At 64.6% G+C, this 114,930-nt stretch carries 95 protein-coding genes, 2 tRNA genes and 1 pseudogene (2 of these 98 cut by a window edge); 51 read left to right on the top strand and 47 right to left on the bottom strand.

Annotated elements, in window-relative coordinates; genetic code table 11:
* The 3 genes in view from ACEN9O_RS02060 to ACEN9O_RS02050 are tightly spaced (at most 22 nt apart) and all read left to right on the top strand, a layout consistent with a single transcriptional unit that may run on beyond the window.
* Positions 1–410 carry the final stretch of a two-partner secretion domain-containing protein gene (locus ACEN9O_RS02060; RefSeq protein WP_495616001.1) on the top strand. The gene continues 7,723 nt to the left of window position 1, outside the view, so 410 of the gene's 8,133 nt are visible here — the last part of the coding sequence; its start codon lies beyond the left edge, outside the window; its stop codon occupies positions 408–410.
* Positions 411–432: 22 nt separating this feature from the next.
* Positions 433–1,281: a hypothetical protein gene (locus ACEN9O_RS02055; protein ID WP_495616000.1), complete on the top strand. Its 849-nt coding sequence runs from the start codon at positions 433–435 to the stop codon at positions 1,279–1,281.
* Positions 1,282–1,294: 13 nt separating this feature from the next.
* Positions 1,295–3,103 carry a CHASE2 domain-containing protein gene (locus tag ACEN9O_RS02050; protein WP_495615999.1) on the top strand — a complete coding sequence of 603 codons (1,809 nt, stop codon included), beginning with the start codon at positions 1,295–1,297 and terminating at the stop codon, positions 3,101–3,103.
* Here the strand turns inward: ACEN9O_RS02050 and ACEN9O_RS02045 are convergent, their stop codons facing one another.
* From ACEN9O_RS02045 to ACEN9O_RS02010, 8 genes are all read right to left on the bottom strand, one after another.
* Positions 3,104–3,562, bottom strand: a complete 459-nt coding sequence (locus ACEN9O_RS02045) for a hypothetical protein (RefSeq protein WP_495615998.1) — start codon at positions 3,560–3,562, stop codon at positions 3,104–3,106.
* 24 nt (positions 3,563–3,586) lie between these two features.
* Positions 3,587–4,042: a hypothetical protein gene (locus ACEN9O_RS02040; protein ID WP_495615997.1), complete on the bottom strand. Its 456-nt coding sequence runs from the start codon at positions 4,040–4,042 to the stop codon at positions 3,587–3,589.
* A 31-nt stretch (positions 4,043–4,073) separates the two neighbouring features.
* Positions 4,074–5,669 (bottom strand): caspase family protein, encoded by a 1,596-nt coding sequence (locus tag ACEN9O_RS02035; protein WP_495615996.1) that lies wholly within the window; start codon positions 5,667–5,669, stop codon positions 4,074–4,076.
* A gap of 1 nt (position 5,670) precedes the next feature.
* Positions 5,671–6,294, bottom strand: coding sequence for an OmpA family protein (locus ACEN9O_RS02030; RefSeq protein WP_495615995.1), 624 nt, complete (start codon positions 6,292–6,294; stop codon positions 5,671–5,673).
* Positions 6,295–6,700: 406 nt separating this feature from the next.
* Positions 6,701–7,579, bottom strand: coding sequence for a PEP-CTERM sorting domain-containing protein (locus ACEN9O_RS02025; protein WP_495615994.1), 879 nt, complete (start codon positions 7,577–7,579; stop codon positions 6,701–6,703).
* Between the two features lie 208 nt (positions 7,580–7,787).
* Positions 7,788–7,863: transfer RNA gene (locus tag ACEN9O_RS02020), tRNA-His, on the bottom strand.
* A gap of 113 nt (positions 7,864–7,976) precedes the next feature.
* Positions 7,977–8,816: a glutamate racemase gene (gene murI, locus ACEN9O_RS02015; protein WP_495615993.1), complete on the bottom strand. Its 840-nt coding sequence runs from the start codon at positions 8,814–8,816 to the stop codon at positions 7,977–7,979.
* Positions 8,816–10,345, bottom strand: a complete 1,530-nt coding sequence (locus tag ACEN9O_RS02010; RefSeq protein ID WP_495615992.1) for a fumarate hydratase — start codon at positions 10,343–10,345, stop codon at positions 8,816–8,818. The genes murI and ACEN9O_RS02010 overlap by 1 nt, the downstream gene beginning before the upstream one ends.
* 255 nt (positions 10,346–10,600) lie before the next feature.
* Here ACEN9O_RS02010 and acs point away from each other — a divergent pair, with 255 nt between their 5' ends.
* The 3 genes from acs (at position 10,601) to ACEN9O_RS01995 (ending at position 13,859) form a co-directional block, all read left to right on the top strand.
* Entirely contained in the window at positions 10,601–12,589 is a 1,989-nt protein-coding gene (gene acs / locus ACEN9O_RS02005; protein WP_495615991.1) for an acetate--CoA ligase, read from the top strand.
* A 170-nt stretch (positions 12,590–12,759) separates the two neighbouring features.
* A tRNA-Ser gene (locus ACEN9O_RS02000) sits at positions 12,760–12,850 on the top strand.
* 436 nt (positions 12,851–13,286) lie between these two features.
* Positions 13,287–13,859, top strand: a complete 573-nt coding sequence (locus ACEN9O_RS01995; RefSeq protein ID WP_495615990.1) for a DUF6680 family protein — start codon at positions 13,287–13,289, stop codon at positions 13,857–13,859.
* Positions 13,860–14,102: 243 nt separating this feature from the next.
* Here ACEN9O_RS01995 and speB read toward each other — a convergent pair whose 3' ends face one another.
* The gene (gene speB / locus ACEN9O_RS01990; RefSeq protein ID WP_495615989.1) at positions 14,103–15,029 is read right to left on the bottom strand and encodes an agmatinase; all 927 of its coding nucleotides are present in this window, start codon (positions 15,027–15,029) and stop codon (positions 14,103–14,105) included.
* 108 nt (positions 15,030–15,137) lie between these two features.
* Positions 15,138–16,637 (bottom strand): MocR-like pyridoxine biosynthesis transcription factor PdxR, encoded by a 1,500-nt coding sequence (pdxR, locus tag ACEN9O_RS01985; protein ID WP_495615988.1) that lies wholly within the window; start codon positions 16,635–16,637, stop codon positions 15,138–15,140.
* 149 nt (positions 16,638–16,786) lie between these two features.
* Between pdxR and ACEN9O_RS01980 the strand changes: the two genes are divergently transcribed.
* The 8 genes from ACEN9O_RS01980 (at position 16,787) to ACEN9O_RS01945 (ending at position 28,005) form a co-directional block, all read left to right on the top strand.
* Positions 16,787–17,905, top strand: coding sequence for an extracellular solute-binding protein (locus ACEN9O_RS01980; RefSeq protein WP_495615987.1), 1,119 nt, complete (start codon positions 16,787–16,789; stop codon positions 17,903–17,905).
* Between the two features lie 51 nt (positions 17,906–17,956).
* The gene (locus ACEN9O_RS01975; RefSeq protein WP_495615986.1) at positions 17,957–19,111 is read left to right on the top strand and encodes an ABC transporter ATP-binding protein; all 1,155 of its coding nucleotides are present in this window, start codon (positions 17,957–17,959) and stop codon (positions 19,109–19,111) included.
* A 7-nt stretch (positions 19,112–19,118) separates the two neighbouring features.
* Entirely contained in the window at positions 19,119–20,036 is a 918-nt protein-coding gene (locus ACEN9O_RS01970) for an ABC transporter permease subunit (protein ID WP_495615985.1), read from the top strand.
* Positions 20,033–20,866 (top strand): ABC transporter permease, encoded by an 834-nt coding sequence (locus ACEN9O_RS01965; protein WP_495615984.1) that lies wholly within the window; start codon positions 20,033–20,035, stop codon positions 20,864–20,866. Before ACEN9O_RS01970 ends, ACEN9O_RS01965 begins: the two co-directional genes overlap by 4 nt.
* A 176-nt stretch (positions 20,867–21,042) precedes the next feature.
* A complete protein-coding gene (locus tag ACEN9O_RS01960; RefSeq protein ID WP_495615983.1) occupies positions 21,043–23,385 on the top strand; it encodes a TonB-dependent receptor in 2,343 nt (780 codons plus the stop codon).
* An 11-nt stretch (positions 23,386–23,396) separates the two neighbouring features.
* Positions 23,397–25,196, top strand: coding sequence for an amidohydrolase (locus ACEN9O_RS01955; RefSeq protein WP_495615982.1), 1,800 nt, complete (start codon positions 23,397–23,399; stop codon positions 25,194–25,196).
* A 96-nt stretch (positions 25,197–25,292) separates the two neighbouring features.
* A complete protein-coding gene (locus ACEN9O_RS01950) occupies positions 25,293–26,630 on the top strand; it encodes a glutamine synthetase family protein (protein ID WP_495615981.1) in 1,338 nt (445 codons plus the stop codon).
* 10 nt (positions 26,631–26,640) lie between these two features.
* Positions 26,641–28,005, top strand: coding sequence for an aspartate aminotransferase family protein (locus tag ACEN9O_RS01945; RefSeq protein WP_495618415.1), 1,365 nt, complete (start codon positions 26,641–26,643; stop codon positions 28,003–28,005).
* Here the strand turns inward: ACEN9O_RS01945 and udk are convergent.
* Together udk and ACEN9O_RS01935 are read right to left on the bottom strand one after the other, a co-directional pair.
* The gene (gene udk / locus ACEN9O_RS01940) at positions 28,002–28,643 is read right to left on the bottom strand and encodes a uridine kinase (RefSeq protein ID WP_495615980.1); all 642 of its coding nucleotides are present in this window, start codon (positions 28,641–28,643) and stop codon (positions 28,002–28,004) included. The two genes, ACEN9O_RS01945 and udk, sit on opposite strands and share 4 nt — an antisense overlap.
* A gap of 101 nt (positions 28,644–28,744) precedes the next feature.
* A complete protein-coding gene (locus ACEN9O_RS01935; protein WP_495615979.1) occupies positions 28,745–29,251 on the bottom strand; it encodes a transglycosylase SLT domain-containing protein in 507 nt (168 codons plus the stop codon).
* Positions 29,252–29,443: 192 nt separating this feature from the next.
* On the opposite strand from ACEN9O_RS01935, the gene ACEN9O_RS01930 reads away from it, so the two are divergent.
* Complete coding sequence (locus ACEN9O_RS01930) at positions 29,444–30,265, top strand: GNAT family N-acetyltransferase (protein WP_495615978.1); 822 nt, start codon at positions 29,444–29,446, stop codon at positions 30,263–30,265.
* Between the two features lie 57 nt (positions 30,266–30,322).
* Here ACEN9O_RS01930 and ACEN9O_RS01925 read toward each other — a convergent pair whose 3' ends face one another.
* Positions 30,323–31,903, bottom strand: coding sequence for an isocitrate lyase (locus ACEN9O_RS01925; RefSeq protein ID WP_495615977.1), 1,581 nt, complete (start codon positions 31,901–31,903; stop codon positions 30,323–30,325).
* A 399-nt stretch (positions 31,904–32,302) separates the two neighbouring features.
* Between ACEN9O_RS01925 and ACEN9O_RS01920 the strand changes: the two genes are divergently transcribed.
* Positions 32,303–35,002, top strand: a complete 2,700-nt coding sequence (locus ACEN9O_RS01920) for a phosphocholine-specific phospholipase C (protein ID WP_495615976.1) — start codon at positions 32,303–32,305, stop codon at positions 35,000–35,002.
* Positions 35,003–35,218: 216 nt separating this feature from the next.
* A complete protein-coding gene (locus ACEN9O_RS01915) occupies positions 35,219–37,114 on the top strand; it encodes a methyl-accepting chemotaxis protein (RefSeq protein WP_495618414.1) in 1,896 nt (631 codons plus the stop codon).
* A 26-nt stretch (positions 37,115–37,140) separates the two neighbouring features.
* Here ACEN9O_RS01915 and ACEN9O_RS01910 read toward each other — a convergent pair whose 3' ends face one another.
* Positions 37,141–37,395, bottom strand: coding sequence for a hypothetical protein (locus ACEN9O_RS01910; protein WP_495615975.1), 255 nt, complete (start codon positions 37,393–37,395; stop codon positions 37,141–37,143).
* Positions 37,396–37,509: 114 nt separating this feature from the next.
* Here ACEN9O_RS01910 and ACEN9O_RS01905 point away from each other — a divergent pair, with 114 nt between their 5' ends.
* The 12 genes from ACEN9O_RS01905 (at position 37,510) to ACEN9O_RS01850 (ending at position 61,108) form a co-directional block, all read left to right on the top strand.
* Complete coding sequence (locus ACEN9O_RS01905) at positions 37,510–38,685, top strand: MFS transporter (protein WP_495615974.1); 1,176 nt, start codon at positions 37,510–37,512, stop codon at positions 38,683–38,685.
* Positions 38,686–38,787: 102 nt separating this feature from the next.
* A complete protein-coding gene (locus ACEN9O_RS01900; RefSeq protein ID WP_495615973.1) occupies positions 38,788–42,132 on the top strand; it encodes a GDSL-type esterase/lipase family protein in 3,345 nt (1,114 codons plus the stop codon).
* A gap of 120 nt (positions 42,133–42,252) precedes the next feature.
* A complete protein-coding gene (locus ACEN9O_RS01895; RefSeq protein WP_495615972.1) occupies positions 42,253–43,482 on the top strand; it encodes a XylR family transcriptional regulator in 1,230 nt (409 codons plus the stop codon).
* 132 nt (positions 43,483–43,614) lie between these two features.
* Complete coding sequence (gene xylB, locus ACEN9O_RS01890) at positions 43,615–45,549, top strand: D-xylose 1-dehydrogenase (protein WP_495618413.1); 1,935 nt, start codon at positions 43,615–43,617, stop codon at positions 45,547–45,549.
* A complete protein-coding gene (locus ACEN9O_RS01885) occupies positions 45,546–47,318 on the top strand; it encodes an IlvD/Edd family dehydratase (RefSeq protein WP_495615971.1) in 1,773 nt (590 codons plus the stop codon). The genes xylB and ACEN9O_RS01885 overlap by 4 nt, the downstream gene beginning before the upstream one ends.
* A 39-nt stretch (positions 47,319–47,357) precedes the next feature.
* Positions 47,358–48,362, top strand: a complete 1,005-nt coding sequence (gene xylF / locus ACEN9O_RS01880; RefSeq protein ID WP_495615970.1) for a D-xylose ABC transporter substrate-binding protein — start codon at positions 47,358–47,360, stop codon at positions 48,360–48,362.
* A 123-nt stretch (positions 48,363–48,485) separates the two neighbouring features.
* A complete protein-coding gene (gene xylG / locus ACEN9O_RS01875; RefSeq protein WP_495615969.1) occupies positions 48,486–50,006 on the top strand; it encodes a D-xylose ABC transporter ATP-binding protein in 1,521 nt (506 codons plus the stop codon).
* 20 nt (positions 50,007–50,026) lie between these two features.
* Positions 50,027–51,175, top strand: coding sequence for a sugar ABC transporter permease (locus tag ACEN9O_RS01870; RefSeq protein WP_495615968.1), 1,149 nt, complete (start codon positions 50,027–50,029; stop codon positions 51,173–51,175).
* A 281-nt stretch (positions 51,176–51,456) separates the two neighbouring features.
* A complete protein-coding gene (locus ACEN9O_RS01865; protein WP_495615967.1) occupies positions 51,457–53,103 on the top strand; it encodes a GH35 family beta-galactosidase in 1,647 nt (548 codons plus the stop codon).
* A 16-nt stretch (positions 53,104–53,119) separates the two neighbouring features.
* Positions 53,120–55,996, top strand: coding sequence for a TIM-barrel domain-containing protein (locus tag ACEN9O_RS01860; RefSeq protein ID WP_495615966.1), 2,877 nt, complete (start codon positions 53,120–53,122; stop codon positions 55,994–55,996).
* A 1-nt stretch (position 55,997) separates the two neighbouring features.
* The gene (locus ACEN9O_RS01855) at positions 55,998–58,343 is read left to right on the top strand and encodes a glycoside hydrolase family 95 protein (RefSeq protein ID WP_495615965.1); all 2,346 of its coding nucleotides are present in this window, start codon (positions 55,998–56,000) and stop codon (positions 58,341–58,343) included.
* Positions 58,343–61,108, top strand: a complete 2,766-nt coding sequence (locus ACEN9O_RS01850) for a glycoside hydrolase family 2 TIM barrel-domain containing protein (RefSeq protein ID WP_495615964.1) — start codon at positions 58,343–58,345, stop codon at positions 61,106–61,108. Before ACEN9O_RS01855 ends, ACEN9O_RS01850 begins: the two co-directional genes overlap by 1 nt.
* Here ACEN9O_RS01850 and ACEN9O_RS01845 read toward each other — a convergent pair.
* Complete coding sequence (locus ACEN9O_RS01845; RefSeq protein WP_495615963.1) at positions 61,105–62,331, bottom strand: NADH:flavin oxidoreductase/NADH oxidase family protein; 1,227 nt, start codon at positions 62,329–62,331, stop codon at positions 61,105–61,107. The genes ACEN9O_RS01850 and ACEN9O_RS01845 overlap by 4 nt on opposite strands.
* Before the next feature lie 73 nt (positions 62,332–62,404).
* Between ACEN9O_RS01845 and ACEN9O_RS01840 the strand changes: the two genes are divergently transcribed.
* The gene (locus ACEN9O_RS01840) at positions 62,405–62,806 is read left to right on the top strand and encodes a MerR family transcriptional regulator (protein ID WP_495615962.1); all 402 of its coding nucleotides are present in this window, start codon (positions 62,405–62,407) and stop codon (positions 62,804–62,806) included.
* A 16-nt stretch (positions 62,807–62,822) separates the two neighbouring features.
* On the opposite strand, the gene ACEN9O_RS01835 is transcribed toward ACEN9O_RS01840, so the two are convergent.
* On the bottom strand, positions 62,823–63,602 hold the full coding sequence (locus tag ACEN9O_RS01835) for an alpha/beta fold hydrolase (protein ID WP_495615961.1): 780 nt from the start codon (positions 63,600–63,602) through the stop codon (positions 62,823–62,825).
* A gap of 141 nt (positions 63,603–63,743) precedes the next feature.
* Between ACEN9O_RS01835 and ACEN9O_RS01830 the strand changes: the two genes are divergently transcribed.
* Together ACEN9O_RS01830 and ACEN9O_RS01825 are read left to right on the top strand one after the other, a co-directional pair.
* Positions 63,744–64,580 carry an alpha/beta hydrolase gene (locus ACEN9O_RS01830; protein WP_495615960.1) on the top strand — a complete coding sequence of 279 codons (837 nt, stop codon included), beginning with the start codon at positions 63,744–63,746 and terminating at the stop codon, positions 64,578–64,580.
* Entirely contained in the window at positions 64,577–65,725 is a 1,149-nt protein-coding gene (locus ACEN9O_RS01825; RefSeq protein WP_495615959.1) for a hypothetical protein, read from the top strand. The genes ACEN9O_RS01830 and ACEN9O_RS01825 overlap by 4 nt, the downstream gene beginning before the upstream one ends.
* A 5-nt stretch (positions 65,726–65,730) precedes the next feature.
* On the opposite strand, the gene ACEN9O_RS01820 is transcribed toward ACEN9O_RS01825, so the two are convergent.
* The 3 genes from ACEN9O_RS01820 to ACEN9O_RS01810 all read right to left on the bottom strand — a co-directional run bounded on the left by ACEN9O_RS01820 (position 65,731) and on the right by ACEN9O_RS01810 (position 70,768).
* Positions 65,731–67,113 carry a DUF3422 family protein gene (locus ACEN9O_RS01820; RefSeq protein ID WP_495615958.1) on the bottom strand — a complete coding sequence of 461 codons (1,383 nt, stop codon included), beginning with the start codon at positions 67,111–67,113 and terminating at the stop codon, positions 65,731–65,733.
* Between the two features lie 219 nt (positions 67,114–67,332).
* Complete coding sequence (locus ACEN9O_RS01815; protein WP_495615957.1) at positions 67,333–68,640, bottom strand: ABC transporter substrate-binding protein; 1,308 nt, start codon at positions 68,638–68,640, stop codon at positions 67,333–67,335.
* A complete protein-coding gene (locus ACEN9O_RS01810; RefSeq protein WP_495615956.1) occupies positions 68,624–70,768 on the bottom strand; it encodes a TonB-dependent receptor plug domain-containing protein in 2,145 nt (714 codons plus the stop codon). Before ACEN9O_RS01810 ends, ACEN9O_RS01815 begins: the two co-directional genes overlap by 17 nt.
* Before the next feature lie 247 nt (positions 70,769–71,015).
* On the opposite strand from ACEN9O_RS01810, the gene ACEN9O_RS01805 reads away from it, so the two are divergent.
* Positions 71,016–71,555 (top strand): TOL_0243 family YfiR-like periplasmic protein, encoded by a 540-nt coding sequence (locus ACEN9O_RS01805; RefSeq protein ID WP_495615955.1) that lies wholly within the window; start codon positions 71,016–71,018, stop codon positions 71,553–71,555.
* Entirely contained in the window at positions 71,552–73,510 is a 1,959-nt protein-coding gene (locus ACEN9O_RS01800; protein WP_495615954.1) for an ATP-binding protein, read from the top strand. The genes ACEN9O_RS01805 and ACEN9O_RS01800 overlap by 4 nt, the downstream gene beginning before the upstream one ends.
* On the opposite strand, the gene ACEN9O_RS01795 is transcribed toward ACEN9O_RS01800, so the two are convergent.
* The 4 genes from ACEN9O_RS01795 to ACEN9O_RS01780 all read right to left on the bottom strand — a co-directional run bounded on the left by ACEN9O_RS01795 (position 73,500) and on the right by ACEN9O_RS01780 (position 77,225).
* Positions 73,500–74,495: a 2-hydroxyacid dehydrogenase gene (locus tag ACEN9O_RS01795; RefSeq protein ID WP_495615953.1), complete on the bottom strand. Its 996-nt coding sequence runs from the start codon at positions 74,493–74,495 to the stop codon at positions 73,500–73,502. The two genes, ACEN9O_RS01800 and ACEN9O_RS01795, sit on opposite strands and share 11 nt — an antisense overlap.
* A complete protein-coding gene (locus tag ACEN9O_RS01790) occupies positions 74,492–75,025 on the bottom strand; it encodes a DinB family protein (RefSeq protein WP_495615952.1) in 534 nt (177 codons plus the stop codon). Before ACEN9O_RS01790 ends, ACEN9O_RS01795 begins: the two co-directional genes overlap by 4 nt.
* A gap of 100 nt (positions 75,026–75,125) precedes the next feature.
* The gene (locus ACEN9O_RS01785) at positions 75,126–76,400 is read right to left on the bottom strand and encodes an NAD(P)/FAD-dependent oxidoreductase (protein ID WP_495615951.1); all 1,275 of its coding nucleotides are present in this window, start codon (positions 76,398–76,400) and stop codon (positions 75,126–75,128) included.
* Positions 76,401–76,523: 123 nt separating this feature from the next.
* A complete protein-coding gene (locus ACEN9O_RS01780) occupies positions 76,524–77,225 on the bottom strand; it encodes an HAD family hydrolase (RefSeq protein WP_495615950.1) in 702 nt (233 codons plus the stop codon).
* A 99-nt stretch (positions 77,226–77,324) separates the two neighbouring features.
* Here ACEN9O_RS01780 and ACEN9O_RS01775 point away from each other — a divergent pair, with 99 nt between their 5' ends.
* The 3 genes from ACEN9O_RS01775 (at position 77,325) to ACEN9O_RS01765 (ending at position 79,406) form a co-directional block, all read left to right on the top strand.
* Positions 77,325–78,278, top strand: a complete 954-nt coding sequence (locus tag ACEN9O_RS01775; protein WP_495615949.1) for a LysR family transcriptional regulator — start codon at positions 77,325–77,327, stop codon at positions 78,276–78,278.
* A 114-nt stretch (positions 78,279–78,392) separates the two neighbouring features.
* A complete protein-coding gene (locus tag ACEN9O_RS01770) occupies positions 78,393–78,992 on the top strand; it encodes a LysE family translocator (protein ID WP_495615948.1) in 600 nt (199 codons plus the stop codon).
* Between the two features lie 27 nt (positions 78,993–79,019).
* On the top strand, positions 79,020–79,406 hold the full coding sequence (locus tag ACEN9O_RS01765) for a hypothetical protein (protein WP_495615947.1): 387 nt from the start codon (positions 79,020–79,022) through the stop codon (positions 79,404–79,406).
* Positions 79,407–79,415: 9 nt separating this feature from the next.
* Here the strand turns inward: ACEN9O_RS01765 and ACEN9O_RS01760 are convergent, their stop codons facing one another.
* Both ACEN9O_RS01760 and gluQRS read right to left on the bottom strand, forming a co-directional pair.
* On the bottom strand, positions 79,416–80,912 hold the full coding sequence (locus ACEN9O_RS01760; protein WP_495615946.1) for a CYTH and CHAD domain-containing protein: 1,497 nt from the start codon (positions 80,910–80,912) through the stop codon (positions 79,416–79,418).
* Positions 80,913–80,953: 41 nt separating this feature from the next.
* Complete coding sequence (gene gluQRS, locus ACEN9O_RS01755) at positions 80,954–81,892, bottom strand: tRNA glutamyl-Q(34) synthetase GluQRS (RefSeq protein WP_495615945.1); 939 nt, start codon at positions 81,890–81,892, stop codon at positions 80,954–80,956.
* Positions 81,893–81,978: 86 nt separating this feature from the next.
* Here gluQRS and ACEN9O_RS01750 point away from each other — a divergent pair, with 86 nt between their 5' ends.
* Both ACEN9O_RS01750 and ACEN9O_RS01745 read left to right on the top strand, forming a co-directional pair.
* Positions 81,979–83,607 (top strand): M28 family peptidase, encoded by a 1,629-nt coding sequence (locus tag ACEN9O_RS01750; RefSeq protein ID WP_495615944.1) that lies wholly within the window; start codon positions 81,979–81,981, stop codon positions 83,605–83,607.
* A gap of 202 nt (positions 83,608–83,809) precedes the next feature.
* Entirely contained in the window at positions 83,810–84,346 is a 537-nt protein-coding gene (locus ACEN9O_RS01745; RefSeq protein WP_495615943.1) for a hypothetical protein, read from the top strand.
* On the opposite strand, the gene ACEN9O_RS01740 is transcribed toward ACEN9O_RS01745, so the two are convergent.
* From ACEN9O_RS01740 to ACEN9O_RS01715, 6 genes are read right to left on the bottom strand one after another with little or no spacing between them, the layout of a single operon-like run.
* Positions 84,340–85,053: a cyclic di-GMP-binding domain-containing protein, MshE-related gene (locus tag ACEN9O_RS01740; RefSeq protein WP_495615942.1), complete on the bottom strand. Its 714-nt coding sequence runs from the start codon at positions 85,051–85,053 to the stop codon at positions 84,340–84,342. The two genes, ACEN9O_RS01745 and ACEN9O_RS01740, sit on opposite strands and share 7 nt — an antisense overlap.
* Before the next feature lie 21 nt (positions 85,054–85,074).
* On the bottom strand, positions 85,075–86,076 hold the full coding sequence (locus tag ACEN9O_RS01735) for an AraC family transcriptional regulator (protein WP_495615941.1): 1,002 nt from the start codon (positions 86,074–86,076) through the stop codon (positions 85,075–85,077).
* Complete coding sequence (locus ACEN9O_RS01730) at positions 86,073–86,630, bottom strand: DUF2059 domain-containing protein (protein WP_495615940.1); 558 nt, start codon at positions 86,628–86,630, stop codon at positions 86,073–86,075. The genes ACEN9O_RS01735 and ACEN9O_RS01730 overlap by 4 nt, the downstream gene beginning before the upstream one ends.
* A 19-nt stretch (positions 86,631–86,649) precedes the next feature.
* Positions 86,650–88,278, bottom strand: coding sequence for an OmpP1/FadL family transporter (locus ACEN9O_RS01725; protein ID WP_495615939.1), 1,629 nt, complete (start codon positions 88,276–88,278; stop codon positions 86,650–86,652).
* Between the two features lie 14 nt (positions 88,279–88,292).
* Entirely contained in the window at positions 88,293–89,327 is a 1,035-nt protein-coding gene (locus tag ACEN9O_RS01720) for a transporter (RefSeq protein ID WP_495615938.1), read from the bottom strand.
* Between the two features lie 36 nt (positions 89,328–89,363).
* Positions 89,364–90,131, bottom strand: a complete 768-nt coding sequence (locus tag ACEN9O_RS01715) for a C39 family peptidase (protein WP_495615937.1) — start codon at positions 90,129–90,131, stop codon at positions 89,364–89,366.
* Positions 90,132–90,713: 582 nt separating this feature from the next.
* On the opposite strand from ACEN9O_RS01715, the gene ACEN9O_RS01710 reads away from it, so the two are divergent.
* The 5 genes from ACEN9O_RS01710 (at position 90,714) to ACEN9O_RS01690 (ending at position 94,054) form a co-directional block, all read left to right on the top strand.
* Positions 90,714–91,223, top strand: coding sequence for a DUF6160 family protein (locus ACEN9O_RS01710; RefSeq protein WP_495615936.1), 510 nt, complete (start codon positions 90,714–90,716; stop codon positions 91,221–91,223).
* Positions 91,224–91,376: 153 nt separating this feature from the next.
* A complete protein-coding gene (locus ACEN9O_RS01705) occupies positions 91,377–91,886 on the top strand; it encodes a DUF6160 family protein (RefSeq protein WP_495615935.1) in 510 nt (169 codons plus the stop codon).
* A 46-nt stretch (positions 91,887–91,932) separates the two neighbouring features.
* Positions 91,933–92,727, top strand: a complete 795-nt coding sequence (locus tag ACEN9O_RS01700) for a hypothetical protein (protein ID WP_495615934.1) — start codon at positions 91,933–91,935, stop codon at positions 92,725–92,727.
* Positions 92,727–93,590, top strand: a complete 864-nt coding sequence (locus tag ACEN9O_RS01695; RefSeq protein ID WP_495615933.1) for a DUF6160 family protein — start codon at positions 92,727–92,729, stop codon at positions 93,588–93,590. Before ACEN9O_RS01700 ends, ACEN9O_RS01695 begins: the two co-directional genes overlap by 1 nt.
* Positions 93,590–94,054: a DUF6160 family protein gene (locus tag ACEN9O_RS01690; RefSeq protein ID WP_495615932.1), complete on the top strand. Its 465-nt coding sequence runs from the start codon at positions 93,590–93,592 to the stop codon at positions 94,052–94,054. Before ACEN9O_RS01695 ends, ACEN9O_RS01690 begins: the two co-directional genes overlap by 1 nt.
* 94 nt (positions 94,055–94,148) lie before the next feature.
* Here ACEN9O_RS01690 and ACEN9O_RS01685 read toward each other — a convergent pair whose 3' ends face one another.
* Both ACEN9O_RS01685 and ACEN9O_RS01680 read right to left on the bottom strand, forming a co-directional pair.
* Positions 94,149–95,288, bottom strand: coding sequence for an MFS transporter (locus ACEN9O_RS01685; RefSeq protein WP_495618412.1), 1,140 nt, complete (start codon positions 95,286–95,288; stop codon positions 94,149–94,151).
* A gap of 111 nt (positions 95,289–95,399) precedes the next feature.
* Positions 95,400–96,398: an LLM class flavin-dependent oxidoreductase gene (locus tag ACEN9O_RS01680; protein WP_495615931.1), complete on the bottom strand. Its 999-nt coding sequence runs from the start codon at positions 96,396–96,398 to the stop codon at positions 95,400–95,402.
* Between the two features lie 355 nt (positions 96,399–96,753).
* On the opposite strand from ACEN9O_RS01680, the gene ACEN9O_RS01675 reads away from it, so the two are divergent.
* Positions 96,754–97,665 (top strand): TraB/GumN family protein, encoded by a 912-nt coding sequence (locus ACEN9O_RS01675; protein ID WP_495615930.1) that lies wholly within the window; start codon positions 96,754–96,756, stop codon positions 97,663–97,665.
* On the opposite strand, the gene ACEN9O_RS01670 is transcribed toward ACEN9O_RS01675, so the two are convergent.
* The 3 genes from ACEN9O_RS01670 to ACEN9O_RS01660 all read right to left on the bottom strand — a co-directional run bounded on the left by ACEN9O_RS01670 (position 97,662) and on the right by ACEN9O_RS01660 (position 100,005).
* Positions 97,662–98,201, bottom strand: coding sequence for a hypothetical protein (locus ACEN9O_RS01670; protein WP_495615929.1), 540 nt, complete (start codon positions 98,199–98,201; stop codon positions 97,662–97,664). The genes ACEN9O_RS01675 and ACEN9O_RS01670 overlap by 4 nt on opposite strands.
* 360 nt (positions 98,202–98,561) lie before the next feature.
* Positions 98,562–98,954, bottom strand: coding sequence for a VanZ family protein (locus ACEN9O_RS01665; protein WP_495615928.1), 393 nt, complete (start codon positions 98,952–98,954; stop codon positions 98,562–98,564).
* Between the two features lie 289 nt (positions 98,955–99,243).
* Positions 99,244–100,005 carry an SDR family NAD(P)-dependent oxidoreductase gene (locus ACEN9O_RS01660; protein WP_495615927.1) on the bottom strand — a complete coding sequence of 254 codons (762 nt, stop codon included), beginning with the start codon at positions 100,003–100,005 and terminating at the stop codon, positions 99,244–99,246.
* Positions 100,006–100,100: 95 nt separating this feature from the next.
* On the opposite strand from ACEN9O_RS01660, the gene pyrF reads away from it, so the two are divergent.
* Positions 100,101–100,922 (top strand): orotidine-5'-phosphate decarboxylase, encoded by an 822-nt coding sequence (gene pyrF, locus ACEN9O_RS01655; protein ID WP_495615926.1) that lies wholly within the window; start codon positions 100,101–100,103, stop codon positions 100,920–100,922.
* Between the two features lie 80 nt (positions 100,923–101,002).
* On the opposite strand, the gene sbcB is transcribed toward pyrF, so the two are convergent.
* Positions 101,003–102,445, bottom strand: coding sequence for an exodeoxyribonuclease I (gene sbcB, locus ACEN9O_RS01650; protein WP_495615925.1), 1,443 nt, complete (start codon positions 102,443–102,445; stop codon positions 101,003–101,005).
* A 74-nt stretch (positions 102,446–102,519) separates the two neighbouring features.
* Between sbcB and ACEN9O_RS01645 the strand changes: the two are divergent.
* Positions 102,520–103,032 (top strand): annotated as a pseudogene (locus ACEN9O_RS01645) (DUF5610 domain-containing protein); the annotation flags it as partial.
* A gap of 139 nt (positions 103,033–103,171) precedes the next feature.
* Here ACEN9O_RS01645 and ACEN9O_RS01640 read toward each other — a convergent pair.
* Entirely contained in the window at positions 103,172–104,155 is a 984-nt protein-coding gene (locus ACEN9O_RS01640) for a GGDEF domain-containing protein (protein ID WP_495615924.1), read from the bottom strand.
* A 141-nt stretch (positions 104,156–104,296) separates the two neighbouring features.
* Between ACEN9O_RS01640 and ACEN9O_RS01635 the strand changes: the two genes are divergently transcribed.
* The gene (locus tag ACEN9O_RS01635; RefSeq protein WP_495615923.1) at positions 104,297–105,076 is read left to right on the top strand and encodes a helical backbone metal receptor; all 780 of its coding nucleotides are present in this window, start codon (positions 104,297–104,299) and stop codon (positions 105,074–105,076) included.
* 17 nt (positions 105,077–105,093) lie between these two features.
* On the opposite strand, the gene ACEN9O_RS01630 is transcribed toward ACEN9O_RS01635, so the two are convergent.
* The 4 genes from ACEN9O_RS01630 to ACEN9O_RS01615 form a co-directional block, all read right to left on the bottom strand.
* Entirely contained in the window at positions 105,094–105,465 is a 372-nt protein-coding gene (locus ACEN9O_RS01630) for an HPF/RaiA family ribosome-associated protein (protein WP_495615922.1), read from the bottom strand.
* An 80-nt stretch (positions 105,466–105,545) separates the two neighbouring features.
* Positions 105,546–106,211 carry a DUF1345 domain-containing protein gene (locus tag ACEN9O_RS01625; RefSeq protein ID WP_495615921.1) on the bottom strand — a complete coding sequence of 222 codons (666 nt, stop codon included), beginning with the start codon at positions 106,209–106,211 and terminating at the stop codon, positions 105,546–105,548.
* Entirely contained in the window at positions 106,208–107,449 is a 1,242-nt protein-coding gene (locus ACEN9O_RS01620; protein WP_495615920.1) for an MFS transporter, read from the bottom strand. Before ACEN9O_RS01620 ends, ACEN9O_RS01625 begins: the two co-directional genes overlap by 4 nt.
* A 66-nt stretch (positions 107,450–107,515) precedes the next feature.
* Positions 107,516–108,544, bottom strand: a complete 1,029-nt coding sequence (locus ACEN9O_RS01615; RefSeq protein ID WP_495615919.1) for a CDP-6-deoxy-delta-3,4-glucoseen reductase — start codon at positions 108,542–108,544, stop codon at positions 107,516–107,518.
* Positions 108,545–108,556: 12 nt separating this feature from the next.
* Between ACEN9O_RS01615 and ACEN9O_RS01610 the strand changes: the two genes are divergently transcribed.
* Complete coding sequence (locus ACEN9O_RS01610) at positions 108,557–109,435, top strand: NAD-dependent epimerase/dehydratase family protein (RefSeq protein WP_495615918.1); 879 nt, start codon at positions 108,557–108,559, stop codon at positions 109,433–109,435.
* Here the strand turns inward: ACEN9O_RS01610 and ACEN9O_RS01605 are convergent, their stop codons facing one another.
* A complete protein-coding gene (locus tag ACEN9O_RS01605; protein WP_495615917.1) occupies positions 109,436–109,699 on the bottom strand; it encodes a hypothetical protein in 264 nt (87 codons plus the stop codon).
* A gap of 161 nt (positions 109,700–109,860) precedes the next feature.
* On the opposite strand from ACEN9O_RS01605, the gene ACEN9O_RS01600 reads away from it, so the two are divergent.
* Complete coding sequence (locus tag ACEN9O_RS01600) at positions 109,861–110,106, top strand: hypothetical protein (protein WP_495615916.1); 246 nt, start codon at positions 109,861–109,863, stop codon at positions 110,104–110,106.
* 260 nt (positions 110,107–110,366) lie between these two features.
* Entirely contained in the window at positions 110,367–110,606 is a 240-nt protein-coding gene (locus tag ACEN9O_RS01595; RefSeq protein ID WP_008445950.1) for a hypothetical protein, read from the top strand.
* Positions 110,607–110,695: 89 nt separating this feature from the next.
* On the opposite strand, the gene ACEN9O_RS01590 is transcribed toward ACEN9O_RS01595, so the two are convergent.
* The 4 genes from ACEN9O_RS01590 to ACEN9O_RS01575 all read right to left on the bottom strand — a co-directional run.
* Positions 110,696–110,896, bottom strand: coding sequence for a hypothetical protein (locus ACEN9O_RS01590; RefSeq protein WP_495615915.1), 201 nt, complete (start codon positions 110,894–110,896; stop codon positions 110,696–110,698).
* A gap of 96 nt (positions 110,897–110,992) precedes the next feature.
* Positions 110,993–111,661, bottom strand: a complete 669-nt coding sequence (locus ACEN9O_RS01585; RefSeq protein WP_495615914.1) for a glycine-rich domain-containing protein — start codon at positions 111,659–111,661, stop codon at positions 110,993–110,995.
* Positions 111,662–111,798: 137 nt separating this feature from the next.
* Positions 111,799–113,637: a CHASE domain-containing protein gene (locus tag ACEN9O_RS01580; protein WP_495615913.1), complete on the bottom strand. Its 1,839-nt coding sequence runs from the start codon at positions 113,635–113,637 to the stop codon at positions 111,799–111,801.
* Between the two features lie 192 nt (positions 113,638–113,829).
* Positions 113,830–114,930: the 3' portion of a glutamine--tRNA ligase/YqeY domain fusion protein gene (locus ACEN9O_RS01575; RefSeq protein WP_495615912.1), read on the bottom strand. Its footprint extends 666 nt past the window's final position; 1,101 of the gene's 1,767 nt are visible here — the last part of the coding sequence; its start codon lies off the right edge, out of view — the gene reads right to left on this strand; it ends in the stop codon at positions 113,830–113,832.

Below are 114,930 nucleotides of genomic sequence, written 5' to 3'. Positions count from 1 at the left end.
CCAACTGGATCTCGACCAGCGACGTGTCGAAGTTGCTGGCCAGCGTGCCGGCGCGGCAGGTGATGCTGGTGTCGGACAGCTGCTACTCGGGCACGTTCGCCGAGGGCCAGAAGGTCGACGCCGCCGCCGATCCAGGCCAGATCCTGGGCCGCCGCTCGGTGGTGGTGATGTCGTCGGGCGGCGAGGAGCCGGTGTCCGACGAGGGCGTCGAGGGCCATTCGATTTTCGCCTGGAGCCTGATGAACGCGATGAAGCGGGTCACCCGCTACGACACCGGCAACACCGTGTTCGACGCCACCAAGGCCGGCGTGACCGAGGCCTATCCGCAGGTGCCGCAGTACGGTGCGGCGGTGTCGGCCGGCCACACCGCCGGCGGCGATTATCTGTTCGAGACGCGCAGCTATAAATGAGGCACTGAGCCGAGGAGGGATGATGTCGCTGATCCGAGTTGTTTTACTGGCGCTCGCATGCGCCGTTGCCGGCCCGCCGGCCGTCGCCGCCGAGGAGGTGGTCGGCATGGTGCTCGACGTGCAGGGCAACGGCGAGCTGGTGCGCAACACCCAGCACAGCAAATTGCAGTTGCTGAACTACGTCAAGCCGGGCGAGCAGCTGCGGCTGGACGCGGGCGCCAAGGCCTCGGTGTCGCACTACGGCGCCAAGCTGATCTACCAGCTGACCGGGCCGGTGCTGGCCGAGGTCGAGCCCGGCGCGATCCGCGTGCTGAACGGCACGCCGCTGGCCACCAAGTCGCTGGCCGAGAAGGTGGTGGCGGCGGCGCTGAGCCCCAACACCGGGCCGGCGGCGTTCAAGCTGCGGGCGATCATGCTGGACCTGACGCTGCTGGGCCCGAAGAACGGCACGCTGGTGCTGGGCACCCGTCCGCAATTCCGCTGGGAGGCCAACGAGGCCACCTCGTACACCTTCACGCTGGAGCGCGCCGACGGCACCGCGGTGACGCAGTTCAAGACCGACGCCTCGGCGTGGGAACCGCCGCCGGCCGCGCCGCTGGCGTATGGACAGAGCTACCGCTGGAGCGTGGCCTACACCTCGGCGGTCGACGGCGAGGCGCGCCAGGCGACGGCCCAGTTCCAGGTGGCCAGCGAGGCCGAGCACGCCAGCCTGCTGGCGCTGCGGCCCGGCGCGGGGGCGCCGATCGATGAATGGGTGCTGTACGCGAGCCTGCTGCAAAACCGCCAGATGCTCGACGATGCCCGCGCGATCTGGCAGGAGATCGCGGCACGCCGGCCGGACCTGAGCAAGGCCGGCAGCCTGGCGCGCTAGGCCTCCCTTGGCCGTGCTGCCACCCGCCCTTGCGCGCTGTGGGACGGCGGTGCGCGGCTACGTCTGCGTGCTGCTGGCGCTGGCCTGCGCCTTGCCGCTGGCGCCGGCCATCGACGCCCGCCTGCTGGACCTGCAGTTCGCGCTGAACCGCGCCTGGTTCCCGCAGCCGGTGCAGCGCGACCTGGTGCTGGTGGGTATCAACGAAGCCTTTCTTGACGGCGTCGAAGAGCCGGTCACGCTGAGCCACCGCTATCTGGCGCAGTTCCTGCGCGGGGTGGGCGCGGCCGGCCCGCTGGTGATCGGCATGGACCTGGTGCTGCCGGAAAAGCGCTACGACCAGCTGCAGTCGCGGCGCGACCCCGAATTCGATTTCCACCGCACGCTGCTGGCCGGCCTGCTGGGCGCCATCCAGACCAGTCCGGTGGTGGTGGCCAAGGTCTGGGACCACGACCGCCACCACTTCCACGAGATTCAGATCGACTACAGTTCGGTGCTGGCCAGCCAGGGCGAGGCGGTGCACGGCAGCGCCTCGGCGCTGTTCGCGGCCGACGACGACGGCCGCGTCCGCCGCTATCCCGACGCGACATTGCAGCCGGACCGCACGCCGTTCACGCTGTCGAGCGAGATCGCGGCGGCGGCCGGCGTGCGCCAGCCGTGGACCGGGCTGATCAATTACCAGCTGGGCGCGCCGTTCCAGTACATTCCGCTGCAGCAGGTGCTGCAACTGGCCAGCGAGGGCAGGCAGGACGAGCTGGCGCGCCGTTTCGCCGGCAAGGCCGTGCTGCTGGGCGCGGTGCTGGACGATGTCGACCTGGTCGACCTGCCGGTGCCGCTGGCGGCATGGCTGCCCGGCGCGACGCGGGTGCCGGGCATGCTGGCCCACGCGCAGGCGGTGCGCAGCATGCTGAACGGCGGCCTGATCGCGCCGTTGGCGCGCGCCGGCATCTGGGCCGGCGCGGCCGTCATGGCTTTGTTCTGGTTCGGCGCGCGGCTGCGGCGCAAGCTGGCGCTGCTGGTGCTGCTGTCGCTGGGCCTGTGCGCGCTGAGCACGGCGCTGCTGCTGCGCGGCGTGTGGCTGGCGCCGGCCGCGCCGCTGCTGGGCGGCTGGATCGCACTGCTGGCGCGCGCGGGCTGGCAGTCGTGGCAGCAGTTCCTCGAGCGGCAGCGCCTGAGCCGCTGCTTTGGCGGCTACGTCAGCCCGCAGGTCATGCAGAGCATCCTGGAGGGCGGCATCGACGCCCGCAAGTCCAGCCGCAAGCTCAGCGTGTGCGTGCTGTTTTCCGATGTGCGCGGCTTCACCGGCCTGAGCGAAGCCTTGCCCGCCGAGCAGGTGGTGGCCCTGCTGAACCGCTACTTCGCGCGCATGACGGCGGTGGTGCACCGCCACGGCGGCACGGTCGACAAGTTCATCGGCGACGGCATGATGGCGTTCTTCGGCGCGCCCAACGAGATGGCCTGTCCGGAGGCTGCCGCGCTGGCGGCGGCGCGCGAGATGCTGGCAGAGCTGGCGGCGCTGAACGCCGAGTCGGCGCGGCTGGGCGCGCCGTCGCTGCGCATCGGCGTCGGCCTGCACAGCGGCATGGCGGTGATCGGCTACATCGGTTCGGAGGAGCGCCACGAGTACACGGCGATCGGCAACACCGTCAACGTGGCCGCGCGCATTGAAAGCCTGTGCAAGGAGGTGGGCATGCCGTTGCTGTGTTCGCTGGCGGTGGCCGAGCGGCTCGACAGTACGGAAGGGCTGTGCGATCTCGGCCTGCGCGAGATCAAGGGACACAGCCCGGTGCACGTGCTGGGCTGGGCGCCGGCCCAGCCCGGATGATCACTCTTTTTTCTTGATGAAGACGATCTTGTCGATGACCGACTCGCCCGATTTATCGATGTGATAGATCACGTTGGCGTTGTACTGATTGGCGCTGTTCATGGCGCGCTCGGCGTTGGCCTGCTTGATGAACGAGTACACCACCGGCAGCAGCGCCAGGATGAACTTGGGCTTGAGCGCGGGATCGACCGGCTTGAGCGTGACCTCGCCCTGCTCGGCCACGGCGGTGATCCATTTGTCCACGCGTGGCGGAATGTTGTTGAGCGAGATCTTGCCGCTGATATTCACCTCCACCTCGTTCTTGCCCTTGCCCAGTTCGCGCGACAGCAGGTTGTCGAACAAGGTGGAGTCGAGGAAGGTGATGGATGGGCTGTCGGCGGCCGGCGGCGTGGGTTCCGTGGCCAGCGCCAGCGGGGCGGTAAATGTCAGCAACAGCAATGAGTGGCGGAGCAGGTTCATGGCGGGCCTTGTGGAGGAGGGGATTTATTTGACGATCAGCGTCAGGAGTTTCTCGTTGCTGCGGTTGCTGCTGTCTTGTATCTTCAGCAGCAGCCGGTGCTTGCCCGAGGGGACGTCCGCGTGGTCGATGCGCAGCTCGTTCTGCTCGAAGCTGGCGCGCTTGAGCAGGCGCTCGGTGATGTTGATGCCGAAGGCGCCGTAGTACACCTGCAGCGAGGCCGGCACCAGCGCGGCGCCGCCTTCGGTGCTGAAGCGCACGCGTACCGGGAACGGCGTGGTGACGATGTTTTGCGGATCGGCCGGCTCGACCAGGTCGATGGTCGGCGCGCCCGGTTGGGGCACGCCCTTGGCGATCAGGATGGAACGCGACAGCATCGCCTGCTCGGCCTGGCTTTCTGCCGGCGTGATCAGGGGTTCCTCGGCCCGGCTCAGCGCGGGGGCCAGCAGGGAGCAGCACAGCAGCATGGTGGACAGGTTCATCGCATCTCTCGTCGGTGGAACAGGGGCGGCATCACCATTCGGTGAATTCGACCAGGGCGGCGCCGAAGGCGTCGGAACACTGGGCGCTGCTGGCGGGCGTGCGCGCCGCGCCGCCGCGGCGGCATTGCGGCGAGGACGCGCGCAGCGAGGTGCCCAGCAACCATTGCAAGTTGGCGCGGCCGGCAGGATCGCTCAGGCTCTGCACGAACGGCCCGGCCTTGTTATTGCCCAGCACAGACAAGTCGCGCTCGGACGCGCTGACCACCACCAGCATGCGGTCGATGCCGGCCGGCCCCTGCGCCGTGATGCGCCAGTTGGGGCGCGGCAGCTTGAGCGTTTCGCCGGCCTTGATGGCGTTGGCGTGGTCCTTATCGTTGGGGAACAGCATGTAGTAGCTGCTGTTGTCCGAGCCCAGCAGCACCAGATAGACGTAGCCGTCGTGCGAGGACGTGACCGAGACGTCCAGCGCGTCCTTGCCGATGCGCAGCAGGTTCGAGGGCGAATTGAGCGCCACCGTGCGGCGCGGATCGCGCTGGGCCAGCACGTCGTTGAAGGCGGCGCCGGGCGCGGCCGAGGCGGCCGGCGCCACCGTCATCACGCTGGCTTGCTCGAACGCCGAGGCGAACCAGCCTGGCACGAAGCCGGTGTTGCCGCCCAGGGTCAGGTGCTGGGTGCTGTATTGCTGGCTGCCGGCGAAGCGCTGGTCGATCTTGCTTTGGGCGCAGGCGGCGATTTCATTGACGGTGATGGCGCCCGAGTTGTCCAGGTCCTTGCCGTCGCCCAGCATGCAGTCGCGCCAGGCCTGGGTGGCCAGGCCGCCGGCGCCCTCGTCGTCGAAGGAGATTTCCTCCGGCCGCGAGGAAGAGATCTGCACGATGTTCTGCGGCAGGGCACCGCTGCGCATGGCCTCGCCGGTCAGGCTGCGGGTGCGGATGTTGGCCGGCTTGGCGCAGGCCTCGGCCACGCCGCCCGGGCTGAACTTCGGCGTCAGTTTGGGGCCGTCGGGCAGCTTCAGGCTGCGCGTCAGCATCATCGGCTTGTCGACGATGCCGCCCGAATGGCAGGCGTCGTAAAACACGAACAGCTTGTCGGCCTTGTCGGAGATCGGCTTGAGCAGCGTGGCCAGCCGTTCGTTGGTCAGCGGGTGGCTGTCGGCCGGCAGCAGCGCCTCGACGCAGCCGTTTTCCTTGGCGTGCACGTCGTACCAGCGGCTGCCGTGGCCGGAGAAGTAAAAGAACACGCGGTCGCCCGGCTGGGTGCGTTCATTGAGGGCGGCGATTTCCTGCAGGATGCGTTCGGACGTGGCCTCGTGGTCGCGCAGGATGGTGATGTTTTCCGGCGGTATCTGCATTGCGACCGCCATCTTGCTGGCCGAGTCGATGTCGTAGCCGATGCCCTTGAGTTGCGGCACGGCCGGGCTCAGGTAGTCGCCGACGCCGATGATCAGCGCATGGCGGGTGGCGCGCGGCTGCACGCGCGCGCTGGCGGCGGCGGCCTTGTCCTGCGCTGGCGTGGCGGCCGGCGTGGCGGCTGGTGTGGCCGAGTGGGCCTGGCCGCTCAGCGCGCCGGCGAGCAGCAGCGGCAGCAGGGCAGGAAGACGCAGGGGAGAACGCTGTTGCGCCCTCATCTCATTTCCCCAACATGACGATGCGCACGCGGCGGTTCTCCGGCGCGCCCGGCATGGCTGGATTGAGCAATTCGCTCGAACCCTTGCCCTCGGTGACGATGCGTTTGGCGTCGATGTGCTGTTGCACCAGCGCCCGCTTGACCTGCTCGGCGCGCTGTGCCGACAGGCGTTTGTTGTAGGCCGGCTTGCCGTTGCCGTCGGTGTGGCCTTCGACCAGGAAGCGCATCGGCAGCAGCTCCGGCGTCAGCAGCGCCTGGGCCAGGTTGGCCAGCAGTTTCATGCTGGCCGGCAGCACGCGGTCGGAATTGACTTCGAACTGGATGGCCAGGTTAATCGATGGTACCGGGGCCGGCGGCTGTGCCGCGGCGCTGGCCGGCGCGCTGGGCGCCGGTTCCGCGCCCTCGGGCATGGTGTTGACTTCGACGGCCAGGTTGCGGGTCTTGCGCTGCGGATGGGCCGAAGCTGCCGGCGCCGCAGCCGGCGCGCCGACGGGGCGGGCGCTCAGCGCGTCTATCATCTGTTGGGTGGTGGGCGAGGCGGGAGCTGCCTCCTGAGCTACTGCGGTGGCGCTGGAAGCCAGCAGACATGCGTGTAAAAGCAACGACAACCATTGTTTGTTCGACATGAAAACCCCGCAGGAAGTGATGTCTGTATTGTACTGAAAATTCATCTCAGTCAATTCTTCTTTGCGGAAAATCTAGAAATATTCTTTGGAACTGTGTAAATCTGCAGACGAAAAAAAGCCGCATAAGCGGCTTAATGCCGTTCAGTTAAGGGTGGTCGTTCCCGCGAAAGCGGGAACCCATGCGGAGCTTGTCTCGCAGGCGCCGTATGGAGGGAATTCAAGCAATGCTTGGAGGGAATTCAAGCAATGCTTGGATTCCCGCTTTCGCGGGAATGACGGCGGGCGACTCAAGCTTAACTGAACGGCATTACGCGTAAGCGGCTAGATTTATACGGGACGTCACTTACGCAGTGTGCCGCCGTTCGATTGCGTGCTGATGGATATCGAACGGGCGGCGAGCTTGTATTTACGACTGCTTGCGGCGGCGGACAAGGCCAATCAAGCACAGCCCGCCAAGCAGCATGCCATATGTCTGCGGCTCGGGAACCGCTGGTGGCGAGTCGGTGCTCGGAGCGTCGATGGAGACGCTCGCGCCCAAGTAGGCGTCCAGACGAAGGCCCTGGTCGCTGCTGAACATATTGCTGTAGTCCAGCGTCAAGGTACCATTTTTTTCCACCGTTTTGGGCGTGGTGGTGTGATTGCCAAAAATGTCGTCTAGATAAGGATTTTGGAAAGAAAACTTGCCCGGGCCGAACACGCTTGTCAGAGTCAGGCCTGCGCTGGCCGCCACAAGGTTATCTTGATCAGCAATACCATTCCCCACGATGGTGGCACTCAGTTCGACAGTTTCGTTGATGATCAGACGGGTATTGGCGGACAGCCGGAAATAGTTACTAAAAATAGTCGTGCTGGCGTCCGCAACGCTACGGCCATATCCGGTGGTCGCTGCCGGCGTCGACGAATTGCTGGCCAGAAGGGATGCGGTTGCGCCGGAGAGGCCGAATGCGCCGCTGCCAGCATTGATGGTGCTATTGACCGAGCCGGCCAGCGCGGAACTCTTGGAGTAGCTGGAGCTGCTCAGGCCAGTGGTGCCGCCCTTGTAGGTGTCAATATCCGCGAAGTGGGCGACGGTGTCCATCAGAGTAAGCGTGGTGCGGCCAAATGCGGGCGAGGGCAGGCTACTGTCGAGCGTCAGCGACGGGGTAATCCCGTCAGACGTGTCCAGATCGATCAGCTGGATGGTAAAGCCGGTTATTTTGGTCGAGGCTGTTCCGCTTGAGGCGTAAGCGGCGCAACTGGTGAAAACTGCAATGGCGGCACAGGCGAGCCGTAGCGAATTTTTCATGGATATCCTTATGAGGTAGATGATTTCAAGATAAACTTTGTTGTCTTAAAAATACTAACATCACCTATAAGCTTGAATATTCACCAATTGTAACTTTATGGAAATATTAACTACTTGCCAGCGCTTACATGGCGGCGGAAGGGTGGCCCATAACGAAAAAGGGTTACAAGCCGAAGCGTGTAACCCTTTGATCTTACTGCGAATTCTGTGGGGTGGCTGATGGGGCTCGAACCCACGACAACAGGAATCACAATCCTGGACTCTACCAACTGAGCTACAGCCACCACTGATTTACTTCACTTTGTCTACTGTTTCGTAGACAGGTGCCGAATTATACAAGCCAGTTTTGAATCCTGCAAATCTAAATGCAAAGTTTTTTCAAAAAGTACCGGCTTGCTTAAACGTTAACCTTTTCCACTGCCGGATGCAGGCCCAGCAAATTGGCGAATGCCGGCGCCAGCGCGCTGACGTCCGCCGTCGTGTAGCCGCGCAGCGAGGCGGGCGCCTCACCGTCGCCGCGCGCCGGACGCAGCAGGCCGGCGGCCTCCAGCAGGCGCACCAACTGGCGGGCCACGGCGTCGCCGGTATCGATCAGGGTCACGCCCTGGCGGCCGTGCGTGTGCAGCACCCGTTCGATGCCGGTCTGGACGAAGGGATAGTGGGTGCAGCCCAGCACCAGCGTATCGGCGCCCTGGTCCAGCAGCGGCGCCACGTATTGCTCCAGCAGCGCGGCGATGGCGGGCGTTTCCAGATCGCCCAGTTCGATCTGGTCGACCAGACCGACGCACGGTTGCAGCAGGAACTCCGTCTGGGTGGCGGCGCTGATCTGCTCGCGCAGTTGCAGGAATTTTTCGCCCTTGAGCGTGCGCGCCGTCGCCAGGACGCCAACCTTGCCGCTGCGCGTGATGGCCGCGGCCGGCTTCAGCCCGGGCTCGACGCCGACCACCGGCAGATCGGGATAGCGCGCCCGCACCGCCTTGATGGCGGCCACGGTCGCGGTATTGCAGGCCACCACCAGCGCCTTGATGCCGCGCTCCAGCAGGAAGGCGGCGACCAGCAGCGCGCGGTCGACCACATACTGTTCGGTCTTTTCGCCGTAGGGCGCGTGGCCGGAATCTGCGAAGTAGATCAAGTCCTCCGCCGGCAGCTGCGCCCGGATGTGGCGCAGCACCGACAGCCCGCCCACGCCGGAATCGTAGACACCGATGGGAGCACCGGGAGTGCGGGCGGCGTGCATCAGGCCGTCACGACCGGAACGTTCAGCTGCTCGATCTTGGCTTTCCATTCCTTCGGACCGGTTTCGTGCACCGAGGTACCGGCGGCATCGACCGCCACGGTCACCGGCATGTCGACCACGTCGAACTCGTAGATCGCTTCCATGCCCATGTCGGCAAAGCCCAGCACCTTGGCGCCCTTGATCGCCTTCGACACCAGGTAGGCCGAGCCGCCGACCGCCATCAGGTAGGCCGACTTGTGCTTCTGGATCGATTCGATCGCCACAGGGCCGCGCTCGGCCTTGCCGATCATCGCGATCAGGCCGGTTTTCTCCAGCATCATGTCGGTGAACTTGTCCATGCGGGTGGCGGTGGTCGGGCCGGCAGGGCCCACCACTTCATCGCGCACCGGATCGACCGGGCCGACGTAGTAGATCACGCGGTTCTTGAAGTCCACCGGCAGTTCTTCGCCCTTGGCCAGCATGTCCTGGATGCGCTTGTGCGCGGCGTCGCGGCCGGTCAGCATTTTGCCGTTCAACAGCAGGGTCTGGCCCGGCTTCCACGAAGCGACTTCTTCCTTGGTCAGCGTGTTCAGGTCGACGCGCTTGGACTTCTCGGTGTCCGGCGCCCAGCTGACGTCAGGCCAGGTCGACAGCGGAGGCGGCGTCATGTAGGCGGGGCCGGAGCCGTCCAGCACGAAGTGGCCGTGGCGGGTGGCGGCGCAGTTCGGGATCATGGCGACCGGCTTGGAGGCGGCGTGGGTCGGATAGGTCATGATCTTCACGTCCAGCACGGTCGTCAGGCCGCCCAGGCCTTGCGCGCCGATGCCCAGCGCGTTGATGCGGTCGCACAGTTCGATACGCAGTTCTTCCAGCTTGTTCTGCGGGCCGCGCTGCTTGAGCTCGTACATGTCGATGTCTTCCATCAGCACTTCCTTCGCCATCAGCATCGCCTTCTCGGCGGTGCCGCCGATGCCGATACCCAGCATGCCAGGCGGGCACCAGCCGGCGCCCATGGTCGGCACGGTCTTCAGCACCCAGTCGATCAGCGAATCGGAAGGGTTCATCATGACCATCTTGGATTTGTTTTCCGAGCCGCCGCCCTTGGCCGCGACCTTGACGTCGACGGTGTTGCCCTCGACCAGTTCCATGTGGACCACGGCCGGCGTATTGTCCTTGGTGTTCTTGCGGTCGAAGTGCGGATCGGCCACGATGGAGGCGCGCAGCTTGTTGTCGTCGTAGTTGTAGGCGCGGCGCACGCCTTCGTTGACGGCGTCGGTGACGGTGCCGGAGAAGCCCTCGAAGCGCACACCCATGCCGATCTTCAGGAAGACGTTGACGATGCCGGTATCCTGGCAGATAGGACGCTTGCCTTCAGCGCACATGCGCGAGTTGGTCAGGATCTGTGCGATCGCGTCCTTGGCGGCCGGGCTTTGCTCGGTGTCATAAGCGCGTGCCAGATGCTGGATATAGTCGGCAGGATGGTAGTAGCTGATGTACTGCAGTGCGGCGGCAACGGATTCAATCAGGTCTTCTTGCTTTATGATGGTCATGGTGTTCTCGCGTGAGTGAGTGGAATGCTTGGTGGGATTCTTGACGTTGAATTGGGGCAGGCTAACGAGATGCCGACATTTTACACGTGCTGCTCAGCAATCGCAGCGGCATGTGAGGGCTACGTATGGTTGATGAAATATTGGTAAAATTGCATAGGGCATTACATCCTCCGCCGGGGATCATCAATCTGTAAGGGCTCAGTAAGCGACGAAGTTTATGTTTATGACAAACGATTACAAACTCTGGAGACAAGTATGAGCAGCACTACTACGCAACAAGGTCCACAGGAATCCCGCATCTTCACGCCTCCGGCGGCGTTTGCAGCTCAGGCCACCGTGGCCGGCATGGACGCCTACAACGCGCTGTGCGCGGAAGCGGCGGCCGACTACGAAGGCTTCTGGTCGCGCCTGGCGAAGGAAAACCTGGTCTGGCAAAAGCCGTTCACCAAAGTGCTGAACGAAGCCGACGCACCTTTCTACAAATGGTTTGAAGACGGCCACCTGAACGTCTCGTACAACTGCCTGGATCGCAATCTGCAAAACGGCAACGCCGACAAGACCGCCATCATCTTCGAGGCGGACGACGGCAAGTCGGTCCACGTCAGCTACAAGGAATTGCACGAGAAGGTCTGCAAATTCGCCAACGGCTTGAAATCGCGCGGCATCAAGAAGGGTGATCGCGTGATCATCTACATGTCGATGTCGGTGGAAGGCGTGGCCGCGATGCAGGCCTGCGCGCGCATCGGCGCCACGCACTCGGTGGTGTTTGGCGGCTTCTCCGCCAAGTCGCTGCAGGAGCGCATCATCGACGCCGGCGCGGTGGCTGTGATCACCGCCGACGAGCAACTGCGCGGCGGCAAGAACCTGCCGCTGAAAGCCATTGTCGACGAGGCGCTGGCGCTGGGCGGCTGCGACACCATCAAGGACGTGATCGTCTACAAGCGCACCGGCGGCAACATCGCCTTCAAGGAAGGCCGCGACTTGTGGCTGCATGAGCTGGTCGCCAACCAGCCGGCCGAATGCGAGCCGGAGTGGGTGGATGCCGAGCATCCGCTGTTCATCCTGTACACGTCGGGCTCGACCGGCACGCCGAAGGGTGTGCAGCATTCGAGCGGCGGCTACCTGTTGTGGGCGGCGCTGACGATGAAGTGGTCGTTCGACATCAAGCCGACCGATGTGTACTGGTGCACGGCCGACATCGGCTGGGTCACGGGCCACAGCTACATCGCCTACGGCCCGACGGCGGTGGGCGCGACGCAGGTGGTATTCGAAGGCGTGCCGACCTTCCCGAACGCCGGCCGCTTCTGGGACACCATCGCCAAGCACAAGGTCAGCATCTTCTACACCGCGCCGACGGCGATCCGTTCGCTGATCAAGGCGTCGGATGTGGACCCGAAAGTGCATCCGAAAAATTACGACCTGTCGTCGCTGCGTTTGCTGGGCACGGTGGGCGAGCCGATCAATCCGGAAGCGTGGATGTGGTACTACACGCAGGTGGGTGGCGAGAAGTGCCCGATCGTCGATACCTTCTGGCAGACCGAAACCGGCGGCCACATGATCACGCCGCTGCCGGGCGCGACGCCGATGGTGCCGGGTTCGTGCACCTTGCCGCTGCCGGGCATCATGGCGGCCATCGTGGACGAGGCGGGTGTGGATGTGCCGAATGGGCAGGGCGGTATCCTGGTCGTCAAGCGTCCTTGGCCTTCGATGATCCGTACCATCTGGAATAATCCTGAGCGGTTCAAGTCGAGCTATTTCCCAGAGGAGTTGGGCGGCAAGATGTACCTGGCTGGCGATGGGGCGATACGCAACAAGGATACGGGTTACTTCACGATCACCGGTCGTATCGATGATGTGCTGAACGTGTCGGGCCACCGCATGGGCACGATGGAGATTGAATCGGCGCTGGTGGCCAATCCGCTGGTGGCTGAGGCTGCGGTGGTGGGCAAGCCGGACGATACGACCGGCGAGTCGATCTGCGCGTTTGTGGTGTTGAAGCAGGCGCGTCCGACCGGGGATGAGGCCAAGAAGCTGGCGCTGGAGCTGCGCAACTGGGTGGCCAAGGAGATCGGGCCGATCGCCAAGCCTAAGGAGATCCGGTTTGGGGATAACTTGCCGAAGACGCGTTCGGGCAAGATCATGCGGCGTCTGCTGCGGGTTCTGGCCAAGGGCGAGGTGATTACGCAGGATGTGTCCACGCTGGAGAATCCGGCGATTCTGGAGCAGCTGAAAGAGGCTTCCTAATCAGCGTCGCGTCGTCCTAGCGAAAGCGGGGACCCATGCTGAGTTTGCCGTAGCCGGACGCTTAAGATTAGCGCCGAAAGTAGCAAAGAAGCTGGAGGGTTAAATAATGTTGGTACTCTCTGGAATCTTTGCTATAATTCGCGGCTTCTCCGAAAGGGGAAAGTGATGCAGGAGAGGTGGATGAGTGGTTGAAGTCGCACGCCTGGAAAGCGTGTATAGGTTCATAGCCTATCGGGGGTTCGAATCCCCCTCTCTCCGCCAAGGACACAAAAGCAAAAGGCCACCCTCGGGTGGCCTTTTTGTTTTTGTGTCCTTGGCGGAGAGAAGCAAGCCCCCTGCGGGGCTTGCGCGGGGATTCGAAGGCATCGCCCCTGCAGGGGCGAGCCGCTCCGAATCGTCTAATTGCCATCGCGTAGCGGTGGCGCGCCGAAGGCGCCGCGCGCAGCGCAAAATTCCTTAAGGAACTATTCCCTAACCATTTGTCAGATTGCCGGAACTGACCCTCTAAGCGCTGACCCTCTAAGCGCGCGCTGGGCCAGCTGCTTGGGTCGGCGCAGCTTTGCCACGCGAGTAGCGCTTCGGCAGCAGTGCGCCGGTGGCCTTTTTGTGTTGATGGCGCGGTGGTAGTGTTTAACACGGGATAAGTCGTAGATCGTGCTACTATTTTCCTTTTGTTAATAAAATGTGGACTATGGATATGACGGTCAAGCTCAGCGATCTGTTGATGGTTCTGGCGGCCCTCCTCGGACCGATTCTGGCCGTGCAGGCGCAAAAGTGGGTTGAACGCAGTCAAGCAAGAAACGCGATTAAGGATGAAATTTTCAAGTCTTTGATGGCGACGCGCGCAACTCGCCTCTCGGCAGAGCACGTGCAAGCTCTGAACATGATCGACATTGCTTTCTACGGCCGTAACGTGCGCGGCGAACGTAAGCAGACCAAGGCAGAGAAGAACGTCACCCGAGCTTGGCACGAGTACTTCGCCACACTCGAAGAGAGTGTCGGCCCAGACGGCACGCAAGATCAGCACGGGAGACTCACCGCGCGAAGAGATGACAAATTCAACGAGTTGCTCGTCGCAATCGCCACGGCTCAAGGCTACGATTTCGAGGCGCTCGAGTTGCGTAAGCGCAGGTACAATCCAGAGGCTCACAACAGTCTGGAAAATCAGGCGCTTGCAATCAGAACGGGCGTAGAGGCTGTACTATCTGGTCGGCAATCCATCAAAATGGAAGTGACGAATCTCCCGCCTCCCCCAAGCAACGATCGATAACATCACGCCATCATCGGCCCCATCTCATGTTTGTGTGTGAAATGGAGGAGAAAAGTTTTTAGGGGCAGGGATGGGGCATAAATATAATCTCGGCCTGTTGAGGTGGGCACTCATACGACGTATAGAGTGAGATTGGGGCGGGGCTCCCGCCAGGAACAAGTAGTAAGACATCCAAAGATGTCCAGAAATTCCCAGCGAGGTAGCGGTTTTTTTGTTTCGTCGCCCATCTGCCATAAAGACAGATCACGGGATACGCTTTGCCACCTGCCCGCAAAGATATGTCCACACCAGCGTCGCGGCCACATTCGCGGTCAATTGCGCATGGTCATAAGGTGGCGAGACCTCGACACAGTCCATGCCGCACCAGTTCAAATCCGCTAGCGCTTCAATGAAACTGAGAACCTGTGCCGACGTCATGCCACCGGGCTCCGGCGTACCGGTTCCAGGGGCATACGCAGGATCGAGACAGTCGATATCGAGTGACAGATAGACGAACGGGTTGCCGGCTGCCGTCATGCGGGCGCGGATTTCATCGAACACTTCCGCGAGCTGGCTGGCGCTTTCTCGTCCACGCAATTCGCGGGCGGTAAAGATGCGTCCGCCGATGTCATTGACGTATTCACGAGCGTCGCGCTCGCCTGACGAGCGGATGCCGACCTGGATCGTCGCCTGGGGAATCACAAGCCCCTCTTGCACCGCTTCGTAGACCCAGGTGCCATGGCCCGATGGTTCTCCAAAATGGCTGGTCCACGTGTCGCAATGCGCATCGAAGTGTATCAATGCCACTGGGCCATACAGCTTGTGCATGGCGCGCAGCAGCGGCAGGGTCACCGAATGGTCGCCGCCGAGCCAGACCATGTGATACTGATTTAACAGCGCGCTGGCGCGCGGCATCAGTGCCTCGCGCATCGCGTCGATGCTGGTGTTTGGCAGCAGCAGATCGCCGACATCGGACAAGGACGCTTGGGGCGCGATATCAAACAGCGGGTGGATGGCGTCGCACAGCATCTGGGATGCCAGGCGAATCGACTGTGGTCCGAAGCGTGCGCCCGGACGATTGCTGACTGCGCCATCGAAATTAATACCGGCGAGGCCAAACGGCGTGTCCGTGACGGTGGGCGCGTTTAAAAACGTGCCCATGGAACGGTAGGCAAAGTCATGATCTGGCATGGGCTTCTTTTTAAGTGAGTCGACGACCTGAAATAGTGCTCGACACTGGTCTTGCTGTATAGGTCCACAATGCCGTTTCAGATGGAACCACTTTGGGCGCGCGGCGGCTTAGCGGATACCGGCGCCAATGACGGAGGCCAGCAGCCTGCCGTAATAGGAAATTTTTTCCGGCAGCACATAGGCGTAGCCGATGAGCAGGCCGCGCCGCGCAGGCGCTTCCAGATAATAGGTCGACAGCGCCCGAACAAACATCCCCGATTCGGCCGCCAGCGCCGCGACGGCGACATCATCCACGTGCTCGGGCAACTCCAGCACGAGGTGCAGGCCCGATTCCTCGCTTGAAATGGCTACCCGCTGGCGCAGGTGCGCCGACATATGCGTCATCAGGGTGCGGCGGAGCATCTCGCGGCGCGCGCCATAGCTTTGCCTGAGCTTGCGGATGTGGGTCGTGAAATGGCCCAGTGCCATGAAATCGGCCAGGGTCGCCTGTATCGTCAACTGCCCCGGGCGCTGCAAATCATAGAGGGCGCTCTTGAAGCTGCCGGCCAAGGCGGGCGGTACGACCAGATAGGCGACCTTGATGCCGGGGAACAGAACCTTGGAGAAGGTACCCATGTAGAGCACCCGGTCGTTCTCATCGAGGCCTTGCAGCGCCGCCAGCGGGCGCCCGGTGTAACGGAATTCGCTGTCATAGTCGTCTTCCAGCACCCACGCGTTTTTTGCAGTGGCGACCTCAAGCAGCATGCGCCGCCGTACCAGGCTCATTACGACACCGGTCGGATACTGATGCGATGGTGTGACATAGATGATGCGCGGATTTGTGGCGAGATCTTCCTCCCGTAGCGCCATCCCTTCGCCATCGACCGGGATGGAATGGAGCTTCAGGTCGCGCGCCCGCAATACCCGCCGCGCCGCCCAGTAGCTCGGGTCCTCGATCCACACGGTGTCGCCCGCGTCGGCCAGCAATTGCGCGCACAGATCGAGCGATTGCTGGGTGCCCGCCGTGATCATCACCTGGTCGACCGAGACGTTGACCGAGCGCGACAACCGCAAATATTGGACGATGGCCTGGCGCAGCGGCAGATAGCCGCCCGATTGACCGTAGTCGAGCAAGTCGGCGCGGGCATCGCGCCACACCCGGTTTTGCAGCCGCAGCCACACCTTGACCGGGAACGAGGAGAAGTCGGCGTCACCTGGTGCAAACGGCTGGATTTCATAGCGCGGGCCCGCCGCAGAGGCGGCCAGCTCCTGCCCGCGCACCGATAGCATGGTCTCCTCGGCCTGCTGCGTCTGGCGCGTTGCCGTCGCATGCTGGCCGCCCATGTGTTCCCGGTGCGCGCGCAGATCCGCCACGTAGGTGCCGCTGCCAAGTTCGCTCCTGACATAGCCCTCGGCCGCCAGTTGTTCGAATGCGGCGATCACCGTGTTGCGCGCCACGCCCAGATCGCGCGCCAGGTCGCGGCTGGACGGCAGCTTGCTGTGCGCTTCCAGAACCTGTTGATAGATCGCCGCCTTGGCGGCCTCGTAAAGGCGGCGTTGCTGCGGCAGACGCGGGTGGAATTCCGCTTGCAGCAAGGTTTGCGCGAGCAAGTCCGCGGTTGGCGACATGGGGACGATCTCCAAGGTGGTTCTATCAATTATTGCAAAGTGGCACTCATCATGAGGCCCCATTGTGACTATGATGTCACAACTTTGTAGCGAAGCAAAATCAAAAAATGGCCAAACCGCTCGTCCTCGTGTCCGCTTGCATCCACCAGATGGATGGTCATGCCATCCGCGCCGCGCAGCTCATTCTTGCTGCCGTCATTGGGGCGCTGGCCCTGGCGATGCCGGCCTCGGCCCAAGAAGAGAAGGTGCTCAATATCTACAATTGGTCCGACTATATCGGCACCGACACCATCAAGAACTTTGAGAAGGAAACCGGGATCAAGGTGCGTTACGACGTGTACGACAGTAACGAGGTCCTGCATGCGAAGCTGAGCGCGGGTAACACCGGCTACGACATCGTCGTGCCTTCGGTGAACTGGGCGCCGCTCCAGCTGCGGGCTGGCCTGCTGCGCGAGCTCGACAAATCCAGGCTGCCGAACCTGGCCTATGTCGACCCGCAACTGCAAGCCAAGCTGGCCAAGGTGGACCCAGAGAACCGCCATCTGGTGATCTGGCTGTGGGGCTACACGACGCTGGGCATCAATATCGACAAGGTCAAGGCGGCGCTGGGGCCGCTGCCGATGCCGGGCAACACCTGGGAACTGCTGTTCAACCCCAAGTATGCCGCGCGCCTGCAGTCCTGCGGGATCTCGGTGCTCGACTCGCCCTCGGAGGTGCTGCCGCCGGCATTGAGCTACGCGGGCAGGCCGGCCTATTCGACCGTGCCGGCCGATTACCAGGCGGCGGGCCAGCTGTTGAAAAGCATCCGGCCTTTCATCACCTTGTTCAGCGCCTCCGGCTATATCAACGATCTCGCCGATGGCTCGATCTGCCTTGCCCTGGGCTGGTCGGGCGACATCAACATCGCGCGCCAACGCGCCATCGCCGCCCGCGATGGCGTTCGCATCGAGGCGCTGCCACCCAGAAAGGGTTCGACCATCGTGCTGGACTCAATGGGCATCCCGGCGGACGCTCCGCATCCGCACAACGCTCTGCTCTGGATTAATTACGTGCTGCGCCCTGAGGTCCAGGCCGGTTTGACGAATAAAGTGTTTTACGCCAACGCCAGCCTGGCGTCGTTCAAGTATGTCGATCCTGCATTGGCGCGCAACACCAGCCTGTTCCTGAGTGACGACGAGAAGCAGCAGCTGATCGTGCCGGAGGCCTTCACCCTGCCGATCAGGCGGCTGGTCAGCCGCACCTACACGCGCTTCAAGACGGGCTTTTGATCGACCAACGATGCGTCCACTTCCCTTTCCTTCGATTCCTGGTGTAACCCTATGACGACTGTTCCTCCTGGCACCGCTTCGATTGAACGCGGCCAGCCCTTCCTGCTGCTGCAGAATCTGATCAAGAGCTTCGATGGCGTACGCGCCGTCAATGATGTCTCTATCACTATCAACAAGGGCGAGATCTTCGCCTTGCTCGGCAGTTCAGGATGCGGCAAGTCGACCCTGCTGCGCATGCTGGCCGGGTTTGAAACGCCGACCTCCGGCGACATTGTGCTGGAAGGGAAGAGCCTGGTCGGCATCGCCCCGCATGAACGACCGATCAACATGATGTTCCAGTCGTATGCGCTGTTTCCCCACCTGACGGTATGGGACAACATTGCCTTCGGCTTGCGCCGGGATGGCCTCGCGCGCGACGCCATCGCCGAGCGGGTCGGGCAGATGCTGGAACTGGTGCAAATGCAGCGCTACGCCCAGCGCAAGCCGCATCAGTTGTCCGGCGGGCAGCAGCAGCGCGTCGCCCTGGCGCGCAGCCTGGCCAAGCGGCCCAAGTTGCTGCTGCTCGATGAGCCGCTGGGCGCACTCGACAAGAAGCTGCGGGAGCGCACCCAGACCGAGCTGGTCAACATCATCGAGCAGGTCGGCGTCACTTGTGTCATGGTGACCCATGATCAGGACGAGGCGATGAGCATGGCCAGCCGGGTCGCCGTCATGAGCGAAGGCCGGATACGCCAGGTCGACGCGCCCGGCGACGTTTATGAAACGCCATCCTGCGTGTTCGTCGCCGACTTCATCGGCAACATCAATCTGTTCGCGGGCCATGTGCAGGTCGACGAGGCCGATCACATCGTGGTGGCCGGCGAGGAGGCGGGCTTGTCCCTGTTCGTCCCGCATGGCATCACGGGCACCCTGGGCATGGCGGTGCACGTCGGCGTGCGGCCCGAAAAAATTGTCTTGCAGCTGGAGGCTCCGCAAGCGGATGCGCGCGCCCAGGCGTCCGAGCACGGCTACAACTGCGTCGAGGGCGTGATCGCGTCGATCGCCTATTTCGGCAACCAGACTCATTATGTGCTGCGCCTCGACAGCGGGATGTCGTTGAAGGCGACCCGCATCAACAACGCCCGCTTCGATAGCGCCAGCCTGGAACGCGAGCAACGCGTCCATGCCTGGTGGGATGGCAGCGATGCAGTGGTGTTGACGAGCTGAGGCGCCGATGATTCCTTTCCTGAACAAATTGACCCCGGCGCGTGCGCTGAGCGACCGCCGCTACGTCATCGGCGTGCCATTCACCTGGCTGGTGGTGACCTTCCTGCTGCCTTTCCTGATCGTCCTGCGCATCAGTGTCAGCGAGACAGAGGGCGAAGACCCGTTCGGCACGGTGATGAGCTATGCCGACGGTCTCATAGACCTGAAGGTGAAGATTGCCAATTACCTTTTCATCTTCAACGATGAACTGTACTTGTACACCTACCTGAATTCGATCAAGTACGCCGCGATCACGATGCTCTTGTGCCTCCTGGTCGGCTATCCCTTCGCCTATTTCATCGCGCGCTCGCGGGCGGCCATCCGGCCGGTCCTGCTGATGCTGGTGATGCTGCCGTTCTGGACCTCGTTCTTGCTGCGCATCTACGCGTGGAAAGGCATCCTCGCCAACCAGGGCATCGTCAACCGGGCGCTGTTGTCGCTGGGCTGGATAGACGCTCCCCTGCATATGATGAACACCGAGTTTTCCCTGTTGATCGGCATGGTGTACGCCTATCTGCCGTTCATGATCCTGCCCCTGTACGCGAACCTGGTCAAGCTCGACGAACGTTTTCTGGAAGCCGCGGCCGACCTGGGCGCCACCCCCTGGCAGGCATTTTGGCGGGTCACCGTGCCGCTGTCGCGCTCGGGCATCATCGCCGGCGCCATGCTGGTGTTCATTCCCGCCGTCGGAGAGTACGTGATCCCCGAATTGCTGGGCGGGCCGCGCACCTTGATGATCGGCCATGTGTTGTGGGACGAATTTTTCACCAATAACGATTGGCCGATGGCGTCAGCCGTGACCGTCGTCGTGATTCTTCTTATCCTGGTCCCCATGACTATCTTCAACAAGTACCAGGCCGAGCAGGCTGAGCGGGGCGCGGCATGAGGACCTTGCAGCGCTGGTTTGGCCGCAGCTGGCTCGTGATGGGCTACCTGTTCCTGTACTTCCCGATCGCCGTGCTGATCGCGTTTTCCTTCAATAGCTCCCGCCAGAACATGGCGTGGACCGGCCTGTCCCTGGTTTGGTATGGCGAGTTGATGAAGGACGTCGAATTGCTCACCGCCTTCGTGCTGTCCTTGAAGATCGCCTTCGCGAGCGCCTTCGCCTCGGTGATCCTGGGCACATTTGCCGCCTACGTCCTGGATCGCTACAAGCGCTTCCGTGGCCGGACTTTGTTCTCCGGCATGGTGAGCGCGCCGCTGGTCATGCCGGAGGTAATTATCGGTGTGTCGCTGCTGCTCATGCTGGTGTCCTGTCAAAAGCTGCTCGGCTTTCCGGGCCGCGGCAGCGCCACCATCTGGCTGGGGCACACCCTGCTGGGCATGGCCTACGCCGCCGTGGTGGTGCAGTCGCGCTTGCGGGAACTGGATAAATCGCTGGGCGAGGCTGCCGTGGACCTGGGGTGCAGGGCCTATCAGGTCTTCTTCCTGATCACCTTGCCGAATATTGCCCAGTCGCTTGCGTCGGCATTTCTGTTGACCTTCACCCTGTCGCTGGACGATGTGGTGCTGTCCGCCTTCCTGTCCGGCCCCGGTTCGTCCACCATGCCGATTGTCATATTTTCCCGGGCGCGCCTGGGCCTGGATCCACGCGTCAACGCGGTTGCCACGATCACGGTGCTGGTGGTGTCGTGTTGCATCATCGGTTCCAGTTACATGCTGGCGCGCGCCGCGCGACGTCGGGCCCTGCGTCTTCGATCAGATCGGGAATGCTGAGTGGTTCTATGAATGCGACGAAAGTGGTGCTGATCACGCGCCATAAATTGGATTAATATAAATTGTTTATACGCATCAAGTGCGTGCCACCCACGACGAGGCGCGGATGGGGTGATGGGATTGAACACCTGGTTTTTTATTTAGTAATTCTAATTTCATTCATTGGGAGAATACTTATGTCAATCACACCACGACGCCTGACACTGCTTGTTTCGCTGGCGGTGACTTCGATGGCCGCCACCCCGCGCGGCTGGTCGGCGGAGACGGATGCCGCACCTGGCGAGACGCCCGCCAACAAGGCCGACATCACGGAAGTGATCGTTACCGCGCAGAAGATCCGTCAACCGATCAGCAAGGTTCCAATGAGCATCAGCGCGGTGACCGGGGCGTCGCTGGAAAAAGAGGGCATCGCCAGCATCGGCGACTTGTCGCGCATCGTGCCCGGCCTGACGGTGCGCCAGGACAGCGAGCCGCAAGTGTCGATCCGCGGCCTGCAATCGACGGTGGGCGCCGCCACCACGGCGATCTACATCGACGATACGCCGATCCAGATGCACAATGTGCTGGCCGCGACCGCCAGCGCGTTCCCGCGTATTTTCGATCTCGACCGAGTCGAGGTATTGCGCGGGCCGCAGGGCACGCTGTTTGGCGCCGGCTCGGAGGGCGGCACCGTGCGTTTCATCACGCCTACCCCCAGCCTGACCGAGCGCAGCGGCTTCGCGCGTTCCGAAGTCTCGACCACGGCCGGCGGCGCGCCGAGCTACGAGGCGGGCGTTGCCTACGGCGCGCCGATCGAGGAGGGCAAATCGGGCTTTCGCGCCAGCCTCTGGCGCCAGCGCAGCGGCGGATATCTCGACCGTGCCGATATCAACACCGGCGCCACCACGGGAACCGATACCAACTCCGTCATTTCCACGGTGGGGCGGCTGGCATTCGTGTTCGCACCGACGCCACAGTTGACCATCACTCCGTCCATCCTGTACCAGCAGACCAAGCGCGCGGACAAGGATGCGTATTTCGAGGACGCCGGAGTCAACCGCAGCTATGCCAAGATCGCGCAGCCGTCCAACGACCGTTTCTCTCTTTCAGCGTTGACCGTCCAATACGATCTCGATACAACCTCGGTCAAATCGATCACCTCCTACTTCCAGCGCACGCAGAACCGCATCGACGACTATTCGTATTTCGAGGCTGCCGCTTACCAGGGCGGCCACGCCAGCGTTGACGGCTATCCGAATTACACGGCGGTGGAACATAACACCACGCCGCAGAAAAATTTCGTGCAGGAGCTGCGTTTTTCTTCGATCAACAAGCCCGGCGACAAGCTGAGCTGGATCGGCGGGCTGTACTACTCGCACACCAAGCAAAGCCTGCACCAGACCATCAACGAGCCGATCGGGCAACTGACCATGTCCGCATTCGGCGCGACGCCGCTGGAATTCTTCGGCGTGCCGGACACGGGTCCCTATCAATGGGTCGAGGATGAGAAATTCGTCCAGCGCGAAGCGGCGCTCTTTGGTGAATTCAATTACAAGCTCACGCGTCAGCTCAAGTTGACCGCCGGGCTGCGGGTAGCGCGCAATGCGTTCTCCTTCACCGACGTCCAGGATGGCGTGGAGGCGGGCGGACCTCACGTGTACGGCGGTAGCTCGTCGGAAACGCCGGTGACGCCGAAGTTGGGCGCCAGTTACGAGCTCACCCCGGACCACATGGTCTACGCCACCGCTGCCAAGGGTTACCGTCCGGGTGGCGCCAACTCCGCCATGGCCGGCAACCCGGCCTGCGTCAACGGATCGCCCGGCACTGTGAGCCTGACCAGCCTGGGGTTGAAGGACGCGCCCAGCACCTACGGTTCCGATTCGGTGTGGAGCTATGAACTCGGCGACAAGGTCAAGCTGATGGACCGCCGCGTCACCTTGTCCGGCAGCCTGTACTGGATCGACTGGAGCAAGATCCAGACCGGCGTATTCGTCAGCAGCTGCGGCCTGTCCTACACCACCAACCTGGGCAAGGCGGTCAGCAAGGGCTTCGACCTGCAACTCCAGACGCGTGTCGCGCAAAGCACGACCTTGACTGCCGCGATCGGCTACGGCGACGCCCACTATGTGACCGATGCCCGCCGCCCCGACGGTTTGTTGCTGGCCAAGAGTGGTGACCAACTCATCAACACACCCACCTGGACGGTAGCCCTGGGCGCACAGTACGACTTCCAGCTCAACGAAAATATCGCCGGCTTCGCCCGCCTGGATTACCAGTTTTCCGGACGCTACAAAGGCAGCCCGAGCGCCGATGTGACGGGCTACGATGCCAGATTGTTCGACGGTCCTTCCAGTTCCTTCGTCTCCGCCCGCGCGGGCTTGACGCGCGGCCCCTGGGAGTTGACGGGCTTCGTCAACAACTTGCTGAACGCGCAACCCATGCTGAACCGTCAAAACACCGGCATACCGGGCAACGATCGCCTCCTTAACGTCACGTTCCGTCCGCGCACCGTGGGCGCCAACCTTGCTTACCGCTTCTAAGGACACACGCAATGCGAATCTCAACTTACTGTAAGGCGCTGTGCCTGCTGCCACTGGCCGCTGCCATGGCGCTGTGCCAGGCGGCCGCGCCGGCGGCCGATACGATCTACCGCAACGGCTATATCTATACCGTGGACGCCAAGGACAGCGTTCAGCAGGCATTGGCCGTGCGCGACGGACGCATCGTCTACGTCGGCAAGGACGGCGGCGTCAATGCATTGCGCGGCAAGCACACCAAGGTGGTCGACCTGCACGGGCGCATGCTCATGCCTGGCCTGGTGGATGGCCACATGCATCCGATGGCGGGCGGCGCGCAGCTGCTTAAATGCAATCTGAACTATGAGGCGTTGACGATAGCCCAGTTTCAATCGCGCATACAGGCTTGCCTGGATCACGAAGGCAAGAATGACCCGTCCAGCTTGCTGGTGGTGGTGAACTGGTTCCAGCAAAGTATGCTGCCAGCCGGAACCGAGGCGGACCATGCGACGCTCGACGCGTTGAAGACCGCGCGTCCGATCCTGGTCCTATCGTCGTTCGCCCATTCGGCCCTGGTGAACAGCCGCGCTTTGGAACTGGCGGGTATCAAGCGTGACACGCCGGATCCCGCCGCCGGCAAGATCACGCGCGATGCCGCGGGCAACGCGACCGGCATCCTGGAGGACAGTGCGCAGCAACTCGTCGACAAGCTGATGCCGCAGGAATCGGCCGCTGACCGCGTGGCGGCGGTGCGGGCGGCGTTGAGCGTCATGGGCCGGCAGGGCATCACCAACTTCCTTGACGCCGCCGCCAGCGAGGAGGGTATCGAAGCGTTCGCGACGCTGCAGAAGCAGGGCGAACTGACTGCGCGGGCGCATTTCGCGGTGGTGATTCCGCCAGAGGCCGCAGCCAGTGACGCGATCAAAGCGGTCGACGCGGTGCGTTCCCTGGCGGCGCGTTACGACCAGGGCAAGCCGGTGCCGGCGCCGGCGCTGAACGTGGGCGCGGCCAAGCTCTTCATGGATGGCGTCATTGCCGCGCCGGCGCTGACCGGCACCATGCTGCAGCCATATAACGTCAATCAAGGTACCGCCAAAGATCCGCACTGGGTGGCCGGCACCAGCAAGGGGCCGAGTGCCTATTTCCAGCCCGAGGTGCTGAACACGGTATTGCTCGAACTGGCCAAGGACGGGCTCGATCCGCACATCCACGTCGACGGGGATGGCGCCGTCCATGAGGCCCTGAACGGTATCGCATATCTGCGCTCGACGGCGGCGGGCAAGGACGCGCGGCCTGCGCTGGCGCACAACGAGATAGTCGACGCGGCCGATTTTCCGCGCTTTGCGGCGCTGAATGCCTCCGCGGTGCTCTCGTTCCAGTGGGAAAAGCCAGCACCGGACACGCTCGGCGGCCTGCAGGGCTATCTGGATCCGTCCCGTTACGAGACCATTGAACCGGCCGCCCCGTTCCACAAGGACGGCGCACGGATTGTTTACGGCAGCGACTGGCCGATCGACCCGCTCGACGAATGGTTCGCGCTGAAGGTCGGTATGACCCGCACCAACGCGCCGGAGGCCGGACCGGAGTTTGCCGGCCGTCTGGGCCGCGATGCCGGTCTTTCCGCCGCCACCGTGATACGTGCCATTACCTACAACGCGGCCTACTCGCTGCGGCAGGAGCAGGAAACGGGCTCGCTGGAGCCGGGCAAACTGGCCGATCTGATCGTCCTGGATCGCAACTTCTTCAAGGTCAAGCCTGAGGACGTGGCCAAGACCAAGGTCTTGCTTACCGTGGTGGGCGGCAAGACCGTTTATCGGGACCCGGCCTTCAAGTAGCAGCTTCGCGCCAGACGGGACGCAAGCCTGGCATTGGATTTGAATTGAGAATTGCTGCCGCTGAAACGGCCGATATTTTTTAACCCGGGGACCAGTATGAGCCAGACCATGCGCGATTTTTTGCGCGAAAATAATATTCACGAAGTCGAATGCGTGATTGCCGACATGACCGGCATCGCGCGCGGGAAGATCCTGCCCAAGGACCTGTTTCTCGGCGAGGGCGAGATGCGGCTGCCGAAAAGCGTTCTGCTCAACACGGTCAATGGCGAACAGCCCAACAACATGCCCTACGTGGGGGCGACCGACCCCGACATGATCTGCGTGCCGGACCTGGCCACCATCCGCGTGGTGCCGTGGGCGGCCGAGGCGGTCGCGCTGGTGATCCACGACTGCCAGAATTTCGACGGCTCGCCGGTCGGCCTGTCGCCGCGCGCGGTGCTGCGCCGTGTGCTGGGCCTGTACGCGGCGCGCGGCTGGCAGCCGGTGGTGGCGCCCGAGATGGAGTTCTATCTGGTGGCGCGCAACACCAATCCGCACGAGCCACTGTCGCCGCCGCTGGGCCGCAGCGGCAAGCCGGAACTGGGGCGCCAGTCCTATTCGATCGACGCGGTCAACGACTTCGACCCGTTTTTCCTGGAGCTGTCGGCGTTTTGCAAGACCCACGAACTGGGCGTCGAAACCCTGATCCATGAGGCCGGCGCGGGCCAAATGGAGATCAATTTCTCGCATGGCAACGCGCTGGAACTGGCGGACCGCGTATTCCTGTTCAAGCGCGCGGTGCGCGAGACGGCGCTGCGGCACGGGATCTTCGCCACCTTCATGGCCAAGCCCATGGAGACTGAGCCGGGCAGCGCGATGCACATCCACCAGAGCATCCTCGACGTCAACACCGGGAAGAACGTGTTCAGCAACGCCGATGGCAGCCCCAGCGCGCTGTTCTTCAGCTATATCGCCGGGCTGGAAAAGTACGTGCCGCCGGCCACGCTGCTGTTCGCGCCGCACGTCAATTCCTACCGCCGCCTGTCGCGCTTCATGTCGGCGCCGACCAATGTGCGCTGGGGCTACGACAACCGCACCGCCGGCATCCGGGTTCCGAATTCGAACCCGGCCAACCGCCGCGTGGAGAACCGGGTGCCGGGCGTGGACGTCAATCCTTACCTTGCGATGGCTGCCACCCTGATCTGCGGCTACCTTGGCATGGTCGAGGAGCTCAAGCCGTCCGATCCGACCGAAGGCGCCGCCGTCCACGTGCATGACGAGCTGCCGCGCAACCTGGAGGACGCGATCTCGCGCCTGCGTCAATGTTCGCCGCTGAGCGAGGCGCTGGGCGAATTGTTCGTGCAGGCTTTTTGCGAGGTCAAGGAGCTGGAGTTTGCAACCTATAGCCGTGTCATCAGTTCGTGGGAACGCGAACACCTGATGCTGCTCGTGTGAGGTAACGATGATGAAATCAAATCTACGCAGTGGCGTCGACTGGACCCGCGCCCAGGCATTGCGCAGCGCGGAGCAGGCGCGCTTCGCACAGGACAATCCGCACTCCCTGGCCCTGGCCGGGCGCGCTCAGCAGCACATGCTGTTTGGCGTGCCGATGCACTGGATGAAGGACTGGTCGACCCCGTTTACCCTGACGGTCGCGCAGGCGCGCGGTGCCCATTTCACGGATGTGGACGGACACCGCTATCTCGATTTCTGCCTCGGCGATACGGGAGCGATGTTCGGCCACGCGCCCGCGCCGGTTGCGCGCGCCATCGCGCGCCAGGCCGAGCGAGGCTACACGGCGATGCTGCCGTCCGAGGACGCGGCCTGGGTCGCCGAAGAATTGGCCGCGCGCTTCGGCCTGCCCTTGTGGCAGTTCGCGCTGTCGGCGTCCGACGCCAACCGTTTCGTGCTGCGCTGGTTGCGCGCCGCGACCGGACGCAGCAAGATCCTGGTGTTCAACGGCTGCTATCACGGTACCGTCGACGACGTGTTCGTCGATCTGGTCGACGGCAAGCCGGTGCAGCGCGACAGCCTGCTTGGCCAGGTGCATGCGCTCACCGACCACACCGTGGTGGTCGAATTCAACGACCTGGCCGCGCTCGACGCCGCGCTGTCCGGCGGCGACGTGGCCTGCGTGCTGGCCGAGCCGGTGATGACGAATATCGGCATGGTACTGCCGCAGGACGGCTACTGGCGCGAGGCGCAAGCCATCATGCGCCGCCACGGCACCCTGCTGGTGATGGACGAGACCCACACCATCAGCAGCGGCCCGAGCGGCTACGCGCGCGCGCACGGCATCGAAGCCGATGCGCTGGTGCTGGGCAAACCTATCGGCGGTGGGGTGCCGTGCGCAGTCTACGGCTTTACGGAGGCGCTTGCGCGCCAGGTCGAACAGGCCAAGCGCACCGCGCCGCCCGGGCATTCCGGTGTCGGCACCACCCTGAGCGCCAACATGTTCGCGATGGCGGCGATGCGCGCCAACCTGGCCGAGGTGATGAACGACGAGGCCTATGGCATCATGTTTGCGCTGGCCGACCAGATGGCGGCCGGCTTGCGCGCCATCATCGGCAGACACCGGTTGCCGTGGTGCGTGACGCAGGTTGGCGCGCGCACCGAATTCCAGTTCACGCCGACCGCGCCGGTCAACGGCACGCAGGCGGGCGCCTGCATGGATGCCGAACTTGAGCACATCATCCACCTCTATCTGCTCAACCGAGGCATCCTGATCACACCGTTCCACAATATGCTGCTGGTGTGTCCCGAGACCAGCGCCGCCGACGTTGCGCACTTCTTGCAAGTATTCGAGGATTGCGTGCGCGCCCTGGTTTAGGGGCGCTTCAACTGGCCAATAACGCTCGCCACCTTGGTGGTGATCATATCGACTGCCGGGCCATTGGCGCCGTGCGGAATAATGACATCGGCGTAGCGCTTGGTCGGTTCGATGAATTGCTTGTGCATCGGGCGGACGGTTTCCAGATACTGGCCGACGACGCTTTCCACCGAGCGGCCGCGCTCGGTGATGTCCCTTTGCATGCGGCGGATGAAGCGGATGTCGGAGGCGGTGTCGACAAAGATCTTCAGCGACATCATGTCGCGCAAGTCCGCGTCATACAAGGCAAACAGGCCTTCGATGACGATGACCGGGGCCGGCTTGACTGGAATGGTCCGGTTGGAGCGGTTGTCGATCGTGAAGTCGTACTCCGGCATCTCGATCGCTTCGCCGTTGCGCAAGGCTTGCACGTGCTGCACCAGCAATGGCCAGTCGAACGCCTGCGGATGGTCGTAATTCTGCTGGCGGCGGACTTCCGGGGTGAGGTGGGTCTGGTCGCGGTAGTAGTCGTCCTGCATCACGACCGAGACCATTTCAGCCCCAAACGAAGCCAGCACGCGCTGGGAAACGGTGGACTTGCCACTGCCGCTACCGCCAGCGACGCCAATGATAAAAGGTTGGAAAGAAATCTTGTTCATGGCCGCATGATACCGGAACCGCGACTGAACTGACAGGACCGGCTATTTCCAATAAGGCAATCGGCGGTCCTGTGAGGATGTCAGCGCTGTGCGATACACCTTCAACGCACCATATCCCTCAAGATCTGCATGGAGTCGGGACTGGCCGCCAGCTTGCCCGCCGCCCCGTTGATTTTGTTGAAATAAATACCATCCCTGACGCCGCGATAATCCTTGTACGCCTCGACGATGGGGAATCTGGCACGCGCCGCCCGGTTCTTGTTGATGAGCGCCTGCAGATACGCGGTGCCGGTTCGGATGTTGGTGGCCTCGTCCACAAACTCCGGGCTGTCATGGAAGGCGTCGGCTTCGCGGTAAAGGTCGGCTTCCGGCCGGCGGTCCTTGGGCGGCTTCGCCAGATTGGCCAGGCGCGCCAGTTCGCGAACCGGCGCCTTCAGCAATTGCATGAGCCCGCGCGCGGAACTGCCTTGTGCGCTGGCATTCTTGTCAAACCGCGACTCCATGTAGATCTGGTAGATGATGAGGTCGCTGCTTTGCGAGCACTGATTGTTGGCATCAACCAGCGCGCGGATTTCGCGCAGCCTGGCGGAATCGTCGGAATCTTCCATGATGGTCTCCTCGTCGGCGTCGTACGACAGTGAGCCGTAGCAGGCGCGGTTGGTCAATTATTGAATGGACGTGCCGGCGCGATTTGAGCAAACGCAGGAGTGCGGGACGGGCTTTGTATTCGGTGCGCGCTAGAATGCGATATCGCCGACCGGGAGCTGAACATGCCTGCATCACCGCTGGAAATTCGTCAAATGAATGAGGCCGAACTTGAAGTCGCCTTGAGCTGGGCGGAGGCCGAGGGCTGGAATCCCGGCCTGCACGATGCCACATGTTTTTACGCCGCCGACCCCGGCGGTTTTCTGACCGGCGTGCTGGACGGTGAGCCAATCGCGAGCATCTTCGCGGTGAAATACGGCGCCGGCTTTGGCTTCATCGGCGGCTACATCGTCAAGCCGGCCTGGCGTGGCCACGGACATGGCTGGGCGCTGTGGCAGGCCGCGATGGCCCGCCTGGCCGGCCGCAACATCGGGCTCGACGGTGTGGTGGCGCAGCAGGCCAACTATGCCAGGTCGGGCTTCCGTCTCGCGCATCGCAATTTCCGCTACGAAGGGCGGGGCAGTGGACAGCCATTGGATGCGCACGACATCACGCCGCTGTCCGCATTGAGCGATGAGGAAATCCGCCGCTACGATCGCAGCTTTTTCCCGGAAGAGCGCGACCGTTTCCTGCAAGGCTGGGTGCGGCATAAGCAGCACATCGCGCTTGGCGTCGCGGGCGCGCAGGGCTTGACCGGCTACGCGGTGGCGCGGCCGTGCCGCATGGGCTACAAGATCGGTCCCTTGTTTGCCGATACGCCCGCCGTGGCGGAGCAGTTGTTTGCGAGCGTGCTGGGCAGGCTGGCGCCGGATACGCCGGTGTTTCTCGATGTCCCCGAACTGAACCCGGCGGCCGTCGCGCTGGCCGAGCGCCATCAGATGCAGCGTTGCTTTGAAACCGCGCGCATGTACACGCGCGAAGCGCCCGATATCAACATGGACAGGCAGTACGGCATCACCACCTTCGAGCTGGGCTGAGCACCGGCGAAAAAAAAGCTCGCCGAAGCGAGCTTTTTAATCACACGGGAACCCCGATCAGAACTGGTTCATGGTGTTGTCTTTACCAGCGGCCTTCAGCGCTGCTTCGCCGCTGAAGTAATCCTTGTGATCGTCGCCGATGTCCGAGCCGGACATGTTCTGGTGCTTGACGCAGGCGATGCCCTGACGGATCTCTTTGCGCTGCACGCCAGCCACGTAGCCCAGCATGCCCTGGTCGCCGAAGTATTCCTTGGCCAGGTTGTCGGTCGACAGCGCGGCGGTGTGGTAGGTCGGCAGCGTGATCAGGTGATGGAAGATGCCGGCTTCGCGGGCTGCATCAGCCTGGAAGGTGCGGATCTTCTCGTCGGCCGCGATCGCCAGTTCGCTGGTGTCGTATTCCACGCTCATCAGCTGGGCGCGCTCGTAGGCCGACACATCCTTGCCTTCTGCCTTCATCGCGTCGTACACCTGCTGGCGGAAGTTCAGCGTCCAGTTGAACGATGGGCTGTTGTTGTACACCAGCTTGGCGTTCGGGATCACTTTGCGGATTTCGCTGACCATGCCGCCGATCTGGGCGATGTGCGGTTTTTCGGTTTCGATCCACAGCAGGTCGGCGCCGTTTTGCAGCGAGGTGATGCAGTCGAGCACGCAGCGCGCTTCGCCGCTGCCGGCGCGGAACTGGAACAGGTTGCTTGGCAGGCGCTTAGGACGCAGCAGCTTGCCTTCGCGCTTGATGATGACGTCGCCGTTGCCCAGCGCGTCGGCCGACACTTCTTCGCAATCGAGGAAGGCGTTGTATTGGTCGCCCAGGTCGCCTGGCGTGTTGGTCACGGCGATCTGCTTGGTCAGGCCTGCGCCCAGCGAGTCGGTGCGGGCGACGATGATGCCGTCGTCCACGCCCAGTTCCAGGAAGGCGTAGCGGATCGCGCGGATCTTGGCCAGGAAGTCTTCGTGCGGCACGGTGACCTTGCCGTCCTGGTGACCGCATTGCTTCTCGTCCGACACCTGGTTCTCAACCTGGATGCAGCAGGCACCGGCTTCGATGAACTGCTTGGCCAGCAGGTAGGTCGCTTCGGCGTTGCCGAAACCGGCGTCGATGTCGGCGATGATGGGCACGACGTGGGTCACGTGGTTGTCAATTTGCGACTGGATGGCTGCCTTGGCAGGGCCTTCGGCGGCGTCCAGCTGGCGGAACAGGCCGCCCAGTTCGCGGGCGTCGGCCTGGCGCAGGAAGGTGTACAGCTCTTTGATCAGCGCCGAGACGGCGGTCTTTTCGTGCATCGACTGGTCAGGCAGCGGGCCGAATTCGGAACGCAGCGCGGCAACCATCCAGCCCGACAGGTAGAGGTAGCGGCGGTCGGTGCTGTTGAAGTGCTTCTTGATCGAGATCATTTTTTGCTGGCCGATGAAACCGTGCCAGCAACCCAGCGACTGGGTGTACTTCGACGGGTCCGCATCGTAGGCGGCCATGTCGGCGCGCATGATCTTGGCGGTGTACTTGGCGATGTCCAGACCGGTCTTGAATTTGTTCTGGGCGCGCATGCGGGCGGCCGACTCGGGATTGATGGCGTTCCAGGCGCTGCCTTGTTGCTCTTTCAAACCAGCAACTGCCTTGATGTCGTCTTGATATTGGGACATGTGTATCTCCTAAAAATAAAGCAAGTTTGAGAAAATCGTCGAGTGAGCCGCTGCGTCTTGGTTGAAGCAAACTGCATGACTAAATAGTAGGCCATTCTGGTGCACTGCATCAAGGTCTTATATAAGACATATAACTAAATTTAATCCCTTGTTTTTCAATGACTTGAGTATCGATTTTTAGGATGTGAAACGAATTTTCAAAAGGTGAGCTAAAAGCATCGTCAGGTTTTCTGCGATGATTTTGCAATGTGAAACGATTTTTCAGCTTTTGAGCTGGCGGGGTCTCGGCGGTGCCAGCAATATTGCGCGCAGGTTAATGAATCTTTAGCTGCAATGTGCAACTGCGTTGTCATATTTGCTCGTTATTCTTACTGCTTCCTTGCAAACGAGAGCCAGCCGATGACTATCAGCCGCCGTAAATTCCTCCGCTACGCCGCAGGCGCCGGCGCGACCGCCACCTCCATGTTCCCCGACCTGATCCGCCAGGCGCTGGCGGTGCCCGCCAACAACGTCACCGGCACCCTGGCCGACGTCGAGCACGTGGTCATCTTCATGCAGGAGAACCGCTCCTTCGACCATTACTTCGGCACCCTGTCGGGCGTGCGCGGCTTCGACGATCCGCGCGCCATCGACCTGCCGGACGGCCGTCCGGTCTGGTACCAGCCCGACGGCGCCGGCGGCTATGTGCTGCCTTTCCACTTCGACGCCAGGAACACCAGCGCGCTGTCGGTCGGCACCAACCACACGTGGAAGGGATCGCAAGCCACCTGGCAGGGCTGGGACGCCTGGGTCAAGCAGAAGACCCCGCAGTCGATGGGCTATTTCGACCGCGGCGACCTGCCGTTCTATTACGCGCTGGCGGACGCCTTCACCATCTGCGACGCCTATCACTGCTCGATCTTCGGCGCCACCGATCCGAACCGCATGTACTCGCTCACCGGCAGCAGCGAGGGCTGGTTGGGCTCGATGGGCGGCCTGTACAACATCAGCGCGGCCGGCTATTACAACGCCGATCCGGCGGGCGACAACATCAGCGCCAGCGTCACCGCCAGCGCGCCCACCTGGCGCACCTATGCCGAAGTGCTGGAGGCGAACCAGGTCAGCTGGAAGGTGTATCAGGAGTGGGACAACTACGGCGACAACTACCTGGCCTACTTTAAGAACTTCCGCGTCAACGCCGACGGCAGCCATCTGAGCCCCAACTCGCCCTTGTACCAGAAGGCGCGCACGATGGCGCCGGGCTCCACCGCCGCCAACTCCACCGGCACCAGCGGCGACTGGCTGGTCAACGCCTTCGCCGACGACGTGCGCAACAACCGCCTGCCGCAGGTGTCGTGGATCTGCTCGCCAAACGATTACACCGAGCACGCGCCCAACTCGCCCAACGCCGGCGAGAACATCACGGCGCGTTTGCTGGCCGCGCTGGTGGCCAATCCGGAGGTGTGGTCCAAGACCGTGTTCCTGCTGATGTACGACGAAAACGACGGCTTCTTCGACCACGTGCCGCCCGATATCGCGCCGCTCAACGACAGCATGGGCAAGACCACGCTGGCCGACATCGGCACGCACGAAAATTATCAGGGCGTGCCGGTGGGCCTGGGGCCGCGCGTGCCGATGCTGGTGATCTCGCCATGGAGCAAGGGCGGCCGCGTGTGCTCGCAGCTGTTCGACCACACCTCCAAGATCCGCTTCCTGGAGGAGTGGCTGGTGGCGGCGCGCGGCAAGGCGCGCGCGAACGTCCAGTGCGACCTGATCTCGCCGTGGCGCCGCGCCGTTTGCGGCGACCTCACCTCGGCCTTCGACTTCAGCGCGCCCAACAGCAGCTGGCCCGCCAGCGTGCCGAAGACTGCGGCCTACCAGCGCGTCTCCGGCAAGCCCTATCCGACGCCGCCGGTGGTGCAGACCCTGCCGAGGCAGGAGCCCAGCACCAGCGCGCCCGGCTTGCGTGTCGCCTGCGCGCTGCCGTATGAGTTGTCGGTGCAGGGCCGGCTGGCCGGCGCCACGCAGTTCGAGCTGAGCTTCGCCAACAGCGGCCAGGCCGGCGCGGCCTTCATCGTGTACTCCAGCCTGCGCGGCGACGGCCCGTGGTACTACACGGTCGAAGCGGACAAGGAGATCGCCCACGAAATGTGGAGCTGGACCGGCAGCGCCTACGAGCTCAGCGTGCACGGCGCCAATGGCTATCTGCGTCAGTTCAAAGGCGCGCTGGCGATTGCCGGCGGCGCGCGGCCGGAACTGCAAACCCGCTACGACCGCGCCAACGGCGACATCAGCCTGGTGCTGTCGAACCTGGAAGGCACGCAAGCCTGCAGCTTCACCATCACCGACAATGCCTACGGCGCGGCGGTGGCCAGCTACAGCGTGGCCGCCGGCCAGACCCTGGCTGTGCCGTGCAATCTGTCGGGCAGTTTCGGCTGGTACGATTTCAGCGTCACCTGCAGCGCCGATGCGCAATGGCTGCGCCGCGCGGCGGGCCACGTGGAAACCGGACGGGCCAGCCACGTCGATCCGATGATAGGCACCAATCGCGTCAAGGTCTTTCTCGGCACCGGCACGCCCAACGTATCGCGCGGCAGCGCCGCCGTGTTCGGCTACACGGCGCCACCCGGCAAGATCGATGCGAAGAACTGGATAGGCCTGTACGCGGCCGGCAGCTCGCCCGGCAAAGGCAATGCGGTGCAGTGGGCGTACGCGCCCAACTTCAGCGGCAGCGTGTCGTTCAACACCAGCACGCTGGCGGTGGGCGAGTACAACGCCTGGTATCTGTACCAGAACGCGTATGTGGTGCTGGGCGGTCCGGTTGCGCTCAACGTGACCCAGCTGACGGCCTCGGCCGCGAGCGTCAAGCCGGGCGTGGCGATCGTCTTCAACTATGTGCTGCCGGCAGCCAAGGTCAACAGCACCAACTGGATCGGCATCTGGAAGGCGGGCCTTGCGCCGGCTGGCGGCGGCTATATCGCCTGGCAGTACGTCACCACCGCCAGCGGCAGCGTCAGCTTCGACACCAGCAAGCTCGCGCCAGGCAACTACAGCGCCTGGTGCCTGTACAACGATGCTTACGTTTTGCTAGCCGGCCCCGTCAACTTTACCGTCGCCTGATCGGCGACCGGACCCCATCCGAGGTGTGGTGCGCGGTGTGACGAAATCGCACCACACCTCCGGCATCGATAGATTGACCACGCTTAATTGCTGGCGGAGAATGTGTCTCCTTGGCATGCATTTCATTTCAAAAATTTCCGTAGCAGGGCGCCAAGTTTTACCATCTCATCACATAGCATAAGCAGCAACACATAACGTTCCGTCCAGGGAGACATGATGTTTGCAAACATGAAAGTGGTGACCCGCCTGGGTCTGGGTTTTGGTGCCGTAGTGATTCTGCTGTTGGTGTTGTCGGTGGTCAGTACCTTGCGCCTCGCGTCGCTCAATGAGGGCGTCAAACGGATTACCGAAGATCGCTATCCCAAAGTGGTGCTGGCGAAAGATGTGATCCACTACACGATCGACAATGGCCGTCAACTGCGTAGCATGATGCTTGCGACAAGCGACGAGGAGCGCGAGAAGTTCCGCCGGTTGGTCGAGAGCAACCGCACTAAGGTGGCCGAGATGCTGGGAAAAATGGACAAGCTGATCACCAGTGAGAAGGGGCGCGTGATGTTTAAGGAAGTCGCCGCCAAGCGCGAGGTCATGCATGCCAGATATGATCAGTTGTATGGCCTGGTCAAGAGCGATCAGAAAAAAGCCATCGAATACCTGAAGAACGACTTTGCCGAAAGTAATAACAACTACGCCAGCGCGCTGGAGGCGTTGGCCGAGTTCCAGGGCGATTTGATGGAGAAGGAAGCCATCTCGGCTGACGAGACCTATCAGGCGACACGCAAGCTCGTCATCTCGCTGTCCATCGCGGCGGTACTGGCGGCGGTCCTGATCGCCTGGCTGATTACGCGCGACCTGGTCAAGCGCCTGGGCGGCGAGCCCTACTATGCGGCCGAGCTGATGGACCGCGTCGTCAAAGGCGACCTGAGCGTCGAAGTCCGCCTCAAGGCCGACGACCACAGCAGCATGTTGTACGCCATCGGCGAGATGATCGTGAAGATGCGCAAGGTGGTCGAAGGCCAGCGTGCCCTGGTGGCCGCCGCCAATCGCGGCAATTTCGACGCCCGCGTGGACCTGTCCGGCATGTCGGGCTTCCAGCAGGAGATGGGCGAGAGCCTGAACCAGCTGGCCATCACCACCGGCGCCAGCATCGCCGACGTGGTGCGGGTGATGGGGGCGATGTCCGAGGGCGACCTGACCAAGACCATCGACAAGCCCTACGAGGGCGCGTTCGGCCAGCTGAAGGAATACACCAACAACACGGTGAGCAAGCTGGCCCAGGTGGTCAGCGAAGTCAACAACAGCGCCGAGGCGCTGGCCGCCGCCTCCGAAGAGGTCAGCGCCACCTCGCAGTCGCTGGCGCAGGCCGCCAGCGAGCAGGCGTCGAGCGTGGAGGAAACCTCGGCCTCGGTGGAGCAGATGACCGCCTCGGTGGCGCAGAACACCGACAACGCCAAGGTCACCGACGCCATGGCCAGCCGCGCCGCGGTCGAGGCCAGCGATGGCGGCGATGCGGTGCGCTCGACGGTGGCGGCGATGAAGCAGATCGCCGCCAAGGTCCTGATCATCGACGACATCGCCTACCAGACCAATCTGCTGGCGCTGAACGCCGCCATCGAAGCCGCGCGCGCGGGCGAGCACGGCAAGGGCTTCGCGGTGGTCGCGGCGGAAGTGCGCAAGCTGGCCGAGCGCAGCCAGGTGGCGGCCCAGGAAATCGGCCAGGTGGCCAGCGGCAGCGTGGAGCTGGCCGAGAAGGCCGGGCAGATGCTGGGCGCCATGGTGCCCAACATTAAAAAGACCTCCGACCTGGTGCAGGAAATCACGGCCGCATCGGAAGAGCAATCGTCGGGGCTGGCGCAGATCAATTCCGCGATCAGCCAGCTGAGCCAGACCACCCAGCAGAACGCTTCCGGTTCCGAGGAGCTGGCGGCCACGGCCGAGCAGATGAGCAGCCAGGCCGAAGAACTCCAGCAGACCATGGGCTTCTTTGTCCTGAACGGCGCCGGCGTGCGCTCGGGGCGGCAGCGCGATGGGACCGGCCCGATCCGCGTGCGTCCGGCCGCCTTGCGCGCCATCGCGGTGGAAGAACCCGACGAATCGAAGTTTGTCCGCTACTGAGTCGTTGAAGATGGACGGGGCCGCCGCTAGGCGCGTCCCGTCGGCCCGGCCTTGATCGCCGCGACGATTTCCGCCGCGGCGGCCTCCGCGGCCTCGCGGGCCGAGGCCGCGTCCTCAAACCGTTGTATCACCGCCACCCGGTGTTTGCGGCGCACGTTCAGCCGATGCAGCGGCGTGGCCGACGGCGCGAACACGGCCACGTAGGCCCCCCAGAGCTTGCAGCCCTCCAACCGTTCCGCTGAGAACTCCACTTCAAATTCATCGATGTACTTGGTTGGCACGGCTCCCTCCTGCATGGCTGGCGTCATGTCACCAATGTACGCGCTCCGGGCCGGTACTGTCGCGCATTTTCTGCAATCCTTTACAATCGCTGCACCGCCGACACTACCCCGACCATGAACGATACCCAGAATGTCCGCCGGCGCTCGCTGATCGCCGCCTGCAGCGCCCATGCCATCCATGACGGCCTGACCGATGTGATCTACGTGCTGCTGCCGATCTGGCAGACGCAATTCGCCATCAGCCTGGCGATGGTGGGCCTGCTGCGCGGTGCCTACTCGGGCATGATGGCGGGCTTCCAGCTGCTGGCCAGCCGCCTGGCCAGGCGCTGGGGCCGCGAGCGCATGCTGATCGGCGGCACCGCGCTGGCCGGCATCGCCTACCTGATCGCCGGCATGGCCGGCGGCCTGACGGTGCTGCTGATCTCCCTGCTGCTGGGCGGCCTGGGCGCCAGCACCCAGCATCCGCTGGCCTCGTCCATCGTCACCGACACGCACGAGGCGGGCGGCGGCGTCAAGCAGGCGCTGGCGCAGTACAACTTTGCCGGCGACATCGGCAAGACGCTGGTGCCGGGTGCCGTCGGCCTGCTGCTGGTGGTGGTGAGCTGGCAGGCCAGCGTGGCCCTGATCGGCTGCCTCGGCCTGGCGGCCGCGGTGCTGCTGTGGTGGCTGCTGCCGAGCGCGGCGGAATCGGCGCAGCACCAGGCGGCGTCGGCCCAGGCCAAGGCCGTGACAGGACGCGGCTCGGCCGGCGGCCTGCGCGCGCTGGTCCTGACCGGCGTGCTGGACAGCGCGGTGCGCATGGGCTTCCTGACCTTCCTGCCTTTCCTCTTGCAGCGCAAGGGCGCGGGCACGGCCGGCATCGGGCTGGCGTTGTCGCTGCTGTTTGTCGGCGGCGCTTTCGGCAAGCTGTTCTGCGGCTACGTGGGCGCGCGCATCGGCATGATGAAGACGGTGTGGGTCACCGAGTCCGCCACGGCGGCGCTGATCCTGCTGTCGGTGTGGTTGCCGCTGGTTGCCATGTTGGCCATGTTGCCTTTGCTGGGGCTGGCGCTGAACGGCACCTCGTCGGTGTTGTACGGCACGGTGCCGGAACTGGCCGCGGCCGGCAAGCGCGAGCAGGCTTTCGCGCATTTCTACACCGGCACAATCGGCGGCGGCGCGCTGGCGCCGGTGCTGTTCGGCCGGCTGGGCGACGTGGCCGGCGTGCCCAACGCGCTGATGGCGCTGGCGGCCTTGCTGCTGCTGACGCTGCCCCTGTCGTACCGGGTGCAACAGTCGCTGGACAGCTGAGGCGCCGCGAATATCATTGCTTCCATTGGTGAATTTCGTAATTGCTGCGCCGGCGGCTAGCTTGCAGAATGTAGCGAGAAAAATATTCGCGAGACATTCCCCATGGCTTTTATCCGTTGGTACCTGGCTGCGTGCCTGGCCGCCGTATCGGCTTCCGCATGCGCGGCGCCGGCCCAGGACCTGAACGTTTATGCTGGCGGCCCGCAGCCATCGTGGCATGTCACGTTGACCGGCCTGACCGTGAGCATGCCGATGGACGGCGCCACCGCCGTGATCCCGCCGTCGACCCAGATTCCGGCCAGCCGCGTCAGCGCTGCCAGGGACGGCGAGGCGCTGACCCTGAATTTCAAGGAATCATGGTACGCCGGCCTGCGCGTGGAGGGCGGCAAGCCGCTCGATCTGCGGCCCTACCTGGCGCACGGGGTGCTGGCGCTGGACATCAACGTCAAGGACATGTCGGACGGCGGCATCGGCCTGGCGGTCAGCTGCGGCAACAACTGCGACCGCAATGTGCCCTTCGTGCTGCCGGCGCGCGCCATTGCCGGCAAGGGCTGGCAGCACGTGGTGCTGTCGATGAGCTGCTTTGTGCACGACGGCGACGACTTCAGCGCCGTCACCCAACCCTTCGTGCTCAATGCCACCGGCAACGGCGTGGTGTCGGTGGCCAACGTCAAATACCAGGACAGCGGCACGCCCAACGCCAGCTGCCCGGATTACCGCACCGTGTCGGTCACGCCGGACAAGTTGAACGAATCCTGGGCGATCAAGACCTGGACGCCGCGCCACGAGAAGAAGTTGGCCGAGGCAAAGGCGCTGGGCAAGTCGGCCCAGGTGGTGTTCATCGGCGATTCGATCACCGAAGGGTGGGAGAAAAGCGGCGCGCCGGTCTGGGAGCGCTACTACAAGCCGATGAACGGCCTGGCGCTGGGCTTTGGCGGCGACCGCACCGAGAACGTGCTGTGGCGCCTGCTGCACGGCGAGGTGGACGGCCTGGCGCCCAAGGTCGCGGTGCTGATGTTCGGCACCAATAACGCCGGCCACCGGCACGAGGATCCGAAGCTGACCGCGGCCGGCATCCGGCGCAATATCGACGAGCTGCGCCAGCGCCTGCCGGACACCAGGATCCTGCTGATGGCGATCTTCCCGCGCGGCGAAAAGCCGGACGACCAGCTTCGCCAGATCAACGAGAAGGTCAACGGCATCATCGCCGGCTTTGCCGACAACCGCCACATCTACTTCCTCAACATCAACCAGGCCTTCCTGGCGGCGGACGGCACGCTGTCGCGGGACATCATGCCCGACCTGCTGCACCCGAACGAGAAGGGCTACAACATCTGGGCCAAGGCCATGGCGCCCACGCTGGACAGGCTGATGGCGGGCGGCGACGACTACGCCTGGGACAATGTCGCCATCGGCGGCAGCGGCTATGTCTCCGGCATCGTCACCAGCAAGACCGAGAAGGGCCTGGTCTACATCCGCACCGACGTCGGCGGCGCCTACCGCTGGGACGGCGCCGCGCAGCGCTGGATACCGTTGCTGGACTGGGTGTCCGACCAGCAGACCGGCCTGCTGGGCGTGGAGTCGATCGCCATCGATCCGTCCGCGCCGTCCAAGGTCTACCTGTCGGCCGGCATCGCCTACCTGGACGGCGGCGCCAGCGCGATCCTGAAATCCAGCGACTACGGCAAGACCTTCACCCGGATCGACGTCAGCGGCCAGTTCAAGGTCCACGGCAACGGCCTGGGCCGCGCCACCGGCGAGAAGCTGCAGGTGGACCCGGTCAACGGCAAGATTCTCTATGTCGGCACGCGCGCCAACGGCATGTTCAAGAGCGTGGACGAAGGCCTGAGCTGGCAGCACCTGGACGGCCTGCCGGTGGCGGCCACGCCCAACCGCAACGGCGTGAGCTTCGTGCTGCTGGACCCGGCCAGCGCGGCCGGCGGCGCCACGCAGCGCATCTTCGCCGGCGTGTCGCGCTACGGCTCGGTGGGCGCGAATATGTATGTGTCCGACGACGGCGGCAAGAGCTTCGCGCCGATCAGCGGCGGCCCGGCGGCGCTGATGCCGCAACGCGCGGTGCTGGTCAAGGGCAGCCTGGTGGTGGTCTACGCCAATGGCGCCGGCCCGCACGGCGATGCCGATCATGGCGAGGGCATGGACCACGGCCAGGTGTGGAAGTACGATATCGCCGCCGCCAAGTGGCGCAATATCTCGCCGCCGCTGGACCGCGCCTACAGCGGCATCACGGTCGATCCGGGCAACCAGGACCGCATGCTGGTCTCCACCACCAATTACTACCGGCAGCCGGGCCGGATGGGCGACCAGATCTTTGAAACGCTGGACGGCGGCAAGCACTGGCGCAGCGTCGTCGACCAGGGCGTGCGCATCGACCCCAACGGCGTGAGCTGGATCGCGGGCAGCTTCATGCACTGGACCTCCAGCATCGAGTTCGATCCCTTCGACACGCGCACGGTGATGCTGGTCTCGGGCAACGGCATTTTTAAATCCACCGACATCCACGCCACGCCGGCGACCTGGAAATTCGACGACGCGGGGCTGGAGGAATCGGTGCCGCTGAACCTGGTCAGCATTCCCGGCGGTCCGGTCATTTCCGCCATTGGCGATTACGACGGCTTCCGCCACACCGATGTGAGCCGGTACGCGCCCATCCACACGCCAACCATGGGCACCACCCGGGGCCTGGACTTCGCGGCCGCCAATCCGAACATGCTGGCGCGCGTGGGCAGCGCGATGTACGTGTCGCGGGACATGGGTGTCAGCTGGAAGAAGACCGCCAGCATCAAGGGCAAGCAGGGACAGCTGGCGTTGAGCGCGGACGGCAGGGTGATCGTTCACAGTCCCGAGCATTCCTCCACCAGCTACTACTCCACCGACGGCGGCGACAGCTGGAACGCGGTCCAGGGCCTGAACGGCGCGCGGCCGGTGGCCGATCCGGTCAACCCCGGCAAGTTCTACGCGCTGAGCGGCGCCGCCATGCTGGTCAGCACCGATGCCGGCGCCAGCTTCGCGCCCGCCGGCCGCCTGGCCAGCGCCAGGGGTTCGGCGGCGGTGCGGGCCGCGCCGGGCAGGGAGGGCGATGTCTGGGTCGCGCTGTACGACGGCGGCCTGGCGCGTTCCACCGATTCCGGCGCCACCTTCGCCCAGCTCCCCAATGTCGCCTATGCGGCGGCGGTGGGTTTCGGCAAGGCCGCGCCGGGCGCGAACTACCCGGCGGTGTATATCTGGGGCACGGTGGACGGCGTGCGCGGCGTCTACCGTTCCATCGACAGCGGCGCCAGCTGGCTGCGGATTAATGATGATAATCATCAATACGGCGGCCCGGGCGATGCCCAATTTGTTGTCGGAGATGCAAATAAGTATGGCGTTGTGTATATGAGCACGGCCGGCCGGGGCATAGTGACTGGCAAGCCGATTGTCGCCAAATAAGGACGGCTTCGCCTTTTTCATCGGAACAGGATCGGAAACATGCCACAATACCCGGCACATCAGCACCACATAGAGGGTGTGACGAGACATGTACCGAGATTGAGGCCGTTGAAAATGCAGATGAAGTCCCATCGTATTGCGTTGCTGTTCAATGCAAACAAGATTTTTGACCGTGAAGTGATCGCCGGCATCGCCGCTCACCTGAGCGGCACCCGTGCCTCCTGGGATTTGTTCCTGGAGGAAGATTTTCGCTTGCGCCTGCCCGGCATCGAGCACTGGCAGGGCGACGGCATCATTGCCGACTTCGACGATCCCGCCGTGGCCTCCGCGCTGAGCCGCAGCCGGGTGCCGGTGGTGGCGGTGGGCGGCTCCTACGCCGACGACAGCAACTACCCCGACGCCGTGCCTTACGTGGCCACCGACAACTTCAAGCTGATCAAGATGGCCCACGATCACCTGATCGAGGCCGGCCTGCGCAATTTTGCGATGTTCAGCCTGCCGGAAGCGCGGGAGAACCGCTGGGCGCAGGAGCGCGAGACCGCCTTCCGCACGCTGATGCGCAAGGATGGTATGGAGCCGCAGGTCTACCGCGGCCTGGGCACCAGCGCGCCGGCCTGGGACGAGGCGGTGGAGCAGCAGATCCAGTGGCTGCACAGCCTGCCCAAGCCGGTCGGCATCATCGCCGTCACCGACGCCCGCGCGCGCCAGCTGCTGCAGGCCTGCATCATGGCCGGCATCGAGGTGCCGGAGCAGGTGGCGCTGATCGGCATCGACAACGATCCGCTGGCGCGCATGCTGACGCGCATTCCGCTTAGCTCCGTGATCCAGGGCGCGCAGGAGATGGGCCGCACCGCCGCCCACCTGCTGGACCAGATGCTGCACGGCGTGCGCCTGGGCGGCACCCGCATCCTGGTGCCGCCGGTCGGCATCAACGGGCTGACCTCGACTCGCCATGAGGCGCCCAAGCACCCGCACGTGATGCGGGCGCGCCATTTCATCCGCCAATACGCCTGCCAGGGCATCAAAACCCACCAGGTGGCCGAATACGTGGGCATATCGCGCTCGTCGCTGGAGTCCTACTTCCGCCAGGAGCTCGATTGCAGCGTGCATGACGTGATCCTGCGCTTCAAGCTGGACGCCGCCACCCAGATGCTGGCGCGCGCCGACCGCAGCATCACCGAAGTCGCCCTCAGTTGCGGTTTCACGTCGGTGCAGTATATGCACGCGGTGTTCAAGCGGGAGCTGGGGTGCACCCCGCGCGCCTACCAGGACCGCGCCATGCAGGGCGCCGCCGCCGCGCCGGCCGGCGACGATGGCGACGATCCGCCCGAGCTGCGCAGCGTCGCCTGAGCGGGGGCGCGTAAAACATGACCGGGATTGGTGAGTTTCATAATTGCCGTCATGGGTGAATCGGGTCAAAATCCTTCTCGCAGTTTGCTTGCCAGCCTGGAGAAAGAGACCTTGGAAAATAATGTGAAAACGATGCTGCCCGACGATATCGAACGGGCAGTGCTGGTGGGACGTGTTTGGCGCAATGGCGTTATCGACGGACCTTGTGTGGTCGCCGTGCGCAACGGCGAGGTGTTCGACATCACCGGCCACGCGCCCACCATGTCCGATCTGCTGGAGCGCGACGATGTCCTCGACATCGCCCGCAGCGCACCCGGCGAATCGCTGGGCAGCGTGCAGCAGCTGATGGGGCATGCACTGGACAGCAATACCTTCGTTGGCGCCGCGCGTCTGCTGGCGCCGTGCGATCTGCAAGCGATCAAGGCGTGCGGGGTCACCTTCGCCGTCAGCCTGCTGGAGCGGGTGATCGAGGAACAGGCCGGCGGCGACGCCTCCCGCGCCAGCGCCCTGCGCGCGGAAATCCAGAGCATCATCGGTTCCGACCTGTCGGCCATCCGTCCCGGTTCGCCGGAAGCGGCGCGCCTGAAGGCGGACCTGATCGAACGCGGCCTCTGGTCGCCCTACATGGAAGTGGGCATCGGCCCGGACGCCGAGGTGTTCTCCAAGTCGCAGCCCATGTCGGCTGTCGGCCAGGGCGCCGATGTCGGCCTGCACCCTGATTCGAAATGGAACAACCCGGAGCCGGAGATCGTCCTGGCCGTCAACAGCCGGGCGCGCGTACTGGGTGCCACGCTGGGCAACGACGTCAATCTGCGCGACATCGAGGGCCGCAGCGCGCTCCTGCTGGGCAAGGCCAAGGACAACAACGGCTCCTGCTCCATCGGCCCGTTCATCCGCCTGTTCGACGAACACTTCACCATCGACACCATCCGCAACGCGGAAGTGAGCATGCTGATCGAAGGCCGGGACGACGATTTCCACCTGGCCGGCGCCAGCCGTATGCGCGAGATCAGCCGCGATCCGCTCGACCTGGTGAGCCAGGTCTGCGGCCCGCATCATCAATACCCGGACGGCTTCATGCTCTTCCTCGGCACGATGTTCTCGCCGATCAAGGACCGCGACAGCGCCGGCGGCGGCTTCACCCATCACCTGGGAGACCGTGTGAGCATCTCGACACCATCGCTGGGTACCCTGGTCAACCATGTGCAGCGCAGCGACGCCATCGCACCGTGGACCTTCGGCGTACGCGCCTTGCTGGGCCGTGCACGCGGCGCCGCCGCGGCGCGCGCCGTGCCGGCCCTGCAGACCCGGGTGCAGCACGCGAGCTATCCTAGCCTGGCCGGCAAGCGCGTGGTCATCACCGGCGGCGGCAGCGGCATCGGCGCCGGCATGGTGGAGGCCTTTGCGCAGCAGGGCGCGCAGGTGCACTTCCTCGACATCGCCGAAGCCGATTCGCTGGCGCTGCAAGGCCGCCTGGCGACGCTGGCGGTACCGCCGACCTTTATCCGCTGCGACCTGACCAACCTCGATGCGTTGGCTGCCGCCTTTGAACGTATCGGCCCGGTCGATGTGTTGATCAACAACGCCGCCAACGACGACCGCCACAAGCTGGCCGACGTCAGCCACGAATACTGGGAGCAGCGCATGGCGGTCAACCTGCGCCACCAGTACTTCTGCGCTAAGGCTGTCGCCGGCGGCATGCAGCAGCGCCGCAGCGGCGTGATCCTGAACTTCGGTTCGATCTCGTGGCACCTGGCGCTGCCGGAGCTGACCCTGTACATGACGGCCAAAGCCGCCATCGAGGGCATGACGCGCGGTCTGGCGCGCGACCTGGGCCAGCACAACGTCCGCGTCAACTGCATCATCCCCGGCGCGGTGCGTACGCCGCGCCAGGAAGCCCTGTGGCACACGCCTGAAGAGGAAGCGCGCATCCTGGCCGGCCAATGCCTGCCGCAACGCGTGCAGGTGGACGACGTGGCCGCGCTGGCGCTGTTCCTGGCCTCCGACAACGCCGGCCGCTGCACCGGGCGCGATTACTTCGTCGACGCGGGATGGTACGGCGCATGAGTACCCCACGCCGCTACCGCTCGCAGGATTGGTTCGACAATCCGGACCATATCGACATGACGGCGCTGTACCTGGAGCGCTTCATGAACTACGGGATCACGCCGGAAGAGCTGCGCTCCGGCCGTCCCATCATCGGCATCGCGCAGAGCGGCAGCGACATCAGCCCCTGCAACCGCATCCACCTGGAGCTGGCCAAGCGCGTGCGCGACGGCATCCGGGATGCGGGCGGCATCGCGATGGAATTCCCGCTGCATCCGATCTTTGAAAACTGCCGCCGTCCGACCGCCGCCATCGACCGCAACCTGGCCTATCTGGGCCTGGTGGAGATCCTGCACGGCTATCCGATCGACGCCGTGGTGCTGACCACCGGCTGCGACAAGACCACGCCCGCGCAGCTGATGGCCGCTGCAACGGTGGATATTCCCGCCATCGTGCTGTCCGGCGGGCCGATGCTGGACGGCTGGTTCGAAGGCGAACTGGCAGGTTCCGGCACCGCGATCTGGAAGGGCCGCCGCCAGCTGGCCGCCGGCGAGATCGACAACGAAAAATTCCTGCAGATCGCGGCCGCTTCGGCGCCGTCGGCGGGGCACTGCAACACCATGGGCACCGCCTCGACCATGAACGCGATGGCCGAGGCGCTGGGCATGTCGCTGACCGGCTGCTCGGCGATCCCCGCGCCGTACCGCGAACGCGGGCAGATGGCGTATGAAACCGGCAAGCGCATCGTCGAGATGGCGCGGCTGGACATCAAGCCGTCCAGCATCCTGAATCGTGCAGCTTTCCTCGATGCGATCGTGGTCAACGCCGCCATCGGCGGTTCCACCAACGCACAGCAGCACATCATGGCGATGGCGCGCCACGCCGGCGTCGAGCTGCATTCGAGCGACTGGATGGAGTACGGCCATGCCGTGCCGCTGCTGCTGAACATGCAGCCGGCCGGTAAATTCCTCGGCGAGCGCTTCCACCGCGCCGGCGGCGTGCCGGCCATCATGTGGGAACTGGAGCAAAAGGGCATGCTGCGTTCGGACCGTCCTACCGTCACCGGCCGCACCATGCGCGACAACCTGGCCGGCCGCGAGACGCATGACCGCGAGGTGATCTACCCGTTCGACCAGCCGCTGAAGAAGGACGCAGGTTTCTTCGTCCTGAAGGGCAACCTGTTCGACTTCGCCATCATGAAAACCAGCGTGATCTCGGAAGCCTTCCGTGCCCGCTATCTGAGTACGCCGGGCAGCGAGAACATCTTCGAATCCCGCGCCATTGTGTTCGACGGCTCCACCGATTACCACGACCGCATCAACGATCCGTCGCTGAACATCGACGAGGACTGCATGCTGGTGATACGCGGCGCCGGCCCGGTGGGCTGGCCTGGTTCGGCCGAAGTGGTCAACATGCAGCCGCCCGATGCGCTGGTCAAGCGCGGCATCAACGCGCTGCCGACGCTGGGCGACGGCCGCCAGTCCGGCACCTCGGACAGCCCGTCGATACTGAACGCGTCGCCGGAGAGCGCGGTCGGCGGCGGCCTGGCATGGCTGCGCACCGGCGACCGTATCCGCGTCGACCTGAACGCCGGCCGTTGCGATGTGCAGGTCCCCGAGGCGGAATGGGAAGCGCGCAAGAAGGATGGTCTTCCGGCCATTCCCGCCAGCCAGACGCCGTGGCAGGAAATCTACCGCAGCACCGTTGGACAAATGGAAAACGGCGCCTGCATGGAACTGGCTGTACCATACCGTGGAGTGGCTAACAACCCGGCACGTCACAATCACTAGTAAGCTGGACATCGATCCATGCGATAACAGGAGACGACAATGAAGAAATTACTGAGCGCGGCGGCTGTCGCCGTGATGCTGGTGTGCGCTGGCGGGAACGCCATGGCGGACGCCAAGAATCCGAAGATCGGTTTTTCGATCGACGATCTGAGGCTGGAGCGCTGGGCGCGCGACCGGGATTACTTCATTGCGGCGGCCGAGCAGCAGGGCGCCAAGGTCTATGTGCAATCGGCCGACGCCAGCGAGCAGCGGCAGATCGCACAGATCGAGAACCTGATTTCGCGTGGTGTCGATGTGCTGGTGATCGTGCCTTACAACGCCACGGTGCTCAACAACGCGGTGCGCGAGGCCAAGAAGGCCAAGATCAAGGTGGTCTCCTATGACCGTCTGATCCTCAACGCGGATATCGATGCCTACATCTCCTTCGATAACAAGATGGTCGGCGAGATGCAGGCGCAGGGTGTGCTGGCGGTCAAGCCTAAGGGTAACTTCTACCTGCTGGGCGGCGCGCCCACCGACAACAACGCCAAGATGCTGCGCGAAGGCCAGCTCAAGGTGCTGCAGCCGCTGATCGACAAGGGCGATATCAAGGTGGTCGGCAAGCAGTGGGTCAAGGACTGGAATCCGGCCGAGGCCATGTCCATCGTTGAGAATGCGCTGACCGCCAACGGCAACAAGCTCGATGCGGTGGTGGCGTCCAACGATGCCACGGCCGGCGGTGCGATCCAGGCGCTGGCTTCGCAGAAGCTGGATGGCAAGGTGGCCGTGTCCGGGCAGGATGCGGACCTGGCGGCGGTGCGGCGCGTGATCGCCGGTTCGCAGACCATGACGGTCTATAAGCCTCTCAAATTGATCGCTTCCGAAGCGGCCAAGCTGTCGATCCAGCTGGTGCGCAATGAGAAGCCGGCCTTCAACGCCGAATACCAGAACGGTTTCAAGCAGGTCAGCACGCTGCTGCTGAAGCCGACCATGCTGACCAAGGCGAATATCGACCTGGTGGTCAATGATGGCTTCTACACCAAGGCGCAGCTCGCGGTCAAATAAACGTTCTGACTGGGACGCGTTCCATGGGTTCCCGCCTGCGCGGGAACGACGGTCGTTCCCGCGAAAGCGGGAACCCATGCTGAGCATGCGTCCCTCCGTATCTCACCTTCTGCGAGAACCAGTATGTCAGGCTATTTGCTGGAAATGAAGGGCATCGTCAAGAAGTTCGGCGGTGTCCCCGCGCTCGACGGCATCGACCTGCAAGTCAGGCCGGGCGAGTGCATCGGCTTGTGCGGCGAGAACGGCGCCGGCAAATCGACCCTGATGAAAGTACTGTCCGCCGTCTACCCGCACGGCACCTGGGACGGCGAGATCCTGATGGACGGCCAGCCGCTGAAGGCGCAGTCGATACGCGAAAGCGAGGCGGCCGGCATCGTCATCATCCACCAGGAGCTGATGCTGGTGCCCGAATTGTCGGTGACGGAAAATCTCTTCCTCGGCAACGAGATCACGCTGCCCGGCGGCCGCATGGACTACCCGGCCATGAACCGGCGCGCCGAAACGCTGCTCAAGGAACTGAAACTCAACGACGTCAACGTGGTGCTGCCGGTGATGAACTACGGCGGCGGCCACCAGCAGCTGATCGAGATCGCCAAGGCGCTCAACAAGAACGCGCGCCTGCTGATCCTGGACGAGCCCTCGTCGTCGCTGACGGCGTCGGAGATCGAGGTGCTGCTCGATATCATCCGCGGCCTGAAGGCCAAGGGCGTGGCCTGCGTCTACATCTCGCACAAGCTCGATGAAGTGGAGGCGATCTGCGACACCATCGTCGTCATCCGCGACGGCAAGCATATCGCCACCACGCCGATGCAGCAGATGGACGTGCGGCAGATCATCGCGCAGATGGTCGGGCGCGAGATGAACCAGCTCTATCCAACCCTGGAGCGCACGCAGGGCGAGGTGATTTTCGAAGCCCGCAACGTGGTGTGCTACGACACCGAAAAGCCGGACCGCAGGAAGGTGGACAACGTCTCCTTCTCGCTGCGCCGTGGCGAGATCCTTGGCATCGCGGGGCTGGTGGGCGCGGGCCGCACGGAGCTGGTGTCCGCGCTGTTCGGCGCCTACAACGGCCGTTGCGAGGCCGAGGTGTGGCTCAACGGCGCGAAGATCGATACCCGCACGCCGCTCAAGGCGATCCGCGCCGGGCTGGCGCTGGTGCCGGAGGACCGCAAGCAGCACGGCATCATCCGCGACCTGGACGTGGGCCAGAACATCACGCTGTCGGTGCTGGGCCGCTACGCGCGCTTCACCCGCATCGACCGCGAGGCCGAGCTGAAAACCGTCAGCGAGGAAATCGCGCGGCTGGGCCTGAAGACGGCCAGCCCCTTCCTGTCGATTACTTCGCTATCGGGCGGCAACCAGCAGAAGGCGGTGCTGTCCAAGATGCTGCTGACGCGGCCCAAGGTGCTGATACTGGATGAGCCCACGCGCGGCGTGGACGTCGGCGCCAAGTTCGAGATCTACAAGCTGATGCTGGAACTGGCCAGCCAGGGCGTGTCCATCATCATGGTGTCGTCGGAGCTGGCCGAGGTGCTGGGCGTATCCGACCGCGTGCTGGTGATGGGCGAAGGCCAGCTGCGCGGAGACTTCATCAACCAGGACCTGACCCAGGAAATGCTGCTGTCTGCGGCGCTCGATCATTGATAGCGAGTTTTGTAAAACCTATGCAAACCACCACACTCAAACAGCTGTTCACGCAGTACAAAATCCTTGCGCTGCTGATCGCCATCGCCATCATCTGGACTTTCTTCAGCTGGAAGACGGAGGGCGGCTTCATCTCGGCGCGCAACCTGTCCAACCTGATGCGGCAGATGTCGGTGACCGGCGTGGTCGCCTGCGGCATGGCCTTCGTCATCATCTCCGGCGAGATCGACCTGTCGGTGGGTTCCCTGCTTGGCTTGCTGGGCGGCGTGGCGGCGGTGCTCGACGTGACGCACCACATGCCGCTGCCATTGACGGTGGTGGCGGTGCTGGTCTGCGGCCTGCTGCTTGGCCTGTTCAACGGCTACCTGACGGCGTATGCGGGCATACCGTCCTTCATCGTGGGCCTGGGCGGCATGCTGGCCTATCGCGGCATCGTGCTGGGTGTGACGGACGGCGTGACGGTGGCGCCGGTGTCGGAGGCGATGGTGCAGGTGGGGCAGGGCTACCTGTCGATGGAACTGGGCGTGACCCTGGGCGTGGTGCTGTTCGCGCTGGCGGCGGTGCTGACCTGGCGCCAGCGCCTGAACCTGGGCCGCCACGGCCTGCCGGTGCCGCCGATGTGGCGCGACGGCGTGCGCCTTGCGGCCGTCGGCGCGGTGCTGTTCGCCTTCGTGCGGACCCTGAACAGCTACGAGGGCATACCGCTGCCGGTGCTGCTGTTGCTGGTGCTGCTGGGCGTCTTCAGCTACATCGCCACGCAGACCGTGTTCGGCCGCCGCATCTACGCGGTGGGCAGCAATATGGAGGCGACCCGCTTGTCCGGCGTGAACGTGCAGGCGGTGAAACTGTGGATCTTCGGGATCATGGGCTTGATGTGCGCGCTGGCGGGGCTGGTCAACACGGCGCGGCTGGCGGCGGGCTCACCGTCGGCCGGCACCTCGGGCGAGCTCGATGCCATCGCGGCCTGCTTCATCGGCGGCACCTCGATGCGCGGCGGCTCCGGCACCGTGTACGGTGCCCTGATCGGCGCGCTGGTCATGGCCAGCCTGGATAACGGCATGTCCATGCTGGACGTGGACACCTACTGGCAGATGATCGTCAAGGGCTGCATCCTGACGCTGGCCGTGTGGGTCGATGTGGCGACGCGCTCGGGCCGCCGCGTTGGGTGATCGATGCTGCCTTGCTGATTATCATTCAGCAGCTTGGTGAATTTTGCAATTGCGGCCTGCAGGCGTAGCCATGCAAAATGGCCGCATAATTTTGGATGGCCTGGTACCCCGCCAGCAAGCCATAACGATAAAAACCAAGAACGAGACACTATCAAATGAAGAAAAGCTATCTGCGCCGTTCAGCGCCGGAGGGTCTGTTCGCCTGAAGTTTCCGATTTCACCACCGTCGCGTGGTCGCGAAACTGAGCTACGACTTTTAAACTACGAAAGGCTTTAACCAGATGAAGCATACCGCTCGCCAGTTTGTCTCCGTGTTGAGTTTCGCGGCGCTGGCCGCAACTGGCGCGGCGGCTGCCGATCTGCCGCAGCTTGTGAAGAAGGACGGCCGCCACGCCCTGATGGTCGATGGCGCGCCGTTCGTGATGTTCGGCGCACAGGTGCACAACTCCAGCAATTATCCGCTGGCCTTGAACAAGGTGTGGCCGGCCATTAAAGACATGAACGCCAACACCGTCGAGATTCCCGTGGCCTGGGAACAGATCGAGCCGGTCGAAGGCAAATTCGATTTCAGTTACGTCGACACCTTGCTGGCGCAGGCGCGCGAGCACAAGGTGCGCCTGGTGCTCCTGTGGTTCGGCACCTGGAAGAACACCGGCCCGCAGTACACACCGGAGTGGGTCAAGTTCGACAACAAGCGCTTCCCGCGCATGGTGGACAAGGACGGCAAAACCATCTACTGCCTGTCGCCGAACAGCGAGGAAACGATGAAGGCCGACAGGAAGGCCTTTGTCGCGCTGATGGAGCACATCAAGAAGGCCGATTCGGCGCAGCGCACCGTCATCATGATGCAGGTCGAGAATGAGGTCGGCACCTACGGCTTCGCGCGCGACTTCGCGCCCAAGGCGCAGGCGGCGTTCGAGCAGAACGTGCCGCAGGCCGTGCTGGATCATAAAAAATCGCCGGTTCCGCTGGCGGCCAGCGGCAGCTGGAAGCAGGTCTACGGCGACTACGCCGACGAATACTTCCACGCTTATTCCATCGCCAGCTATATCGAGGAAGTCGCCAAGGCCGGCCGCGCCGTCTACAACCTGCCGATGTACGTCAACAACGCGCTGCGCGATCCGCTGGAGTCGCCGGTGAAGCCGTGGAAGGGCAACTTCGCCAGCGGCGGGCCGACCTACGACGTGATCGATATCTACAAGGCCGCGGCGCCGCACATCGACATCGCCGCGCCGGATATCTACGCGCCGGAATCGGACAAATTCAACGCTACGCTGAACTACTTCCAGCGCGCCGACAACGCATTGATGCTGCCGGAGATGAGCAACGCCTCACAGTACGTGCGCTATGCCTATCTGGTGCTGGGCCGCGGCTCGCTGGCGTTCTCGCCGTTCGGCATCGACTACGCGGATTACAGCAATTTCCCGCTGGGCTCCAAGGCGACCGACAAGAGCATGGTCACGCCGTTCGGAAAAATCTACGCGGCGTTCCGGCCGATGGAACGCCAGTGGGCCAAATGGGCGTTTGAAGGCCGCACGCACGGCGTGGCCGAGGGCGACGACCGCAAGCCGCAGACCGTCGCGCTGAAGAACTGGACGGCCACCGTCAGCTTCCGCCTGTGGCAGTTCGGCGATGCCGATTGGCTGGCCAAGATCAAGGACCTGCCGGCGGATACCGAACAGCCCAACGGCGGCGTATCGATCGCCCAGATTGGCGACAACGAATTCATCGTGGTGGGGCAGCACGCGCGCGTGAGTTTTGACAGCAGCGCCGGCAAGCCGACCATGCTGGCACGGGTGGAAGAGGGACATTTTGATTCGTCCGGCAAATGGATCATGGAGCGCAACTGGAACGGCGATCAGACAGATTACGGCTTGAACCTGACCGGTAACCCGGTGGTTCTCAAGGTCAAACTGGGTACTTACTAGAAACTACGGAGATTACATGCGATTCAAATCGATAGTGCCGGCAGCATCCTGCCTGGCGGTGATGGTGTCGGGCCAGGCGCTGGCCGGCACGTTTGAGAAGACTGCCACTGGCGTGGTGGTCAAGCCGGATTCGGGCGCGGCAAAAGAAGTGCGGCTGGAAGTTATGGGCGATAACATCATCCATGTGGTGAAGCTCGATCGTTCGGGTAAGGAGCTCACGCCATCGCTGATGACGGTGGCGGCGCCTGTCAGCGGTAATTTCAATGTCACCGCAAAAGGCAAGGACTCGGTCACGCTGAAGGCGAAGAAGATTTCGGTGGCGGTATCGCTGGCCACCGGCCAGGTTCAGTTCTTCAACGCCGCCGGCAAGGCTTTCCTGAGCCAGGCGTCGGAGAGCATGGCACCGGTCGATATCGGCGGCAAGCCGTTCATGGCGGTCAAGGAAGGCTTCAACCACGGCACCAAGGACGCCTACTACGGCCTGGGCCAGCACCAGAACGCGCAAATGAACATGAACGGCGAGGACGTGGAGCTCCTGCAGCACAACATGGCGATCGCCGTGCCGTTCATCGTCTCGGACAAGAACTACGGCGTTTTGTGGGATAACAATTCGATCTCGCGCTTCGGCGACGCCAAGCCGTATGGGCCGATGGTGCGCGACCTGAACCTGGTCGACGACGAAGGCAAGGCCGGCGGCCTGACGGCGCGCTACTACATCGGCGGCAAGCTGGTGCTGACCCGCCACGAGACGGACATCGCGTACAAGTACCTGAAGGACGTGGCCGAGAACTGGCCGAAGGAACTGGGCGACCCGAAAAAGCTGACCGATGCCAAGGTGGTGTGGGACGCGACGCTGAGCTCCGACAAGCCGGGCGTGCACAAGATGCAGCTGTACTCATCGGACTATGCGACGCTGTCGCTGGACGGCAAGCAGGTGATGGATGTATGGCGCCAAAGCTGGAATCCCTGGTATCACAATTTCGAGGTGAAGTTCGAAGCCGGCAAACCGGTCAAGCTGCACCTGGAGTGGAAGCCAAGCGGCGGCATGGTCTCCATCAGGCACAACGATCCGCTACCCGACGCGGAACGCCACTCGCTGACCTTCTCGTCGGAAGTCGCCGAGAGCATCAACTACTACGTCATCAATGGCGACAGCATGGACAAGGTCATCGCAGGCTACCGCCACCTGACCGGCCAGGCGCCGATGATGCCGAAGTGGGCCTACGGCTTCTGGCAATCGCGCCAGCGCTATGAAACGCAGGAGCAGCTGCTCGGCGTGCTGCGCGAGTACCGCAAGCAGGGCTGGCCGGTCGATAACATGGTGCAGGACTGGTTCTACTGGCCGGAGGATCAATGGGGCTCGCACGATTTCGATAAGACGCGCTTCCCCGATCCGAAGGGTATGCTGGACGAGGCCCACAAGTCGCATGCACACGTGATGCTTTCGATCTGGGGCAAGTTCTACGCGAACACGGACAACTACAAGGAGCTTGCAGCCAAGGGCCATATGTGGACCAAGAACGTCGAAAACGGCGCGCTCGATTGGGTAGGCCCAGGCTACAAGAACAGCCACTACGATCCATATACCAAGGAAGCGCGCGACATCTACTATCGCCAGATGAAATCGAAGCTGGTCGACATGGGCTTCGACGCCTGGTGGATGGATAACACCGAGGCGGACGTGCTGTCCAATACCCGCCTGGAGGACTTCAAGAAGCTGATCGGGCCTACCGTGTATGGCGCTGGCGAGATCACCTTCAATCCTTATAGCCTGGTGCATACGGAGGGCTTCTATCAGGGACTGAAGCGCGACCAGCCTGATAAACGCCAGTTCATCCTGACGCGCTCAGGGTTTGCCGGTATTCAGCGCAACGCCGCCGCGGTGTGGAGCGGCGATACGGCGGCCCGCTGGAATAACCTGTACGACCAGATCTCGGCCGGCGTCGGCATCTCGATGTCGGGCATCCCGAACTGGACGCAAGATATCGGCGGTTATGCGCAGGAGGAACGCTACCAGGTCGGCGATGTCGGCTCAGCGCAGGAGAACCGCGCTACCGGTAAGGCCCAGGGCAATCCGGAGGACATGAAGGAATGGCGCGAGCTGAATCTGCGCTGGTTCCAGTTCGGCGCGTTCTCGCCGCTGTTCCGTTCCCACGGCGAGGTGGTGAAGCGCGAGATCCACGAGATCTCACCGGAAGGCTCGCCGATGCGCGATTCGATGGTCTGGTACGACAAGCTGCGCTATCGCATGATGCCTTATATTTACTCGGCCGCCGCCGACACCCATTACGAGTCCGGCGCCATCATGCGCGGCCTGGTGATGGACTTCCCGAAAGACGACGCGGTCAAGAACATCAAGGACCAGTACCTGTTCGGCCACAATATCATGGTCGCTCCGGTGTACGTCTACGGTGCGCGCGAGCGCAGCGTCTACATGCCCAAGGGCGCGAACTGGTATGACTTCTATACCGGCGAAGTGCACAAGGGCGGCAGCACGGACACGATCAAGGCGCCGGAAACCCGCATGCCGTTGCTGGTGAAGGCGGGATCGATACTGCCGATGGGCCCAGTGACGCAGTACGTGGACGAGATGCCGGACGCGCCGATCACCCTCAACATCTACACCGGCGCCGACGGGAAGTTCAGCCTGTATGAGGACGATGGCGTGAGCAACGGCTACCTGCGCGGAGAATTCAGCCGCATCCCGTTGGGCTATAACGACAAGACCGGCGTGGTCACCATCGGCGATCGCGTGGGTCAGTACAAGGGCATGGTCGGCAAGCGCCAGTTCAAGCTGCGCTTCATCAAGGCCGGCGTGTCGAGCTCGGACGATTTCGATGCCGCCGACAAGGTGGTAGCGTATGAGGGCAAGTCGATCACGGTCAGGAAATAAGATGTATCGGCAAGCGATGGTGGCGGCGGGCTTGCTCGCCGCGCAGCTGTGCGGTGCGGGGGAGCTAAGCGACCTCGCGCTGCGCTACGACCGGCCCGCGCCCGACACGGCGCAGGGCTGGGAGCAGGAGGCGCTGCCGATCGGGAACGGCCGCATCGGCGCGATGATCTTCGGCCAGCTGGCGCGGGAGCGTATCCAGTTCAACGACATCACGCTGTGGACCGGCGACGACAAGACGATGGGTGCCTATCAGCCCTTCGGCGATGTCTACATCAACCTGCCGGGACACGATCAGGCCACCACCGCCTATGCGCGCCAGCTGGATATCGGCCAGAGCCTGCATAGCGTCAGCTACACGCACGGCGGCGTCAAGTTCAAGCGCGAGGCCTTCGCCAGTTTTCCGGCGCAGGTGATCATGATGCGCCTGAGCGCCGACAAGCGCGGGCAGTACACGGGATCGGTCGAGCTGACCGATATGCACGACGCGCGTATCGAAGCGCAGGGCAAGCGCATCATCGCCACGGGATCGCTGCGCGGCAAAGGGGACGCCTCCAGCAACGCGATGGATTACGCCAGCGAGGTGCAGGTGCTGAACGAGGGCGGGGCGATTGCGCTCGACGGCAACCGCATCACCTTCACCGGCTGCGATGCGGTGACGCTGATACTGGGCGCGGGCACCAGTTACGTGCTCGATCCGGCGAAGAAATTCCAGGGCGAGAATCCGCTGCCGCGCGTGAAGGCGCAGGTCAGCGCGGCGGCACGCCCGTGGGCGGCGCTGCTGGCCGAGCATCGGAAGGATTTTGACGCGCAGTTCAAACGCGTGAGCGTGGACTTCGGCACCGCCCTGCCTGCGCGCCGCGCGCTGCCGACCGACCAGCGCATCGCCACTTACACGGCGGAGGGCAATGATCCCGGACTGGAGGCGCAGTTCTTCCAGTATGGCCGCTACCTGCTGATTTCCAGCTCGCGCGATTCGCTGCCCGCCAATTTGCAGGGGCTGTGGAACAACAGCCTCACGCCGCCGTGGAAGTCGGACTACCACACCAACATCAACATCCAGATGAATTACTGGCCGGCCGAACCGGCCAACCTGTCGCGGAACGCGCTGCCGTTCTTCGCGCTGGTGCAGGGCGTGGCGCCGGTGTATCGCCGGCTGATCGCCGATACGGCGGCGCAGGCGATCGCGCATCCGGAATCGGTGCAGATGGCCAAGCCGGACCTGAGCGGCCTGGCTGTGCAGCGCGAGGAGACCTTCGTCACCAGCGCCGGCAAGCCGGTGCGCGGCTGGACGGTGCGCACGGAATCGAATCCGTTCGGCGCCATGGGGTATGTGTGGAACAAGACCGGCAACGCCTGGTATGCCCAGCACTTCTGGGAGCACTATGCCTATACGCAGGACAAGGCCTTCCTGCGCGCGGTGGCCTATCCGATGATGAAGGAGGCGGTGCACTTCTGGCAGGACTATCTGAAGCAGCTGCCGGATGGGCGCCTGGTTGCGCCGCTGGGCTGGTCGCCGGAGCACGGGCCGATCGAGGACGGCGTGACCTACGACCAGGAGATTATCTGGGACTTGTTCAACAACACAGTGGAAGCGGCGGATGTGCTGGGCGACGACCAGGCCTTCCGCGCCCAAGTCGCGGCCATGCGCGACAAGCTGGCCGCGCCGCGCGTGGGCAGTTGGGGCCAGCTGCTGGAATGGATGGAAGAGAAAAAAGATCCGGTGCTCGATACGCCGGGCGATACGCATCGTCATGTGTCGCATCTGTTCGGGCTCTATCCCGGCCGCCAGATCTCGCCGACGCAAACGCCCGAGCTGGCGGCCGCTGCGCGCAAGTCGCTGGAAGGACGTGGCGATGCCGGCACCGGCTGGTCGATGGCGTGGAAGACGGCTTACTGGGCGCGGTTGCTGGACGGCGATCACGCCTACAGGATGCTGCGCGGGCAGCTGGCCAAGCCGGGCGCGCGCGCAGCGCAGCAGAGCGGCAAGGGCAGCGAGGGTAACAACGCCGGCGGCACCTATCCGAATATGCTGGACGCGCATCCGCCGTTCCAGATCGACGGTAACTTCGGCGCCGTCGCGGCGATCTGCGAGATGCTGGTGCAGTCGCAGACCGGCGAAATCCATCTGCTGCCGGCGCTGCCGTCGGCATGGCAGGCCGGCTCGGTCAAGGGCCTGCGCGCTCGCGGTGGCTATGAGGTGGACGTGGCCTGGGCCGGCGGCAAGCTGACCTCGGCCACGATACGCCGCACCGCAGGCTCCGGCCCCGGCAAGGTGCGCTACGGCGACAAGGTCATTCCGCTGAACCTGAAGGCCGGCGAGAGCAAGCGCCTGGGAGCGCAGCTGTGATGCGCGGCCTGTTGAGTTGCCTGCTGCTGTCGCTGTGCGGGTTATGCATGGCGGACACCACGCAGGTCCAGTACCTGAGCGGTGCCGACAAGGATCATCGTGTGAACTGGGAGTTCATGGTCAACGGCGGCCGCAATAGCGGGACGTGGAAGACCATTCCGGTGCCGTCGAACTGGGAGATGGAGGGCTTCGGCACCTACCGCTACTTCAGCGACTGGCAGGACGATCCGGCGCCGGATAACACCGGCATCTACCGCCACACCTTCAAGGTGCCGGCCGATTGGCAGGGCAAGCGGATCGACATCGTCTTTGGCGGCGCCATGACGGACACGCTGGTGAAGATCAACGGCCAGCCTGCGGGGCCGGTGCACCAGGGCGGGTTCTACGAGTTCCGCTACGATGTCTCTCCGCTGTTGAAGCCGGGCGCGGAGAACCAGCTGGAGGTGACGGTCAACCGCTACTCCGCCGATGCGTCGGTTAACCGCGCCGAGCGCGCTGCGGACTTCTGGCTGTTCAGCGGCATCTACCGGCCGGTGTGGCTGGAGGCCTCGCCACAGCACCATATCGAACGCGTGAGCCTGGACGCGAAGCACAACGGCGACTTCGATGCAGACGTATTCACGGCGGGCGGCAACGGCAAGGTGACCGCGCGCGTGTTCACGCTGGACGGCAAGCCGCTGGGCGCGGACATGAGCGCCGCCGTGGCGGACGGGAAGGCGCATGTGCGCGGACATCTTGACCACATCGCTCCCTGGTCGGCCGAATCGCCGCAGCGCTATCGGGTGCGCTTCCAGCTGCTCGATGGCGGGCGCGTGACCCACGAGACCAGCAAGGTGATCGGCTTCCGTACGGTCGAACTGCGCCCGCGCGATGGCCTCTACGTCAATGGCACGAAGGTGCGCCTTAAGGGATCGAACCGCCATTCGATCTGGCCGACATCCGGCCGCACCACCAGCAAGGAACTCAGCTACCTGGATGCGAAGCTGATGAAGGAGATGAACATGAACGCGGTGCGCATGTCGCACTATCCGCCGGATGCGCATTTCCTCGACGTGGCGGACGAACTTGGCCTCTACGTGATCGATGAGCTGACCGGCTGGCAGAAGGCTTACGATACCGGCGTCGCCACACCGCTGGTGAAGGAGCTGGTGCAGCGGGACCAACATCACCCATCGGTCATCTTCTGGGCCAACGGTAACGAGGGCGGTTTCAATCTTGAGCTGGACAGGCTGTATCCGATGTGGGATGTGCAGCAGCGGCCCGTGATCCATCCGTGGGCGAATTTCGGCGGCATCGATACCGCGCATTATCCCGCCTACGATTGCTGCGCGACGTCGCTGTTCCACGGCCGTGACGTGTTCATGCCGACCGAGTTCCTGCATGGCCTGTACGACGGCGGCGCCGGTGCGAGCCTGGACGATTGGTGGAAGGCGATGCTGGCCAATCCGCTCAGCGCGGGCGGCTTTATCTGGTCCTTCATCGACGAGGGCATCGTGCGTGACGATAAAGGCGGCATGGTCGATGTCGCCGGCAACCAGGCGCCGGACGGCATACTGGGACCGTACCGGCAAAAGGAAGGCAGCTTCTTCGCGATCAAGAAGATATGGTCGCCGGTCTATTTGCCGCTGGCCGAACTGTCGTCGCTGGCGCCGACGTTTGACGGCAGGATCGTGCTGGAGAACCGCTACGACTTCAGCAACCTGAGTCGGCTCAAGCTGAACTGGAAGCTGGTGAAATTCGGCGCGGAGCTTGGCCACACTGTTGTTGCGCAAGGCAGCGCCAGGGCGCCCGATGTCGCCGCCGGCATGCGCGGCACGACCCGCATCGACCTGCCGCACGACTGGGCGCAGCAGGATGCGTTGTACTTGACCGCGACGGACGCCGACGGCCACGAAATCTATACGTGGTCTTGGATGATCGCCAGCGCGGAAAAGGTCGCGTTGCGCGTGCTGCCCAAGCAGCAGTCGGCAAGCGCCGCCACGCTGAAGGAAATTGCCGACGGCTTCCTGCTGCAAGCGGGGACAGTGAGCATCACGATCGACAAGGCCACCGGTTATCTGCGTGAGCTGAAGAAGGGCGATGTCGTCGCGCCGCTGACGAACGGCCCGCGCCTGGTGGCCGGCAGCGCCACGTTGAAGTCCATCCGCGCGGCGGGCGATGGCGGCGATGTGGTCGTGCAGGCAGAATACACCGGCAATCTGCACAAGATCAATTGGCGTCTGAGCGCAGCAGGTGCGCTGAGCGTCAACTACGCCTATTCCGTTGAAGCGGGCAAGCAGGTCGATGCGCTGGGTGTCAGCTTCGATTATCCCGAGCAGCAGGTGCGATCGATGCGCTGGCTGGGAAGGGGGCCTTATCGCGTATGGAAGAACCGCAGGCAGGGCGTGGAGTTCGATGTCTGGGAAAAGGCTTATAACGACACCGTCTCCGGCCTGTCCTGGAACTACCCGGAGTTCAAGGGCTTCCACGACCAGGTCTACTGGGCGCGCCTGGCGACGGCCGGGCTGCCGCTCACCTTCATCAATCATGCCGACGATATCGCGCTGCGGCTGTTCACGCCGCGCGAGGCGAGCGGCGATGGATTCGAGCCCAAGGCCACGCACGTGGACTTCCCGCCGGGCGATATCTCGTTCCTGAACGCGATACTGCCCATCGGGACCAAGTTCCACTCGCCGGCGGAACTGGGGCCTGCGGGCCAGCGCTCACGCACGCCCAACCTGGGCATCTGGCTGCAGAATACGATCGATATCGTCGTCGGAGATTAGGCGGCGCTTGCGCGCCAGGCCCGATAGCGCCTGGTCAGCAGCACCATGCGGAACTGGCCGGCGATCATGGTCAGCAGCGGCGAGTAGCGGGGCGCTGCCGCCGTCTCCCCATTCCCCAAGGCGCGCAGGCGGCGCTTGACCAGCGCCATCGCGGCCAGCGACGCCATGGTCTTGTCCTTCCACTGTAACGGCGGCGGCAGTGCCGCCGGCTCCTGGCCCGCGCGCCATTGCAGCGGCAAGTCCGGCACTTCGGCCAGCGCGGTGGCGATGCCGACCACGGCGACGCCGCTGGCCAGTACCTGCTCGGCCACGGCCCTGCGGGCGATGCCGCCGGTGGTCATGACCGGCATGCGCGCCACCGCCGCCAGGTCCTTGGCGAATTCCAGGAAGTAGGCTTCGCGCGCCAGCGTGCGGCCGTCCGCGGTGCGGCCTTGCATGGCCGGGCTTTCGTAGCTGCCGCCGGACAGTTCGATCAGGTCCACCGGCAGTTCATTCAGCAGCAGCACCACCTGCTTCGCGTCGTCCTCGGAAAAGCCGCCGCGCTGGAAGTCGGCCGAATTCAGTTTGACCGCCACGCTGAAGCCGGGCGAGACGCGCGCCCGCACGGCGCGCACCACCTCCAGCAGCAGCCGTGCGCGATTGGGCAGGTCGCCGCCCCATTGGTCGTGGCGGCGGTTGGTCAGCGGCGACAGGAATTGCGAGATCAGGTAGCCGTGCGCGGCGTGGATCTGCACGCCGTTGAAGCCCGCCTGTTCGGCGGCATGCGCGGTGGCGGCGAAGCGGGTGATGACTTCCTCGATCTGCACCGGGCTCATTGCCTCCGGTTGCGCAAACAGCTTGCTGTGCTTACCCAGGTCCAGCGCCACGGCCGACGGTGCCCAGGCGTTGCCGCCCATATTGGCCATCACTTGGCGGCCGGGGTGGTTAATCTGCATCCACACCTGCGCGCCCTGGCGGCGCGCGGCCAGCGACCATTGCCGGAACGGCTCCAGCGGCGTGTCGGCTTGCAGCGCGACGGTGCCAGGGCCTGTCATCGCGCGGCCGTCGATCATCACGTTGCCGGTGATGATCAGGCCCACGCCGCCGTCGGCCCAGCTTTGGTATAAACGGTTTAGCGCGGGACCGGGAAGCTGGCCGGCGTCGGCCATGTTTTCTTCCATCGCGGCCTTGGCCAGGCGGTTGGGGAGGGTGCTGCCGTTGGGGAGTGTCAGTGCGGTGAACATGGTGTCGGATCCGGACCTGGTGTAGGAAATGAGGTATCCTAAGGTTGAAGCCAACTTTAAGGTCAAGCGAAAAATGAAAATAGGCGAACTGGCGGAGCGCTCGGGCATCGCGGCGTCGGCGATCCGCTATTACGAGCGGGCGGGCTTGCTGCCGAAGGCGGCGCGTGGTGCCAACGGCTACCGCGTGTATCAGGAGGCGGCGCTGGAGCGCCTGAACCTGATCCAGATCGGGCAGAACCTCGGCTTCACGCTGGAGGCGATCCGCGCGGTGACGACGCTGCAAGGCCCGGCCTATTACGATGGGCTGCTGCAGAACCTCGACGCGCGGCTGGGGGAAATCGACCAGATGATGGAGACGCTGCGCACCCAGCGCCTGTCGCTGCTGGGTACGCGGGAGAGGCTGCAGCAGTCCTGGGAGAACAATGAGTGTCCGCACAGCGCCGGCTCGGCGCCGGCGCAGCGGACGGCTGCCTAGCTGGCGTATGCGCCGGTCAACCGGCGGTGACTTCGGCGTCGGCCAGGAAGTTGACGATGGCCGGGTTGACCACGGCGCCGTGGGTGATCGGCCCCATATGGCCGCCGCGCGTTTGCAGCGCGCTGGCGTCGGGCAGGGCGGCGGCCAGCGCCTCGGCCAGCAGGCGGGTCGAGGCCGGGCTGTTCGCGCCGGACATGATCAGCGACGGCATCGTCAGCGCCGATAAATCGTCCAGCGTGGCCGCTTCGCCCAGCAGCGCCTGGAAGTCCAGCCTCACCTTGGCGATCATGCCGGTCATCTTGTCCTGCGCGGCAGGCGGCGCGGCGTCGAAGGCGCCGGGACGGTTCCAGTAATCGATGAAGATGCGGGTGGCGTCGCGCTCCTGCTGCGGGCCGCAGGCGTTGATGCGCTCGACCACGCCGACGATCTCGGCGCGCGCCGGGTGCTGGGCCGGCAGCAGGTGGAAGGCTACCGGCTCGAACAGCGTCAGCGACAGCACGCGCGCCGGCATGCGGCGCGCCATGTGCAGCGCCGAGGCGCCGCCGAAGGAGTGGCCGATCAGGTGGAAGGCTTCGCCCGGCTCCAGGCGCGAGGCGACGGCGGCGTTGACGGCGTCGACTTCGTGCGCCAGCGTGTGGACGTAGCCGGCCCCGACCTCGGCCGGGAAGGGCGAGGCGCCGTAACCGAGCAGGTCGACGGCGATGCAGTGGAAGTTGGCGTCGAGTTGAGACATCAGGTCGGCCCATTGGGCCTTGGAACTCATGGAGCTATGCAGCAGTACGACAGCAGGTTTCATTATCGGGATGGCACGAAAAAACGGAGCGCATATTATACCGGCACTTGTGGAACTGGCCGGACGGCACCATGTGTGGCTGATACCACGCACGCCGCGATATTTCCTTATCGTGCCAGTGCGGAAGCAAGGTAAAGTAGAGTCATGAAGCATACGAAAAAAGTCGCGGGATTGGCCGGCATCGCCAGCGTGCTGTGGATGGGGCTCACGGCCGCGGTGGCGGCCAACCAGAAACGTTTACTGTTCAATCCGCTTGGCAGCAAGCGCGAAGTGCTCAAGCCCTACAGCAGCGGCCACCGCACGCGGCCCATCGTGGTGCGCTCGAACGACGGCACGCGGCTGTCCGGCTGGCTGATGACGCCGCCGGTGGCGGGGCCGCATCCGGGCGTGATTTATTTCGGCGGCCGGTCGGAGGAAGTGTCGTGGGTGGCGCGCGACGCCGGCAAGCTGTTCCCCGGCATGGCGGTGCTGGCGGTGAATTACCGCGGCTACGGCGATTCGCACGGCGATCCGGCCGAGGAGCATTTCGTCGACGACGGCCGCATGCTGTTCGACTGGCTCAGCGAGCGCCATCATGTCGACCCCAAGCGCATCGCCGTGGTCGGCCGCAGCCTCGGTTCCGGCGTGGCGGTGCAGGTGGCAATGGAGCGCGACGCCAATTCCATCGTGCTGATCACGCCCTACGATTCCATCCTGGCCATCGCCAAGCGCAAGTTCAAGGCGATCCCGGTGGAGTATGTGCTGCGGCATAAATTCGAGTCGGTCAAGTACGCGCACCACCTGAAGGCGCCGACCTATGTGCTGCGCGCGGCCTCCGACGACGTGGTGCCGCATTCGCACACCGACCTGCTGGTCGAGAAGCTGGGCCGGTTGCACGCGGACGAGATCGTGCCCGATTCCGACCACATGAACATCCCCTACCTGGAAGCCACGCAGGATCGCATCGCCAACTTCCTGCGGGGACGGTTCGGCCAGACATGAGGGGCGCGCTCATACATCGTTCCTCCGTGGCGTTGCTGTTCTGTTGCGCCGGCCTGGCGCAGGCGGGCGCGCCTGCCGTTGTGCGCAGCCTGGCGGTGCAGGGCAAGTCTGCCGATGGCCGGCCGGTGGCCGCCGGCGATATCGTCATGCCGCTGGTGCAGGCGGGCGATCCGGTGGTGTCGGCCAAAATCAACGACAAGCTGTTCCTCTCGCGCTTCGGGGTGCTGGCGCCCAGGCAGACGGGCAAGGCGGTGGGCGCGGCCGACGGCATTGCCCTGGACGGCGTCGCGACGCAGTCCTTCAAGGTCGGCCGCAACGATGGCCGCATCCTGACGATCGTCTTCGACAGCGAATTCTGCGGCGCCTATTGCGAGAGCAGCCAGGCGTACTACAGTTTCGACCTGGCCAGCGGACGCTCGCTGGAGGCGGAGGACATCTTCACCGCAGCCGGCATGCGCGACCTGGCGCGGCAGATGCACAAGCAGCGGCTGGTGAGCTACCGCAACGAGGCGGCGCGGCAGCAGGCTATGCTGGACGCGCTGCGCAGGAAAAAGAACGCCTCCAAGGAAGACATCGACGACCTTGAGCAGCGCGTGGCGCTCAATGACGACTGCGCCGACACGGAAAGCCAGCGGGCGACCCGGTCGGACGCCGGGCTGCTGGCGGCGTTCCGGTCCTATCAGCTGGAGGCGGGGCCGCAAAAGTACATCATCTATTCGCCGCGCTGCTCCAGCCATGCCGAGCGCGCGCTGGACGATGTCGACAGCGTGAAGCTGGCTTTTTCCTATGACCAGCTGTCGCCGCAGCTGAGCGGATACGGCAAGGCGCTGCTGCTGGGCACGGGACCGGCGCCGGCAGGCGGCGGCTATGCCGGCCAGGTGATGCACGGCAGCCTGGGGACGATGGCGGTCACGATGATGCTGGAAAAAGACAGCGAGGGCGGGGTTCGCGGGACGTATTTTTACGATAAGTTCCGCCAGCCCATCGCGCTCGATGGCGCCGAGCGCGACGGCAAGCTGGTGCTGAACGAACGCAGCGGCGACAAGGTCGGCGCGACGCTGCAGCTGGGCTGGTCGGAACCGGCCCGTGCGCTGCAAGGCCGCTGGGTCGGCAAGAGGGAGCTGGACGTCAGCGTCGCTCCCTGAGGCCGTCAGGCGTGGCGGGCCAGCGCGGCGCCCGGTCCGCTCAGCTGCTTGTGCAGCTTGCGCAGGCCCATCCACACGCCGATGAACACCAGCGGCGCCGCCAGGCCGGTGAGGATGTCGGGATTGATCGGCACGTTGCCGGCCTTCATGGCCTTGCCCGCGTAGCCGATCAGGCCCAGCGTGTAGTACGAGATCGCCACCGCCGACAATCCTTCCACCGCCTGCTGCAGGCGCAGCTGCTGGGCCGCGCGCGCGTCCAGCGATTGCAGGATCTTGCGGTTCTGCCGCTCCTGCTCGATGCCGACCCGCGTGCGCAGCAGGTCGTTGCTGCGGGCGATGCGCTTGGCCAGCATTTCCTGCCGCTGCGAGACCGAGGTGCAGGTGTGCATGGCCGGCGCCAGGCGGCGGCCCATGAACTCGGCCAGGGTCGGCATGCCGGCGATGCGCACCTCGCGCAGCTCCTGGATGCGCGATTGCACCAGGCTGAAGTAGGCCTGCGCCGCCGCGAAGCGGTAGCTGTTGTTGACCGACAGCTTCTCCAGCCGCGCCGCCAGGCTGGTGATGCGGTGGAGCAGCGCCTGCTCCTCGCGCGCCTCGTTGGGCGCGCCGTCCGGCTGGTCGCCCTGCACCAGGGTGGCGGTCAGGTCGGCCAGTTCGTTCTCGATGCCGTTCAGCAGCGGCTGGCTGGCTTCCGCCTGCGGCAGGCCCAGCAGCGCCATCATGCGGTAGGTTTCGATTTCCAGCAGGCGGCCGACCAGGCGCCCGGCCTGGAATTCGCGCAGGTTGAGGTCGCGCACCACGAAGCGGCTGAAGCCGTCGGGCTGGATCAGGAAGTCGGTCCATACCTCGGCGCCGCTGCCGACGCTGCTGCCGACCAGCGACTTGCCCTGGAACAGCTCGCGGATGGCGCCCACCGCGCCGGTGTCGTCCGGCTCGCCCTTGCACAGCAACACGTGGGCGGCGACGATGATCTTGCCGTGCAGTCCGGCCAGCCATTCCTGCGGCACGTGCTGCAGCGGCATGCGCTCGAACGCTGCGCCGCACGCCGCGCCCGGCTCGCCGCGTTCGACGAAGGTGTAGGTGGCGAATTCGGTGTGGCATTCCCACTTCAGGCGGAAGCGGTCGAAGTCATGGAAGAAGTAGCGCGCCTGCGGGGCCGGCGCGGCCACGCCGTAGTGCATGCACAGCTGCTCGAGGATCTGGTGCTGGGTGCTGCGGTGGGCCTTTTGCGACGGCTGGTCCTGCTGCACGTAGAGCGCGAAATGGGTCAGGCTTTCCGGCGCCTGCAGCTGCAGGAAGGGCCGTGAGTGGATTTCCGCCGACAGCGGCACCCGCATCGGATGGTTCAACTTGGCGAAATCGGCATTGGCGCGGTAAGCGAGAGACATGACCTTCCCCGGGTTTGGACTGCGATCGGATGTGAAAAAACGCGCGTTGTTGCGGTGCAGTATAACCAGCCCGCCGCAACGGCACAACCGCGATGTTACCGGGAAAAGATGTGCGGGCGATTACTTTTTGATCGCCAGTGATGCCGCTTACCCCGCACGGCCATACCGGGGTCGGACCCCGGCGGGGTCCGACCCCTTGATGGTACGGCCGGCGTGGGGCTACGGCGTGCGGGGCAGGCCGATGATCAGCTGCAGGCTGGCGTCCCAGCTGCGGGTGGCCGTGTCGAGGCGGAACACGGTGAACGGCACCTGGCCGACGATGTCGCCGACGCTGTCCCAGTCGATGTCGGCGTAGGCGCCGGCGTAGTCGACGTCCTGGCCGGCCCGCACCAGCGCCAGCGCGGCGCCGATGGCTTCCGGCCGCACCTTGGCGCCCGGCGCGTTCATGACGAAGCGCAGGCTGTCGCGCACCATCAGGCCGGTGGGGCTTTTGTTGTTGTTGACCAGGCCGGCGCGCTCGATGGCCAGCGCCATCACCATCGCGATGTCGTAGGTGGGGGCGGTGAAGTCCTGCGGCTCGCTGCCGTACTGGGCGATGTAGCCGCTGCGGAAGCTCTGGTAGGAGCTGTTGCCGTAGGCGCCGATGGTGGCGGCCGAGCCGCGCACGCCGCCGGCCAGCTTGCCCGGATCGGCCAGGTTGTCGAGGAAGGTCTGGTTGCCGGCCGCGGTGCCGGGCAGCAGCCACATGGCGCCGCTCTGGAACGGCAGCGATTCGTTGAGCACGTTGGCCGAGATGTCGGCCGCCAGGATGCCGTTCAGGATCACGTCCGGCTTGGCGTCGTAGACCTGCTGCAGATAGCTGGCGAAGCCGTTCTTCAGGCCGAACGGGATGGTGACGGTGGTGACCACCTGTCCGCCCAGCTTCTGGAAGGCCGGCGTGAACAGGCTGGCCAGGCCGGCGCCGAAAGCGTCGCCGGCGTTGATCAGCACCACCGCGCGGCGCTTGCCCGCCTCCCACGCCACCTTGGCCAGCACCGGCGTGGCGTCGACGTCGGAGACGCCGATGCGGTAGATCAGGTCGTTGTCGGCCACCGTGCTCAGCGACGGCGCGGAGCTCGATTCGGTCAGGATGGGCACGCCCTTGGCCAGCGCCTGCGGCAGCAGGTTCAGCACGCGGGTGGAGGTCGAGACGTTGAGCGCGATGACGCCGGCGTCGAGCAGCTGCTGGCCCATGTCCTGCGCCTCGGCGTTGTCGCGCGCGACCAGCGCGATGGCGTTGAGGCGCTTGCCCAGCACGCCGCCGGCGTCGTTGATCTGCTTGGCCGCCAGCAGGAAGGCGTCGCGCGTCGAGGTGCGCCAGCCCACCGAGCCGATGTTGATGGCGGCCGGATCGACCATGGCCTTGAGCGGGTTGGCCGGCAGCGGCGTGGTGGCGTCGCCGGTGCCGCCGCCCCCGCCGCCGCAGGACGCCAGCAGCGCCAGCGCGGCCGCGGCCAGCAGGCGGCCAGGGCTAGTAGCGGTATTCATATTGCACTCCATAGCGCCGTCCCAGCGAAGGATAATCGATGCCGCCCACGCCGGGATCGACATACTGGCTGTTCCACAGGTCGCGCACCTGCAGCCGCAGGCTGGAGCGGGCGTTGATGCTCCAGCGCGCGCCGAGCGTGGTGTCGACGTAGCTGGCCAGGTGGTAGGCCTGGTTGGCCAGCAGCACGTTGGCGGTGGCGGCCGGGCGCGGGCCGACGTAGCGGTTGTCCAGGCTCAGCAGCAGCGTCTGTCCCAGCAGGCTGGCGCTGGCGCCGGCGTTGGCGCTGTTGGCGGGGAACAGCTCGCCGTCGCTGCGCTGGGCCAGCGGCGCCAGCGTGTAGCGGTTGATGCCGCGGCTGCCGTTGGCGCGGCTCAGGTTGGCGTAGGCCTTGAGCCAGTCCTGCTGGTAGCGCAGCTCCAGTTCCACGCCGTTGACCTTGCTGTCGCTGGTGTTGCGCGCCACCAGGTTGAAGAAGGCCTGCTCCAGCGTGACCAGCTCGCTGACCTTGGTGTGGTAGACGGTCAGCGCGCCGTTCCAGTGCGGCCGCGGCGGGGTGCTCAGCTGCAGTTCCAGCGTGCGCGACTTCTGCGGCGCCAGCTCGGGGTTGCCCTTGATGTCGCCCGGTTGCACGGCGGTGCGGTACAGCAGCTCGGCCGACGGCGCCTGGAAGGCGGTGCCGCTCAACACCTTCAAACCCCAGTCGCCCGGCAGCGTGCCGACCACGCCGGCGCGCAGCGATTCCTGGGTGCCGTACACCGAGTGCCGGTCCTGGCGGCCGCCCACAATGGCCTGCCATGCGCCGGACAAGGGGAACTGCCATTGGGCGTACAGGCCGGTGTTGCGCAGCGTCTTTTCGCCGGACTGGCTGAGCTGGAAATTGCTGCCGTCGGCCAGGCTGTGGCGCTGGAACGATTCCAGCGTCTCGCGGTCGCGCAGCACGTCCGCGCCCAGCAGCAAGCTGGTTTGCGGGCCGGGCTGCCACAGCCATTCGACGCTGCCGTCCACCGCCTTGTAGCCGAAGTCGCGCAGCAGGTAGTAGTCGGCGGCGCCGGTGCGCAGGATGTCGCCGTTGCCCGGCTCGCCCTCGCCGTAGTTGAGGCCGGCGCGCAGCTGGTGCCGCTCGTTGAAGCGGTGGCTGGCCTCCAGGTGCACAAAGCCCTGTTCCAGCACCACGTGGCTGGGCGGGCGCAGCAGCGGGTTCAGATTGGCGAACACATTGTCGCTGTCCTGCCGCTGCCAGAAGGCGCTGGCCTGCACTTCGTCGCTGGCGCCGCGCCAGCCGCCGCGCAGGTAGAGGCTGCGCGGGTCGGCGTCGTCCACCGGGGCCGGGCTGAGCGCGGCGTAGCGTTGGTAGTCGGGCGAGACGCGCGGCAGCGGCAGGCCGCTGCGGTCGGCCTTGGCCGCCTGCACGCCCCAGGCCAGCCAGTACGGCGCGCGCGGTTCGGTGCCGCCGGCCGCGCCGAACTGCGCGCTGCCGCTGGCGGCCAGCAGGTCGGCGCTGCGGCCGCCGCCGGACCATTCGTGGCCCAGCGTCAGGCGCTGCTCGGTGCCGTCGCGCCGGGTGATGACGTTGACCGCGCCCAGCAGCGCGTCGGCGCCGTACAGCACCGACACCGGCCCGCGCACGATCTCGATGCGCTCGACCATGCTCATCGGGATGAATTCCAGCCCGGTCAGCTGCTGCTGGGTGCTGCGGAAGGCGATCGGCTGGCCGTCCAGCAGTATCTTGATGGCGCGGCTGGCCGACTGCGCGCCGGCGTTGATGCCGCGCACACCGAAGTTGTGGTTGAGGCGGTCGTCGCTCTCGACAAAGCCGGCCACGTGCGACAGCGCCTCGGCCAGCGTCTGGTAGCCGTAGCGGGCGATGTCGTCGGCGGTGATCAGCGTGACCACGGCGGGCGTGGCGTACAGCGGGGTGGCGGTCTTGGTGGCGGTGAGCACCTTGACGTTGCGCAGCTGGTCAAGGCTGAGGTCGAACAGGGCGTCGTCGTCGCTGGCGCCGTCGGCGCCGGCCGCGGCCAGGGGCCACAGCAGCAACGCCGCGCAGATGGCCGAGCGCAGCGGCAGGCGCGGGCGCGCGGGCCCGGACCAGGCGGAGGTGGGGCGATGCGGTGTGCGGTCGCTCAAGAGGATTCCCCTATGCTGCACTCAATATTTAACAAAGTATTCACCAATTCCGACACGATCACAAGCTGCAAGCTGGCCGGCCGCGCGATGCGTTGCGTTTGGAGAACAAGGCTTTCCCGCCACGCGAAAAAATATTGCATCGGGAGCTATTCGGATAAAATCAAGGTGCTTTGGACTGCGGAAACATGCGGCTGCGCTATCGGGAGGGGCGTGCGGGATGGGACGACTGGGCGCTGCGAAATTCAGGATGCTGGCGACGTTGCTGCTGGCCTGTTTGCCGGCCACGCTGGCGGGCGTTGCCGCGCGCGCCGAGCAGGCCATTCCCGAGCAGCAGGTCAAGGCCGCCTACATCCTCAACTTCACGCGCTACGCCAGCTGGCCGGCGCCGGCGCTGGCCGAGCCGCACGCGCCGCTGGTGGTGTGCATGGTGGGGCCCGGCGCGGCCGAGATGGCGCGCCAGCTGCAGAAGCGCGCGGCCGGCAGTCATCCGCTGGAACTGCGCATCGTCAACCGCGTGGAGGAAACCGAGCCCTGTCACGCGGTCTACCTGGCGCTGCCCGAGCGCAGCCGCCAGAGCGCCTGGCTGACGCGCATGCGCGAGCAGGCCATCCTCACCATCGGCGACTCGGCCTCCTTCCTGGCCGACGGCGGCATGATCAATATGATGCTGGTGGACGGCAGCATCCGCTTTGAAGTGAACCTGACCGCGGCCAAGCATTCCGGCGTCGGCCTCAATCCCCGCATGCTGGCGCTGGCCGAGCGCGTGGTCGGCGGAGACGCCAAGTGACCGGGCTGCCCCACCGCTGGCACGACCTGGCCTTGCAGCGCAAGCTGCTGATCGTCGCGCTGATGACGGCGCTGACGGCGATGCTGGCGGCGCTGGTGGCGCTGATCGCCTACGACTTCAGCGTGGTGCGGGTGCGGCTGGTGGAGGACCTGGCCAGCCGCATGGACCTGGTCTCGCTCAACCTCGACGTCGACCTGAACTTCGGCGACCGGCCCGCCGCCGTGCGCACGCTGTCGGCGTTGCGCGGTACGCCCGACATCCACAGCGCCTGCCTGTTCGACGCGCGGCACCAGCCGTTCGCCAGCTATGCGCGCAGCGGCGCCGCGCAATGCGACTGGTCGGAGGCGATGGCGCCGTCCGGCCACCGCTTCCACGGCGACTACCTGTCGATGCTGGCGCCGGTGCGCTTCCAGCACGAGGTGGTCGGTTACCTGCAGGTGGAATACGCCCTGCAGCCGCTGGCCGAACGCCTGAGCAAATACGGCCTGGTGCTGGCGGTGGTGATGATGACCCTGCTGATCGGCGGCGCCCTGCAGGCGGTCGGCCTGCGGCGGCTTGTGACGCAGCGCCTGCTGGCGCTGTCGAAGGTGGCCGACCAGGTGACGCGCGAGGAGCGCTACGACCTGCGCGCGCCGCAGTTTTCCAACGACGAGGTGGGACGGCTATCGGCCGCCTTCAACACCATGCTGGCCACCATCGCCGCGCGCGACGCGGCGCTGCGGGTGAGCCAGTCGCTGCTGACCAATATCGCCGACAAGTCCTCGGCCGTGATCTACGTCAAGGACCTGGAGGGGCGCTACCTGATGGTCAACGAGCGGCTGCGCAAGGTGCTGCCGCCAGGCTCGCCCGACCCGATCGGCCACACGGACTCCGACATCTTCGACGACGACGTCGTGCAGGTGATACGCGAGGGCGACCGCCGCGCGCTGGAGTCGACCCATTCCTACATCTACGAGGAGGGCGTGCCGGACGCGCAGGGCCTGGTGCGCACCTATATCTCGGAAAAATTCTGCCTGCGCGATGATCACGGCAAGGTGTGGGCGATGGGCGGCATCTCGACCGACATCACCGACCGCAAGAAGAGCGAGGTGGAGCTGATCCAGTACCGCGACAAGCTGGAAGAGCTGGTGCAGCTGCGCACCGGCCAGATGGTCGACGCCAACAAGGACCTGGCCGAATCGCTGGAGACGCTGCGGCGCGCGCAGGATGAGCTGGTGCGCAGCGAGAAGCTGGCGGCGCTGGGATCGCTGGTGGCCGGCGTGGCGCACGAGTTGAATACGCCGATCGGCAACAGCCTGCTGGCGGTCAGCACGCTGATCGACCAGACCCGCGCCTTCACCCGCCTGACTGCCGACGGCATGAAGCGCTCGACGCTGCAGGCCTTTGTCGACGATGTCGCCAGCGGCGGCGAGATCGTGCTGCGCAACCTGCACCGCGCGGTGGACCTGGTGTCGAGCTTCAAGCAGGTGGCGGTGGACCGCACCACCTCGCAGTGCCGCGAGTTCCTGCTGTGCGACCTGGCCAATGAGATCCTGCTGTTGCTGCTGCCGTCGTTCAAGAAGAGCGGCATCACGGTGCGCCAGGATATCCCGGTGACGATACAGATGAAGAGTTATCCGGGGCCGTTCGGCCAGGTGCTCATCAACCTGATCAACAACGGCCTGACGCACGCCTTCGAGGGCCGCAGCGAGGGCGAGATCCTGATCTCCGCCCGCATGCTCGATGCGGAGTGGGTGCAGGTGGCCATCCGCGACAACGGCGCCGGCATCGCGCCGGAAAACATGGGCCGCATCTACGATCCGTTCTTCACCACCAAGCTGGGACGGGGCGGCTCGGGACTGGGGCTGAACATCGTCTACAACATCGTCTACGGCCTGTTGCGCGGCAAGATCGAGGTGGAGAGCGCGCTTGGCGCCGGCACCCGATTTGTGCTGACCCTGCCCGTCACGAGCTGACCGGCAGCGCGTTGGCGCATGGCGCGCCGCGCATGTGGCAGGCCAGGTTGGCGAAGGTGACGGCGGCGATCTCGCGCATCGCTTCGACCGTGAAGAAGCCCTGGTGGCCGGTGACCAGCACGTTGGGGAAGGTCATCAGGCGCTGGAACACGTCGTCGGCGATGATGTCGCTGGAGTGGTCGTGGAAGAACAGGCTGGCCTCCTGCTCGTAGACGTCGATCGCCAGCGCGCCCAGCTGGCGCGACTTGAGCGCCTCGATCACGGCGGCGGTGTCGATCAGCGCGCCGCGCGAGGTGTTGACCAGCATGGCGCCGGGCTTCATGCGCGCCAGGCTGGCGGCATTGATCATGTGGCGCGTGGCTTCCATCAGCGGGCAGTGCAGGGAGACGATGTCCGACGCGGCCAGCAGCTGGTCCAGGCTCACGCGGGCGGCCACGCCGTCCAGCTGCGGCGCCGGCGCCGGATCGCTGGCCAGCACGGTGCACCCCAGCCCCTTGAAGATGCGCGCGGCCGCCGTGCCGATCTGGCCGGCGCCGACGATGCCGACGGTTTTGCCGTGCAGCGTCATGCCCAGCAGGCCGTCCAGCGCGAAATTGCCTTCGCGGACGCGCGCGTAGGCGCGGTGGGTGTGGCGGTTGAGCGTCATCACCAGGGCCAGCGCATGCTCGGCCACCGCCTCCGGCGCATAGGCCGGCACCCGCGCCATGAACAGGCCGAGGCGCGCGCCGGCGTCCAGGTCGACGTTGTTGAAACCGGCGCAGCGCAGCAGCACGGCACGCACGCCCAGCGCGTGCAGGGCTTGCAGCACGGCGGCGTCCAGCTGGTCGTTGACGAACACGCAGACGGCGCCGCAGCCTTGCGCCAGCGGTACGGTGTCCGGCGTCAGCGGGTCGGAGAAGTAGGTGGCGTCGACGCCGTATTGCTGACGCGCTTCGTCGAGGAAGCGGCGGTCGTAGGGCTGGGCGCTGTAGACGGCGATCTTCATAGGAGGTCAGGAACCATGACCAGCAAATCGGTGACGCCGATGTCGACGCCCGCCTGCGTCAGCAGGGTGCTGGCCTGGCCGCGGTGGTGGGTCTGGTGGTTGAAGAAGTGCAGCACCAGGCTGCCGAACTGCTTGCGATACAGGTCGCCCTTGGTGCTGCGGTATTCAAGGGGCTGCGCCAGGTCGGCCGCGCTGACCTGCGGTGCCCATTGCGTGATGATGGCGTCCAGCCGCTGGCGGTGGGCGAGCAGCGACGGCAGGTCGTCGCCGAAGCTGTGCGTCAGGCCGGACGGCGGCGGCAGGTCCAGCATCGGCGCCAGCGCGCTGAAGTTGGCCGGGTGCGTGGCGAAGCGGCGCAGCCAGATGGTGTCGCCCGCCAGCAGGTGGTTCATGGTGCCGAGGATGGAGCCGAAGAAGGCCTTGCGGTCGGCGGCCAGCTCGGCGTGCGGCAACTGCGCGGCGGCCGCGTACAGCTTGTGGTTCATCGAGGCGTTGTACGCCGCCATGAGGACGGTGGATTCTGGTGTCATTTAGGGATAGCGCCTGGTTTCGGTTGCGGGAAGATCGTCTTTATTATACGGCGGCCCATACGTCGGGAGACATATGGGCCGGTTCCCGCTGGCGCCGGCGTCAGTGCAGCTTCACCGGCGGCAGGATCTTCGCGCGCAGCCAGTCCACCAGCGCCTGGGTGGCGACGCGCGCCGTGCCGTGCAGATTGAGCAGGTGCTTCTGGTACAGCAGCTGATACAGCAGGCTCGCCATCGCACCGCCCACGCGGATGCTCTTGCCGGTGATGGCGCCGGTCAGCACGCCCACCGCGGTCTGTGGCCCCAGCGACACCAGCGAGCCGTAGTCGTGGTAGCGGAACTCCGGCCGCGGCGTGCCGCTGCGGCGGGCCAGCAGGTCGGCCAGGAACATCGCCTGCTGGTGCGCCACCTGCGCGCGCGGCGGCGCCGCGCCCTTGACCGGGCAGACGTAGCTGGCGCAGTCGCCCAGCGCGTAGATCTGGCTGTCGTTGGCCGAGCACAGGCTGGAGTCCACCACGATCTGCCGCAGATGGTTGACGGTCAGGCCGAACGTCGCGCACAGCTGCGGCGCCTCGACGCCGGCCGCCCATAACGTCAGGTCGGCGCAGTGGGTGTTGCCGGCGGCGTCGATGACGGCATCGCGCTGCACTTCGGCGACGGCGGTGCTGGTCAGCACATCGATGCCGAGCGAGCGCAGTTGATGCGCGGCGCGATTGGCCTGCTGCGGATGCAGCTGCGGCAGCAGGTGCTGGCCGCGTTCGATGATGCTGATGCGGATGTCGGTTTCCGGATTCAGCGTGTGCACGCGGTAGGCGGCCAGCGCGCGGGCGCTGTTGCTCAGCTCCGCCGCCAGTTCGACGCCGGTGGCGCCGCCGCCGACGATGACCACGTCGACCCCGGTCTTCTGTTCGCCGGCCCTGATGCAGGCTTCGATGAAGCGGCGGCGGAAGGCTTCGGCTTCGTCCACGCTGTCGAGCGTGAGCGCGTGTTTGGAGGCGCCGGGCACGTTGTAGAAGTTCGTGACCGCGCCCAGCGCCAGCACCAGCTTGTCGTAGGCGACGGTGCGGCAGACGCCGTCGGTGCCGCTGCCTTTGCGCGGTGCCAGCGTGATGGTTTGATGGGCGCGGTCCACGCACAGCACTTCGCCTTGCACGAATTCGAAGTCATGCTCGATGGCCTGGGCGGGGAAGGACAGTTCTTCCACGCGGGGATCGCATTTGCCGGAAGCGACCGTGTGCAGCAAGGGCTTCCAGAAGTGGCCTGGGTAACGGTCGACCAGCAGCACGCGGGCGCGCTTGCTGGCGCCGAGGGTGTCGCCTAAACGGGTTGCGAGTTCGAGTCCGCCCGCACCGCCTCCTACGATGACGATGGTTTCCATTTTGCGTCTCCAGATAAGTAAAAAAATCTGTGCCACGTCATTCCCGCGGACGCGGGAATCCATGCTGAGCTTGCTCAGAAGTGTTCTATGGGTTCCCGCCTGCGCGGGAACGACGGCGTTGGTCTATGCGGCCAGCTCGTGCTTTGCGCGCTGGTCCGGCGTGTAGGGACTCGAGCGCAGCTCGCGCAGCGCGTCGAAGGTGATGAACTGGCGCGGACGCACCACGTCGTTGCCATACGGGGCGACCGAGACGGTCCACAGGCCGGTTTCCTCCGCGGCGCGCAGTCCGGGCACCGCGGTGTCGATGGCGATGGCGTCCTGCGGCGCGACGCCCATGGCGTTGAGCGCGCGGGCATACGGGCCGGTGCCGGAAGGGCCGTCGAAATTGGCGCCGCCGGTGACCACCGCGAACAGGCTGTTGACGTCGGCGCCGAAGCAGCCGCTCAGCAGCGCCGAGGTGGCGGGCGCCGGCAGATCGGTCAGCACGCAGATCTTGCAGCCGGCGTTGAGCGCGTCGTCGATCAGGGCCAGCGCGGCCGGCAGCGCCTTCGGCGGCTGGGCGCTGATCGCTTGGTGGAACTGGCGGTGCTTGTCGGCGAACAGCTCGGCCACGCGGGCCTTGTCGCGCGAGAGCAGCTCGCAGGCGATGGCGGAACCGATGGCGCGGGCATAGCCGTGGGTGGCGGCGGCTGCGCGCACCGCCGGCAAGGTCCAGCGCACCGACAGGCCGGCGTTGGCAAACGCCGCATTGCAGGCTGCAAGGTGCAGCGCTTCGGTGTCGAACAGTACGCCGTCCAGGCCCAGGAAGATCACGTCGATGCTCATGTCGGTCTCGCTTTAAACGATGTCAGATGATTATGAATATACGGGTACAATGAACAAAAGAAAAATTAAACATTTTGGATAATCGATAAGGAATAACTTATGTATCCCGCCAGCTTTCGCCAGCTACAGTCGCTGGTACTGGTCGCGCGCCATGAAAGCGTGTCGCGCGCGGCCGACGCGCTGCACGTCACGCAGCCCGCGATATCGTTGCAAATCCGCACACTGGAGGAGATCGCGGGCATTCCGCTGACGCGCAAGGTGGGCCGCAACATCCAGCTGACGGCGGCCGGCGAGGTGATGGTGGAATTCTCCGAGCGCATCCTGCGCCTGTGGGAGCAGGCCGGCGACGAGCTGGCGGCGCTGCAGGGCGTCACCAGCGGTACCTTGCGCATCGGCGCGGTGACGACGGCGGAGCACTTGCTGCCGCCGTTGCTGGTGCCGTTCACCATCGAGCGGCCCGACGTGCGCCTCAAGCTGCAGGTGGGGAACCGGGCGGAGATCGTGCAGATGCTGGCGCGCCACGAGATCGAGCTGGCCATCATGGGCACGCCGCCGCGCGAACTGCGCACCAATGCGGCGAAATTTGCACGGCATCCGATGGCGTTTGTCGCCAGCCCCACGCATCCGCTGATGAAGAAGAAAAAGATCACGCTCAACGACGTCATGGCCGCCAACCTGATGGTGCGCGAGCGCGGCTCGGGCACGCGCACGGCGGTCGAGCGGCTGCTGCGCGACGCCGGCCATCCGCTGGAATTCGGCTCCGAGGTATCGAGCAACGAGGCGATCAAGCGCATGGTGTCGGCCGGGCTGGGGCTGGGCTTCCTGTCGGTGCACGCCTGCGGCCTGGAGTTCGAGGCCGGCCTGCTGGCGATCCTGCCGATGCAGGAGAACCCGGTGGAGGCGGACTGGCACATCATGCACCTGACCGGCCAGCCGATACCCAAGGTGGCCGCCGCCTTCCAGGATTTCGTCATCGAGAACGGCCAGGACCTGGTGCGGCGCGAGCTGGAAAGCTTCTACAAGCTGCTGGGCCGCCAGCGCAAGCGGGGCTGAGTCGTACCGGCCAAACGACCAATACACCTGCGTGCACTGTTTGCGTAAGTGTACTGGTACAGTCGGGAACACTTTCCATACAATGGAATTCCCTGCCTGCTACCGGATACGCCTATGTCGCCCGATCTGTTGTTCCCCCTGTGTGCCTTTGCCACCATCTCGACCATCACGCCCGGCCCGAACAACGCCATGATGCTGGCGTCGGGCCTGAACTATGGCTTCACGCGTTCGCTGCCGCATCTGTTCGGCATATGCTGCGGCATCACGTTCATGATCTTCGCCACCGGCCTGGGCCTGCACGCGGTGTTCGCGCAGGTGCCGATGTTGCAGGTGATCTTGAAGTATGCCGGCGCGCTGTACTTGCTGTGGCTGGCGTGGAAGCTGGCGCACGCGGCACCGATGAGCGCCAAGCAGGCCAGCGTGTCCAAGCCGATGAGCTTTGCCGGCGCGGCGGCTTTCCAGTGGATTAATCCCAAGGCCTGGGTGATGGCGGTCGGCGCGCTGACCACCTATCTGCCGCCCGGCTTCAAGGTGCTGGATGTGGCGTTGCTGGCCGGTGTGTTCGGCGTGATCGGGATATTCTGCGTTGGCTCCTGGGCCTTGTTCGGCGTGGCGATGCGGCGTGTGCTGCAGGATGCGCGCTCGGTGCGCATCTTCAATGTGGCGATGGCGTTGCTGCTGGTCGCCAGTTTATATCCTATCCTGATACCATGACGTTTTAACGCCAGCCTGGGATAATCGATGTTGCGTCAAATTGCCACTACCTTGATGTTGAGCGCGCCGTTGTTGGCCAACGCGGTCACCGTGCCGTCGGACCTGATGCGGCCGGTGCCGGAGGAAGCCGCGCGCGGCTATGCCGTCAACTGGTTGCTGAAGATCGCGCTGGAGTCGGATCAGCTGACCGATATCGAGCCGTGCCGCAAGATACTGGCCGAGCGCGGTTTTTATCCCTTGCTGTCCAAGACGGCCAGTTCCGCCATGCCGCAGCTGCATTTCAAGATCGCCGGCACCAAGCAGTATGAGCAGGCCGATGCGGACGCCGATGCGGCCTTGGCCGCCATCGAGCATGCCGCGTGTCCCGGCATGCTGACCTGGACGGTGGAATCCAGGCACCGTCTGCCGCGTTAAGCCGGGCCGCTACGGCAGCCGCAAGGCGTGCAGGTCGGTGCAGATCGTCGTCAGGTCGGCCGGCTGCGCGGCGTGCAGCGCTTGCAGGTAGCCGCGCGCGAACTGGATGGTTGCGGTGGCCGCATCGTGCTGCTGGCCCAGTTCCCGCAGCAGCCGGTCGGCAACCACCAGGTCGTTGTGCCGTCCCAGTTCCTCCTGTGTGCCGGACAGGGTTTTGAGATAGGTGCGCTGCGCCTTGCCGCTGTGCAGGGACTGAAAGAACTCCAGCGCGTAACGGGCCCGCTTGGCGGCGATGCGGGTGCGGTGGATGGTGTCCGGGGCGCCGTCGTCCATGCGTTTCGAGCGTTTCAGCAGCTTCTTGTGCAGCCGCTTCATGGTGCGGTTGGCGAAGTCGGCCGCCGGTTCGTCCATGCCCTCCGCTGGCAGCTGCATCCATAATCCCATCGCCAGCAGCAGACGCGTGTAGCGTTGCGAGAGCAGGGCTTGCGCTGCTTCGCCCCGCTTGGCCTGGGCGGTCTTGAGCGCCAGCGCCTGCAGGTCCAGCACGCTGTTGCGGCCGCCGGGATTGCCCTGGATATGGGTCAGCGTGGATGCCAGCAGCACATCCCAATCGCGCGCCGCGCCCAGCTCCGTGCCCAGCCAGCCTATGTCATCCTGCAACGCGGGCGGGCAGGGCGCGGCCGCGTCGAACAGCTTCAGCGCCGAGCGCAGGCGGCGCACGCCCACGCGCATCTGGTGCAGCGTTTCCGCGTCGTCGCCTTCGATGACGGCGTTTTCGTTGCGCTGGATGTGTTGCAGGCAGTTGTTGAGGATGGCCAGCCGCGCCTCGGCGGCGGTGGCGTCCGGCTCCAGGTCCAGGCTTTGCGCGCGCTGCGGCACGGTGCCGGTCTGGCGGCACAGCATGTAGCCGCGCTCGGCCTTGTTGGTGTTGCTGAGGCGCATAGGGATCTGCTCCTGCAGCTGCAGCGCGAAGGCGAACAGGCTGGCCGGGTCGCCGTCCTTCAGTTCCAGTTCGATTTCGTTGACGGGCACCTGCTGGCCGTGGCGCTCGATGTGGCCGTGGTCGAGCACCAGCTCGATGTGGTTGCCGTCGACGTCCAGGTCCCAGCTGTGGCGTTGCACCGCCACCAGGAACAGCGGCTCCAGCCGGGCTTTCAGGTCGTCGGCGGCCAGCACGTCCAGCCACTGCTGCTGGTCGCCGATCAGCTTGCGCAGCTTGCCCAGGCGCGGCCACGGGCGGTCGACCGGGCCTTCCCATTCGTTGCGCTGGTGCAGGCCGCTTTGCACGCTGCCGCCGGCCTTCATGGTTTGCATCCAGGTGCCGTCGATCTTGCGCACGCGCAGGCCGGCGCCGTGGCGCAGCAGGTGCAGGTCCGGCGTGTCGAAGTAGCGGGCCGACAGTTGCCGGGCGCGCACCGGCGCGCGCGCGTGGGCGGCGATCAGCGGGTGCTGGAGCAGCTTGTCGTTGTCGGCCGGCGAGAGCAGTAGTTTGAGTTCGACTTCCATTGCTTCAGTGTAGAGGAAAAGCCGGCGCGCGCAGCGCACGCCTATGCCGCTGTTGATGGATATCGAGTCTGGCGTGGATTCGGCAGATTCCGCAGAACTTGCGCCCATGCGGGCACGGCGGCGCGCCAGAAGGCGGCTATGTCGTCGGCCTGCAGGTCCATGCCGAGGAAGCGGGCGGCAGGCAGCATGGCGTCCTGCAACAGCTGTTGCGGCGCGGCGCCGTTGTCGAAGGCCGTGGCGCCGGTTTGCTTGGACAGTTTCTCGCCCAGCTCGTTGGTCACCACCGGCACGTGCAGATAGCTCGGGCGCGGCAGGCCCAGCACCTGTTGCAGATAGAGCTGGCGCGGCGTCGAGTCCAGCAGGTCGGCGCCGCGCACGATGTCGGTGATGCCCTGGGCGCCGTCGTCCACCACCACGGCCAGCTGGTAGGCCCAGAAGCCGTCGGCGCGCTTGATGACGAAGTCGCCGACGTCGTCGGTCAGGTCCTGGCTGACGGGTCCGGCCCAGCGGTCGTCGAAGTGCAGCACGCAGTGCGGCGATTGCGGCACCTTCAGGCGCAGCGCGCGGGCGCTCTTGCCGGCGGCCAGGCCGTGGCGGCAGGTGCCGGGGTAGATCAGCGCCTGCGCCTGGCGGCCGGTCAGGCTTAGTTGCGAATCGGCGATTTCCTTGCGCGAGCAGCCGCAGGGGTAGACCAGTTCGCCCAGCTGCCGCAAGGCTTGCTGGTACAGCCCGGTGCGGCGGCTTTGCCAGGTGACCTCGCCGTCCCAGTGCATGCCGCAGCGTTGCAGCGAGGCCAGGATGTGCTCATCGGCGCCGGCCACATTGCGGTCGCCGTCGACGTCTTCGATGCGCACCAGCCACTGGCCGTGGTGGGCTTTGGCGTCCAGGTAGCTGGCCATGGCGGCCACCAGCGAGCCGATATGCAGGGGGCCGGTGGGCGAGGGGGCGAAGCGGCCGAGGTAGGGAGTGCGGTCAGTCATGCCGCCATTTTAGCGTGGCTATCGCATACAATGTACGCGCGGCAAATTCAACGGACCGCGACCACCTTTTACGTCTCCAGGAAATCATGCAAAAAATGACCCCCTCCTATATTGCTTCCGCCGTGGCCATCAGCCTGGCGCTGGCATTCCCCGCCCACGCCGACAGCGCCAAAAACGCTGTGGTGAAGGAAGCTCCGCTGCGCGCCCACCTGGCCTTCCTTGCCAGCGACGTGCTGGAAGGCCGCGGCACCGGCCAGCGCGGCGCCGACCTGACCGTTGCTTATCTTGAAACGCAAGCGCTGGCGCTGGGCCTGAAGCCGGGCAATGGCGGCAGCTATCGCCAGTCGGTGCAGATCGCCGGCGTCAAGACGCAGCCGGCCGAGAGCACGCTGAAGCTGGAAGCGGGCGGCCAGACACTGCCGATCAGCTTTGGCAAGGACTGGGTGTTCGCGCCCGGCGATGCGACCACGTCGCACAACTTCAATGCGGACCTGGTGTTCGTCGGCTACGGCATCACCGCGCCGGACGAACAGTGGAACGATTACAAGGGCGTGGACTTGAAGGGCAAGATCCTGGTCATGATGGTCAACGACCCGCAGCCGACCGCCGAGCAGCCCAACCGCTTCAACGGCAAGGGTCTGACCTACTACGGCCGCTGGACCTACAAGTTTGAAGAAGCCAAGCGCCAGGGCGCGGCCGGCGTGCTGCTGATCCACACCACGCCGACAGCGTCGTACGGCTGGAGCGTAATCCAGAACAGCTGGTCGGGCGTGGAGCGCTTCCAGCTGGCTGCGGGCACGCTGGGCACGCAGCTGCAAGGCTGGATGACCGACGACACCGCCCGCGCGCTGTTCAAGGCGGCCGGTCAGGATATCGACGCGCTGCGCGCCGCGGCGGAACGCAAGGACTTCAAGCCGGTCCCGCTGGCCGCCAAGCTGAACGGCGAAATGAAGGCGGCCGTGCGCAAGGTCGAGCAGTTCAACGTGGCGGCCGTGGTGCCGGGCACCGATCCCAAGCTGAAGGATGAAGTGGTGATTTACAGCGCGCACTGGGATCACCTGGGCAAGCAGGGCGACACTGGAGATACTATCTTCAACGGCGCGGTCGACAATGCATCCGGCTCGGCGGCCTTGCTGGCGATGGCGCAGGAGGCGGTGCGCGCACCGGCCAAGCGCAGCCAGATGTTCCTGTGGGTGGCAGCTGAAGAGCAGGGCCTGCTGGGCAGCGCGGCCTATGCGGCAGCGCCACTGTGGCCGCTGGCGAAGACCGCCGCCAACCTCAACCTGGACAGCCTGAATTTCGTCGGCACCACGCGCGACATCGGCACGCAGGGCAGCGAGCGCACCGAGCTGGGCAAGCTGGCCGAGACGGCGGCCAAGGCCATGGGCATGCACATCGCCGAAGCGGAGCCGGATCTGTCGGGCGGCTACTTCCGCAGCGACCACTTCAACTTCGCCAAGAACGGCGTGCCGGCGTTCTCGATCGAATCGGGCCGCGAGTACGTCAAGGATCCGGTGGGTTCGAAAGCCAAGGCCGATGCGTACGAGCAGCGCTACCATCAGGTAAGCGACGAGTACGACGCGAGCTGGGACTTGTCGGGCATGGTGCAGACGGCGCAATACACGCTGAACCTGGGCCGCCTGATCGCCAACGGCGCCAAGCTGCCCGAATGGAAAGCCGGCGACGCCTTCGCCAAGCCGCGCAACGCCAAGTAATCCAACCCGGGGTCAAGTCTGACAATCGGACACGAGCTATGCCGTAGCGGCCGCCACGGCGCAGCTCGTGTCCGATTGTCAGACTTGACCCCACCGTCCTGGCGTCGATGCGACGGTGAATTTTTTATTACGAGATGGTAATTTTTTATTGCTGATTTTTCATGTCATGATGCTATCTTTGATTTCCTGGGATGCCGTGTTCATGAAGCGATTTTGTTTGATGCTGTGCCTGGCGTTGGCGGGGTGCGGCGGACCGGAGGTGATTGTGTCGCGAGGCGCGGGAGCGCAGCAGGCGATCGAGAAAAAATCGCTGGCGATTGTTTTTAACGGCAGTACCGCCACCGGCTGGACCAAGCACCAACGCGGCACCGGTCTGGAGAAGCCGTCGATCACCGACGAGGAAAAGCAGGCCACCGCGGTGCGCTGCAAGGACCTTGGCACCAGCATGGTCAGGAACCTGCGGCCGATGACACAGCCGCAGCTGGCGCCCTACCTGGCCGCCACCGACAAGGAATTCCGCAACGCGCTGACGGTGGAAATCAACCGCATCTCCGCCGACACCGACGGCTCCGCCGATATCGTCGTCACCCTTTACTACGGCGCGCGCGGCAATGAAAAGCCGGACTGGTCGCGCATCGTCCACATCCAGGCCAGCCGCTTCAGCACCGGCGAATCCGTCAGCCGCGAACTGGCCGACGCCATGCTGGCCCAGCTGAAGGCCAGCGCCCTGATTCAGTGATGGAAGGCCATCGTGATCGAGGTGCCCGTCAAGTCGATGCCCTTGATCGAGATGCTGCCGAAGCTGGCGCCCTCGGTGCCCTTGACGCGGATGTTGTTGAAGTTGATCTCGCCGATCGACGACGGCAGGTTCAACGTCAGTGAGCCGTCCTTGTTGATGGTGGCGGTGGCCTTGTTGGGATCGTAGACCACGTTCTTCATGCTGGTGTCGGCCTCCAGGAAACCCAGCACCGGGTTGAGCAGCTTGGCCATGTCGCCCACCACTTCCAGCCCGTTGTTCTTGGTCTGCTTGACCGCCTGCACCAGCTCGTCGCTGAGGCCCTGGGCCGAGGTGTCGCCCAGCTCCTCTTCGCTCAAGGCCTGCAGGCCCGGGCGTTCGTTGATCTGCAGGCCGCGCTGGTCCTTGCTCAGCACCACCGGCGTGCCCACCGCCAGCGACGGCAGCGCCTGCGCGGCATAGGTCTCCATCGGCGCCAGCAGCGAGGTGGCGATGGCCGCCGCCATCCGCAGGCGGCGCTGTTTGCGCAGCGCTTCTTCGATGTGCTGCTGCGTGATCAGGTTCAGCTCGGCGAAGATGTCACCGAGCCGCTGGCCGGTCGTGCGTTGCAGCTCGATCGCGCTGGCCAGCTGTTCTTCAGTAATCAGCTTCTGCTTGACCAGCAGCTGACCCAGCATCGACTTGCTTTGATTATTCGACAACCATCCCATAGCCCCGTCTCCTTGTTGTTGTTATGCCGATTTGCGCGGCGTGGTGGCGTGCATCGACTCGGGCTCGGGGCCCGGCTGATGCGCCATGTGCACGATGTCCGAGGGCGCCATGCCGAACCAGCGCTTGCAGGCCCGGTAGAACGCGCTCGGTTCTGAAAAACCCAGCTGGAAGCTGAGCATCTTCAGCGACAGCTCGCCGCAGCTGAGCGACTGCCGCGCCAGCTCGCGCCGGGTGTCGTCGACCAGGTTGGTGAAGCTGGTGCCTTCCTCGGCCAGCCGGCGCTGCAGGGTGCGCTCGCTCATCATCAGCTGGGCGGCGACGTCGTCGCGGTGCGGCGGGCCCTTGGGCAGCAGGCTGGCCAGCAGGCCCTGCACCTTGGCGCTGAAGGTCGGCGGCTCGGCGCGCGCCAGCGTGGCCAGCACGCGCTCGCCGCTGCCCGGCACCAGCGGCGGATTGGCCGGCAGCGCCATCACCAGGTCGGTGTCGGAAAACTCCATGACGTTGTGCGGCATCGAGAACTTGACCGGGCAACCGAACGTCTCTTCATACACGTGGGCGTTGGCGGGCTCCGGGAAGGTGTACTCGACCACCACCGGGGCGATGTCGTCGCGGCCGGCCGCGCAGCGCAGCGAACGCAGCAGCACGCACCAGACGAAGTCGTAGCGCTGCTGCGGCACGTCGCGGCGCGCGCCCGGCAGCAGCAGGCCGACCCGGGTGTGGCCGTGGCAGCGCTCGATCGAGCTTTGCACGGTGGGCGACACCAGCATGATGTGGCCCATCACGCCCAGCCAGCCGAGCCGGTGCGGCGAGGAGATCTTCAGGCCGATCAGCGGATCGCCGGATTTTTCCACCACCAGTTCCCACAGGTGGCTTAGTTTGTCGGACAGCGTGAGGGCGTCGCAGGCGAGGCCGTCTCCTTCGTCCAGTCCGGCTTGCGCGAACAGCGCTTCCGCTTCCACGCCGGAATGGGACAGGCGCGATTTGACGCCGCGCACCAGATGCAGGGCGGAGGAGTAGGTCATGGCGTGACCGCGGTGCGCAGACGCAGGCCGATTTTTTCCTTCAGGCCTTGCAGTTTGGGGTCGATCACGGCGCGGGTGTCGGCGGCCACACCTTCGCCCAGGGTCTTCTGCAGTTCCGGCAGCATCGCCTCGAATTTCTTCTTGACCGGCGATTCGAGGATGGCGATCAGCTGCTTCAGTTCCTCCTCGGTGTAGCGTTCGGCCAGCAGCGGGGCGATGGTGGTCGGGATGAGCTTGTCGGCGCTGCCCCTGGTGATGGGCGTGGCGTCGGCCATGAACTGCTTGGCCTCGCCGACGATGTCGTTCATGGCGGCGTCGCGCTTGTCCGGCGCGGCGCGGCCCTGCAGCATGGCGCGCGCCTGCTGCACCGCGTCGGCCACCGGCGCCTGCAGCATCTGCTGGCCGATGTTGTCCGGGTTCCACAGCTTCAGCACCTTGTCGACCAGCGCCTGCTTGGCCGGCGGCACCGGGGCTGCATATGCGCCGGCGCAGGCGGAGACCAGCGCCAGCAGCGTCAGGCCGCGCTTGCAATGGGTAGTGATGGGTGTCGTCATAATGTGCTCCTCAAAAAAATCAGTAGCGCTTGTTGATCTCGAAGCCAACATAGCGCACGTGGATGTCGCCCTTGACGTTCTGGCCGGCATACGGGTTGTAGATGATGTTCAGGAAGTTGCTGCAGTTCAGGTTGCAGTCGGTGTTGGCCGGTACCTCAAACTTGCCGGTCATGTAGGAAGCGGTGAGGCTGACCTCCATGTTCTTGCTGACCTGGTAGCTCAGGCCGGTGCTCAGCAGCTTGGTGTTGGGCAGCGGCGCCAGCAGGTCGAGCTTGTTGTTCGGGATCGAGGTCTTGCGCGGCTCGTAGCCGAAGCGCAGCGCCAGCTTCTCCATCGGGAACAGCTGCAGGCCGTAGGACAGGTTGACCACGCTCTTGTAGCCGCGCGGGATGACCAGCTTGGTCGAATCCGGAATGCCGTACAGCCGCGCCACCTCCAGCAGCTTGACGCTCTGGTCGAACTGGAAGCGCAGCGCGTCCCACTCGCTCCAGCGGGCGTAGCTGGCGTCGACGTTGAGCTGGGCGTAGCGGATGGGCTTGAGCTTGATGCCCAGCTGCAGGTGCGAGGGGAAGGGAATGATGGCGCTCATATTGCCCTTCTGCGTGGCCGGGATCGAGGTCGGGAAGCCCAGCACGGCGCCGGCGATCGGCCCCAGCAGCGAGGCGTTCATGCCGCGCACGAAGTTGCGCAGCATCGGCTCGGTGTCGAAGCGGTAGCTGCCGGTGTAGTGGGTCTTGGAGCCGCCCTGGTAGACCGCGCCCAGGGCCAGCCACGGCCGCGGTTCCCACAGCACGCCGAGGTTGATGGTCGGGTCGAACGGGGCCGTCAGTTCCAGCCGCATGTTGGCGGCCTTCTTGAACGGGCTGACCATGCCGTCCTTGCCGCCGCCGCACACGCCAAAGCCCAGCACGTCGATGATGTTGCCGCCGTCCTCGGGGCACCAGCCCTTCTGCAGCTGGCCGAACACGCCCAGCAGCTCGTTGGGGAAGCGCATATTGGTGTCGACCACGAAGGCGGCGTGGGCGATCGGGATGGCGACGCCGAAGCGCAGCGTGTCCGAATACTTGTAGCCGACCGACGGCGACAGGTAGACCAGGCGCTGGATCTGCTCCTGCCGGCCCTGGTACTGGCCGGGGTCGTTGTTGTCGGTGGTGCGGTCCAGGCTCATCGCCTGCGCCATATAGCTGTCGGTGGCGAAGGTCCACGGCGAGCCGGCCGTGTTCCAGTACATGCCGATGCCGGGCACGGCCACCGCCGGCAGGCGCCAGCCGGGCATGCCGTAGCCGGGCACGTACATCACCTGGCGCACCGGGCCGGTGTGGGTGTTGGACAGCGGGTCGTCCTTCCAGCCGCCGATGTCGAAGTTCGGCCCCGGCGTGAAGCTGGCCGCGGTGCGGATCGAGGCCACGAAGTTGTGGATGCTCTCGCCGTCGCCGGTCAGCCGCGCCAGGCCGGCAGGGTTGAAGTGGATCGAGGCGACGCCGGGCGGGTCGGCCGTCACGGCATTGCCGAGCGACATGGCGACCACGCTGGTGGTCAGGTTCTCGGTCAGCGCAGCCTGCGCTGAAAGGGGGCACAGCGCCGCGCACAGCGCCGCGGCTGCGGCGATGGCGCGACGGGGCGCGGGGACTGGACTGAACGGGCTCATGAAAGGTTACGCCGTCAGAAGTTCAGCGGGATGTTCATGCCCACCGTCATGTTCGGCGAATCCGGCGTCAGGCCAATGCCGACCGAGACGTTGACCGTGGTCTTGGGCGAGATGCGGTAGCCCAGGCCCATGTTGAGGATGCTGGATGTCTGCATATGGGTCTTGGCCTCCAGGCCGTCGGCAAAGCGCAGCTTGGAGCCGGCCGAGATCGCCTCCTGGAAGGAGATCGTGGTGGAGATGCCGTACGACAGCGCGTACGCGAAGCCCATGCCGAAGCCGAGGGTGCCGCCCGGCTGCACGCGGGTCAGCACGCGGGTGCCGTTGACCTGCCACAGGTGCTTGGCCGGCAGGCTGGCGGTGTAGTTCAGCGAACCGAACAGCGCGACCGGGTCGACGATCTTGTTGACGTTGAGGCCGGCCGTGAAGGCGCCGACGCCGCTGCCGGTGGCCTCGCCGCTGCCGGCGATGATCTTGAACGGGCTGCGGCCGGTGGGCAGGCGCACATTGCTGGTCACGGTCAGGCCGGGGGTGTCGCGGCGCGCCTCGAACGGCTGCCAGCGCGCGCCCAGCAGCATGTCGCCCAGCGAGTTGGAGACGCCGTTGGAGAGGTTGTTGTCCGAGTAGCGCGAGATGAAGGGCAGGGTGACGTTGCCGGTGACGTTGTCGAGCAGGCCGTAGTCGGCCGAGAAGGTGTTGGTCACGCTGTGCGAGCTGGTGTTCTCGATGTTGAACAGGGTGGTGCTGCCGTTGGCCAGGTCGGTGACGATGCGCTCCTCGCCGACGTAGGCGTAGGTCAGGTCGTAGGTGACGGAGAGCTGGTTGCGGCGGATCATCGAGTACTGCTTGTCGACGGCGGTCAGGGTCTGCTTGAGCAGCGCGCTCTGGTCGCCTTCGCCTTCCTTCTTGGCCAGGGCATCGCGGGCGGCGTCGGCGCTGGCCGGGGCGGCGGCCGGGGTGGTGGCCGCTGGTGGGGTCTGTTGCGCCACGGCGGGCAGCGCCAGCAGGGTGGCGGCAATGGCTGCGGCGATCGGCAGGGTACGGAAAATCATCTTGGTCATCCTTGAAGAGTGAGGGCGCTGCTTGGGTTAATTGCGATGCATCCAGGTGCCGGCGGCGCCTGAGTTGACGGCGCGCAGCAACAGCTGGGCCGAGTTGGACAGGCCGTCCTGCCGGCCCTTGCCTGTGACGCGGTCCATGTCGGCCACGCCCAGTTCCTGATCGGTCAGCGCCAGCTGCGCCACCGGTTTTTGATCCTTGGCCGGCGAGATGATGAACAGGGTGTTCTTGTCCCACCAGCGTCCGAACTCCTCGACCGAGAACACGATGTTGCCGGCCGACGGGTCGGCGATGAAGACCACGCCGTCGCGGATGCCGCGCAGCACCACGAAGTGCTTGGAGCCGGCGTAGTCGATCGGCACGATGGCTGGCTCCTCGAGCGTCATCAAGTCCTTGATCTCGGCCTTGAAGCCGGCGCCGGACAGGCCCAGCGAGCCCACGTAGCGCTTCATGTCCAGCAGCGAGAAGCCGCGCCGCTCGATGATCTTTTCCTTCTCGCCCTTGTCCAGCATGCCTTCCATGGCCTGCTGCTCGTTGACCATCACGCCCAGGTGGTAGTTGAGGATGGTGACCAGCGCGGCCGAGCCGCAGCTGAAGTCGAAGGCCTGGCGCACGATGTGTTTGTACTTGAGCTCGGAGAACGGCTCCAGCTTCACCGATTGCACGTAGGCGCCGCCGCCCAGCATGGTCTGCGGCATCGCGTACTGGTCCTTGGGCAGGTCTTGCGGCTCGTGGCGGGACATGACACCGGCGCCGCCGATGACGGCGGCGATGACGGTCAGCAGGATCATCAGCATGGCGTCAGCCCTCGCGCGCAGCGCGCGCTACACGCGGGAGCGTACCCTTGCGCGCGCGACACAAATGCTGGCGGGACTGCCGGGAAAAACTGCGGGCGTAGGCTGCGCCCAGAGGCGTCGGGCGCCCCGCTGTTGGGTTCATCTTGTCTCCAGTGGTTATATTAGAACGGTCGTGCTTTATTAAGGCGACAACTCGTCTTTCTTTTCTAGTAATTAATTAACGCATGATTTGGCAAAACCGAGCATCTGTTTTTTTAGAGCTGTGACTCTAGATGATCCGGGCTGAACTTATGCTACCCGGCGTGGCGTTTGTCGCAACTTTTTGACAACAATCGTGCAACAACGACCACACGCCGCATCCTCACTCTGCATGGCTCCCAGGGCCAAGTCGTTGGCTTTGCAAGTCAGTGCGACATGCTGGACCGGCGTCGGGAGCGACTCATATGATGGAATCAATTAATAGTCAAATATTAAGATTTTCACGGCACCGAACAGTGCGCCGCAGCTCCTACCCGGAGCCTGGGGACGGCCTGCCGGACGTGAGCCCGGACAAAAATTTCAAACACAACTCGGAGATAAAAAATGCAAATCGTAAAAACCGCAATCGCAGCAGCCCTGGCAACCCTGGCTTTCTCGGCATCGGCCATGACCCCGATCCAGGACGCGGAACTGAGCACCGTCAGCGGCCAGGACGGCGTGTCGATCGCTGCCAATCTGAACATCAAGATTGACTCCTTCGTCTACACCGACACCGACGCGCTGGACGCCAACGGCATGGGTGGCGGTTCGGTCAGCTTCAACGGCATCAAAGTTAACGGCCTGATCGCCGCTAACATCGACATCCTGTCGAAAAACTCCTTCCTGGCAGCAGCTGGCGCCGCCGGCGTGACCAACCCAGGCACCTTCTACAACGCAGCCTCCGGCGGCGACGTGGTGCAGATCGCCATTCCGGCCAGCGTGGTTGCTGACGGCCACTACCTGAACGTGTCGGTTGACGCGATCAAGATGGGCAACAACGCAGCATCGTTCGGTTCGGTAGCGATGAACCAGATCGACATGCGCGGCACCACCGTCTGGATCTTCGCGCACTAATCCAGGCTTGTCCGCGCTGGCTCGCCGGGTCTGTAGCTTGGCCTGAAAAGTCAGCGCGGCATGCTAGACGCTTGCAACTGCGTAGCCCTAAGATGGTTACGCAGCATTGAAAAAAACACAAATACCCAGACCAAAACCTCACGGAGACAGCACATGCAATTCATCAAAACCGCAGCAGCAGCAGCCCTGGCAACCCTGGCCTTCTCGGCATCGGCCATGACCCCGATCCAGGATGCAGAACTGAGCACCGTCAGCGGCCAGGACGGCGTATCGATCGCTGCCAATCTGAACATCAAGATTGCATCCTTCACCTACACCGATACCGACGCGCTGGATGCGAACGGTATGGGTGGCGGTTCGGTCAGCTTCAACGGCATCAAAGTTAACGGCCTGATCGCCGCTAACATCGACATCCTGTCGAAAAACTCCTTCCTGGCAGCGGCTGGCGCCGCCGGTGTGACCAACCCAGGCACCTTCTACAACGCAGCCACCGGCGGCGACGTGGTGCAGATCGCCATCCCGGCCAGCGTGGTTGCTGACGGCCACTACCTGAACGTGTCGGTTGACTCGATCAAGATGGGCAACAACGCAGCATCGTTCGGTTCGGTCGCGATGAACCAGATCGACATGCGCGGCACCACCGTCTGGATCTTCGCTCACTAATCAGTCGAGCAACGGCGGCCGCGCCCGCGGCTGCCGTTCCCACATCATGAGCCCCCTCACTTTCCTGCGTTCGCTGTGGCTGTGCGCGGCTTTGGCCTGCTGCACGCTGACGGCCTCGGCCCAAATGCAAGCGCTGAGCGAAGAAGAATTGTCCAACACGCGCGGACAAGGTCTGGTCGCGCTGAGCAACACCAGCCTGGGCGGCTTCGATTTCAGCAAGGTCGCGCTGGACGCCGACATCACGCTGAGTGCCAACCTGCGCAATATGCGCCTGGGCGAATACACCTACGCCGCGCGCAACGGCACCGGCGCCGACCTCGACATCGGCCTGCTGCAGTTCGGCCGCAGCGACGGCACCGAGGCGCAGCGCCTGGTCCACATCAGCAATCCGTATTTCGAATTCGTGTACAAGAACGCGGCCGACGGCGCCTCGCGCGAGGCGGTCGGCATGCGCTTCGGCTTTGAAGGCATCAGCGGCGATATCGGCCTGAAGATCAACAGCCTGTCGGGCTCGATGAAGGTGAGCGGCCTGGCGGCCGACGGCAGCGCCGTGCTGCTCGATTCGCACACCGACACCCTGGGCGGCAAGCGCTGGGACGGCGCGTGCACCGCGCCCTGCCTGTCGCTGGCGCAGCTGGGCGGCGTGACGGCCGGCGACGCCGCCGGACCGAGCCGCGATTTCTGGATCTCCGTGCTGAAGACCGGCGTGCAGTTCCCCAGCGCCGCCGGGGTGCCGGCGTCCGACGCGGCGCAGGCCGGCATCTGGATGAACTGGCGCGACAAGCTGCAAGCGATCAACACCAGCGGCCTGGTGCCGCCGAATCTGCCGAAGGGCCGCTGATGATGGCCCGGCGCGCATCCTTGCTGGCCGTCTCGGCGATCGTGGCCGCCGTGTGCGCGCCGGCGCCAGCGATGGAGCCGCTGAACGACGCGGCGCTGTCGTCGGTGCGCGGGCGCGACGGCGTCAGCTTCGACCTGAACGGTTTCGCCATGAGCGGCGACGCGCGCGTCAGCTACACCACGCCGGTCGGCTCCAGCCTGTACGTGGAAAAATTCAGCGCCTCGCGCAGCGACAATCCGCTGCCGTTCTCCGATCCCTACAAGCTCGACATCGTGGCCGGCGCGCCCGGCCTGGCCGATGTGATCAATATCGCCTTCCCCTTGAACACCAATGCCGACCAGCGCTGGCAGGCCGCCTACGACTGGGGCGTGATGGCGGACGGCGTCACGCGCGAGCAGGGCAGCGTGGTGGTCAAGGACCTGGTGTTTTCCGGCGGCGGCCTGCAGTTCTCCACGCCGCAGGTCAACGACGGCGTGGCCTTCGGCGCCGCGCTGCGCATGGATATCGGCCAGCTGTCGTTCCAGCCGCGCGGCCGCACCGACGCCACCGAGGCCATGGTGCTGAGCGGCGTGCATGTCGGCGGCGTCGACGGCAACGGCGTGTTCAACAACACGCCGTGGATGCTGGCCAATGTGGCGTCGCAGCCGGCGGTGATCAATGCGCTGACCGACGAGACCGGGCCGCGCCTGCACATCGGCATCGACTGGCCGGATGCGCGCTACGGCAGCGGCGTGGCGCCGGCGGGCGGCATCGTGGTCGATAATATTTCCTTCGTCAGCCCGGGGCAGCCGACGGTGGACCTGGGTTCGTCGCGCATCGGCTCGATCCAGATCCAGTATCTCGACATAAAGTTCAAGCACTGATGGCGCGCGCACTGTCCCTGGCGCTGCTGTTGGCGGCCGGCGTGGCGCGGGCCGGGTCGCTGCAGGCGCTCGACGACAAGGAACTGTCGCAGGTCAGCGGGCAGGACGGCATCAGCTTCGCGGCGCATATTTCGCTCAACGATCCGACCCTGGTGGGCGCGGTCAGCGACAGCCGCTTGTCGCTGGGCTTCAATGGCGACGGGCAGAACCGCTACATCGTGTTCAAGAATGTGCGCGGCATGGTGGACATGTTCGCCGTCAGCCTGGGCGTGCAGACGCGGTCCGACGGCGGCGGCGACTACATCGCCATCGGCTTGCCAGGTTACGTACGCTACACCAACTTCGGCTTCGAATCGCTGAGCGTGCAGATGGATCCGAACGCGCCGGTCACCGGCAACCTGGGCAGCCTCAACATCAACGGCACGGTCTCGCTGCAGGGCCAGGTCCGCCTCTGGTCGCACTAACCGCTGGGGTCAAGTCTGACATTCGGACACGGCCTCTGCCGTAGCGGGCCGTTACGGCAGAGGCCGTGTCCGAATGTCAGACTTGACCCCAATGTTATTCGGTGGCGAAGATGCACAGGGCGGTGAGGGGGAAGGCGAGGCCGGCCCACAGTACGCCGGTCCAGCCGTGCGCGGCGAACATCCACCCACCCAGCGATGAGCCCAGCGCGCCTCCCATGAAGAACAAGGCCATGTAGAGTCCGTTCAGGCGGCTGCGGATGTCCGCCGGCAGCGCGAAGATGGCCCGCTGCCCCGTCACCAGGTTGGCCGAGACGCCCATGTCCAGCACGATCGAGGTCACTACCAGCACGCACAGGTCGACCACGCGGCCGGCGTGGATCAGCAGCGGCATGGCGAAGGCCAGCGCACCCAGCGTCAGGGCGATGGCGGTGGTGGAGCGGCTCTTGCCGTGGTCGGCGCGGCGGCCGGCGATCGGCGAGGCGATCGCGCCGGCCACGCCCACCAGCGCGAAAATGGCGACGCCGGTCTGGCTCAGCTCGAAGCGCGGGCCGGTCAGCTCCAGCGAGACGCAGGTCCAGAACAGGCTGAAGGCGCCGAACATGCACGCCTGGTAGGCGGCGCGGCGGCGCAGGATGGGCGTGGTCTTGAGCAGCTGCCACATCGAACCCAGCAATTCAAAGTAGTGCAGGCCCGATCCCGGATGGCGCTGCGGCAGCCGCGCGCGCAGCAGGAAGGCCAGCGCCGTGGTGCCGACCGCGGAGATGACGAAGATGGCGTGCCAGCTCAGCGCGTCCGCCACCAGGCTGGCGACCGGCCGCGCCAGCATGATGCCCATCAGCAGGCCGCTCATCACTTTGCCCACCGTCTGGCCGCGCTGTTCAGGCCGCGCCATGTGGGCGGCGAATGGCACCACGATCTGCGCCGCCACCGAACCCAGCCCGATGCAGAAGGCCGCCAGCAGGAACAGGGCCGCGCTGCTGGTGAACGAGGCCGCCAGCAGGGCCAGCGCCGTGGTCAGCAGGGCGATGAAGATCAGGCGGCGGTTTTCCAGCAGGTCGCCCAGCGGCACGATGAACAGCAGGCCGAGGCAGTAGCCGAGCTGCGTCAGCGTGACGATCAGGCCGGCGGCTCCAGGGTCGAGGCCGGTGGCGCGGCTGATCGGGCCGATCAGCGTTTGCGCGTAGTACAGGTTGGCGACGATGAGCCCGGTCGCGGTGGCGAACAGCCAGACCATGCCGGGGGAAATGTCTTGCTGGGCGTGGGACTGGCTCACGGGTGCTCCTTGAATTTGCAGGTCGCAATTTTAACGGCGATCGCAAAATACTGCTGAGCACGGGGCGTTTGCCTAGCGGCCGGGCTGCGGCCCCTGCCGGACTTCGGCCGTGATTTCGTAGGAGCGCAGGCGCTGCGCGTGGTCGAAGATCTGCGAGGTGATCATCAGCTCGTCGGCGCCGGTGCGGGCGATGAATGCCTGCAGCTGGCGGCGTACCGTGTCCGGCGCGCCGATGGCCGAGCAGGACAGCACCGAGTCAAGCAGCGCCCGTTCCTGCGGCCCCAGCGCTTGCAGATAGCCGGCCTGCGGCGGCGGCAGGCGCGCGGGACGGCCGCTGCGCAGGTTGACGAAGGCTTGCTGCATCGAGGTGGCGCGGTAGTGCGCTTCCTCGTCGGTGTCGGCGGCAAATACGTTGAAGCCGAGCATGACGTGCGGCTTGGACAACTGCGCCGACGGCTGGAAGTTGCTGCGGTAGATGGCGATCGCCTGCATCATCATCTGCGGCGCGAAATGCGAGGCGAAGGCGAACGGCAAGCCCATGTGCGCGGCCAGTTGCGCGCCGAAGGTGCTGGAACCCAAAATCCACAGCGGCACCTTGGCGCCTTTGCCGGGCACGGCCAGCACGCGCTGGCGCGGCGTGTCGGACAGATAATCTTGCAGCTCCAGCACGTCTTGCGGGAAGGCGTCGGCGTCGCTGTCCAGGTTGCGGCGCAGGGCGCGCGCGGTGGTCTGGTCGGAGCCGGGCGCGCGGCCCAGGCCGAGGTCGATACGGCCGGGGAACAGCGCCTCCAGCGTGCCGAACTGCTCGGCGATCACCAGCGGCGCGTGGTTGGGCAGCATGATGCCGCCGGCGCCGACGCGGATGGTCGAGGTGCCGCCGGCCACGTGGGCGATGACCACGGCGGTGGCGGCGCTGGCGATGCCGGGCATGCCATGGTGTTCGGCCAGCCAGTAGCGCTGATAGCCCCAGCGCTCGCCGTGCTGCGCCAGGTCCAGGGTGTTGCGGAACGATGCGGAAGGATGGCTGCCTTCGGCGATCGGGGAAAGGTCGAGGATGGAAAATGGAATCATGGGTGCTTATCTCCGGCCGCTGTGGCCTTAATCAATGAAGTCCATGGAAAGAGTGTGGATATTATCTTTGCATAGGAATCAACAAGCATACACAATATGGCGGCGACGCGCTGGCGGCCGTCCATAAAATAAGGCGTAATAAAGAGATAATATCTAATCATTTAAACAGCATTTTTATTAAATGCTTGGCATTTAGTGTGTTTATTTCGCTGAAGTTTAGCTGCAAGTTTTAAAAAAATATTTCCTCGCGCATGGTCCTGATTTACCATTGGAAACAGTAAGGCGCATCGCATTACTAATCCCTTGTTCCGCTTTCAATCGTTCGATGGCATTCCCTGCTATCGCGGGGAAACTCATGCCGAAAAAAATTGTTATTCTATTTACGATGCTGCTGGCCTGCTGCCAGTCGCTGTTTGCCGCCGGGCTGACCGAGCCGGCTTCGGCCGTGCACCGCGGCCAGCTGTACCGGGTCACGCATGACGGCAAGACCAGTTATCTGTTCGGCACCATTCATGTCGGCAAGGATGGCTTGTACCCGCTGGACCCGGTGGTGTCGCGCGCGCTGCTCGATTCCAAGGCGCTGGTGATCGAGCTGGATATCCGCCAGGATGGGCCGTTCCAGCTGGCGCTGGCACGCCATGGCCGCTACCCGGACGGCGACAGCCTGCAGCAGCATTTGTCGCCGGCCACGCTGCAGCTGACCGTGCAGGCGCTGGCGCGGGCCGGCCTGTCGCTGCAATCGGTGCAGCAGTACAAGCCCTGGCTGATCGCCAATCTGCTGATCGGCGCGGAGATGGAGGTACACGGCTTCCAGCGCAGCCAGGCGGTGGAATACGCGCTGCTGGCGGCGGCCAAGAGCCAGGACAAGACGGTGCGCGAGCTGGAAAGCGCCGAGTATCAGCTGAGCCTGTTCGATACGCTGGACGAGCGCCAGCAGGAGCAGTATCTGCTGGAGAACCTGGCCGACCTGGCCGACGGCGCCTCGCTGAAGAAGTCCACCGCGCTGATCGACGCCTGGAGCGCCGCCGACGTGCCCGGCATCCGCGCGGCGTGGCAGTCCGCCACCAGCGGCGACACGATCTCCGCCGGCTTCATGAATCGCGTATTGCTGGGCAAGCGCAATCCCGAAATGGCCAGCAATATCGAGCGCATCATGCAGCAGGACCAGGTGGCCTTTGTCGGCGTCGGCCTGCTGCACCTGGTGGGCGACGATGGCTTGCCGCAGCTGCTCAGGAACCGAGGCTACCAGGTCGAGCAGCTGTATTAGTAGCTGGTCAATACGCCGTTGTTGTAGCGTACGCGGTCGCCGATCTTGTAGCTGGGCATGGAGTCGACCACCACCATCTGGCTGCTGCCATCGTCCATGTGCACGGTGACCCGGTAGACCTTGTCGGTCGGCAAGCCAACGCTGCCGCCGGCCGCCGCCGCGCCTGCCGCGCCGACGCCCACATCCTGGCGCTGCATCTGGTCGATGGCCTGCACCACGCCGTAGGAGGTCTGGGCGCTGGGGCTGCTGCTGGCCATGCCACTGGTGCCGCTGCTCGTGGTGCTGCCGCTGTTGCTCATGGTGCTGCTGCCGCTGTTCATGGTGCTGCCGCTGCTGCTCATGGTGCCGGTGGTGCTGCTCTGGTTGGTGCTGCCGCTCTGGCTGGTGCTGCTGGCGCTGGGACTGTTGCCGTCGCTCGGATAGCCGCTGGTGCTGCTGGTGCTGCTGCTCGCGCCGGGCTCGCTACTGCGTTCCGAGGCACAAGCTGCCAGCGTCAGAATAACTAGCGCAATGGTAGCGTTTCTGGTCATATTCATTTCATTCTCCCCATAGTCGATTAATCAAAATGGCTAGCCTTTGATTCAGAGGCCGACTATCCGGTTTTGTTCCCCTCCATCCTGCCGCAGTTGATATACATCAATTGCGGAGTGCTACTCACACGCAATAATTGTTGGGTATCACTTTAAAGGACATCGATATGTTGACACGCGTGACAGACATTATTATCGAAGATTTAATTAATTCAACCTATGGAAACGCGCCGGACCCTCGTTGCCGGCATTTATTAACGCATTCATTGCACGAACTGGTACGCGTGGCCAAGGCGGAGCAATTGCAGCAGATGCGTTGGGACGTGGAGCTGGCGATGGGCGCGCCTGGAGAACGCGCCGGAGATATCAGTGTGACGGCTGGATGCGATAGCGGGTCCACAGGCCCCACATGAATAGTGCCATCAGCACGGCGGCGTTGCAGTCGACCAGCCAGTCGGACACGGCACCATGACGATAGGGAAAGAAACTTTGTACATATTCGTCGAGTGCGCCCATCAGGGCGATGGTCAGTACCGCCTTGCCGGCGCGCAGCCGCAAGTTGCCGGTCCCACCGGTGAAAATCAGAAAGCTCAAGCCGGCATAGGCGATTGAATGCAGCACCAGTCCCGAGGCCACCTGGCCGATGTCCTGGCGGGCGCCGGGCAGTGAGCCCAGTATCAGGATCAGCAGGTACAGGACGATGGCGGTCCAGTAGCGAAGTCGGGCGTGGGAATTGGTCAGGAAGAATAGCTTGATCATGACCCGGACAATACCATGCAGCGCAAAAAAGGGGGAGTGGTGCACCGGAAGCCCGGTGCACCGTTCTTCCGTCATGCCTATCGGTTGCATGTACTGAAGATGCGACCAGTATAGGAAGCGAATATGACGCTGTAATGACAACGAGCAAAAAAAAAGCCCGCTGGTTAAAGCGGGCTTAAAACTATTTTCTTGGAGGAGAATAGTGGAGACAGGTGTAATTATGGGGGTGTGAAAGATATGTGTCTAATTTTGGTTTCAGATACCAGACATCATTAATGCATATAACTCTTTATTTCACCGGCACCGTGTAGTTCAGGGCCAGCCGGCCGCCGTCCACGTACAGCGTCTGGCCGGTCATGTAGCTGGCGTCGTCGCTGGCCAGGAAGGCGGCGATGGAGGCCACTTCCTCCGGCTCGCCGCAGCGGCCCATCGGCGTGCGCGACAGGATGGTCTGGCGCGCTTCCGGGCTGGCCATCACGGCCTGCTTGGCCAGTTCGGTCAGGATGGTGCCGGGGCCGATGCCGTTGACGCGGATGCCGTGCGTGACCAGGTTCAGCGACATCACCTTGGTCAGCTGGTTGATCGCGCCCTTGGACACCACATACGGCACCTGGTTCGGAATCGCCAGCTCGGCATTCACGCTGGACATATTGATGATGCAGCCGCTGTGCTGCTTGGCCATCTCGCGCGCCACCGCCTGGCCGCACAGGAACATGGATTTGAGGTTGATGCGCAGCACGCGGTCGAAATCGTCCTCGGTCAGGTCGAGGAAATCGGCGGCGTGGGTGACGCCGGCGTTGTTGATCAGGATGTCGATGCGGCCGAATTCGGCCAGGGTGGCGGCCACCAGCGCGTCGACGTCGCATTTCTGGCTGACGTCGGCGGCGAAGAAGCGCGCCTGCTCGCCCAGCGTGGCGGCGGCGGAGGCGCCTTCCGGCTTGATGTCGACCAGCATGACCTTGGCGCCTTCGGCCACCAGGCGCTGCGCGCAAGCCAAGCCTATGCCTTGGGTGGCGCCGGTCACAATCGCGACTTTATTGGTAAGTTTCATAGGAATTTGCTTTCTAAGGAATGAGGGCCAAATTTTAACAGGCCGGTGCAGGGGCGTTACAATAGAGGGTTTGCAACAAATTCGAAGGGTGCGTCGTGACTTTCATCAACAAATTATCTGCCGCCTGGGCGGCCAACGACTCCCTGCTGTGCGTGGGCCTGGATCCGGACATGGCCAAGCTGCCGGCCCAGTTTCAGAGCGACCCGCAAGGCATCTATCACTTCTGCCGCGAAATCATCGACGCCACCGCCGACCTGGCATGCTCGTTCAAGCCGCAGATCGCCTACTTCGCGGCGCTGAGCGCGGAAGACCAGCTGGAGCAAATCTGCCACTACGTGCGCGACAACTATCCGCACATCCCGGTGATCCTGGACGCCAAGCGCGGCGACATCGGCGCCACCGCGCGCCAGTACGCGCGCGAAGCGTTCGACCGCTACGGCGCCGACGCGGTGACCGTCAACCCCTACATGGGTTCGGATTCGGTGGAACCGTACATGGAGTGGAGCGACCGCGGCGTCATCATCCTGTGCCGCACCTCCAACGCGGGCGGTTCGGACCTGCAGTTCCTCAACGTCGACGGCCAGCCGCTGTATCAGCACGTGGCGCGCCTGGTGGCGGACAAGTGGAACGCCAACGGCCAGTGTGCGCTGGTGGTGGGCGCTACCTTCCCGGAAGAACTGGCGCAGGTCAGGGCGATTGTTGGCGACATGCCGCTGCTGGTGCCGGGTATCGGCGCGCAGGGCGGCGATATCGAGGCCACCGTCAAGTCGGGCCGCACCTACGACGGCACCGGCATGATGATCAATTCCTCGCGCGCGATCCTGTACGCGGCGCCGCAGGCCAAGGAAGACTTCGCCGCCGCCGCGCGCCGCGTGGCGCTGGAAACGCGCGACGCCATCAACCAGCATCGCGGCTGATAGCCGTCATTCCCGCGTAGGCGGGAATCCATGCTGAGCTCGCGTTCTATGGGTCCCCGCTTTCGCGAGGACGACGGCGTTTAGTGCGCTGGAGCGATCAGCTCCACGTACTCGTACAGCTCGGCCAGTATCTGTTCGGCGCGCTCATCGGCATCCTGTTGCAGATGGTCGATCTCGCCGAAGAACTGGTCGATGCTGCGGGCACCGCCTGCGCCTTCGTAGAAGCGCGCCGCGCGGTGCTGTTCCCAATGCTCCATCTCGGCTTCGGACAGCGTCTCCGGGAAGTTGCGCGCGCGGTAGCGGAACAGCAGCTCCAGCAGGCGCGGATCGCTGAACGACGGCGATGCCGTGGCCAGCCTGGCCGGCGTCTCCTTGCGCAGCGAGTCCAGCATGCGGCGGTCGTCCTTGCCGACGAAGCCGTTGTACAGATCCTCGTCCACATCCAGCTCGTCGCCGGCCGGACGGTAGAACACCTGCTCCCATATCGCATCCATGTTGCGCCCGGCCGCGGCCAGCGCCGCATAGGCCTTGCCTTGCTCCAGGTCGATGCCCCACCTGGCCGCCATCGCCGGCGACAACGTCTTCAGGTTGGCCACCAGCATCGGCGACTTGTTCAGGTGGATGCTCTTGACCGGCAGGCGCGTCACGCCTTCCGGCAGTGCGTCGCTGCGGCTGAAGATGCGGGTGCGGATGGTGTCGGCGTCCAGCGTGAACAGCTCGCTCGGATCGTAGGTGCAATCCCAGACGATCACCTCATTCTTGTTGGTCGGATGGGTGGCCAGCGGCCACACCAGCGCGATGCAGCCGCGCTCGGCCGGGAACATGCCCGACACGTGCAGGAACGGCGCGCGCAGCTGCGGCGCCAGGTGCATGCCGATCTCGTCGGCCACGCGGTCCTTCTTGTGCAGCGCCAGGCAGAAGTCGAACAGCTTGGGCTGCTTCTGCTTGATCAGGCGCGCCAGCGCGATGGTGGCGCGCACGTCGGACAGCGCGTCGTGCGCCGCCTCGTGCAGCAGGCCGTTGGCCTTGGCCAGGTGCTCCAGCTTGAAGCTGGGCTTGCCGTCCTCGCGCAGCGGCCATTCGATGCCCTCCGGGCGCAGCGCGTAGGTCATGCGCACCACGTCCAGCAAGTCCCAGCGGCCGCACTGGTTTTGCCATTCGCGCGCATACGGGTCGATCAGGTTACGCCAGAACATGAAGCGGGTGATCTCGTCGTCGAAGCGGATGGTGTTGTAGCCCACGCCGATGGTGCCCGGCTTGGAGAAGGCTTGCTCGATGGTGGCGGCGAACTTGTGCTCCGGCACGCCCCATTCCAGGCACTGCTGCGGCGTGATGCCGGTGATCAGGCAGGATTGCGGGTCCGGCAGGAAATCGTTGGCCGGTTTGCAATACAACATGATGGGATCGCCGATCTCGTTCAGGTCGGCGTCGGTGCGGATCGCGGCGAATTGCGCCGGGCGGTCGCGGCGGGCCTGGGCGCCAAAGGTTTCGTAGTCGTGCCAGAGAAAGGTCTGTGTGGTCATAGTTGCGGTCAAGGGGGCTACAGTTATTCTTAAATCTGCCGATAATTCAAAGATATTCCATCAGGAGCCACATCATGGCCACTCCCGTCTCTGCAACCTCCGGCAGTACTACGGCCGCGACGCCGGTCCTGGCCAAGGACGACAGCAATGTGAGCGTCGCGGCCAAGGCCAAGGCGCAGCTCAATGTGTCTATCGTACAAGCTTCGCTGACGGTGTCGCTGAATTCTTCCAACGATCCGCTGTCGGTGGTGCTGAAAACGGCGCTGACCGGCATTAACGAGGCGCTCAAGGACGATTTCGGCGACAACGCCATCCAGAACGCCGTGTCGCAGGATAATACGCCGGAAGGCACCGCGAGCCGCATTGTATCGCTGTCGACCGCGTTTTATGAAGCCTTCCAGCAGCAGCACCCCGGCGAGGAGGGCGATGTGGTGCTCAACAAGTTCATGGATACGCTGAAAAAGGGCGTGGACCAGGGCTTCAAGGAGGCGCGCGGCGTGCTGGACGGGCTGAAGGTGCTCAACGGCGATGTGGCCAGCAATATCGATAAGACTTACGAGCTGGTGCAGAAGGGCTACGCCGACTTCGCCGCCGCGCACCAGGCGTAGCCGGCGGCCGGCGCCTAAGCGTCATTCCCGCGCACGCGGGAATCCATACGGCGTGGAGGAGGCAAGCGGCCTATGGATTCCCGCCTGCGCGGCGGTCCGCCGCTGCGGAACGACGGCGTTAGAGTTGCGGTGCGTGATGGGCCACGCGGTTGCGGCCCTGGTCCTTGGCGCGGTAGAGCGCGCCGTCGGCGGCGGCGATCAGCGCGTGGTCGTCCTGTCCCGCCTGCAGCGTCGCCACGCCGAACGAGGCCGTGATCTGCGGCAGCGCCACCCGCATGTCGGCAAACACCACCGCCTGCTGCATCCGTTCGCACAGGCGCTCGGCCACCGCCACCGCGACCTTGTCGCTGGTGTCCGGCAGCAGCACCATCATTTCCTCGCCGCCGTAGCGGACCGCGAAATCGGTCGGCCGCAGCGCGCTGCTGAGTACGTGCGCGGCAGCGCGCAGGGCTTGGTCGCCGGCCAGGTGGCCGTGGCTGTCGTTGAATTGCTTGAAGTGGTCGAGGTCGATCATGATCAGCGCCAGCGGCGCGTGCGAGCTGTGCGCGGTGGCGATCATGGTCGGCAGCAGGTCGTTAAGCCAGGCGCGGTTATACAGCCCCGTCAGGCCGTCGATCATCGACAGCTGGCGGTAGAACTCGCCCAGCTTCTGGCGCCGGCGCAGCTGCGCGTTGGCGGCGCGGATGCGGAACGACAGCAGCCGCAGCAGGTTACGCGCCAGCACATTCGATTCGTCGATCAGCTTCCACACGATGTCGGCCTCGATCACCAGCACCTCGCTCCGCTCCAGCGCGGTGATGCTCGACAGGTTGGCTTGCTCGTCCAGCACCGATTGTTCACCCACGCTTTCGCCCGGCAGTATCTTGCTGACGGTGCCGTCGGCCATGCCGGTGCGGGTGTCGGTGGCCACCGACAGCGCGCCGCTCAGCACGATGTAGAGGCGGGCGCGGCTCGATTCGGCGACCGCCTGCTCGGCTTCCAGTTGCATCACGGGGCAGGGCGCCAGCAGCCTGGCGATGGCGGCGTCGTCGTCCGCGTTGCGCAGCAGCTGCAAGTCGCTGATCTGGTAGCGGGAGGCGCCGAAGGTGCAGATTTGTTTCAAGATGGTCTTTCAGGATGCTGATGGGCAAGCACAGCAATCATAGCTGAACTGTCCTGGCTCCAGTGTAAATTTCAGCCCGCAGTTGTTGCGCGATGTATCCGCAGATGCTTCAATGTCGGATTGCCTACACTGGATAACAATATGGACTATACCGACGCGATCGGCACCCGGCATCAGGCCGATCCGAACGCACGCATCGTCTCGCTGGTGCCGTCGATTACCGAGCTGCTGTGCGAGCTGGGCTTGGCCGGGCAGCTGGTGGGCCGCACCGGCTTTTGCATCCATCCGGCCGGGGTGGTGCAAGCCATCCCCAAGGTGGGCGGCACCAAGGATGTGAATATCGAAAAAATCCGCAAGCTGGCGCCGACGCATCTGGTGGTCAACATCGACGAGAACGAAAAGCCGACCGTCGAGCTGCTGGCCGAATTCATTCCGAACATCGTCGTCACCCATCCGCTGCGCCCGCGCGACAACCTGGAACTGGCGCGCCTGATGGGCGGCGTGTTCTGCCGCGAGCAGGCGGCGGCCGACTGGTGCGCCGCGTTCGAGGCGGAATACGCGCTGCTGCGCGCCATGCCGCCGGGCCGGCCGCAGACGCTGTTGTACTGCATCTGGCAAGACCCGTGGATGACGGTCTCGCGCGACACCTACATCGCGCGCATGCTGGAGGAAATCGGCTGGAGCGTGCCGGACCTGGGCGAGCTGCGTTATCCGCGCTTCGAATGGTCGTCGGAGCTGATCGCGCAGGTGGATGGGGTGTTGCTGTCGAGCGAACCGTATCGCTTCACGGAAGCCCATGCGGACGCGCTGGAAAAGCAGATCGGCAAGCCGGTGTTATTGGTCGATGGGGAGATGATGTCGTGGTACGGCAGCCGGTCGCTGCAGGGATTGCGGTATTTGCGGGAGCTAGCACAGCGCTAGCTCCGCCCGTTTCAGAATTATTCGGTGTCGTCCGTGTCGGCTTCGGCCGGCACGGCGCCGTCGGCGTGACGCTTGTCCTTGTCATGCAGGCGGCCCAGGGCGCTGTCGATGGCGCGCTTGAGTTTGTCCGCCGAACCGCCTATCGCCTGGTGCAGCGTGGCGGCGTGATCGCTGACGGCGATCGGTTGATATCCGGTGACGCGGGCTTCCATCAGGCAGCGGTTGTCGCCGTCGGCCGATTTCTGCACCAGGTTGTCGCTCAGGTGGACTTCGACGCGGGTGATCTGCTCGCCGAAGCGGTGGAGGGCATTGCTCACGACCGTTTGTACATGTTCATCCAGACCGGCATGGCGGTCGATGGTTTTGTCGGCATTGATATTGATTTGCATACGCTTGCTCCTGTTTGTTGAACTGCAAAACAATATTACTCCTTTTCTGCTTAGGTTCCCGTTAAGAAGCACATCACGGGCTAAGCATTGATGAGCGAAGCGGCAATATTGATCGACAAGCCGAGGATGGCCAGGTTGTAGAAGAAGCACAGCACCGACTGCGCCAGCACCACCTGGCGCAGGGCGCGGCTGTGCACGGACACGTCCGAGGTCTGCACCGCGACCGAGATCGTGAACGAGAAATACAGGAAATCCCAATAGTTCGGCGTCAGCTGCTGGTCGGGGAACTGCAGCGGTTTCTTGCCGTCGTTATTGATGTAGTACAGATGCGCGTAGTGCGAGCAGAACATGATGCCTATCATGAACCACGAACCGGTCAGGGTCAGTATCACGAAACCGTAGTGGTAGACCATGTCGGCCGGCGGCGAGTCCTTCAGGGTCGACAGCTGCGAGACGATGGCCGCCAGGCTGATCATGATGGCGATCGACAGCGTGGCCAGGATCACCGGTCCCTTTTCATCCTGGCGGCAGGCGGCGCGGCGGATGTCGTGCTGGTCGGCGCGCGCCATCATCCAGCCCATCGACAGCAGGTAGGTCCAGACGGTGATATTCCATGCCGTCAGCAGGCGCGGCACCAACGCCCAGGTGTCCGGCAGCAGCGGGCCGCTCAGGGCGCCCAGCAGGATGGCCAGGCTCAGGTGAGGGCGGCTGTGGATGATGCCCGGCAGGCGTATGCGCAAGGTCATGGTCGGTCCTCGTGGGGAAAGCGGTTCATGCGCGACAGCACGGGGAACAGCACGGCCCAGGCGCCGGTCACGGCCAGGGTGGCGGCGCCGCCGAACAGCACCGCGCGTGTCAGGCCCATCCAGCCGGCGGTCAGGCCGGATTCAAATTCGCCCAGCTCGTTCGAGGCGCCGATGAACACCGAGTTCACCGCGCTGACGCGGCCGCGGATGGCGTCCGGCGTTTCGTACTGCACCAGCAGGTGGCGCACGTAGACGCTGATCATGTCGCCGGCGCCCATCAGGAACAGGGCCGCCAGCGCGACGATGAAGGTGGAGGTGGCGCCCAGCACCAGCGTGCAGACGCCGAACACGGCGACGCCGCCCAGCATCCACAGCCCGACCCGGCGCGTGATCGGGAAGAAGGCCAGCGCGACCGAGCACAGGGCGGCGCCGACGCCGGGCGCGGTGCGCAGCATGCCCAGGCCGGTCGGGCCCACCTGCAGCACGTCGTGCGCCAGCGCCGGCAGCAGCGCGGTGGCGCCGCCGAACAGCACGGCAAACAGGTCGAGCGAGATCGCCCCCAGCACCACCGGTTTGGACCAGACGAAGCGCAGGCCCTCCAGCACCGTGTGCCAGGTGGCCGGCTCGCGGTTGCTGGGCTGCTTGACCGATTTGACCAGCGACATCATCACCACCGCGGCCACCAGCAGCGCCGAGGAAATCATATAAACCGTTTTCGGCCCGGCCAGGTAGAACAGGCCGCCCAGCGTGGGGCCGAGGATCACGGCGACGTGGAAGCTCGACGAGCTCATTGCGACGGCCTTGCTGAAGCTCTCGGCCGGCACCAGGTTGACCAGGATGGCTTGCGTGGCCGGCCCCATGAAGGCGCGCGCGCTGCCGAACAGCACCAGCACGGCAAACACCGGCCACACGGCGCCGAGCCCGGCGACGGTGAAGCCCAGCAGCGTCAGCCCGCACAGCAGTTGCGCGCCCAGCGCCAGCGCGACCAGGTTGCGGCGGTCGTAGCGGTCGGCGGCGTGGCCGGCGATCAGGATCAGCAGCAGGAAGGGCGCGAACTGCGCCAGGCCGATCAGGCCGAGGTCGAACAGGTTGTGGGTCAGCGCATAGACTTGCCAGCCGATGGCGACGTTTTGCATCTGGACCGCCAGGGTGGCGAGGGTGCGGGCGGAAAGGTAGAGGGCGAAGTTGCGGTGGCGCAGGACGCTGAAGCCGTTGCTGGAACTGGGACTGGCGGTCATTTGAGCTTTCAGGGAGCAGAGCCTTGGGACTCCGCATCCCTGTCTGCTCCCGGTGGAGATGGATGCTTAGGGCTGGTTGATGTCGGCTTCGGTGGTGAAGGCGTCGGCGTAGAACTCGTCCTCCGGCAAGCCGCATTGGGCGACAAAGTCGCGTTTGGCCGATTCGACCATGATCGGCGCGCCGCAGGCATACACCTGGTGGCCGGACAGGTCGGGCAGGTCGGCCATGACGGCGGCATGCACGAAGCCGGTGCGGCCGCTCCAGTGGTCTTCCGGCTGCGCGGCCGAGATCACCGGCACGTAGGTGAAGTTCGGCAGGATGGCTTCCCATTGGCGGCACAGCGCGTCCATGTACAGGTCCTGCGGGCGGCGGCCGCCCCAGTACAGGGTCATCGGACGCTGCGAATCCTGCGCGCGCAGGTGCTCGATGATGGCCTTGATCGGCGCGAAGCCGGTGCCGGAGGCCAGCAGCACCATCGGCTTGTCGCTGTCCTCGCGCACGAAGAAGGTGCCCATCGGGCCTTCGAAGCGCAGGATGTCGCGTTCCTTCATGGTGCTGAACACCTGGTCGGTGAACAGGCCGCCCGGCATGTGGCGGATGTGCAGGCTCAGCGGCTGGTCCTGGTCCGGCGGCGAGGCCATACTGTAGCTGCGGCGCTTGCCGTCGCGCAGCATGAATTCGATGTACTGGCCGGCGCGGTATTTCAGCGTCTCGTTGGCCGGCAGTTGCAGCGTCATGACGACCACGTCCGGCGCCAGTTTTTCCAGCGTCGCCACGCGCGACGGCATCTTGCGGATCGGGTAGTCGTCGCTGCCGGCCACTTCGCGCGCCTCGATCACCAGGTCGGCCTGCGCGGTGGCGCAGCAGAACAGCGAGTAGCCGGCCGCTTCCTCGTCCTTGGTCAGCGCGCGCTCCTGGTGCGCCTTGTGCGTGACCGAACCGGAAATGACCTTGCCTTTGCAGGAACTGCATGCGCCGTTCTTGCAGCCGTAGGGCAGGCCGACACCGGCGCGCATGGCCGCGGCCAGCACGGTTTCGTCTTCCTCGCAGCTGAATTGATGGCCGCTGGGCTGTACAGTGATTTGAAACGTCATACAATCCTTCAAATGAAAAAACTTACTATCCAAAAATTCAAGCTGCCGCGCCTGTTGATCGTGGGTTGTGGCGATGTTGGCATGCGGCTGCTGCCGCTGTTGCGTCCGTATTTCCGCGTGTTTGCCACCACCAGCCAGCCGTCGCGCTGCGCCGAATTGCGCGCGCTGGGTGCCGTGCCGCTGGTGGCCGACCTGGACCAGCCCGCCACATTGCGGCGCCTGGCCGGTCTGGCGGACCGTGTCGTGCACCTGGCGCCGCCGCCGGCCGACGGCGTGCTGGACCGCCGCACGCGCAATCTGACCGCCATTTTACCTGAGCACGCCCGGATGGTTTATGTCAGTACCACCGGTGTCTATGGCGATTGCGGCGGGGCCATGTTTGACGAGAGCCGTCCGGTGGCGCCGCGCAACGCGCGCGCGTTGCGCCGGGTGGATGCCGAGCGGGTGCTGCGGGGCTGGGCGCGGCGCGCCGGTGCGCAGTTGTCCATCCTGCGGGTGCCGGGCATTTACGCCGCCGACCGCCTGCCGCTGAAACGCCTGCAGGCGGGAACGCCGGCCCTGGTCGAGGCGGAGGATGTGTACACCAACCACATCCATGCCGACGACCTGGCCGCCATCATCGTGCGCGCGCTGTTCCGCGCCTTGCCCAACCGGGTTTATCACGCGGTGGACGACAGCGATATGAAGATGGCGGCGTATTTCGATGCGGTGGCGGACGCCTTCCGGCTGCCGCGCCCGCCGCGTCTGCCGCGCGCGGAACTGCAGCAGGTGGTGACGCCGGCCTTGCTGTCCTTCATGTCGGAATCGCGGCGGCTGAGCAACGGCCGCATCAAGCGCGAACTGGGCGTGCGCTTGCGCTACGCCACCGTGGCGCGGATGTTGAAGGGCTGATCAGGCGCGCGGCGGACGCTTTTTCTGCTGCACGCGCTGCTGCTGCTTCTTCTGGGTCTGCACTTTGTTCTGTTTGGCATCGTAGAGGGCGACGGCGTCCTGGCGGGCCTGTTCCACGGTGCGCAGTTCCGGCTTGTCGTCGTGGGCGACGAAATACTCGGCGTCCTGGGCGTCGACCACCAGCTTGATGGCGGCGGCGTCGTCGAGATCATAGATTTCGTGGAGCAAGGTGGTTACTTCGTCGAGAAATTCTTCGTAGGTCATGGGAGTAGGTAAAAACAAGTAAAGACGGAGTGGAACTTGCACTTTTGCAAGTCACTTCCGGGGTGTTTGTGCCAAAATGGCAACGTAATTTGTATGAGCTATATCAATCAAGTCCGCACATGATACGATATTGTTAGCCATCTCACGAAGGAGCCATGGGTATGACAGCCACTTCCCATCCCAGCAAAGAGCAGGTTCGCGCCTATATGCACCAGCGGGAGGGCGACCGCCGCCCGCCACCCACGCCGGACGAGATCCGCCGCCAGCTGGGCTGGCACTACAATTCTCACGACGTCGATTTCCTCGGTTCCTCCACACTTCTCCTCCCAGGCACTATCGCCCAACTGGCCGCTTTGATGGCCGTTGAATGGTGTTTTCGTGCCGCCGGCATCAGCCGATCCAACTGACTTTACCAATATTTATACCTTTTCTTGTAACAAATATCTTCCTAGCACAAGAAATAGGGGTAGAATCTCTCTAAATCTCACAGAAATGTCTGATGAGTTAGCCGTTCGTTAACGTAAACGTGTATTATCTCGGCTAAGCACTAAAAACCGGCATAAATGACTGTGTTTTGTAGTGCTTCATTGGTAATAGAGCTAAAAATTTTTTTTACCCATGTGTCGTTTTTTGTCTGAGACGGCCAGAAACCTACTTAAAAAACATTATGTCTATCAAAGAAATCACCGCGTCGCCGACCTACAACCCTAATCGCGTGCTGGACGCCATCATCGAGAAGTTGCAGCTGAAAAATGATGCGGCCCTGTCGCGTGCGCTGGAAGTGGCGCCACCGGTCATCAGCAAGATCCGTCACAACACGCTGCCTATCGGCGCGACCATCCTGATCCGCATGCACGAGATCAGCGATTTCAGCATTCGCGAACTGCGCGAACTGATGGCGGCCTGATGATGGCATAGCCCCAAAGAAAACGGCGCGGACCTGTTGGTCACGCGCCGTTGTCTTATGTGGCGAGGCTGGTCTGCGGTTGGCCTGTATCAGGCCGACGTGCTGATGGTAGTGCCGATGCGCTGGCCGCTGGTATTGACGGTCGGCGCGGCCGCCGCTTGCGGCGGCGCTGGCGGAGCCGGCGGCGTGACGCGTTCGGCAGGTTGGTTCGTCGCCTTCACCGGCTCAGGCTGGCGTGGCGGTGTCGCTTGTACGGCGGCAGTACTGGAAGCTACGGTATTGACAGCCATGATGAACTCCCATCATCCATAAATATCCCCAGAGTATGCCACTTATTTGAGCAGGCCGCCTGTTCGCTTTGCCTGGTGTGGTGCAAACGCCAGCGCTCAGGCCGACGGCGCCAGGCGCGGACGGTCGCTGTAGAAGCTGGCGACGCGGGCCTGCTCGATGATGGCGCCTGCGTCGGCTGCGGTTTGCAAGCCTTCGGCCACGTTGCCTGGTGCTGCCGAGTAGGCCGTCATACCCCGGGCGGCCGAATACGCGGTCTTCGCGGCAACACCGGGCGCGGCCGAGTAGGCGGTTCTGGCGGCAATGCCTGGGGCGGCCGAGTAGGCCGTCATGCTTGGCGCAGCCGAGTAAGCCGTCACGCCCGGCGCGGCCGAGTAGGCCACGTCCTGATGCGCCGCGCCGCGCAGGTAAGATACACCGAACGTTGCCTCATACAATTCCTGCATGCGATGGCCGAGACGCTCGTGCGCCGCCAGGTCATCCTCGCCACGCAGGCCGATGTACGGGAAATGGTGCAGGAAGTGACCGAACACGGCGTCGCAGTCGGCGGCGTATTTCATGGTGTCCAAGATATGGTAGTGCCAGAAGGTATCCACATCGACCAGTGGCGCGGTCTGCTCGTTCGGGAACTGCTTCATCAGGAACAGGAAACGGCGGTACTCCGTTTCGATGGCGTTGGCGCGCTCCAGCGTCCAGCCCTCGCCAGACTCCTTGTGCATCAGCTTGACTTTGATCGGCTCCAGGTCCAGTGCGTTGATCACATTCATGGCATTTCCTTTTGCGTTGATGAGGCGGGTTGAAAAAGTGGAATAAATGCAATTCTTGACCAGCGTCATGAAGTCGCCTTTGATATTTCTCAAGCTTTGTCAGGAATGTCCTAGCGGAGCTGGGAATGTGCTGACGCTCACGCGGTCGCGTCGGTCGCCAGGCGGGCAGTGGCCGGGTGGTCGGCCGCCGGGACCGGCTCGTAGTCGACCGGCACCGAGATCGACACCGTGGTGCCGGCGTTGTGGCCGCCGGTGACGGCACAGTGGCCGCCGAGCAGGCTGACGCGCTCCTCGATGCCGACCAGGCCGAAGGAACCGACCTTGTTGCGGCTGCTCTCGCGCAGGCCGACGCCGTTGTCGCTGATGGTCATGCTGAGCATGCCGCCAGCCTGGCGCAGCTCGACCCGCACCAGGCTGGCGCGCGCGTGCTGCAAGATGTTGCTCAGCGATTCCTGCAACACGCGGAAGAAGGCGGTGGCGCAGCGGTCGTCGATGCGGATGTCGCTCTGGTGCTCGATCAGTTCGCAGACGATGCCGGAGCGCTGGCGGAACTGGGCGATCTGCCATTCCACGGCCGCGTTCAAGCCCAGGTCCAGCACGGTCGGCCGCAGGTCGTTGATGATGTGGCGCACGCTCTTGATGGTGCAGTCGATCTGGGTCAGCGTGCTGCGCGCGCGCGCGTGCAGGCGTGGATGGTTGTGCCGGGTGCGCGAGGCCAGCACGTCGGCCTCGATGCGCAGCACCAGCAGGTTCTGGCCCAGGTCGTCGTGGATTTCGCGCGCGATGCGCTTGCGTTCCTGCTCCTTGATCTGGTCGGCGTGGGCCGCCAGCTGGCGCAGCTTGTGGTGCGACAGCTGCAGCTTGGCCTGGCTGTCGCGCAATTCCTTGGTCATGGCCTTGGCCATCTTGATGGCGCGCATGCGCGACGACGACAGCGTGTGGAACAGCAGGTAGAACAGCAGTGAGCCGACAAAGCCGCAGGCCATGGCCAGCCATGGCAGGAAGGCGTCGAAGCGGCTGTACCAGAGCGTCCTGGGGGCGCTGAAATGGGCCGACCATTGGCGGCCGTTGAAGTCCAGCGGCAGCACGATGGCGAACTGATCGTCCCGGCGCGCCGTGTGCCGCGCGTTGCTGCTGTTGTCGTACAACAGGGTGAGCGGCGAGGTGCTGCCATCGGCGTTCTTGCCGTCGTCGTATAGCATCAGGTGCACCTCGCGCACCTGCATTTGTTCCAGCGCCGCCTGCACCAGGCGCGGCACGCTGAAGCCTATGCCCACCGAACCGATGTAGGCCGCGCGGCGCTGCGCCACATTGTTCAGCGGTACGTCCTTGCGGTATAGCGGCAGGCGCAGCGCCAGCGCCCAGCCTTGCGCGGTGCGGGTGTTTTCGATCGGCATGCCGGAGGTGATCAACTGGCCGGTGTCGCGCGCCAGCGCGATGGCGTGCCCGGCTTGCGCCCTGGCGCTGATGTCGATGCCGAGCCGGTTGCGGTAGGGCGCGATCGGTTCGATCATGGTCAGCACCGAATACTCGTCGCGCCGGCCCTCGGGTTTGATGGTGAAGTTCGGGTAGCCATCCGGCCGGCCGTCGCCGCTATGGGCGGCCTGGCGCTCGAAGGCGTCACGCTGGGCATCGGTCACGTGTTGCGTGAAATTGACGTTGTCGAGCGCGGGAAACTGCTGATCCAGGTTCAGGCCGCTGACGTAGCGGTGAAAGCTGGCGCGGCTCACATGCTCGCTGGCGTTGAAGAAACTGGCGCTGCCGCGCAGCACGTCGGTGTAGGCGTTGATACGCGAGGCGATATTGTATTGGGCGTTGCGGGCCTGCTGGGTGAAGCGTCCGGCCGCGTCATGCTCGATGGTTTTATGCACCATCACATAGCACAGCGCGCCGATCCCCAGCGATAGCAGGACACCAGCCCACCAGACCGGCTTGGTCGGCGAGAATAATTGTTTTTGCGCAAAAAACGCTGCCATATCGCTTGCCTGAGGCAACTCCTGGTGCCAGATGTATGATGAGTGATGAATATAGGAAACTTTAGCGATGCCGGTCAAGTAAATTTGTAAATTTGCTATGTGTCCTATACCGTTTGAGACAACTGCCAATGCAAGAGGCCGGCGATCCCGTGGGAAAACGCCGGCCTCAGTGGTTACGGGCTGTGGCGGCGCTTACTTGGCAACCCAGCTGTCTTTCAGCGTGACGATGCGGTTGAAGACCGGCTTGCCTGGCGTGGAATCGACGCGGTCGGCGACGAAGTAGCCGTGGCGCTCGAACTGGAAGCGCTGGTCCGGCTGGGCCGCGCTCATGCCCGGCTCCAGGTAGGCGGTGACGACTTCCTTGGCGTTCGGGTTCAGCAGCGAGATGAAGTCCTTGCCGCCGGCGTCCGGGTTGGCGTCGGTGAACAGGCGGTCGTACAGGCGCACTTCGGCTTCCAGCGCGGTGGCGGCGGAGACCCAGTGGATGTTGCCCTTGACCTTGTAGTTGTCCGAGCCCGGCGTGCCCGATTTCGAATCCGGGAAGTAGTTGACGTGCACCGCCACCACTTTGCCGTTCTCGTCCTTGTCGTAGCCGGTGCATTCGGTCACGTAGCCGTGGCGCAGGCGCACGCGGCTGCCCGGCTTGTCGTCGACCGGCGGCGCGTAGCGGAAATAGCCCTTGCTTGGCACTTCCATGAAGTCCTCTTCCTCGATCCACAGCTCGCGCGTGATCGGGAAGGTGCGCACGCCCATTTCCGGGTGGTGCGGGTGGACCGGCGAGGTGCATTCCTCGCTCAGGCCTTCAGGGTAGTTGTCGATGATCAGCTTGAGCGGACGCAGCACGGCGGTGGCGCGCGGCGCCTTCGGGTCCAGGTCCTCGCGGATGCAGCCTTCGAGCGTGCTCATGTCGATCCAGCCGTCGGCCTTGGTCACGCCGATGCGTTCGCAGAACAGCTTGATCGCTTCGGGCGTGTAGCCGCGGCGGCGCAGGCCGACGATGGTCGGCATGCGCGGGTCGTCCCAGCCGTCGACGATTTTTTCCTCGACCAGCTGGCGCAGCTTGCGCTTGCTGGTGACCACGTAGGTCAGGTTCAGGCGCGAGAACTCGTACTGGCGCGGCACCGGCAGCTTGAAGAAGCCGCCCGCCGACAGGGTTTCCAGCAGCCAGTCGTAGAACGGCCGGTGGTCCTGGAACTCCAGCGTGCAGATCGAATGGGTGATGTTTTCCAGCGCGTCCGAGATCGGGTGCGTGTAGTCGTACATCGGGTAGATGCACCAGGCGTCGCCGGTGCG

This window comes from Duganella sp. Dugasp78, assembly GCF_059491455.1.
The sequence above is the reverse complement of the archived record's forward strand: the minus strand, read 5'-3'. Positions and strand labels throughout refer to the sequence as shown.

Excerpts from the sequence above, each read along its gene's own strand:
- ACEN9O_RS02055 (WP_495616000.1), top strand. The coding sequence starts at position 433 with ATGTCGCTGATCCGAGTTGTTTTACTGGCGCTCGCATGCGCCGTTGCC.
- ACEN9O_RS02045 (WP_495615998.1), bottom strand. The coding sequence starts at position 3,562 with ATGAACCTGCTCCGCCACTCATTGCTGTTGCTGACATTTACCGCCCCG.
- ACEN9O_RS02040 (WP_495615997.1), bottom strand. The coding sequence starts at position 4,042 with ATGAACCTGTCCACCATGCTGCTGTGCTGCTCCCTGCTGGCCCCCGCG.
- ACEN9O_RS02035 (WP_495615996.1), bottom strand. The coding sequence starts at position 5,669 with ATGAGGGCGCAACAGCGTTCTCCCCTGCGTCTTCCTGCCCTGCTGCCG.
- ACEN9O_RS02030 (WP_495615995.1), bottom strand. The coding sequence starts at position 6,294 with ATGTCGAACAAACAATGGTTGTCGTTGCTTTTACACGCATGTCTGCTG.
- ACEN9O_RS02025 (WP_495615994.1), bottom strand. The coding sequence starts at position 7,579 with ATGAAAAATTCGCTACGGCTCGCCTGTGCCGCCATTGCAGTTTTCACC.
- murI (WP_495615993.1), bottom strand. The coding sequence starts at position 8,816 with ATGCACGCCGCCCGCACTCCCGGTGCTCCCATCGGTGTCTACGATTCC.
- ACEN9O_RS02010 (WP_495615992.1), bottom strand. The coding sequence starts at position 10,345 with ATGACCATCATAAAGCAAGAAGACCTGATTGAATCCGTTGCCGCCGCA.
- acs (WP_495615991.1), top strand. The coding sequence starts at position 10,601 with ATGAGCAGCACTACTACGCAACAAGGTCCACAGGAATCCCGCATCTTC.
- ACEN9O_RS01995 (WP_495615990.1), top strand. The coding sequence starts at position 13,287 with ATGACGGTCAAGCTCAGCGATCTGTTGATGGTTCTGGCGGCCCTCCTC.
- speB (WP_495615989.1), bottom strand. The coding sequence starts at position 15,029 with ATGCCAGATCATGACTTTGCCTACCGTTCCATGGGCACGTTTTTAAAC.
- pdxR (WP_495615988.1), bottom strand. The coding sequence starts at position 16,637 with ATGTCGCCAACCGCGGACTTGCTCGCGCAAACCTTGCTGCAAGCGGAA.
- ACEN9O_RS01980 (WP_495615987.1), top strand. The coding sequence starts at position 16,787 with ATGGATGGTCATGCCATCCGCGCCGCGCAGCTCATTCTTGCTGCCGTC.
- ACEN9O_RS01975 (WP_495615986.1), top strand. The coding sequence starts at position 17,957 with ATGACGACTGTTCCTCCTGGCACCGCTTCGATTGAACGCGGCCAGCCC.
- ACEN9O_RS01970 (WP_495615985.1), top strand. The coding sequence starts at position 19,119 with ATGATTCCTTTCCTGAACAAATTGACCCCGGCGCGTGCGCTGAGCGAC.
- ACEN9O_RS01965 (WP_495615984.1), top strand. The coding sequence starts at position 20,033 with ATGAGGACCTTGCAGCGCTGGTTTGGCCGCAGCTGGCTCGTGATGGGC.
- ACEN9O_RS01960 (WP_495615983.1), top strand. The coding sequence starts at position 21,043 with ATGTCAATCACACCACGACGCCTGACACTGCTTGTTTCGCTGGCGGTG.
- ACEN9O_RS01955 (WP_495615982.1), top strand. The coding sequence starts at position 23,397 with ATGCGAATCTCAACTTACTGTAAGGCGCTGTGCCTGCTGCCACTGGCC.
- ACEN9O_RS01950 (WP_495615981.1), top strand. The coding sequence starts at position 25,293 with ATGAGCCAGACCATGCGCGATTTTTTGCGCGAAAATAATATTCACGAA.
- ACEN9O_RS01945 (WP_495618415.1), top strand. The coding sequence starts at position 26,641 with ATGAAATCAAATCTACGCAGTGGCGTCGACTGGACCCGCGCCCAGGCA.
- udk (WP_495615980.1), bottom strand. The coding sequence starts at position 28,643 with ATGAACAAGATTTCTTTCCAACCTTTTATCATTGGCGTCGCTGGCGGT.
- ACEN9O_RS01935 (WP_495615979.1), bottom strand. The coding sequence starts at position 29,251 with ATGGAAGATTCCGACGATTCCGCCAGGCTGCGCGAAATCCGCGCGCTG.
- ACEN9O_RS01930 (WP_495615978.1), top strand. The coding sequence starts at position 29,444 with ATGAATGAGGCCGAACTTGAAGTCGCCTTGAGCTGGGCGGAGGCCGAG.
- ACEN9O_RS01925 (WP_495615977.1), bottom strand. The coding sequence starts at position 31,903 with ATGTCCCAATATCAAGACGACATCAAGGCAGTTGCTGGTTTGAAAGAG.
- ACEN9O_RS01920 (WP_495615976.1), top strand. The coding sequence starts at position 32,303 with ATGACTATCAGCCGCCGTAAATTCCTCCGCTACGCCGCAGGCGCCGGC.
- ACEN9O_RS01915 (WP_495618414.1), top strand. The coding sequence starts at position 35,219 with ATGTTTGCAAACATGAAAGTGGTGACCCGCCTGGGTCTGGGTTTTGGT.
- ACEN9O_RS01905 (WP_495615974.1), top strand. The coding sequence starts at position 37,510 with ATGAACGATACCCAGAATGTCCGCCGGCGCTCGCTGATCGCCGCCTGC.
- ACEN9O_RS01900 (WP_495615973.1), top strand. The coding sequence starts at position 38,788 with ATGGCTTTTATCCGTTGGTACCTGGCTGCGTGCCTGGCCGCCGTATCG.
- ACEN9O_RS01895 (WP_495615972.1), top strand. The coding sequence starts at position 42,253 with ATGAAGTCCCATCGTATTGCGTTGCTGTTCAATGCAAACAAGATTTTT.
- xylB (WP_495618413.1), top strand. The coding sequence starts at position 43,615 with ATGCTGCCCGACGATATCGAACGGGCAGTGCTGGTGGGACGTGTTTGG.
- ACEN9O_RS01885 (WP_495615971.1), top strand. The coding sequence starts at position 45,546 with ATGAGTACCCCACGCCGCTACCGCTCGCAGGATTGGTTCGACAATCCG.
- xylF (WP_495615970.1), top strand. The coding sequence starts at position 47,358 with ATGAAGAAATTACTGAGCGCGGCGGCTGTCGCCGTGATGCTGGTGTGC.
- xylG (WP_495615969.1), top strand. The coding sequence starts at position 48,486 with ATGTCAGGCTATTTGCTGGAAATGAAGGGCATCGTCAAGAAGTTCGGC.
- ACEN9O_RS01870 (WP_495615968.1), top strand. The coding sequence starts at position 50,027 with ATGCAAACCACCACACTCAAACAGCTGTTCACGCAGTACAAAATCCTT.
- ACEN9O_RS01865 (WP_495615967.1), top strand. The coding sequence starts at position 51,457 with ATGAAGCATACCGCTCGCCAGTTTGTCTCCGTGTTGAGTTTCGCGGCG.
- ACEN9O_RS01860 (WP_495615966.1), top strand. The coding sequence starts at position 53,120 with ATGCGATTCAAATCGATAGTGCCGGCAGCATCCTGCCTGGCGGTGATG.
- ACEN9O_RS01855 (WP_495615965.1), top strand. The coding sequence starts at position 55,998 with ATGTATCGGCAAGCGATGGTGGCGGCGGGCTTGCTCGCCGCGCAGCTG.
- ACEN9O_RS01850 (WP_495615964.1), top strand. The coding sequence starts at position 58,343 with ATGCGCGGCCTGTTGAGTTGCCTGCTGCTGTCGCTGTGCGGGTTATGC.
- ACEN9O_RS01845 (WP_495615963.1), bottom strand. The coding sequence starts at position 62,331 with ATGTTCACCGCACTGACACTCCCCAACGGCAGCACCCTCCCCAACCGC.
- ACEN9O_RS01840 (WP_495615962.1), top strand. The coding sequence starts at position 62,405 with ATGAAAATAGGCGAACTGGCGGAGCGCTCGGGCATCGCGGCGTCGGCG.
- ACEN9O_RS01835 (WP_495615961.1), bottom strand. The coding sequence starts at position 63,602 with ATGAAACCTGCTGTCGTACTGCTGCATAGCTCCATGAGTTCCAAGGCC.
- ACEN9O_RS01830 (WP_495615960.1), top strand. The coding sequence starts at position 63,744 with ATGAAGCATACGAAAAAAGTCGCGGGATTGGCCGGCATCGCCAGCGTG.
- ACEN9O_RS01825 (WP_495615959.1), top strand. The coding sequence starts at position 64,577 with ATGAGGGGCGCGCTCATACATCGTTCCTCCGTGGCGTTGCTGTTCTGT.
- ACEN9O_RS01820 (WP_495615958.1), bottom strand. The coding sequence starts at position 67,113 with ATGTCTCTCGCTTACCGCGCCAATGCCGATTTCGCCAAGTTGAACCAT.
- ACEN9O_RS01815 (WP_495615957.1), bottom strand. The coding sequence starts at position 68,640 with ATGAATACCGCTACTAGCCCTGGCCGCCTGCTGGCCGCGGCCGCGCTG.
- ACEN9O_RS01805 (WP_495615955.1), top strand. The coding sequence starts at position 71,016 with ATGCTGGCGACGTTGCTGCTGGCCTGTTTGCCGGCCACGCTGGCGGGC.
- ACEN9O_RS01795 (WP_495615953.1), bottom strand. The coding sequence starts at position 74,495 with ATGAAGATCGCCGTCTACAGCGCCCAGCCCTACGACCGCCGCTTCCTC.
- ACEN9O_RS01790 (WP_495615952.1), bottom strand. The coding sequence starts at position 75,025 with ATGACACCAGAATCCACCGTCCTCATGGCGGCGTACAACGCCTCGATG.
- ACEN9O_RS01785 (WP_495615951.1), bottom strand. The coding sequence starts at position 76,400 with ATGGAAACCATCGTCATCGTAGGAGGCGGTGCGGGCGGACTCGAACTC.
- ACEN9O_RS01780 (WP_495615950.1), bottom strand. The coding sequence starts at position 77,225 with ATGAGCATCGACGTGATCTTCCTGGGCCTGGACGGCGTACTGTTCGAC.
- ACEN9O_RS01775 (WP_495615949.1), top strand. The coding sequence starts at position 77,325 with ATGTATCCCGCCAGCTTTCGCCAGCTACAGTCGCTGGTACTGGTCGCG.
- ACEN9O_RS01770 (WP_495615948.1), top strand. The coding sequence starts at position 78,393 with ATGTCGCCCGATCTGTTGTTCCCCCTGTGTGCCTTTGCCACCATCTCG.
- ACEN9O_RS01765 (WP_495615947.1), top strand. The coding sequence starts at position 79,020 with ATGTTGCGTCAAATTGCCACTACCTTGATGTTGAGCGCGCCGTTGTTG.
- ACEN9O_RS01760 (WP_495615946.1), bottom strand. The coding sequence starts at position 80,912 with ATGGAAGTCGAACTCAAACTACTGCTCTCGCCGGCCGACAACGACAAG.
- gluQRS (WP_495615945.1), bottom strand. The coding sequence starts at position 81,892 with ATGACTGACCGCACTCCCTACCTCGGCCGCTTCGCCCCCTCGCCCACC.
- ACEN9O_RS01750 (WP_495615944.1), top strand. The coding sequence starts at position 81,979 with ATGCAAAAAATGACCCCCTCCTATATTGCTTCCGCCGTGGCCATCAGC.
- ACEN9O_RS01745 (WP_495615943.1), top strand. The coding sequence starts at position 83,810 with ATGAAGCGATTTTGTTTGATGCTGTGCCTGGCGTTGGCGGGGTGCGGC.
- ACEN9O_RS01740 (WP_495615942.1), bottom strand. The coding sequence starts at position 85,053 with ATGGGATGGTTGTCGAATAATCAAAGCAAGTCGATGCTGGGTCAGCTG.
- ACEN9O_RS01735 (WP_495615941.1), bottom strand. The coding sequence starts at position 86,076 with ATGACCTACTCCTCCGCCCTGCATCTGGTGCGCGGCGTCAAATCGCGC.
- ACEN9O_RS01730 (WP_495615940.1), bottom strand. The coding sequence starts at position 86,630 with ATGACGACACCCATCACTACCCATTGCAAGCGCGGCCTGACGCTGCTG.
- ACEN9O_RS01725 (WP_495615939.1), bottom strand. The coding sequence starts at position 88,278 with ATGAGCCCGTTCAGTCCAGTCCCCGCGCCCCGTCGCGCCATCGCCGCA.
- ACEN9O_RS01720 (WP_495615938.1), bottom strand. The coding sequence starts at position 89,327 with ATGATTTTCCGTACCCTGCCGATCGCCGCAGCCATTGCCGCCACCCTG.
- ACEN9O_RS01715 (WP_495615937.1), bottom strand. The coding sequence starts at position 90,131 with ATGCTGATGATCCTGCTGACCGTCATCGCCGCCGTCATCGGCGGCGCC.
- ACEN9O_RS01710 (WP_495615936.1), top strand. The coding sequence starts at position 90,714 with ATGCAAATCGTAAAAACCGCAATCGCAGCAGCCCTGGCAACCCTGGCT.
- ACEN9O_RS01705 (WP_495615935.1), top strand. The coding sequence starts at position 91,377 with ATGCAATTCATCAAAACCGCAGCAGCAGCAGCCCTGGCAACCCTGGCC.
- ACEN9O_RS01700 (WP_495615934.1), top strand. The coding sequence starts at position 91,933 with ATGAGCCCCCTCACTTTCCTGCGTTCGCTGTGGCTGTGCGCGGCTTTG.
- ACEN9O_RS01695 (WP_495615933.1), top strand. The coding sequence starts at position 92,727 with ATGATGGCCCGGCGCGCATCCTTGCTGGCCGTCTCGGCGATCGTGGCC.
- ACEN9O_RS01690 (WP_495615932.1), top strand. The coding sequence starts at position 93,590 with ATGGCGCGCGCACTGTCCCTGGCGCTGCTGTTGGCGGCCGGCGTGGCG.
- ACEN9O_RS01685 (WP_495618412.1), bottom strand. The coding sequence starts at position 95,288 with ATGGTCTGGCTGTTCGCCACCGCGACCGGGCTCATCGTCGCCAACCTG.
- ACEN9O_RS01680 (WP_495615931.1), bottom strand. The coding sequence starts at position 96,398 with ATGATTCCATTTTCCATCCTCGACCTTTCCCCGATCGCCGAAGGCAGC.
- ACEN9O_RS01675 (WP_495615930.1), top strand. The coding sequence starts at position 96,754 with ATGCCGAAAAAAATTGTTATTCTATTTACGATGCTGCTGGCCTGCTGC.
- ACEN9O_RS01670 (WP_495615929.1), bottom strand. The coding sequence starts at position 98,201 with ATGAATATGACCAGAAACGCTACCATTGCGCTAGTTATTCTGACGCTG.
- ACEN9O_RS01665 (WP_495615928.1), bottom strand. The coding sequence starts at position 98,954 with ATGATCAAGCTATTCTTCCTGACCAATTCCCACGCCCGACTTCGCTAC.
- ACEN9O_RS01660 (WP_495615927.1), bottom strand. The coding sequence starts at position 100,005 with ATGAAACTTACCAATAAAGTCGCGATTGTGACCGGCGCCACCCAAGGC.
- sbcB (WP_495615925.1), bottom strand. The coding sequence starts at position 102,445 with ATGACCACACAGACCTTTCTCTGGCACGACTACGAAACCTTTGGCGCC.
- ACEN9O_RS01635 (WP_495615923.1), top strand. The coding sequence starts at position 104,297 with ATGGACTATACCGACGCGATCGGCACCCGGCATCAGGCCGATCCGAAC.
- ACEN9O_RS01630 (WP_495615922.1), bottom strand. The coding sequence starts at position 105,465 with ATGCAAATCAATATCAATGCCGACAAAACCATCGACCGCCATGCCGGT.
- ACEN9O_RS01625 (WP_495615921.1), bottom strand. The coding sequence starts at position 106,211 with ATGACCTTGCGCATACGCCTGCCGGGCATCATCCACAGCCGCCCTCAC.
- ACEN9O_RS01620 (WP_495615920.1), bottom strand. The coding sequence starts at position 107,449 with ATGACCGCCAGTCCCAGTTCCAGCAACGGCTTCAGCGTCCTGCGCCAC.
- ACEN9O_RS01615 (WP_495615919.1), bottom strand. The coding sequence starts at position 108,544 with ATGACGTTTCAAATCACTGTACAGCCCAGCGGCCATCAATTCAGCTGC.
- ACEN9O_RS01610 (WP_495615918.1), top strand. The coding sequence starts at position 108,557 with ATGAAAAAACTTACTATCCAAAAATTCAAGCTGCCGCGCCTGTTGATC.
- ACEN9O_RS01605 (WP_495615917.1), bottom strand. The coding sequence starts at position 109,699 with ATGACCTACGAAGAATTTCTCGACGAAGTAACCACCTTGCTCCACGAA.
- ACEN9O_RS01600 (WP_495615916.1), top strand. The coding sequence starts at position 109,861 with ATGACAGCCACTTCCCATCCCAGCAAAGAGCAGGTTCGCGCCTATATG.
- ACEN9O_RS01595 (WP_008445950.1), top strand. The coding sequence starts at position 110,367 with ATGTCTATCAAAGAAATCACCGCGTCGCCGACCTACAACCCTAATCGC.
- ACEN9O_RS01590 (WP_495615915.1), bottom strand. The coding sequence starts at position 110,896 with ATGGCTGTCAATACCGTAGCTTCCAGTACTGCCGCCGTACAAGCGACA.
- ACEN9O_RS01585 (WP_495615914.1), bottom strand. The coding sequence starts at position 111,661 with ATGAATGTGATCAACGCACTGGACCTGGAGCCGATCAAAGTCAAGCTG.
- ACEN9O_RS01580 (WP_495615913.1), bottom strand. The coding sequence starts at position 113,637 with ATGGCAGCGTTTTTTGCGCAAAAACAATTATTCTCGCCGACCAAGCCG.